Genomic DNA, 112,541 nt, shown 5'->3' on the forward strand with positions numbered 1-112,541 from the left:
GACGCAGGACCCGGCCGCCTGGAGCCCCAGCACCGCGCCGGCCGCGGCCCGTTGCCCCTGCGCGTCGGCGTACGCGATCGTGACGACCTCCGTCGACCCGAACACCGCGCCCAGGGCGAGGCAGACGGCCAGCAGCGCGGGCATGCCGGGCGCGCGCAGCGGCGCCGGGCCGGGCGCCGAGGTCGAACCGTGCGCCGGCGGCTCGGTCGACCGCTGGGCCGCGAAGGCCAGCACCCCGGTCACGAGCAGCGTCACCGCGACGAGCGTGCCCGCCTGGGGGAAGAACGTCCCGCACAGGAAGGCCGCGAGCACCGGGCCCAGCATGAAGCACAGTTCGTCGACGGCCTGTTCGAGGGAGTTCGCGGTGTGCAGGGCCCCCGCGTCGTCCTTCAGCAGATGGGCCCACCGGGCGCGGGACATGCCGCCGGTGTTGGGCGTGCTCGCGGTGGCGGCGTACGCGGCGAACAGCGTCCAGGAGGGCGCGCCGTACCGCACGCACAGCACCAGGGCGAGACTGCCCAGCGCCGCGAGCAGCGTGGCCGGTACGGCGACCCGGGCCTGCCCGTACCGGTCGACGAGGCGCGCGATCCCGGGGGCGACCACGGCGGTCGCCGCGAGTCCGGTCGCGGTGACGGCCCCGGCGAGGGCGTACGACCCGCGGGTCCCCGCGATCATCACGACCGCGCTCACGCTGAACATGCCCATGGGCAGACGGGCCGCCAGATTGGCGGCGGTGAACGCGAGCGCGCCCGGCCGGGCGAACAGCCGCCGGTAGGGCCCCGGCGGGCGGGCCCGCCCACGGGGGCGGAAGTCGACGGCGACGAGCGCGTCGGCGGTGACGGTGGACAGCGGGATGTCCCGGACTTTCCCGTCGTCAGGGGCACTTGTGGAGGTCGGTCGCGGCATGGGCCCAGCCTCGGCGGTCGCCGATCACCGGGTCCAACACCTGCTCCGCGCGGATTCACGCACTCCTGTTGTAAGTTCGGCGCATGCCGGCCCCCGCCCACCTCGACCCCCGCCTCCTGCGCGCCTTCCTGGCCGTCGCGGAGGAACTGCACTTCACCCGCGCCGCCGCCCGCCTGTACGTCGCCCAGCAGGCGCTCAGCCGGGACGTGCGCCGCCTGGAGCGCGAGCTCGGCGCCGAGCTGTTCGTGCGGACCACCCGCCAGGTCACCCTCACCCCCGACGGCGAGCGGCTCGTGCCGTACGCCCGCCGCGCCCTCCAGGCCCAGGACGACCTGCTCGCCGCCTTCGGGCAGGCCCGCGCCCTGCTCGTGGACCTGAACTCGCCCGGCCTGCGCACCACTCGCCGGATCCTGCACCGGGCCCGCGAACTCGCCCCCGAACTCGAGCTCATGGCCCGCTACGAGAGCGGTCTGACGGGTGCCGCCGGCGACCTGCTCGCCGGCCGCCTCGACGCCTCGTTCGGCCGGTTCGCCGGCCTGGACCCGGCGCTGCGGGCCGGCCTCGACCACCAGCCGGTCCGCTACGAACCGATGGCCGTCCTCCTCCCCGAGGACCACCCCCTGGCCGCCCGGGACGAGGTGCCGCTGGCCGCCCTGGCCGGCGAGACGGTGTACGCCGGCGCCGGCAACCCCCGCACCCCGGAGTGGACCGACCTCGCGCGCCGCCTGTTCGAGGGGCGGGGCGTCGCGATCGCCGCCCCCGCGCCCCTGGCCGTCGGTGACGAGGAGTTCCAGCGGCTCATGGCGAAGACGCGGGTCCCGGTGCTCGCGGTCGTCGACTTCCCCCCGATGCCGGGCTCGGTGCTCCGTCCGCTGACGGATCCGGTCCCGCTGTCACCAGTATCACTTGTATGGAGAAAGGGTCTCGAACATCCCGGACTTATGGCCCTTCGTCGGGCAGCCGCCCAGGTCGCAAGGGAGGAAGGGTGGCTGAATCGCCCACCTGAGGGCTGGATTCCGGCCAGTGACGCATGCGTCATGGGCGTCCATTAGTTGGCACGCGGCAACCACGAAACCTCCGCGTGCGCTACATTCTTCGCCTGAGCACAGTGTGATAAAGGGGGGCGCTCGGCCGGGTGGGGGCTCGGCACGGCGACGAGTGCTCGGAGTCGTGTGCGCACCCGGAACGGTCCCGTGGGGGGATGTGCGTGCGCGTGAAGAAGTGGCGAGAAGACGCCCAACCGGAGTGGCCCCAGGCCGCGTACCGGTCGGTGGGCAGTTCTTCCGCGGGGGGTGCCGGGGTCGACACCCAGGCATTCCCGGCGACCGGGGAGACCGGGCTCCCGGGTCGGGGTCCGCGCTCCCGGACCGAGGCGAGGGAGACGGACATACTCCAGGGTGGCAGGCGTGCCTCGACGGACGCCGACAAGACGGAGATCCTGCGCGGCGTTCCCGCCGCGTCCGGCGACGAGACCGCGGTCCTGCCCGGCGTCGGAAGACCGGCGGGACCGCCCCGGCACGTGGCCGGCCACACCGACCCGTTCGCGGCCGGCGGCCCCCGCACCGCACCCGTGCGCGACCCGTGGGCCGAGCACGAGCAGGCGGCGGGCCCCGGGGGCCCCGGCGCCACCCACGACCCGCACGAGGTCACCGTCCAGCTCGACGGCATAGGGCTCCAGCTCGACGGCATGCTGCGCGCCGCCAAGGACGCCCCCGGCACCCCCGAGGGCTCCGACGGACCGGTGTTCGTCGACGAGACGGGCCGCCGCAGCCGCCGCTTCCGTCGGCTCGGCATGGCCGTCGCCCTGGCCTGCGCGGTCTACGCCGTGGTCATCGTCGCCACCCTGCTGTCCGGGAACTCCGACGCGCCCTGGCTGCCCGTCGAGGGCCCCCGGGAGAAGCCCGCCGGTCAGGTCGACACCTCGCCGCTGCCGGCCGAGTCGGTGACGGCGCCCTCCGAGATCGCGGACGTCTCTCCGGGCGCCTCCCCGTCCGCGTCCGCCGGCGAGAGCCTGCTGCCCGGCACCGGCGGCACCGCGCCCGGCGCGTCCGCGGACGCCCAGGACCCGGTCGGCTCCGGCGAGCCGAAGCCGGGCAACACCAAGGGGACGTCCAACCCCGGCACCAACCCGACGCCCGACCGGCAGACGCCCACGAACCCGGTCACCGACCACCCCGCACCGAGCCCGACGGACGGCGGCGGCACCACCACGGAGCCGACCGACCCCACGACCACCGAAGACCCCGGCACGGGGACGGTCGCCCACGGCCCGAGCAACCCCGAACCCGTCGCGCTGGAGCCCGGAGGCGCCGCCTCCGCTCCCGCCGCCCCGTTCCCGGAGAACACCTTCTGATGGCATCCCGCACCCGCCGCCGTGGGGCCGAGCACGGAGCCCGCGGCGGCTCCTCGCGTCGCCACGCACCCGAACACCGCGCCCGCGGCGCCGCCCCGCGCCGCCGCCGCGTGCCCATGCGCCTGCTGCTGCCCTGCCTCGTCCTCGTCGCCCTGATGGCGATGCTGATGCTGCGGGGCTACGTCCACAGCGAGATCCTGGCCGACCACCGGATCCGGCCCGAGGCCGCCTCCGACAAGGTCCCGGAGAAGATCATCGAGGGCGGGCCCGTCATCGACACCCGCGGCGGCCGCGCCGAGACCCTGAGCCTGCGCGACCACCGCCTGGTCCTCACCTTCGACGACGGCCCCGACCCGGAGTGGACCCCCAAGGTCCTGGACGTGCTCAAGAAGCACCACGCCCACGCCGTCTTCTTCGTCACCGGCACCATGACCTCGCGCTACCCGGACCTGGTCCGGCGCATGGTCGAGGAGGGCCACGAGGTCGGCCTGCACACCTTCAACCACCCCGACCTGTCCTACCAGTCGAAGAAGCGCATCGACTGGGAGCTGTCCCAGAACCAGCTCGCGATCACCGGCGCCGCGGGCATCCGCACGTCCCTGTTCCGGCCGCCGTACTCGTCGTTCGCCGACGCCATGGACAACGAGTCCTGGCCGATCACCGAGTACATCGGCCAGCGCGGCTACCTCACCGTCGTCAACAACACCGACAGCGAGGACTGGCAGAAGCCCGGCGTCGACGAGATCATCCGCCGCGCCACCCCCAAGGGCGGCAAGGGCGCCATCGTCCTGATGCACGACTCCGGCGGCGACCGGCACCAGACGGTGCAGGCGCTCGACCGGTTCCTGCCGGACCTGCAGGCCGAGGGCTACAAGTTCGGCAACCTCACCGAGGCGCTCGGCGCGCCCAGCGCCCACAGCCAGGTCACCGGGCTCGACCTGTGGAAGGGCAAGGCCTGGGTCTTCCTCGTCCGGGCGTCGGACAACATCACGTCCGTACTGGTCGTCGGCCTCGCGGTGATCGGCTTCCTGGTCATCAGCCGCTTCGTGCTGATGCTGCTGCTGTCGGGCGTCCACGCGCGCAGGGTGCGCCGCAAGGGCTTCCGCTGGGGCCCGGCCGTCACCGAACCGGTCTCGGTGCTCGTCCCCGCGTACAACGAGGCCAAGTGCATCGAGAACACGGTGCGTTCCCTCATGGCGAGCGAGCACCCCATCGAGGTGATCGTCGTCGACGACGGGTCCAGCGACGGCACGGCCCGCATCGTCGAGGCCATGCGGCTGCCGAACGTCAGGGTCGTCCGCCAGCTCAACGCGGGCAAGCCCGCCGCGCTCAACCGTGGTCTGGCGAACGCCAGTTACGACATCATCGTGATGATGGACGGGGACACCGTCTTCGAGCCGGCCACGGTCCGCGAACTCGTCCAGCCCTTCGGCGACCCGCGCGTCGGCGCCGTCGCCGGAAACGCGAAGGTGGGCAACCGCGACTCCCTCATCGGCGCCTGGCAGCACATCGAATACGTGATGGGCTTCAACCTCGACCGCCGTATGTACGACATCCTGCGCTGCATGCCGACCATTCCGGGCGCCGTCGGCGCCTTCCGGCGGTCGGCGCTGGAGCGGGTCGGCGGCATGAGCGACGACACGCTCGCCGAGGACACCGACATCACCATGGCGATGCACCGGGACGGATGGCGCGTCGTCTACGCCGAGAACGCACGCGCCTGGACCGAGGCGCCGGAGTCCGTCCAGCAGCTGTGGTCCCAGCGCTACCGCTGGTCGTACGGCACCATGCAGGCGATCTGGAAGCACCGCCGCGCCCTCGTGGAGAAGGGACCCTCGGGCCGCTTCGGCCGGGTCGGCCTGCCCCTGGTGTCGCTCTTCATGGTCCTGGCGCCGCTGCTCGCCCCGCTCATCGACGTCTTCCTGATCTACGGCCTGGTCTTCGGCCCGACGCAGAAGACCGTCGTCGCCTGGCTGGGCGTCCTCGCGATCCAACTGGTCTGCGCCGCCTACGCCTTCCGGCTCGACAAGGAGCGCATGACGCACCTGATCTCGCTCCCGCTCCAGCAGATCCTCTACCGCCAGCTGATGTACGTCGTCCTGCTCCAGTCCTGGATCACGGCCCTCACCGGCGGCCGCCTGCGCTGGCAGAAGCTGCGCCGCACCGGCGTGGTGGAGGCACCCGGCGGCCCCGTGCCGTCGCAGCGTTCGGCGGGCACACGTGACGGCGATCGGAGGCCGGTGGGATGACACACGGATACCAGCCCATGGGGCCCGGAGCGGCCGGGCCCGGGGCACCGGAGCCCGCCTGGCAGAACGACCCCGCCTGGCAGAACGACCTGGCATGGCGGACGGAGCCGTACCCCGGCCCGTACGGGCACCCGGACGGCGTCGAGCCGACGGCCACCGCCGTCGTACCCGAGCCCGCCGCCCCCGCGCCGGCCCCCGAAGCCGCGCCGGCCGCCGCGCCGAAGAAGCCGGGCCGCGACCGCTATCTGGACCTGCTGCGCTCCATCGCGCTCGTCCGCGTCGTCGCGTACCACCTTTTCGGCTGGGCCTGGCTGACGGTGCTGTTCCCGTCCATGGGCGTGATGTTCGCGCTGGCGGGCTCGCTCATGGCGCGCTCCCTGAACCGCCCGGCGTGGGGCGTGATCAAGAGCCGGGTCCGGCGTCTGCTGCCGCCGCTGTGGGTGTTCAGCGCGGTCGTGCTGACGATGATGTTCGCCGGCGGCTGGAACCCGACGAAGGACCCGGACCTGGGCGGCGGTCTGTGGGCCGTCGTCGACCTGTTCAACTACCTCGTCCCGGTCGGCGCCCCGCCGTACCCGTGGCAGCTCGGCTCCGAGTCCGGGCTGCTGGAGAACACCTGGGCGGTGCAGGCGGCCGGCGTGCTCTGGTACCTGCGGGCCTACCTGTGGTTCGTCGTGGCGTCCCCGCTGCTGCTGTGGGCGTTCCGCCGGGCCCCGTGGCCGACCCTGCTGGCCCCGCTCGCCCTGACGGCCGTCGTGGGCACGGGCGTCGTGACGATCCCCGGCGAGACCGGCAACGCGATCTCCGACTTCGCCGTCTACGGCGGCTGCTGGGTGCTGGGCTTCGCCCACCACGAGGGCCTGCTCGCCAGGATCCCGCGCTACGTGGCCGTTTCCTGCGCCTCGCTCGTCATGGCCTTCGGGCTGTGGTGGGCCTCGGGCCACCTCGGCCCGGACGGCTGGGACCTCAACGACATCCCGCTCTCCCAGGCGACCTGGTCCTTCGGATTCGTCGTGATCCTGCTCCAGTACTCCCCGTCCTGGCAGGAACTGCCGGGCAGGCTCGCCCGCTGGGACAAGCTGGTCACGCTGTCCAACAACCGCGCGGTCACGATCTACCTCTGGCACAACCTCCTGATCATGGCCACGGTCCCGATCCTGGACCAGCTGTACAACCTGCCGTTCATGGAGAGCGAGCGGGCCTCGGCCGCCCTCGACTCCACGTACATGATCTGGATGTTCTTCCTGGTCTGGCCGCTGATAGGGCTGGCCGTCGTGGCCGTCGGCTGGGTCGAGGACATCGCCGCCAAGCGCAGCCCGCGCCTGTGGCCGAACGGCACGAAGAGGAAGGCCGCCGCGTCCGGCGACGGCGGCCACGGCGGCCGGCGCCGCAGATGACACCGCCCCCGTCCGCCCCCGCGAACCCCCGTCCCCGCAGGTCCGCCGTCCTCGATGTCGGACCCCCGTGGAAGACTGGCCGGGTCGCGGTGGTGGACGGGGTCGCCGGGTGGGCCGGTGGGGGAGTGGGTGCCTGGTGAGCAAGCGGCAGGTCCAGAAGATGCTGCGGTTGATCGCGAGCGGTCAGCCGGTGGAGTTCACGAGCCCCATGGCCTCGGTGAAGAAGCTCGCCTATCTCGCCTTCGTCGCCCAGCAGTTCGGCTACGAGTACCTGGACGTCCGGCAGGGCGGGCGCAACAACGCCCTCGTGATGCTGATCGCGCCGGACCCCAGCCCGCAGGCCCGCGCCCGGGCCGCGCAGAACTGGGCGCGGTACCCGGACGCCGGTGACGGCGTGTCCGTGCCGCCGCTCGTGCCCGACGCGCACGAACTGCTCAAGGCACGCATCAACTTCGACCTCACCGGCCGGCATGTCGAGAAGCGCATGTACTGGGTGGCCGGCTGTATCACGCTCAGCTTCCTCGTCGCCGCCCTGAAGGCGGACGTGGAGGGCGACTCCGTCCTCTTCGCCGTCCTCAGCTGGGTGGGGCTCATGGCGCTGCTCGGCGTCGGCGTCGTCGTCACCCGCAAGCGGAACGCCAAGTTCGCCGCGCGGCTCCAGGCCGCCGGCTTCACGCCGGTGCGGGACGAGACGGGCCGCCTGCGGTACCTGCCCGCGAGTGGCCACCTCCCCGGACACGGCAACCCGTTCGGCGCGAGCGGGCCGTACGGCCACCAGGCGCCGGCCGCCGCGCCGGGCGTCCCCGGCGGATACGGGCAGCAGGCCCCGGCGCCGGCTGCGTACGCCCAGCCCGCCGCACCCGGCCCCTACCCCGCCCAGCCCGCCCAGCCGGCCGCTCCGGGCCCGTACGGGCAGCAGCCCGCCCCGGGCCCGTACGGCGCGCCCTCACAAGCGCCCTACGCTCAGCCGGAGCAGCCGTACGGGCAGCCGCAGTCGCCATACGGTCAACCGCAGCAGCCGTATGGTCAGCCGCCCCAGCAGCCCCCGCAGCCCCAGCCGTACGGCCAGCAGCCGCCCTACCCGCAGCAGAACCCTCACTGGCAGCCCCCGCAGCACCCCTGACCGGGCCGTCCGGGCCCGGGCGGCGGGACCTCTCATCCGCCCCGGCCGGCGGGTGAGAGCAACGTTCCTTGCCGGTCACCGGGTGCCACAGCCCGGAAACGCGCCCTCCCTACCTTCGGGACCAGCCACTCGCAGGCGACCGAGCCCGAAGACCGTGGAGGCGCCATGACAGCCCCGAGCACTGCCCCCGTCGCGAGCAGGGGAGGCCGCTGGATCGACCGCTGGGACCCCGAGGACGAGACCTTCTGGAACACCACCGGGGAGCGGATCGCCCGCCGCAACCTCCTCTTCTCCGTGCTCTCCGAGCACATCGGGTTCTCGATCTGGACCCTGTGGTCCGTGATGGTGCTGTTCATGGGACCGGAGTACGGCCTCACCCCGGCCGACAAGTTCACCATCGTCTCGATGGCCACCCTGGTCGGCGCCGTCGCCCGCGTCCCCTACACCTTCGCCGTCGCCGTCTTCGGCGGCCGGATGTGGACGGTGGTCTCGGCGAGCCTGCTGCTGGTGCCCACGGTCGCCGCGTTCGTGGTGATGGAGCCGGGGACCTCCTTCACCGCCTTCCTGATCTGCGCGATGCTGGCCGGCGTCGGCGGCGGCAACTTCGCCTCCAGCATGACCAACATCAACGCCTTCTTCCCGCTGCGGAGGAAGGGCTGGGCGCTCGGGCTGAACGCCGGCGGCGGCAACGTCGGCGTCCCCGTCGTGCAGTTGGTCGGTCTCGCCGTGATCGGCGCCGGCGGCGGCCCGCGTCTGCTGCTCGGCGTCTACATCCCGTTCATCGTGGTCGCCGCCGTCCTCGCCTGGCTGAGGATGGACAGCATCTCCTCCGTCCGCAACGACACCGGTGCCGCCAAGGACGCCGCGAAGGACCCCCACACCTGGATCATGTCCTTCCTCTACATCGGCACCTTCGGCTCGTTCATCGGCTACAGCTTCGCCTTCGGCCTGGTCCTGCAGACGCAGTTCGGCCGCACGCCCCTGCAGGCCGCCTACGTCACCTTCGTCGGCCCGCTGCTGGGCTCCCTGATCCGCCCCGTCGGCGGCGCGCTCGCCGACCGCTTCGGCGGCGCGCGGATCACGCTGTGGAACTACGTCGGCATGGCCGCCGCGACCGGCGTCGTCGTCGTGGCGTCGGTGCGCGAGTCCCTGCCGCTGTTCACCGCCGCGTTCATCGCCCTGTTCGTCCTGTCCGGGCTCGGCAACGGCTCGACGTTCAAGATGATCCCCGGCATCTTCCACGCCAAGGCCCTTGCCCGGGGCCTGGAGGGCGAGGCGGCCGCCGCCTACGGCCGCCGGCTCTCCGGCGCCTCCATGGGGCTCATCGGCGCGGTGGGCGCCCTCGGCGGCCTCGGCATCAATCTGGCCTTCCGGCAGTCCTTCCTCTCGGTGGGCTCCGGCACCGGCGCCTTCGTCGCCTTCCTCGCCTTCTACGGCCTCTGCTTCGCCGTCACCTGGGCCGTATACCTTCACCGCCCGGCGCCCGCGGCGGCCCCCACGGCTTCGACGATGGAGACGAAGCCGCAGCTCAGCTACGCCGAGGTGTGACGTAACACCGCTGACACGCGGCCGAACCGAGCCTGTCACGCACCGTTGACAGGCTCGCCCGGCATGCGGGCGCGCCCGTGCGGGCGTCCGGCGCAGGTACCACGACTCGAGTGCGGAACGAGAGTTATGTACGACGAACAGCAGCAACCCGAACAGGGACCCCTCGCCGGGTTCACCGTGGGCGTCACCGCCGCGCGCCGTGCCGACGAGCTCGGGGCGCTGCTCCAGCGGCGCGGCGCCGCCGTCGTGCACGCCCCCGCGCTGCGCATCGTGCCGCTCTCCGACGACAGCGAACTGCTCGCCGCCACCAAGGAGATCATCCAGCGGCACCCGGACGTCGTGGTCGCCACGACCGCGATCGGCTTCCGGGGCTGGATCGAGGCCGCCGACGGCTGGGGCCTCGGCGAGGACCTGCTGAACCGGCTGCGCGGGGTGGAACTGCTCGCGCGCGGGCCCAAGGTGAAGGGCGCGGTGCGGGCGGCCGGACTGACCGAGGAGTGGTCGCCGTCCAGCGAGTCCATGGCCGAGGTGCTGGACCGGCTGTTGGAGGAGGGCGTCGACGGCCGCCGGATCGCCGTCCAGCTGCACGGCGAGCCGCTGCCCGGCTTCGTGGAGGCGCTCAGGGCGGGCGGGGCGGAGGTGCTCGGGGTGCCCGTGTACCGGTGGCTGCCGCCCGTGGACATCGGACCCGTCGACCGGCTGCTGGACGCGGCCGTCTCCCGTTCCCTGGACACGGTGACCTTCACCAGCGCCCCGGCCGCCGCGTCGCTGCTGACGCGCGCCGAGGAGCGCGGACTGCTCCCGGAACTGGTGGCGGCGCTCGGGCACGACGTCCTGCCGGCCTGCGTGGGCCCGGTGACCGCGCTGCCGTTGCAGGCGCGGGGGATCGACACCATGCAGCCCGAACGCTTCCGCCTCGGCCCGCTGGTGCAGTTGCTCTGCCGGGAACTGCCCCGCCGTGCGCGGACGTTGCCGATCGCCGGGCACCGGGTGGAGATCCGCGGCCACGCGGTGCTGGTGGACGGGGAGCTGCGGTCGGTGCCGCCGGCCGGGATGTCCCTGCTGCGGGCGCTGGCCCGGCGGCCGGGCTGGGTGGTGGCCCGCGCCGACCTGCTGCGCGCGCTGCCCGGCGCCGGACGGGACGAGCACGCCGTGGAGACGGCGATGGCCCGGCTGCGTACGGCGCTGGGGGCGCCGAAGCTGATCCAGACGGTGGTGAAACGGGGATACCGGCTGGCGCTGGATCCGGCGGCGGACGCGAAGTATGGGGGCGAGTGAGGGCGTTTCGGTTCCCGGGGCCGGGCCGTACCCGGCGTACAGGTCGCCGTCTCGGGGGCTGCCGCCCCCGGACCCCGCTGTCGGCCCTGAAGGGGCCTCGTCCTCAAGCGCCGGACGGGCTGGGTGTGCGCCCGCCTCGGTACGAGGGGTTCCGGACCCGGCACGAGGGGTTCCGGACCCGGGCGTCGGCGGGCACTGTGGGAGGGAACGGTTCCCCAGCCCCTCCACGCATCCACCGCCCCCCACCGCCCGGGGACGGTGACCCCTAGGCGGTGACAGGCACATGGCACCGGGTACGGCCACGGCCGCGTACGACCCGCGTTTCGGCGCGGGCCGGATCAGCCTCGACCTTCTCGCGACCGCGCACCCCTGTGAACGGTTCGTCTCCGTCGAGGTGCTGTGCGCGTGGATCACCGAGTCCGGTCTCGTGCCGCCGCACACCCCGCTGGGCCACGCCGACGCCTCCTGGGTGGCCGGATTCCGTGAAGTACGCGCCTGCGTCGACCCGTTGGTGCGCGGGGCGCTGACCGCGGCGGCGCCCCGGCCGCCGTACGACAGGGCGCTCGAGCGGGTGAACGACCTGGCCCGAGCCGCGCCGCCCGCCCCGCGGGCCGTGCGGTGCGGGGACGGCACGCTGGTGCGGCGGCTGGAGCGGCCGCCCGAGTGCGCGGAGTTGCTCGGCGCCCTCGCGCGGGACGTGCTGGAGCTGCTCACCGATCCCGTCGCGCGGGCCGGCCTGCGGGAGTGCGAAGGGGACAACTGCCCCCTCGTGTACCTCGACACCTCGCGGGGCCGCCGGAGGCGCTGGTGCTCCAGCGAGGTCTGCGGGAACCGCGAAAGAGTGGCCCGGCACCGCCGCCGCGCGGCCCTCGCGCGGACCTGACCGCCCGTTATGCCCCTTGTACGGCACGGCCGTCGACGTGATTTCGATTACACGTTGTTTACCTACGCCACCGTAGGGAAGCGTGGAGATGATCTTGCCGATGTGACGGATATGTAAAGATCGCACGGTGGGAATGTGGCGCCATGTCCCGCTCGTCACGTCACTCCGAAGAAAACTGTCGCCTCACTTTGAACACGCAACCCGCCGTCTGCGTACGGGTGGTCGAGCGACCGACTGGGGGAACCCCCGGACATCGGAGGTGGGCGTGCGCAAGGATTCCGTCGTGGCCAATGAACGTGGATCGAGGGCCCGACATCGCATGTCCCAGCCCTCGGAACCTGATGAGGAGCTGATGCGTGCGCTGTACAGAGAGCACGCCGGACCCCTCCTTGCGTATGTCCTCCGTCTGGTCGCCGGTGATCGGCAACGAGCAGAGGACGTCGTGCAGGAGACGCTCATCCGTGCCTGGAAGAACGCCGGACAGCTCAATCGAGCGACCGGATCGGTACGCCCCTGGCTGGTGACGGTCGCCCGGCGCATCGTCATCGACGGCCACCGCAGCCGGCAGGCCCGGCCGCAGGAGGTCGATCCGTCGCCGCTGGAGGTCATCCCCGCGGAGGACGAGATCGACAAGGCGCTGTGGTTGATGACGCTGTCGGACGCGCTCGACGACCTGACCCCCGCCCACCGGGAGGTGCTCGTCGAGACGTACTTCAAGGGGCGTACGGTCAATGAGGCGGCCGAGACCCTGGGCATACCCAGCGGCACCGTCCGCTCAAGGGTTTTCTACGCCCTGCGGTCGATGAAGCTGGCTCTGGAGGAGCGGGGGGTGACGGCGTGATGAGCGGATACGGGGGAAACCAGGGATTCGGCATGGGTGGTTCGGGTATGTCTGGGTCCATGAGCCCCACGCAGGGACGACCGGGCCCGAGCGAGCACGAGACCGTCGGCGCCTACGCCCTCGGGATTCTCGACGACGCCGAGGCAACCGCTTTCGAGGCTCATCTGGCCACCTGCGAATGGTGCGCCCAGCAGCTGGACGAACTCGCCGGAATGGAACCGATGCTGGCCGCCCTCGCGGACCTGCCCGGTGCCGGCACAACCGCCATCGGCGACTCGCTGTCGGCCAAGCCCAGCCCGCGCCTGGTGAACAAGCTGGTCGACGAGGTCGCCGAGCGCCGCGCCCAGAAGCGCCGGCGCGGCTTCTACCTGGTGGCCGCGGCCGCCGCGCTGATCATCGGCGGACCCGTCGTGGCCGTCGCGACGAACGGCGACAGCGGAGGCGGCGGCACCGAGGGGAACCGGACCGTGCAGGCGGCCAACCCCGCCAAGGAGCTCTTCACCGGCATCGAGGACAAGGTCACGGGCACCGACTCGTCGACCGGCGTCACCGCGACGGTCGCCCTGTCCGAGAAGCTGTGGGGCACCGAGACCGGCCTGGAGCTCAAGGGCGTCAAGGGCCCGCTGAAGTGCTCCATGGTCTTCGTGAGCAAGGACGGCGCGCGCGAGACGGCGGCCTCCTGGGCCGTGCCGAAGTGGGGCTACGGCCTCCCGGACGCGAAGACCGAACAGGCCAGGAACCCGCTCTACGTCAGCGGCGGCGTCGCCATGTCCCCGGACAAGATCGACCACGTCGAGATCATCGACTTCGACGGGAACAAGCTCGTCCAGGTCGACGTGTAGGGCCTGTCGTAGCGCCACCGGCCCCCCTTCGCGTACGGTTGACGGCTGCCCAGCACGTCAGAAGGGGGCCCGGTGGCCGCTCAGGCGCAGGACAGTGCGCTCGACTCCCTGCGAGACCGAGAGATCGGCGTCGAACAGGAACACCTGGACCGGGTGTACCGACGCCTCGAGGAGAAGATCCACGAGGCGGAGTTCCTCATGAACGACGCGGCCCAGCGCGGCCAGGTCGGCACACCCGGAGCGCTCGCCGAACGCGACGCGCAGGTCTTCCGGGCCGGCGTCCACCTCAATCGGCTCAACAACGAGTTCGAGGACTTCCTCTTCGGCCGGATCGACCTGCTCCTCGGCAAGGACGGCAAGAAGGGGCCCGACGGCGCCTACACCGCGGTCGAGCCCGCCGAGGGCGCGGTCCGCGACGACAACACCGCCGACGTCGCCGAGACCCTGCACATCGGCCGCATCGGCGTGCTCGACCAGGACTACGCCCCGCTGGTCATCGACTGGCGGGCCCCGGCCGCCGCGCCCTTCTACCGCTCCACGCCGGTCGACCCCGGCCGGGTCGTACGGCGCCGGGTCATCCGCTCCAAGGGCCGCAAGGTCCTCGGCGTCGAGGACGACCTGATGCGCCCCGAGCTCACGGCGTACCTCGACGGGCGCGAGCTGCCCGTCATCGGCGACGGCGCCCTCATGGCCGCCCTCGGGCAGGCCCGCGGCCACACCATGCGGGACATCGTGGCGTCCATCCAGGCCGAGCAGGACCTGGTCATCCGCGCCCCCGCCGCCTCCGTCACCTACGTCGAGGGCGGCCCCGGCACCGGCAAGACGGCCGTCGCCCTGCACCGCGCCGCCTACCTGCTCTACCAGGACCGGCGCCGGTACGCGGGCGGCATCCTCATCGTCTCGCCGACCCCGCTGCTGGTCGCGTACACCGAGGGCGTGCTCCCGTCGCTCGGCGAGGAGGGCCAGGTCGCCATCCGCGCGATCGGCTCCCTCGTCGACGGTGCCGAGGCCACGCTGTACGACTCCCCGGCCACGGCCCGTGCCAAGGGCTCGTACCGCATGCTCACGGTCCTGCGGAAGGCGGCGCGCGGCGCGCTGGAGCTGGGACCGGGCGCCCGCGCGCGGGGCGGGAACCGCGGCGGGCAGCTCGCGTTCGGCGACGACCCCGCCCAGGTGCCCGCCGGACCCCCGACCCGGCTGCGCGTGGTCGCCTTCGGGCGCCGGCTGGAGCTGGAGGCCGACGCCCTCGACCGCGTCCGGCGCACCGCCCTCGGCGGGACGGCCCCGGTGAACCTGCTGCGCCCGCGCGCCCGCAGGTTGCTGCTCGACGCCCTGTGGGAGCAGTCCGGCGGCGCCAAGCGGCACAGCGACCCCGAGCTCGCCGCCGAGCTGCGCTCCTCCTTCGACGAGGACGTGACCTCGGAGGACAGCTTCATCTCGTTCCTGGACGCCTGGTGGCCGGAGCTCACCCCGGCCGCCGTCCTCGCGGCGATGGCCGACGAGCGCCGGCTCGGCCGCTGGGCCCGCCGGGTCCTCAACTCCGGCGAGGTCCGCAAGGTCGCCCGCTCGCTGCGCCGCGACGGCCTGTCCGTGCACGACATCGCCCTGCTGGACGAGCTCCAGGCGATCCTCGGCACCCCGGCCCGACCGCGCCGCAAGCGCGAGCTGGACCCGCTCGACCAGCTCACCGGGCTGGAGGAGCTGATGCCGGGGCGCGAGGAGTCGCAGCGCGAGCGCGCCGAGCGGCTGGCCGCCGAACGCACCGAGTACGCGCACGTCATCGTCGACGAGGCCCAGGACCTCACGCCGATGCAGTGGCGCATGGTCGGCCGCCGCGGCCGGCACGCCACGTGGACGGTCGTCGGCGACCCGGCCCAGTCCTCCTGGTCCGACCCGGACGAAGCCGCCGAGGCGCGCGACGAGGCACTGGGCAGCCGGCCCCGCCGCCGCTTCCAGCTCACCGTGAACTACCGCAACCCCGCCGAGATCGCCGAGCTCGCCGCGAAGGTGCTCGCCCTCGCCATGCCGGGCTCCACCTCCCCGTCGGCGGTGCGTTCGACCGGCGTACGGCCCCGCTTCTCGGTCGTGGAGGACACCCTCGCCGGGACGGTCCGCGAGGAGGCGGCCCGGCTGCTGGACCAGGTCGACGGCACGGTCGGCGTCGTCGTCGCCATGCAGCGGCGCGAGGAGGCGGCCCGCTGGCTGGCCGGGCTGGGCGACCGGGTCGTCGCGCTCGGCAGCCTGGAGGCCAAGGGGCTGGAGTACGACGCCACGGTGGTGGTCTCCCCGGCGGAGATCGCCGACGAGTCCCCGGCCGGGCTGCGCGTGCTGTACGTGGCGCTGACCCGCGCGACCCAGCAGCTCACGGTCGTGTCGGCGGAGCGCGACGAGCCGGACGCCGCCGGGATCCCGGACCTGCTGAGGGACTGATGAGAAGGAACACCGCCGGAGGGAATGGCCTCACGGCATCCGTTTGTTAGCCTGGACGTGACACCGGCTCGATCCAAGCCCCCGGGCCCAACCTTCGTCGCTACGAGCGACCACTTGCCGCGAGGCGAGCATGGCGGGTCGGTGTCACCTACGTAGGGCAGAGGCCCGCGTCACGAAGGTGACGCGGGCCTCTTCTCATGGAAGACGTGGCGAACAATACGTTCGCAATGTAAGCCCGGCTAACTCCTACTCGACGGTAGGTGCGACGATCGGACGGCAGATCGCAGCTAAACGGTGAAAGCAGAGGAAGTCGGCCATGGCAACGGCGCCCAGCGTCTCCTACTCGATGACGGTCCGGCTGGAGGTGCCCGCGAGCGGAACCGCGGTCTCCCAGCTCACCACGGCCGTGGAGTCCCACGGAGGCTCGGTGACCGGCCTCGACGTGACCGCGTCCGGGCACGAGAAGCTCCAGATCGACGTCACCATCGCCGCGACCTCCACCGCGCACGCCGAGGAGATCGTCGAGCAGCTCCGCCAGATCGAGGGCGTCACGCTCGGCAAGGTCTCCGACCGTACGTTCCTGATGCACCTCGGCGGCAAGATCGAGATGGCGTCCAAGCACCCCATCCGCAACCGTGACGACCTGTCCATGATCTACACGCCCGGAGTGGCCCGGGTCTGCATGGCGATCGCCGAGAACCCCGAGGACGCCCGCCGCCTGACCATCAAGCGCAACTCCGTCGCGGTCGTCACCGACGGCTCCGCCGTCCTGGGTCTGGGCAACATCGGCCCCAAGGCCGCGCTGCCGGTCATGGAGGGCAAGGCGGCCCTGTTCAAGCGGTTCGCGGGCATCGACGCCTGGCCGATCTGCCTGGACACCCAGGACACCGACGCGATCGTGGAGATCGTCAAGGCGATCGCCCCCGGCTTCGCGGGCATCAACCTGGAGGACATCTCCGCGCCGCGCTGCTTCGAGATCGAGGCGCGGCTGCGTGAGGCCCTGGACATCCCGGTCTTCCACGACGACCAGCACGGCACGGCGATCGTCGTCCTGGCGGCGCTGACCAACGCGCTCCGGGTGACGGGCAGGGCGATCGAGAACATCCGCGTCGTGATGTCCGGCGCCGGCGCCGCGGGCACGGCGATCCTGAAGCTGCTGCTGGCGGCCGGGGTGAAGAACGCGGTCGTGGCCGACATCCACGGTGTCGTGCACACGGGCCGTGAGGACCTGCGGCAGGCTCCCGCGGACTCGCCGCTGCGCTGGATCGCCGACAACACCAACCCGGAGAACCTGACCGGCACCCTGAAGGAGGCCGTGCGCGGCGCCGACGTCTTCATCGGCGTCTCGGCCCCGAACGTGCTCGACGGGGACGACGTGGCCGCCATGGCCGAGGGCGCGATCGTGTTCGCGCTCGCGAACCCGGACCCCGAGGTCGACCCGGCAATCGCCCGTCAGACGGCCGCAGTTGTGGCCACGGGCCGCTCGGACTTCCCGAACCAGATCAACAACGTGCTGGTCTTCCCGGGTGTGTTCCGCGGTCTGCTGGACGCGCAGTCCCGCACCGTCAACACGGACATGATGCTCGCGGCCGCGAAGGCCCTGGCGGACGTGGTGACCGAGGACGAGCTCAACCCGAACTACATCGTCCCCAGCGTCTTCAACGACAAGGTGGCGGGTGCCGTCGCCGGCGCGGTCCGCGAGGCCGCGAAGGCGGCGACCGCCTCCCAGGGGGCGTAACGGCCCTGCTGCGGGGTAACCGGCACATGTGACCGGGCTGTGAGGATCGCCACGGCAAGCCCTTGTGACGGCGCGTCGCGGAACCTGAGCCCTGTTTTCGCCGTTTATCGTGACGGCCAGGCTCAGGCCCTCTCTTCGTGTGACTCCCAAGGGTGTTCTCACGACTCCTCCGGGTGCCGGATTGGCTTTACCGCCGCAGGTAGGGGCAGGATGCGTCCCTGGGCGCGAGGGTCTGGCCACGGACCCGGTCCGGGGACCGACCGAGGACCCTGGCAGCATCGACACCGCTGTGCCCGACATGCGGCTCCGCCGCGTGGCACGCCTCAAGGCAATTGAACACGGGAGTAACAACATGAACCGCAGTGAGCTGGTGGCCGCGCTGGCCGACCGCGCCGAGGTGACCCGCAAGGACGCCGACGCCGTGCTGGCCGCGTTCGCCGAGATCGTCGGCGAGGTCGTCGCCAAGGGCGACGAGAAGGTCACCATCCCTGGCTTCCTGACCTTCGAGCGCACCCACCGTGCCGCTCGCACCGCCCGCAACCCGCAGACCGGCGACCCGATCCAGATCCCCGCCGGCTACAGCGTGAAGGTCTCCGCGGGCTCCAAGCTCAAGGAAGCCGCCAAGGGCAAGTAAGCGCTCCGCTTCGAGCGAGAGACGCCGAAGGGGCGGTCACCCGGAACCGGGTGACCGCCCCTTCGCCATGCGGAACGTCAGCCGAGAGCCTTGCCCGGGAGTTCGACCTTCGCGCCCAGCTCGCCCAGCTTCTCCATGAAGTTCTCGTAGCCGCGGTTGATCAGTTCGATGCCGTGGACCCGGGACGTGCCCTGGGCCGCCAGCGCGGCGATGAGGTAGGAGAAGCCGCCGCGCAGGTCGGGGATGACCAGATCGGCGCCCTGGAGCTTGGTGGGGCCCGAGACGACGGCGGAGTGCAGGAAGTTGCGCTGGCCGAAGCGGCAGGCGGAGCCGCCCAGGCACTCGCGGTACAGCTGGATGTGCGCGCCCATCTGGTTCAGGGCGGACGTGAAGCCGAGCCGGGACTCGTAGACCGTCTCATGGATGATGGACAGGCCCGTCGCCTGCGTCAGCGCGACCACCAGGGGCTGCTGCCAGTCGGTCTGGAAGCCCGGGTGCACGTCGGTCTCCAGCACGGTGGACTTCAACTGGCCGCCCGGGTGCCAGAAACGGATGCCCTCGTCGTCGATCTCGAAGGCCCCGCCCACCTTCCGGTAGGTGTTGAGGAACGTCATCATCGAACGCTGCTGCGCGCCGCGGACGTAGATGTTGCCCTCGGTCGCGAGCGCCGCCGACGCCCAGGACGCGGCCTCCAGGCGGTCCGGCAGGGCGCGGTGGGCGTAGCCGTCGAGCTTGTCCACACCGGTGATGCGGATGGTGCGGTCGGTGTCCATCGCGATGATGGCGCCCATCTTCTGCAGGACGCAGATGAGGTCCTCGATCTCCGGCTCGACGGCCGCGTTCGAGAGCTCGGTGACGCCCTCCGCGAGGACGGCCGTCAGCAGCACCTGCTCGGTGGCGCCGACGGACGGGTACGGCAGGCGGATCTTGGTGCCGCGCAGCCGCTGCGGGGCCTCCAGGTACTGCCCGTCGGCCCGCTTCTCGATCCGCGCGCCGAACTGCCGCAGCACGTCGAAGTGGAAATCGATGGGCCGGCCGCCGATGTCGCAGCCGCCGAGGCCGGGGATGAAGGCGTGGCCGAGGCGGTGCAGCAGGGGGCCGCAGAACAGGATCGGGATGCGGCTCGAGCCCGCGTGGGCATCGATGTCAGCGACGTTCGCGCTCTCCACGTACGTCGGGTCCATCACCAACTCACCGGGCTCCTCGCCCGGGCGGACCGTGACACCGTGCAGTTGGAGCAGGCCGCGTACGACCCGGACGTCCCGGATGTCCGGGACGTTGCGCAGTCGGCTGGGGCCACTGCCCAGGAGGGCGGCGACCATGGCCTTCGGTACGAGGTTCTTCGCACCGCGGACACGGATCTCGCCCTCGAGCGGGGTTCCGCCGTGGACAAGCAGTACATCGTCATTGCCGTTGACGGTCATGTATCTCGCGTTCCGATGAGTCGGGCAGGGGCCAGAAGGGAAAGGGTAATCGTCGCGCACCCCCCTCGAGTAAGCCCGAGCGGGGCTCAGCAACGTCATAGTCGTGTCACAACACGAACGGTTCCGCGCCGGGCACGGGCGGTCACCGTCCTGGCCCGCGCGCCGGGGCAGGCCCCCGTGTCCCACGGGCCCCGCCGTCCCCGGCCCCACCAGGACGCTCCTCCCGCGCCTGCCGCGCTCCCCCGCGAAGCGGCGTTGCCTCCCCATACGGGGCGAAGATGCGGGATCATGTCTGGCATGACCGAGGTGTCCTCGCTCACAGGGCGGCTGCTCGTGGCCACGCCCGCCCTGGCGGACCCGAACTTCGACCGAGCGGTGGTGCTCCTTCTCGACCACGACGAGGAGGGCTCCCTCGGCGTCGTCCTCAACCGGCCGACCCCCGTCGACGTCGGCGACATCCTGGAGGGCTGGGCGGATCTGACCGGTGAGCCCGGTGTCGTCTTCCAGGGGGGCCCGGTGTCGCTGGACTCGGCGCTCGGCGTCGCCGTGATCCCGGGCGACGCGGCCGGGGAGAGCGCGCCGCTGGGCTGGCGCCGGGTGCACGGCGCGATCGGCCTGGTGGACCTGGAGGCGCCGCCGGAGCTGCTGGCCTCGGCCCTCGGCTCGCTGCGGATCTTCGCCGGGTACGCCGGCTGGGGCCCCGGCCAGCTGGAGGACGAACTGGTCGACGGCGCCTGGTACGTCGTCGAGTCCGAGCCCGGCGACGTGTCGTCCCCGGCGCCGGAGCGGCTGTGGCGGGAGGTGCTGCGCCGCCAGCGCAACGAGCTCGCGATGGTGGCCACGTATCCGGACGACCCTTCGCTCAACTGATGGCTGTGCGCTTCAGTACCCTTGGCGGTATGAGCACTCTCGAGCCCGAGCGCGGGACTGGTACGGGGACCCTCGTCGAGCCCACGCCGCAGACTTCCCACGGCGACGGTGACCACGAGCGCTTCGCCCACTACGTCCAGAAGGACAAGATCATGGCGAGCGCCCTCGACGGTACCCCCGTCGTGGCGCTCTGCGGCAAGGTCTGGGTGCCCGGCCGTGATCCCAAGAAGTATCCCGTGTGTCCCATGTGCAAGGAGATCTACGAGTCCATGGGCGCCGGTGGCGACGACAAGGGCAAGGGCAAGGGCGACAAGTAGAACCGTCCTCCCCCGGGCCGGCGTGACCCAGGCCCCCAGGTGTGTTTCGCGCACCTTGGGGGCCTTTGCGCTGCCCGGGCGTTGCACGGAGTGCGTCCCCCGGTCACAGAGTGGTTGAGACCTCTTGTGGTCGTGTTCATGAACTCCCTAGCCTCCCGGTGTTGTGCACAGCGAAACCGTCATTGCACATGATGCAACGCCTCATCGGAGGAGTGCCATGAACACCCGGAAGCCGGCTGCCCGTGTCCTCGGGGCCACGGCCCTCGCGGCCGCCACCCTGATCGTCTCCGCCTGCGCCCCCAGACCACCGGCGACTCCTCCTCCGACAAGGACGAGAAGACCGGCACCCTGCGGGTCTGGCTCTTCCAGGAGGTCGGCAACAAGCCCAAGGAGAAGGTCGTCGACGCGGTCGTCGCCGGCTTCGAGAAGGAACACGAGGGCACGAAGGTCGACGTCGAGTACATCCCCGTCGAGACCCGCGCCCAGCGCGTCAAGGCCGCCTTCAACGACCCCAAGTCCGCCCCGGACCTCATGGAGTACGGCAACACCGACACCGCCGGCTACGTGAAGGACGGCGGACTCCTCGACGTCACGAAGGAGTTCACCGACTGGGACGAGGCGAAGGACACCGACCCCACCGCCCGCCAGTCCGTCACCGTCGACGGCAAGGTCTACGGCGCGCCCTTCTACGTCGGCGTCCGTGCCCTGTACTACCGCACCGACGTCCTCGACGAGCTCGGTCTGCAAGTGCCGAAGACGATGGACGAGTTGGCCACCACCGCCCGCAAGATCCGCGCCGGGAGGCCCGAGTTGTACGGCCTGGTGGTCGGCGGCGCCTACACCTACGGCGCCATGCCGTTCGTGTGGGCCAACGGCGGGGAGCTCGCCGAGGGCAAGGGCGGCTCGTACGCCTCCGCCATCGACAGCGCCCAGGCCCAGAAGGGCATCAAGGCCTACACCTCCCTCTTCTCCGACGACAACTGTCCCGCTGCCAAGTGCGCCGGCATGGGCGGCAACGACACCGTCACCGCGTTCGCCGCGGGCAAGGCGGGCATGGCCATCGGCGGCGACTTCAGCCACGCCGCGGTCGAGGCCGGCAAGGTCAAGGGCAAGTACGCCGTCGTGCCCCTGCCCGGCGTGAAGGCCGGCTCGGTCGCACCCGCGTTCGCGGGCGGCAACAACATCGGCGTCCTGAAGAGCACGTCCCACCGCACGCTGGCCGTCGAGCTGATGGAGCGGCTGGCCGCGAAGGACACCCAGGAGTCGATGTTCGAGGCGATGGGCTTCCTGCCCACCTTCGCCGACGTGCGCCGGCAGGCCGCGGCGAAGAAGCCGTACGTGAAGCCGTTCGTCGAGACGCTGGCCGCCGGGACCAAGTTCGTGCCCGCCTCGCCCGCCTGGGCCCAGATCGACTCGTCGCTGGTCCTGCCGACCATGTTCCAGGAGGTCGTCAGCGGCAAGAAGGACGTCGCCGGGGCCTCGCGCGACGCGGCGAAGAAGATGGACGCGGCGTTCGGCTCCGCCGGATGACAGCGCCCGCCCGGCCGCGGGCCCGCCGCCCGCGGAGCACGACACCCTGGCTCTATCTGGCACCCGCCCTCGTCGTCATCGGCGCACTGCTCGTCTACCCCGTCTACCAGCTCGGCCTGATCTCCTTCTTCGAGTACACCCAGGCCCAGGTGAGCGGCGGCGAGCCGACCACCTTCCAGGGGTTCGGGAACTACGCGGAGCTGTTCTCCGACGAGCAGTTCTGGCAGGTGCTGCTCGCCACCGTCGCCTTCGCGGCGGCCTGCGTCCTGTCGACGCTGGCCGCCGGCTGCGCGCTCGCCGTGCTGCTGACGCGGGTGCGGGCCGTGCCGCGGCTGGCGCTGATGCTGGCCGCGCTCGGGGCCTGGGCCACCCCCGCCATCACCGGCTCCACGGTCTGGCTGTTCCTGTTCGACCCGGACTTCGGGCCGGTGAACCGGCTGCTCGGGCTCGGCGACCACGCGTGGACGTACGGGCGCCTCAGCGCCTTCTTCCTGGTGCTGCTCGAAGTGGTGTGGTGCTCCTTCCCGTTCGTGATGGTGACGGTCTACGCCGGGATCCGGGCCGTCCCCGCCGAGGTACTGGAGGCGGCCGCCCTGGACGGCGCCTCGCAGTGGCGGATCTGGCGCTCGGTCCTCGCGCCGATGCTGCGGCCGATCCTGGTGGTCGTCACCATCCAGTCGGTGATCTGGGACTTCAAGGTCTTCACCCAGATCTACGTCATGACCAACGGCGGCGGCATCGCCGGCCAGAACCTCGTGCTGAACGTGTACGCCTACCAGAAGGCCTTCGCGTCCTCGCAGTACAGCCTGGGCTCGGCGATCGGTGTCGTGATGCTGCTGATCCTGCTGGCGGTCACGCTCGCGTACCTGCGGCTGCTGCGCCGGCAGGGAGAGGAACTGTGAGGCCGATGAACGCGACGCGCCTCGTACGGCGTCCCTGGCGGCTGCTCGCGGAGGCCACCGCGCTGCTCATCGCCGTGGTGGTCGCCTTCCCGCTGTACTGGATGGTGCTCGGCGCCTTCAAACCGGCCGGGGAGATCGAGTCCACCGAGCCACGGCCATGGACCCTGTCGCCCTCCCTGGATTCCTTCCGGAGGGTCTTCGAGCAGAACGAATTCGGCCGCTACTTCGTCAACAGTCTCGTCGTCGCGTGCACGGTCGTGGTCGTCTCGGCGCTCATCGCGTTTCTCGCCGCGACCGCGGTGACGCGATTCCGGTTCCGCTTCCGGACCACCCTGCTCATCATGTTTCTGGTGGCCCAGATGGTGCCTGTGGAGGCCCTGACGATCCCCCTGTTCTTCCTCATGCGGGACTTCGGCCAGCTGAACACGCTCGGGTCGCTGATCCTGCCCCATATCGCCTTCTCGCTGCCCTTCGCGATCTGGATGCTGCGAGGGTTTGTGAAGGCCGTTCCGGAGGCCCTGGAGGAGGCCGCCTACATGGACGGCGCGAGCCGGTCGCGATTCCTGTGGCAGATCCTTTTCCCCCTGGTCTTCCCGGGCCTCGTGGCCACGAGCGTGTTTTCCTTCATCTCCGCCTGGAACGACTTCCTGTTCGCCAAGTCGTTCATCATCAGCGACACCTCCCAGTCGACCCTGCCGATGGCCCTGCTCGTCTTCTACAAGCCCGACGAGCCGGACTGGGGCGGCGTGATGGCGGCGTCCACGGTGATGACGATTCCGGTGCTGATCTTCTTCGTCCTCGTACAGCGGCGACTGGTGTCGGGGCTGGGCGGGGCGGTAAAGGACTGACGTGGCTGACGTGACTGACGTGACTTCCGCGAGGGAACTGATTCCCGCACCGCGCGCGACCGAGGGCCCGAGGGAGGGCACCCTCACGCTCGGCGCGGACACCACCCTGTGGGCGGCCGACGGCACGGGCACCACGGAACGCTGGCTGCGCGCCACCCTCGGCGCGGCGTTCGGCCTGCCCCTGCGACCTGGGCCGCGGGACGCGCGCGGCGCCATCAGGCTGCTCCTGGACGACACCCTGGAAGCGGAGGCGTACCGGCTCACCGCCGGCCCGGACGGCGGCGTCGAGATCCGGGGAGGCGACGCCGCCGGTGTCTTCTGGGGCGCCCAGACCCTGCGTCAGCTCCTCGGCCCGGAGGCGTTCCGCCGCGCCCCGGTCCGGTCCGGCGCCCTTCCCGTCGTCGCGCACGGGACCGTCGAGGACGCCCCCCGATTCCGCTGGCGCGGCCTCATGCTCGACGTGGCGCGGCACTTCATGCCCAAGGAAGGCGTCCTGCGCTACCTGGACCTGATGGCCGCCCACAAACTCAACGTCTTCCACTTCCATCTGACGGACGACCAGGGCTGGCGCGTCGAGATCAGGAAGTACCCCCGGCTCACCGAGACCGGTGCCTGGCGGACGCGCACCAAATTCGGCCACCGCGCCTCCCCGCTCTGGGAGGAGAAGCCGCACGGTGGCTTCTACACCCAGGACGACATCCGCGAGATCGTGGCGTACGCCGCCGAGCGGCATATCACCGTCGTCCCGGAAATCGACGTGCCCGGGCACTCGCAGGCCGCGATCGCCGCGTACCCGGAACTCGGCAACACCGACGTCGTCGACACCACCGCCCTCTCCGTCTGGGACTCCTGGGGGATCTCCCCGAACGTACTCGCCCCCACCGACACCACCCTGCGCTTCTACGAGGGGGTGTTCGAGGAAGTCCTGGAACTGTTCCCGGGCGAGTTCGTGCATGTCGGCGGGGACGAATGCCTCAAGGACCAGTGGCGCGACTCGCCCGCCGCGCAGGAACGCATCCGGGAACTCGGCCTCAAGGACGAGGACGGCCTCCAGGCCTGGTTCATCGGCCATTTCGACCGGTGGCTGTCCGCGCGCGGGCGCCGGCTCATCGGCTGGGACGAGATCCTGGAGGGCGGACTCGCGCCGGGCGCCGCCGTGTCGTCCTGGCGCGGCTACGCGGGCGGCGTCGCGGCGGCCCGCGCGGGGCACGACGTCGTCATGTGCCCCGAGCAGCAGGTGTACCTGGACCACCGGCAGGGCCCGGGCGCCGACGAGCCGGTGCCGATCGGGTACGTGCGCACCCTGGAGGACGTCTACCGGTTCGAGCCCGTGCCCGGGGAGTTGACGCCGGAGGAGTCCCGGCACGTGCTCGGCACACAGGCCAACGTGTGGACCGAGGTGATGGAGGACGCCGCGCGCGTCGACTACCAGACCTTCCCGCGGCTGGCCGCGTTCGCCGAGGTCGCCTGGAGCGGCCTGCCCGCCCCGGCGGAGCGGGACTTCGCCGGCTTCGAGCGGCGGATGGCCGCCCACTACGCACGGCTCGACGCCTTGGGCGTCGCCTACCGGCCGCCGGCCGGGCCGCGCCCGTGGCAGCGGCGCCCCGGGGTGCTCGGCCGTCCGATCGACGGACCGCCTCCGAACAGATAATGGAAAAACCGGCGACGGGTCACCGAAGAGTGTCAATCGGCACTCATCGGTGATGCCTTCCCAAAGCAGACCATCTCCCCGATGAGGTGGGCGAATGCCTCCTAGCGGACCCGTGTCCGCGTGCCCTGGGAAGATGTGCCAGAGTTGCCACGTCCGCCCTGTCAGCACGTACCGTACGGCAACACAGGTGGGACCAGGTGGGGCAGCGGGAAGGGGCAGCCGGTTTGACCACGCACGCACCGCAGGCGGCGCAGGCCGTCACGCTGCCCACGACGCTGGACGAGGCCGTGGCGGCGCTCACCGCCATGCCCGCCGCCGTGCCCGTCGCGGGCGGCACCGACCTCATGGCCGCCGTCAACTCCGGGCAGCTGCGGCCCGCCGCCCTCGTCGGACTCGGCAAGATCAGCGAGATCCGCGGCTGGCAGTACCAGGACGGCCACGCCCTGCTCGGCGCCGGACTCACCCACGCGCGGATGGGCCGCCCCGACTTCGCCGCCCTGATCCCGGCGCTCGCGGCCGCCGCCCGCGCCGCCGGCCCGCCGCAGATCCGCAACGCCGGCACCCTCGGCGGCAACGTGGCGTCCGCGTCCCACACCGGTGACGCGCTGCCGGTCCTCGCCGCCCTGGAGGCGACCCTGATCATCGCGGGCCCCGGCGGGGCCCGCCGCGAGATCCCGGTGTCGCACCTGCTGGCGGGCGTGGACACGCTGCACGCCGGAGAACTCATCGGCTACGTGCGCGTGCCGCTGCTGCACGCCCCGCAGGTCTTCCTCAAGGCCACCGGCCGCACCGGCCCCGGGCGGGCCCTCGCGTCCGTCGCGGTCGTCCTCGACCCGGCCCGGCGCGGCATCCGCTGCGCGGTAGGCGCCATAGCGCCGATGCCGCTGCGGCCCCTGGAGGCCGAGCAGTGGGTCGCCCAGCTGATCGACTGGGACAACAACCGCGCCATCGTCCCGGAGGCGCTGCAGGCCTTCGGCGAGTACGTCGCCGCGGCCTGCATCCCCGACCCGGCCCCGGCCGAGGACGGGACCGTGGCCCAGCACCCGCCCGCCGTTCTGCACCTGCGGCGCACCGTCGCCGCGCTGGCCCGACGAGCACTGGGGAGGGCGCTGTCGTGACCGACGACCGGCACGGAGAGGGCACGCCCCGCGGCAACGGCCGCTGGGACCCGCTGCCCCAGGGCGAGTACGACGACAGCGCCACCGCCTTCGTCGAGCTGCCCGAAGGCGGCATCGACGCCCTCCTGGCCTCCTCCGACAGCCCGCTCGCCGCACCCGGCCAGGGGTACGTGCCGCCGCGGATCACCGCCGCGCCCGGCACCACCGACCCGGCCGCCCCCGGCGGCTGGCCCGCCACGGGCACGCCCGGCGAGGACACCGGGTGGCCCGACCCGAACGTCGCGCCCCAGGAGGGCGGCGACCGGTTCACGTACAACCCCGCGGCCACCCAGCAGTGGAACATCCCGGACGCCCAGGGCCGGCCGCCCGGGCAGGACGTCACCGGGCAGTGGTCGATCCCGCTCGCCGGAGGGGACCTTCCGGACGAGTCGGGCGAGTTCACCACCTCCTCCCTCGTCGAGCAGTGGGGGGGCGGAGCCCCGGCCACGCTGCCGGGCGGCGCCTCCGCCCCCTGGGCGCCCCAGCCGCCCGAGCAGCCCTGGGAGCAGCCCGGCGAGCCCGTGACCGACGGACCGCGCGACGCCGGTGCCGAGCGGCCCGGCGCCCAGGGTCCCGGTCACGAGCAGCCCCCGGGGACGCACGCCGCCGAGCGAGCCGCCGAGAACGCCGCGAAGGCCGCCCAGGCCGTCCGTGAGGCGGGCGAGGCCGCGGCGGCCGCCGAGGACGCCCGCGACGCCGCAGAGGCCGCCCAGAGCCCCGCGGAGCCCTCCACCGAGGGCGACACGGACGGCGCCCGCGCCGAGGAGCCCGGCGAGACGCCCCCGCCCCCCGGCGAGGAACACCCCCTCGCCTCCTACGTCCTGCGTGTCAACGGCGTCGACCGGCCCGTCTCCGACGCCTGGATCGGCGAGTCGCTGCTGTACGTGCTGCGCGAGCGGCTCGGCCTGGCGGGCGCCAAGGACGGCTGCTCGCAGGGCGAGTGCGGCGCCTGCAACGTCCAGGTCGACGGCCGGCTCGTGGCGTCCTGCCTGGTGCCGGCCGTGACCGCCGCCGGCAGCGAGGTGCGCACCGTCGAGGGGCTCGCCGAGGACGGGTACCCCTCCGACGTGCAGCGCGCCCTCGCCCGCTGCGGCGCCGTGCAGTGCGGCTTCTGCGTGCCGGGCATGGCGATGACCGTGCACGACCTGCTGGAGGGCAACCCGGCCCCGAGCGAGCTGGAGACCCGCCAGGCCCTGTGCGGCAACCTCTGCCGCTGCTCCGGCTACCGGGGCGTCGTCCGGGCCGTCCAGGAGGTCGTCGCCGAACGCGCCGCCCACGATGCCCCCGAGGGGGACGAGGACGAGCCGCGCATCCCGCACCAGGCGGGCCCGGGAGCCGGCGGCGTCCACGCCTCGGCGTTCGAGGCGCCCGGCGCCATGGAACCGCATGACCCGTACGGCCAGGACGGAGGCCAGGCGTGAGCAACGAAGCCGCCACCGCGACCACCGCCGCGGAGGCGGCACCCGCCCCCGAGCAGGTCCCGCACGGCCTCGGCGCCTCCCTGCCGGCCGCCGACGCCCGCGCCAAGACCGAGGGCACCTTCCCCTACGCGGCCGACCTGTGGGCCGAGGGCCTGCTGTGGGCGGCCGTCCTGCGCTCCCCGCACCCGCACGCGCGCATCACGTCCATCGACACCTCCCACGCGCGGGAGATGCCCGGCGTCCGCGCCGTCGTCACCCACGAGGACGTCCCCGGCAGCCCGCTGCTCGGCCGCGGCCGGGCCGACCGGCCCGTCTTCGCCTCCGACGTCGTACGCCACCACGGCGAGCCCATCGCCGCCGTCGCCGCCGACCACCCCGACACCGCGCGGCTGGCCGCCGCCGCCGTCATCGTCGAGTACGAGGTGCTCGACCCGGTGACCGATCCCGAGCAGGCCTTCGAGGCCGAGCCGCTGCATCCCGACGGCAACCTGATCCGGCACATCCCGCTGCGCCACGGCGACCCCGACGCCGTCGGCGACATCGTCGTCGAGGGCCTGTACCGCATCGGCCGCCAGGACCCGGCCCCCATCGGCGCCGAGGCCGGACTCGCCGTGCCGCGCCCCGACGGAGGCGTGGAGCTCTACCTCGCCTCGACCGACCCGCACACCGACCGCGACCGCGCCGCCGCCTGCTTCGGCCTGGAGCCCGAGCGCGTCAAGGTCGTCGTCACCGGCGTCCCCGGCGCCACCGCCGACCGCGAGGACCAGGGCTTCCAGCTGCCCCTCGGGCTGCTCGCGCTGAAGACCGGCTGCCCGGTGAAACTCACCGCCACCCGCGAGGAGTCCTTCCTCGGCCACACCCACCGGCACCCCACCCTGCTGCGCTACCGCCACCACGCGGACGCCGAGGGCAAGCTGGTCAAGGTCGAGGCGCAGATCCTGCTGGACGCCGGCGCCTACGCCGACACCTCCTCCGAGGCGCTGGCCGCCGCGGTCGCCTTCGCCTGCGGCCCGTACGTGGTCCCCAACGCCTTCATCGAGGGCTGGGCCGTGCGCACCAACAACCCGCCCTCCGGCCATGTGCGCGGCGAGGGCGCCATGCAGGTGTGCGCCGCGTACGAGGCGCAGATGGACAAGCTGGCCAAGAAGCTCGGCGTGGACCCGGCCGAGCTGCGCCTGCGCAACGCGCTCGCCACCGGCGACGTCCTGCCGACCGGCCAGACCGTGACCTGCCCGGCCCCGGTCGCCGAACTGCTCCAGGCCGTACGGGACCACCCGCTGCCGCCGCTGCCCAAGGACACCCCCGAGGAGGAGTGGCTGCTGCCCGGCGGCCCCGAGGGCGCGGGCGAACCGGGCGCCGTGCGGCGCGGCGTGGGCTACGGCCTCGGCATGGTGCACATGCTCGGCGCCGAGGGCGCCGACGAGGTGTCCACGGCCACCGTGAAGGTCCACGACGGTGTCGCGACGGTGCTGTGCGCCGCCGTGGAGACCGGTCAGGGCTTCACCACCCTCGCCCGGCAGATCGTCCAGGAGACCCTGGGCATCGACGAGGTGCACGTGGCGCCGGTCGACACCGACCAGCCCCCGGCCGGCGCGGGCTGCCGCGGCCGTCACACCTGGGTCTCCGGCGGCGCCGTCGAGCGGGCCGCCAAGATGGTCCGCACCCAGCTCCTGCAGCCCCTGGCGCACAAGTTCGGCATGTCCACCGAACTGCTCCAGATCACCGACGGAAAGATCACCTCCTACGACGGCGTCCTGTCGACCACCGTCACCGAGGCGCTGGAGGGCAAGGAGCTGTGGGCCACGGCCCAGTGCCGCCCGCACCCGACCGAGCCGCTGGACGGCGCGGGGCAGGGCGACGCGTTCGTCGGCATGTCCTTCTGCGCGATCCGCGCGGTCGTCGACGTCGACATCGAGCTGGGCTCGGTGCGCGTGGTCGAGCTGGCGCTCGCCCAGGACGTCGGCCGGGTCCTCAACCCCGCCCAGCTGGAGGCGCGGATCGAGGCGGGCGTCACCCAGGGCGTGGGCATAGCGCTCACGGAGAACCTGCGCTCCGCGCGCGGGCTGATCCGCCACCCCGACCTGACCGGCTACGCGCTGCCCACGGCGCTGGACGCCCCCGACATCCAGATCGTGAAACTGGTCGAGGAGCGGGACGTCGTCGCGCCGTTCGGCGCGAAGGCGGTGAGCGCCGTACCGGTGGTGACGTCGCCCGCGGCCGTCGCCTCGGCCGTGCGCGCCGCGACCGGCCGCCCGGTCAACCGGCTGCCGATCCGCCCCCAGGCCGCGGTCGTCCACACCCAGTGACCGGGCCCGGCGGACCGCCGCCGGGCCCGGATCCGGCGGTAATTCGTCGCGTTGTGGGAACGTACCCGGGGTGCTTGGGCGTCTACTGAGGTGAAGCGCTTCCCACGGCCGTGTCGGGCCCGGTGCGATGTCAGTGGTGGCGCGTAGTGTTCTGGGCAGTGGGGACGACGGCCGGATGCGGTGGCCGGCCGATCAGGCCGTGTCGTGCCCAGGGGCGGTGAGCAAGCGCATGCGGGGGAGCCATGAGCACGACGATCACGACCCAGGCGGGTGACCGGACGATCATCCTGTCCGAGCCCGAACTCGACCCGTACGTCACGCACGCGTCCACGCGGCGCTGGCTGACCGGCCCCGGACTCCCCGGCGGCAACTCGGTGCTGAGCTTCGCCGAGCTGTCCCGCGCCGGTCTGCGCACGGTCGCCGACTCCACCGGGGACGCGGGCCGGCTCGCGGCCGAGCTGCGCGACCAGCTGGTGATAGGCGGACTGCTCGGCCCCGGCGGCCGGGAGACCGAGTCCGTCCTCCTGGACGGCGCGACCGGCGAGGTCTCCACGACCCATCTGCTGCACGACCGGCCCGACCTGATGGACCGCCGCGCCCTGGCGCCCTCTCTGCGCACCCTGGTCCGCTTCGCCGAGGCCACGGACGAACTGGCGGGTCTGCGCGGCCAGTTCGCCTCCTACGCCGGGCGGTACGGCACCAAGGCGGTCACGGAGGCGTCCCGGCATCTGCTGTCGGTGTTCGAGGAGGGCGCGGACGGCGAGCCCGCGCCGTTCTGGAAGATGGCCGCGCTGATCCGGCCGCTGGCGCTCGTCGCGGGCCGTGCCGGGCAGTCCGGGCTCGCCCTGGACCTGCCGCCGCGGCTGCTGGACGAGGAGTTCGGCCGGCGCGCGGTGGTCCGCTTCGAGGAGGTCGACTTCCCGGCCGCCCTCGGACACGAGCCGACCCGCCGCTTCCTGCGCGAAGTGGGCCTGCCGGAGGGCGGGTTCCTGTTCACGCTGGACACGGACGCGCCGCTGGCCGCCCTGGACGAGTACGAAGCCGACTGCGAGGCCTCGGCCGAACTGCCGCCGGGCGCCGCCTCCTTGATCCGCCTCGGCGACCTCGCGGAGGACGGCAGCCTCGTCCTCGACGGCGTGACCGGCGCGGTCCTGCACTGGAGCGGACGCGAGGCGCGCCTGTACCCGCTGAACACGGACGTCTCGACGCTCGCCTTCACCTTCTGGCTGCTGCACCGCGAGCGGGCGATCGACGCGGCGTCGGGCCACGAGTTGACGACCGCCACCTACGACCAGCTGGCGATGACGATGCTCCAGGTCCTGTCCGCCGTCGACCCGACGGGCACCGCGACGGGCGGCGCGGCCCGGCACTACTGGACCGAGGCGTTCCAGGACGAGACCGTCGGCGTACTGGAGTCCTGCGCCCGCTGACCCGGCGCGGGGCACTCCTGGGACCGACGGCCCCAGGAGCGTGCGCGCCCGCCGACCCGGCGCCGGTGCCCCCGGGACGAGCCGCCCCCCTGGACGAACTGCCCCAGGGAGCGGATGCCCGGCGTCCGTCAGCCGGCCTCGGTCCCCGCGGCGCGACGCCGGCGCACGGCCAGGAGGAGTCCGGCGCCCAGGGCCGCGGCGGCGGCAGCGGCGCCCGCGATCAGCGGGGTGCCGTCCGAGCCGGTGCTCGCCAGGTTCCCGTCCACCGTGCCGGTGCCGGAGCCGGAGCCGTCCGTCGAGGAACCACCGGTGCCGCCCGAGCCGCCGGTGGTCTGCCCGGACGGGTCGTTGCTGCCGGAGGAGCCGTTGCCCCCCGTGCCGCCCCCGCCGGAGGACCCCGCGGAGGGCGTCGGCTCGGGCTCGTAGTCGGTCGGGATGGCGACGCGGATGACGTCCTTGTCGTTGGCGGGGTTCTTGTCGAAGGCGGGGTGGATGTCGTACACCGACGTCGCCTTCACCTCACCCGTCGTCGTCTTGGTGTCCTCGCCGATCTCCAGCATGAACGTGAACAGCGCCTCCTCGCCGACGTCGAGCGTGTTGTCGGCCGGCGTGCAGACGTACGTCGACTTGCCCGGCGTGCCGCCCGGCCCGGTCGGGCCGTCGATGCCGAACGGCGCGCACGTCTTCGGCACCATGGAGGCGGTGGTGCCCTTGGGGATGCGAACCATCAGCGCCGTCTGGTCGTCGCTCTCCTGGTTCTGGATCCAGCCGGGCCCGTCGTTGCGCAGCCGCACGGTGATCGACTGCCGGTCGCCCGCCAGGGCCTCGGTGTCCTCCCCGACGGCCGCCAGGTCGGCCGAGCTGTCCGCCGTCAGCGTGAGCCGCCGGTGGCTGTCGTCGTACCCCTCGCCCGGGGCCTCACCGGTGGCGGAGGTGCCGTACTGGACGGCCTCCATCAGGGCCTCGGGCAGCGCCTTGAACCGCACGGGCGTCTCGATGGAGGCGCCCGGCTCGATGACCTCGTCGATCTCGCACAGCGCCTGGCGGACCCGGTCCTCGACGGTTGTGTAGGTGCAGCCGGGCACCTGAGCCGGGAAGTCCAGCCCACGGGTCAACCGGACCCGGAAGGTGAGTCCGTCCGCCGCGGCGGTGCCCTTGTTGGTGACGACGACGTCCTCGTCGTACACATCGCCGGGCTTGGGAGACGTCTTGGGCAGTTCCGAGATCACCAGGTTCGCCTCGCCCTCCTCCGCGTACGCCGAGGGAGCGGCGAGCGCGGGAACGGCGGCGGCGATCGCGGCGGCGGCCACCAGAGCGGCCGAGGTACGAAGGTGCGAGGTGCGGATGCGCTGGCGCACGGATGGGTCTCCTCGGTGGACAGAGAGCACGGCGGCGCCGAGGTCCACGACCCCGACACCAACAGGACCTCTCGTGGCCGCGGAGGGTTGTGCTCCCGTTCGGGGAGAGACGGGGGAGGAGCTGTGGGGCGAGGCGGAATGGGCGGAAAAAGGGGGCGGCACCTCGGTGGTGCCGCCCCTGCGTCGCCCGGTCAGGCATCGGAGGCCGTGGCGGGAATCGAACCCGCGTAACTCGCTTTGCAGGCGAGTCCCTGAACCACTCGGGCACACGGCCGTTCGCAGGCCCGGTGGGACGGGCCTGGTCGGTGGTTCGACCGTACGGGCGGGGTGGGACGGGGCTCAAGGGAAGCGTGCGGTCCGCAATGCGACTGCCACACCGCGTTCATGAAGCGGGCGGTCGTAGGACCGTCGTACGACCAAGGTCCGAGGCGGGGAGAGGCCCTCGACAGGGGTCAATGTCTGTCACGGCCCTTACTCTGGCGACCATGACTGCCCTCGAGCCGCGCGACGCCGATGTCGCCAAGACGTCCGCCGTCCCCTCCGCCGCCGCACCGGAGGAGTCCGTGCTGGGGCGGTCGTACCGGGCCCTGAGCATCGGGATCGTCTCCGTCGTGCTGCTCATCGCCTTCGAGGCGACCGCCGTCGGGACGGCGATGCCGGTCGCCGCGCGCGAGCTGGACGGGGTGTCGCTGTACGCCTTCGCGTTCTCCGGGTACTTCACCACCAGCCTGTTCGGCATGGTGCTGTCGGGCCAGTGGTCCGACCGGCGCGGCCCGCTCGCGCCGCTGACCTGTGGCATCGCCGCCTTCGGGGCCGGCCTGCTGCTGTCCGGCACCGCGGGGGCCATGTGGCTGTTCATCCTCGGCCGGGCCGTCCAGGGGCTCGGCGGCGGACTGGTCATCGTCGCCCTGTACGTCGTCGTCGGCCGCGCCTACCCCGAGCGGCTGCGCCCGGCGATCATGGCGTCTTTCGCCGCGAGCTGGGTCGTGCCGTCGATCGTGGGCCCGCTGGCCTCCGGCGCGGTCACCGAGCACCTGGGCTGGCGGTGGGTGTTCGTCGGCATCCCCGTGCTGGTGCTCCTCCCGCTGGGCCTCGCCCTGCCCCAGATACGCCGCCGCGCCGCCGGCCCCGTACCGGGCGCCGGGGGCAGCGCCTCCTTCGACCGGCGCCGTATCCGGCTCGCCCTCGCGATCTCCTTCGGCGCCGGGCTGCTGCAGTACGCCGCCCAGGACCTCCGGTGGATCTCCCTCGTCCCCGGCGCCCTCGGTGCCGCGCTCCTCGTGCCGGCCGCGCTCGGCCTGCTCCCGCGCGGCACCTACCGCGCGGCGCGGGGTCTGCCGTCCGTGGTGCTGCTGCGCGGCGTGGCCGCCGGGTCCTTCATCGCGGCCGAGTCCTTCGTGCCGCTGATGCTGGTCACCCAGCGGGGCCTGTCGCCGACGCTCGCCGGGTTCTCGCTCGCGGCCGGCGGTGTCACCTGGGCGCTGGGCTCCTGGGTGCAGTCCCGGCCGCGCGTGGAGCCGTACCGGGAGCGGTTGACGACCGCCGGGATGGTCCTGGTCGCCGCGGCCGTCGCGGCGGCGCCGAGCGTGCTGATCCACTCCGTGCCCGCCTGGACGCTCGCCGTGGCCTGGGCCTTCGGCTGCTTCGGGATGGGCCTGGTGATCTCCTCCACCAGCGTGCTGCTGCTCAAGCTCTCCGCCCCGGAGGAGGCCGGCACCAACTCCGCCGCCCTCCAGATCTCCGACGCCCTGTCGAACGTCGTCCTGCTGGCGGCGGGCGGCGCCGCGTTCGCCGCGCTGGGCGGGGGCGCGCTGAGCCACGCCCCGGTCGACCCGTCCGGTGCCGGTTCGCACCCGGCGGCGTTCGCGGTGGTGTTCCTGCCGATGGCGGCGGTCGCCCTGGTGGGCGCCTGGGTGACCACCCGGCTCCGGGAGCACTGAGCCCACCCCCGGCGAAGCCCTCCCGCTGTGACGTCAGTCCCACCCGCGTGTGACCCGGCCCGGTCCGCGCCGGGCGGGTGCCGGGCCGCCGGTAGGGTGGCCCGGTTGTCATACGCAGGCCGAGCCGCCCGCCCCGCGGACCGTGTGCGGCCCTTGAACCGACCCCCGTACGGAGACCGTGACTACCACCGCCGCCTCCTCGCACCACCTTTCCCCCGCCTTCCCCGGACGGGCCCCCTGGGGCACCGCGAGCAAGCTGCGCGCCTGGCAGCAGGGTGCGATGGAGAAGTACGTCCAGGAGCAGCCGCGCGACTTCCTCGCGGTCGCCACGCCCGGCGCCGGAAAGACGACCTTCGCCCTCACCCTGGCCTCCTGGCTGCTGCACCACCACGTCGTGCAGCAGGTCACCGTGGTCGCGCCGACCGAGCACCTGAAGAAACAGTGGGCGGAAGCGGCGGCCCGCATAGGCATCAAGCTGGACCCCGAGTACAGCGCGGGCCCGCTCGGCAAGGACTACCACGGGGTCGCCGTGACGTACGCGGGCGTCGGCGTGCGCCCCATGCTGCACCGCAACCGCGTCGAGCAGCGCAAGACCCTGGTGATCCTCGACGAGATCCACCACGCCGGTGACTCGAAGTCCTGGGGCGAGGCGTGCCTGGAGGCCTTCGAACCGGCCACCCGCCGGCTCTGCCTGACCGGTACGCCCTTCCGGTCCGACACCAACCCCATCCCGTTCGTGACGTACGAGGAGGGGGACGACGGCATCCGCCGCTCCGCCGCCGACTACACCTACGGCTACGGCTCCGCGCTCTCCGACGGCGTCGTGCGGCCCGTCCTCTTCCTCTCCTACAGCGGCAACATGCGCTGGCGCACCAAGGCCGGCGACGAGATCGCCGCCCGCCTCGGCGAGCCCATGACCAAGGACGCCGTCTCCCAGGCGTGGCGCACCGCGCTCGATCCGCGCGGCGACTGGATGCCGTCCGTGCTGCGCGCCGCCGACCAGCGGCTGACCGAGGTGCGCAAGGCGATCCCCGACGCGGGGGCCCTCGTCATCGCCTCGGACCAGGACTCCGCCCGCGCCTACGCCAAGCTGATCCGCGAGATCACCGGGCACAAGGCGACCCTCGTGCTGTCCGACGACGCCGGCGCCTCGAAGCGGATCGACGACTTCAGCGGCAGCGACGACCGCTGGATGGTGGCGGTCCGCATGGTGTCCGAGGGCGTCGACGTGCCCCGGCTCGCGGTCGGCGTGTACGCCACCACGATCTCCACGCCGCTCTTCTTCGCGCAGGCCGTCGGCCGTTTCGTACGGTCCAGGCGGCGCGGCGAGACGGCCTCCGTCTTCCTGCCGACCGTGCCCGACCTGCTCACCTTCGCCAACGAGATGGAGGTCGAGCGCGACCACGCCCTCGACAAGCCGAAGAAGGAGGGCGAGGAGGACCCGTACGCCGAGTCCGAGAAGGAGATGGAGGAGGCGAACAAGGAGCAGGACGAGGACACCGGCGAGCAGGACATGCTGCCCTTCGAGGCGCTGGAGTCCGACGCCGTCTTCGACCGGGTCCTCTACGACGGCGCCGAGTTCGGCATGCAGGCCCACCCGGGCAGCGAGGAGGAGCAGGACTACCTCGGCATCCCCGGTCTGCTGGAGCCGGACCAGGTGCAACTGCTGCTGCAGAAGCGGCAGGCCCGGCAGATCGCGCACAGCCGCAAGAAGCCGGACGCCGAGGCCGACCTGCTCGAGCTGCCCGCCGAGCGGCGCCCGGTCGTCTCGCACAAGGAGATGATGGAGCTGCGCAAGAAGCTCAACACCATGGTCTCCGCCTACGTCCACCAGAGCGGCAAGCCGCACGGCGTCATCCACACGGAGCTGCGGCGCGTGTGCGGGGGGCCGCCGAGCGCCGAGGCGACGGCCGGGCAGCTGCGCCAGCGGATCGCCAAGGTGCAGGAGTGGGCCACCCGGATGCGGTGACCCGGCGCGCCCCCGCGTGCCGCGAACTCGCGCGCCCCACAGGGCACCTCACGCCCGTCCCGCAACTCGGTGCGCCGTCCATATACGGGCGAACCCGTGCGGTCCGTACCAGCGCATGCCCGGATTCTGGACGGAGCCTTCCGCTCAGCGAACCGGCTTCGCTAATGTCCGCCTACGCACACGCCCCGTGGCAGCGCAGCCGCGGAGCGCAGCCGTGAAGCGACGCGGTCCGGAAGGCCGGACCGCCGGCCGATCGGCGGCCTCTGAAGCGCGTGACCGACGGGACTCGGTGACGCATCCGCCGCGACGAGGCCGTCGACCTCACCACTAAGGAGTGGGCGTCGTGACCGCGGAGACCTCTCAGACGCTCGACAGGGGACTGCGCGTCCTCAAGCTGCTGGCCGATACGGACCACGGACTGACCGTCACCGAGCTTTCCACCAAACTGGGCGTGAACCGGACCGTGGTGTACCGGCTGCTCGCCACGCTCGAACAGCACGCCCTCGTACGCCGCGACCTCGGTGGCCGCGCCCGCGTCGGGCTCGGTGTGCTGCGGCTCGGCCGCCAGGTGCATCCGCTGGTGCGCGAGGCCGCGCTGCCCGCGCTGCGCTCCCTGGCCGAGGACATAGGCGCGACGGCCCATCTGACCCTGGTGGACGGCTCGGAGGCGCTGGCCGTCGCCGTGGTGGAGCCGACCTGGACCGACTACCACGTGGCCTACCGGGCGGGTTTCCGGCACCCCCTGGACCGCGGGGCCGCGGGCCGCGCCATCCTCGCCGCCCGGAAGCAGCCCTCCGAGGGCCCCGGTTACACCCTGACCCACGGCGAACTGGAGGCTGGGGCGAGCGGGGCCGCCGCCCCGCTGATCGGCGTCACCGGCGTCGAGGGCAGCGTGGGCGTCGTGATGCTCGCCGACGCCGTACCGGAGCGGGTCGGGCAGCGGGTCGTGGACGCGGCCCGGGAGGTCGCCGAAGCGCTCCGCTGACGGTCCGCGGACCTGGCGCGCGGCCCCCTAGGCAGCCCCCGCGCCACCTCCGACACTCGTGTCATGACCTCACTGAGCATCCGCACCGTCCACGACCCCGCCGGGTTCGCCGCCGTCGCCGACTACTTCAGTGACGTGTGGAAGACCCCGCGCAGCGCGCCGCCGCTGCTGCCCGAGACCCTGAACAGCCTCGCCCACGCGGGCGGTGCGGTGCACGCCGCGCACGACGGGGAGCGGGTCGTCGGCGGCTGTGTCGCCGTGTTCGGGCCGCCGGCGGCCAGAGAGACGTACTCGCTGCTCGCGGCCGCCGAGCGGGGGCTCGGGCCGCGGCTCAAGGAGGCCCAGCGGGTGTGGGCGGTGGGGCTCGGGGCGCGCACCATGCGCTGGACCTTCGACCCGCTGGTGGGCCGCAACGCCCGCTTCAACTTCGTCAAGCTGGGCGCCGAGGGCACCGGCTACCTCGTCGACTTCTACGGACCCATGGCCGACGGCGTGAACGACGGCGACGAGAGCGACCGGCTGGAGGTCACCTGGGACCTGACCGGTACGCGGCGGCCGTCCGCCGACGCGACGGCCGTGCGCGAGGCCGCGCCCGTCACCCACCCGGCGCCGGACGGCGGGCCGCTCGCGCGCCGCGACCCCGGGGACCGGTACGTGTGGTGCCGGGTGCCGGACGACGTCGTGGCGTTACGGGCCACGGACCCCGAACTGGCCCTCGGCTGGCGGCGGGCCGTGCGCGAGGTGTTCACGAAGGCGTTCGCCGAGGGGTTCACGGCGACCGCCATGTCCCGCGACGGCTGGTACACCCTCACCCGCCGGGAGGACACCCCGTGAAACTGGAGCGCGTCGAACTGGTCCGGGTCGCGATCCCGCTCGTCACCCCGTTCCGCACCTCCTTCGGCACGATGACGACGAAGGACACCTTCCTGCTGCGGGTGGTCACCGACACCGCCGAGGGCTGGTCGGAGTTCGCCGGCGACCCGGAGCCGCTGTACTGCGCGGAGTTCGTGGCCGGGGCCGAGATCGTGCTGCGGGACGTCCTGCTGCCCCGGGCCGCCGCCCTGCCCGCGCTCACCGCCCACGCCCTCGGCCCGGCCCTGAGCGGCGTCAAGGGGCACGAGCTGGCGAAGGCGGCCCTGGAGACGGCGGTCCTCGACGCCGAGCTGCGGTCGTACGGCATGTCCCTGGCCACGTATCTCGGGGCGGTGCGCGAGCGGGTACCCGCCGGGGTGTCGGTCGGGATCCGAGCGACCGTCGGGGAGTTGCTGGACGAGGTCGAGGGGTACCTCGCCGAGGGGTACGTGCGGATCAAGCTGAAGATCGAGCCCGGCTGGGACCTGGAGCCGGTCCGCGCGGTGCGGGAGCGCTTCGGGGAGGCGGTGCCGCTCCAGGTCGACGCCAACGCCGCCTACACGCTCGCGGGCGCCGAGCACCTGCGGCGGCTCGACGCGTTCGGGCTGCTGCTGGTCGAGGAGCCCCTCACGGGAGGCGACCTGTACGCCCACGCCCGCCTCCAGCAGCGGCTCGCCACCCCCGTCTGCCTGGACGAGTCGCTGCACAACGCCCGCGACACCGCGTCCGCGATCGCGTTGGACGCCTGCCGGGCGGTGAACGTGAAACCGGCCCGGGTCGGCGGCTACCTGGAGGCGCGGCGCGTCCACGACGTGGCCCACGCGCACGGGGTGCCGGTGTGGTGCGGCGGCATGCTGGAGACGGGCATCGGCCGCGCGGCCAACCTGGCCCTGGCCGCGCTCCCCGGCTGCACCCTGCCCGGCGACACCTCGGCGTCCGCCCGCTACTTCGCCGAGGACGTCACGGAGCCCTTCGTCCTCGCCGACGGCCACCTGCCGGTGCCACGCGGCCCGGGCATCGGCGTCCGGCCGCTTCCGGAGACCCTGCGGCGCTTCACCACGGCGCGGCGGGACCTGTACCGCGGGTGAGGCCGCCGGGCGGCGGGGTTCCCCGGCACGGTGCGCGCGGCCTGTACCGGCCGGGGCCCCGAGGACCGGCGGACACCGGCCGGCGAGGACGCGACGGGCGGGCATCGAGGGATCGCCGGGCCATGGCCACCCGCGCGCGGCGGCGTCAGGCGCGGACCTGTACCGCGCGTGGGCCGCGCGGCACTCCGCGATCCGTGCCGCCCCGGCCGCCGCCCGAGGGGTCGCACCGGCCCCGGTCCGGGCCGACACGCCGCCACGTTAGATTTGACCCGTGCTCTCACGCCTCACGCGCCCCCGGGCCCTCGCCGTCTGTGCCCTGCCGGTGGCGGCCCTGCTCGCCACCGCGGCCTTCTCGCCCCTGCCGTTCTCGCTGGCGCAGCCCGGTCTGACGGCGAACGTGCTCGGCGACAACCGGGGCGAGCCGGTCATCACGATCTCCGGTGCGCCGACCCGGGACACCAGCGGCCAGCTGCGCATGACGACGATCGAGGCCACGTCGCCCGACACCGCGGTGCGGCTCGGCGACGTGGTCGACGCCTGGTTCAGCACCGACCAGGCGGTCATGCCGCGCGACTCGGTCTACCCCGGCGGCCGGAGCACGCGGGAGATCGAGCAGTTCAACACCCAGCAGATGAAGGAGTCCCAGAACGACGCCACCGAGGCCGCCCTGAACTACCTCGACCTCGACGGCAAGGACGTCAAGGTCACCCTGAAGCTCGCGGACGTCGGCGGCCCGAGTGCCGGTCTGCTCTTCTCGCTCGGCATCGTCGACAAGATCGACGGCGACGGCGGCGGCGGCGACCTCACGGGCGGCCGCACCATCGCCGGCACCGGCACCATCGACCCCGCCGGCAAGGTCGGCGCGGTCGGCGGGGTCGCCCTGAAGACGCAGGCCGCCCGGCGGGACGGCGCGACGGTGTTCCTGGTGCCGAAGGACGAGTGCGGCGACGCGAAGGCGGAACTCCCCGAAGGGCTGCGCCTGGTCCCGGTGACCACCCTGAAGGGCGCGATCGGCGCCCTGGACGCGCTCACGTCCGGCAAGGGCACGGTCCCGGCCTGCTGAGGCCGGGCGGTCACTTCACGAAGCCCTCCTGCTTCAGCCAGTCCAGCGCGACCTGGTGCGGGTCCTCCCCGTCCACGTCCACCTTCGCGTTCAGCTCCTGCGCCACCGCGTTGTCCAGCTTCTTCGTGATCGGGTCCAGGACGTCGGCGATGGCCGGCCACTTCCGCAGGGTCTTGGCGTTGATCATCGGGGCGGCGTTGTAGTTCGGGAAGAAGTGCTTGTCGTCGTCCATCACGACCAGGTTCATGGACTTGATCCTGCCGTCGGTGGTGAAGACCTCGCCGTAGGTGCAACTGCCCTTCGCCGTCTGGGTGTAGATGATCCCGGTGTCCATCTGCGTGATGTTCCGCGGCGGCACGTCCATGCCGTACCTCTTCTCCATGCCCCGCAGCCCGTCGGCCCGGTTGGCGAACTCGACCTCGACGCACAGCGTCACCGCGGACGGGTCGGACTTCGACAGGGCGGCCACCTCGGAGAGGTCGTCCGTGCGGTACCTGCGGTGGTTGGCCTGGTTCATGGCCAGCGCGTAGGTGTTGTCCAGCCGGGACGGCGGCAGCCAGGTCACCCCGTTGGCGGCGTCCTCCTTCTTCACCGCCTCCCACTGCTCCCGCGGGTCGGTGATCGGATCGCTGTGCCCGAGATACGTGATCCAGGCGGTGCCCGTGTACTCGAACCCGGCGTCCGCCTCCCCCTTGACCACGGCCTCCCGGCTGCCGATGGAGCCCTGGATGCCGGTGCGGTCCACCACCTCGGCACCGGCCGCCTCGAAGGCGATGCCCATCATCGCGCCGAGGATCAGCTGCTCGGTGAACGACTTCGACGTGACCGTCAGCTTGGCGCCCTCGAGGGGGTCGCCCCGCCCGATCGTGCCGGGCTCCACGTCGTCGACCATGGGGCTGCCGCTGGTCAGCCCGCAGGCCGCCGCCGTCATCAGCACTCCCGCCGCCAGCAGGACGGCCGGCCGCCTCACAGGTCCAGCCCCCTCGGCCGCAGCAGCACCTCGGCCAGCGACGCCAGCCAGTCCACCAGCAGCGCCAGCGACACGGTGAGGATCGAGCCCAGCACCAGCACCGGCATCCGCTGGTTGGTGATGCCGGCCGTGATCAGCACGCCCAGCCCGCCGCCCCCGCCGAACACCGCGAGGGTCGCCGTACCGACGTTGAGGACGAGGGCCGTGCGCACACCCGCCAGGATCAGCGGCACCGCCAGCGGCAGCTCGACCCGCGTCAGCACGCCCGCCGGGGACATCCCGATGCCGCGGGCCGCCTCCAGCAGCGTCGGGTCGTTCGCCTTGAGACCGGCGATCGTGTTGGACAGCACGGGCAGGACGGCGTAGACGATGATGCCGATCAGCGCGGCCCGGCGGCCGATGCCCAGCCAGATCACCAGCAGGGCGAGCAGCCCGATCGCCGGGGTCGCCTGGCCCATGTTGGCGAACGCCAGCGCCACCGGTGTGGCCTTGCTGAAGGCCCGCCGGGTCAGCAGGATGCCCAGCGGGATCGCGATGACCAGCACGAAGAACGTGGAGATCACGGTCAGTTCGATGTGCTCCCACAGGGCCTGCGAGACCTGGCCGTCGGAGAGCGCGTTCTCGGAGATCGGGTCGAGGTCGGCCTGCCGGAACCACAGCCAGGTCGCGAGCAGCAGCAGCACCAGCATCGTCGGCACGACGGTGAGCTTCTGCCAGCTCAGCTTGCGCGGCGGCCGCTTCGGGGGCGGGGGAGGGGGCGCCTCCTCGTCCTCGGGAGGGCCTTCCTCCCGCGTCGCCGCGCCCGGCGCCCGGGACGTGCTCACGCCGTCCGCCCTTCCGTGCCGCCCTCCTGCTCGGCGCGGGTGAGCCCGCTGCGCTGGCCCTCCAGCTCGTGCTGGGCCTCCAGCGCCTCCAGCCGGTCGGCCTCCAGCAGTTCGTGCACGGAGTTCATCAGCGTCTCCATGTCGACGACGCCCTCGTACTCGCCGCGCCGCCCGGTCACCGCCACCCGTCCGGTGTTGTCGGTGAGGACGGCCTCCAGGGCGTCCCGCAGGGTGGCGTCCCGGGTCACGGTGTCGCTGACCGGCGTCCCGGCCCGGGCCAGTGAACCGCGGGCGCGCATCAGGTCGCCGCGCCGCAGCCACTTGTAGGGGCGGCGCCGCTTGTCGAGCAGCAGGATCTCGTTGGTGCCGCTGGAGCGCAGCCGGTTGAAGATCTCCTGGAGCGGGTCGTCGATGGACACCGTCGGATAGTCGGTGATCTCCACGTCCCGCACCCGGGTCAGGTTGAGCCGCTTCAGCGCCGCGCCCGCGCCGACGAACCCGGACACGAAGTCGTCGGCCGGGTTGGTGAGGATCGCCTCCGGGGTGTCGAACTGGGCGATGTGCGAGCGTTCGCGCAGCACCGCGATCCGGTCGCCGATCTTGATGGCCTCGTCGAAGTCGTGCGTGACGAACACGATCGTCTTGTGCAGTTCGTGCTGGAGCCGGATCAGCTCGTCCTGGAGGTGGTCCCGGGTGATCGGGTCGACCGCGCCGAACGGCTCGTCCATCAGCAGCACGGGCGGGTCGGCGGCCAGCGCCCGCGCCACGCCGACCCGCTGCTGCTGCCCGCCGGAGAGCTGGCGGGGATAGCGGCCGTGGAACTCACCGGGGTCCAGTCCCACCAGGTCGAGCAGCTCCTCCACACGGGAGGCGATCCGCGCCTTGGACCAGCCGGTCATCTTCGGCACCAGGCCGATGTTCTGGGCGACCGTCAGGTGCGGGAACAGCCCGGCGGACTGGATGGCGTAGCCGAGGCGGCGGCGCAGCTTCACCGGGTCCATGTCGGTGACGTCCTCGCCGCCGATGCGGATGCGGCCGCTGGTCGGCTCGATCAGGCGATTGATCATCTTCAGGGTCGTGGACTTGCCGCACCCGGAGGGGCCGACGAAGACCACCACCTCGCCCGCCTTGATCTCCATGTTCACGTTGTCGACGGCGGGCTGCGGGCTGCCGGGGTAGCGCTTGGTCAGGTTCTCCAGCTCGATGGAGGCACCGTGGTGGTCGCTCTCAGACACGGATCCCCCTGGGAATGGTCAGCCGTCCGAGGACGACGTACGCGGCGTCGAACAGCAGCGCGAGGATGATGATCCCGACGGTGCCCGCGAGCACCTGGTTGAGCGCGTTGGCGCTGCCCAGCGAGGCCAGCCCCCGGAAGATCACGTTGCCGAGTCCGGGCCCCGACGCGTACGCGGCGATCGCGGCGATGCCCATCAGCATCTGGGTGGCGACCCGGATGCCGGTCAGGATCGGCGGCCAGGCCAGCGGCAGCTCCACCCGCAGCAGCTGCGCGAGCCGGGACATCCCGATCCCGCGGGCCGCGTCCACCAGGGACGGGTCGACGCCGCGCAGCCCGACGACGCAGTTGCGCACGATCGGCAGCAGCCCGTACAGCGTCAGCGCGATCACCGTCGGCGCCACGCCCAGTCCCACGATCGGGATGAGCAGGCCGATCATGGCGAGGGACGGGATGGTCAGGATGCCCGAGGTGGTCAGCGTGGCCAGGTTCCCGGCCCACTCGCTGCGGTACGTCAGCACCCCGATCAGCACCCCGATGAGGGTCGCCACCACCATGCACTGCAGGACCGCGCTGGCGTGCTGCAGGGCGTCGGCGAACAGCTGCTGGTGGCGGTTGCCCAGGTACTCCCAGAAGCTCACGAGGACTCACCCCCAGCTGATCGCGCCGCTAACTGCTGTCCCGGTCCTGCGCCGCCTGCTCCACCAGCGGGATGACCCGCAGCGGAACGGGGTTCTCCATGACGATCGCGGTAGAGGCCCGGACGATCCCATCGAAACCGACGACCCGGTCGATCACACGTTGGAGATCGGCGTTGGAACGCGCCACCAGACGGCACAGCATGTCCCCGGTACCGGTGGTGGTGTGCAGCTCCAGCACCTCCGGCACGGACGCCAAGTGCGCCCGTACGTCGGCTCCTTGGCCCTGCCGGATCTGCAGCGTGGCGAACGCCGTGACCGGGTAGCCGAGGGCCGCAGGATCGACCTCGGGCCCGAAGCCGCGGATGACTCCGTTCGACTGAAGACGGTCCAGCCGCGCCTGCGCGGTCCCGCGGGCCACCCCCAGCCGCCGGGACATCTCCAGCACCCCGATCCGCGGCTCGCGCGCCAGCAGCACGATGATCCGCCCGTCCAGCCGGTCGATCGCCATACGGCCCCCTTCCGGGGTGGTCATCCTGTACAGACAGTCCGCCGGGACAGCCCTGGCCCTATGCAGACTGCCCAGCGAAAAACGAAACTATTGCGCACCTTGCCGTGCCGGGTGAGGCTGCGCCTATGACGCAGACCACACACCACACTCCCGACACCGCACGGCAGGCCGACCCCTTCCCGGTCAAGGGAATGGACGCGGTCGTCTTCGCCGTGGGCAACGCCAAGCAGGCGGCGCACTACTACTCCACCGCCTTCGGCATGCGGCTGGTCGCCTACTCCGGACCGGAGAACGGCAGCCGCGAGACCGCCTCCTACGTGCTGGAGAGCGGCTCGGCCCGCTTCGTGTTCACCTCCGTGGTCAAGCGGTCCACCGAGTGGGGCGCCTTCCTCGAGGACCACGTGGCCGCGCACGGCGACGGCGTGTACGACCTCGCCATCGAGGTGCCGGACGCGCGCGCCGCGTACGCCTACGCGATCGAGCACGGCGCCACGTCCGTCGCCGAGCCGTACGAGCTGAAGGACGAGCACGGCACCGTCGTGCTGGCCGCCATCGCCACCTACGGCAACACCCGCCACACGCTGGTCGAGCGCGGCGGCTACGACGGCCCGTACCTGCCCGGCTACGTCACCGCCGACCCGATGGTCGAGCCGCCGGCCAAGCGCTCCTTCCAGGCCGTCGACCACTGCGTCGGCAACGTCGAGCTCGGCCGGATGAATGAGTGGGTCGAGTTCTACAACAAGGTCATGGGGTTCACGAACATGAAGGAGTTCGTGGGCGACGACATCGCGACCGAGTACAGCGCGCTGATGTCGAAGGTCGTGGCCGACGGCACGCTCAAGGTCAAGTTCCCGATCAACGAGCCCGCCATCGCCAAGAAGAAGTCCCAGATCGACGAGTACCTGGAGTTCTACGGCGGCGCCGGCGTCCAGCACATCGCGCTGAACACCAACGACATCGTCCACACCGTCCGCCAGATGCGCGCGGCCGGCGTGCAGTTCCTGGACACCCCGGACTCGTACTACGACACCCTCGGCGAGTGGGCGGGCGAGACCCGCGTGCCCGTCGAGACCCTGCGCGAGCTGAAGATCCTCGTCGACCGCGACGAGGACGGCTACCTGCTGCAGATCTTCACCAAGCCGGTCCAGGACCGCCCGACCGTCTTCTTCGAGATGATCGAGCGCCACGGCTCCATGGGCTTCGGCAAGGGCAACTTCAAGGCCCTGTTCGAGGCGATCGAGCGCGAGCAGGCCAAGCGCGGCAACCTCTGACGGCCCGGTCCGCCGGGGAGGCTCACTCCCCGGCGGACCACTCCTCGAAGTCCGGGACGTCCTCCATCGACGGCTCGCCGAGCTCCCGCAGCGCCTCCTCCGCCCTCGGCACCAGCGTCGGCGAGAAACGCGGACTGATCCGCAGCGCCTCCTGGAGGTGCCGCCGCGCCGGGCCCTCCCGGCCCAGCTCCCGCTCGATCATCCCCAGGTGACAGCTGTACAGCGCGCTGCGCACCGCGCCGCCCTTGGCCCGGTCGGTGGCCCGCCGGGCGAACGTCAGGGCCTCCTCGTCCTCCCCGGCCCGGTGCAGCGCCCAGCCCAGCGCGTCCGCGACCGCGATCCCCGGCTGGCGCCGCCACTCCGCGCGCAGCCGCCGTACCGCCGACTCCGCGTCCCCGTGGTCCGCCTCGAAACGGCCCAGCACCAGCTCCTCGTCCACCCCGGCCGCCGCGGCCCGCGCCGCCCGCTCGCGCAGCAGGTCGTACTGCACGCGCGCCGCCTGCCCCAGCCCCATCGACTCGTACAGCTCGCCCAGCTCCAGCGCGTACTCCGGCGACGGCTGCCGTGCGAGGGCCGCCCGGTAGGCGGTCAGCGCCTCCGTGGTGCGGCCCAGCGCGGCCAGCGCCCGGCCCTGCCCGGCCAGCGCCGCCCGCTGGTCCGGGTCGAGCCGCACCGCCTGCCGGAAGTGCCGCAGGGCCTCGTCGAGGTCCCCGCGTTCGAAGGCCAGCTGCCCGGCCCGCTCCAGATAGGCCGCCCGCTCGGCCGGGGCCGCCGCCCCGGCCGCCGCGTCGGACAGGGCCGCCGCCGCGTCCTCGTGCTGCCCCCGGTCCCGGTACACGGCCGCCGCCCACGCCTGCACCGCCGGACCCGAGCGCAGCTTCAGCAACCGGTCCAGGGCCCGCCCCGCCGCCTTGTCGTGCCCGAGCCCGGTGTGCGCGTCGATCAGCTGCGGATACGCCGTCCACTGCTTCGGGTCCGCCTTCAGCGCGGCCTCCGCCCAGGTCAGCGCCGCCCCGAAGTCCCGCCGGGCGTTCGCCAGCGCCGCCATGCCGCTCAGCGCGTCGGCGTTGCGGGAGCGGGCCTCCAGCGAGGCGCGCAGCGCCTTCTCCGCCTTCGCGTAGTACGCCGGTTGCGCGGTCCGCCGCCCCTGCTCGACGTACGCGCCCCCCAGCACGGCCCACGACACGGCGTCCCGGGGATGCGCGCGCACCTGCCGCTCGCGCCGTTCGATCAGCACCGCCAGATCGGGCAGCGCGGCCGGCACCCCCGAGGTCACCGCGGTCAGCGCCCGCGCCCCCGGGGCCGGTGCGGGCGGCCGCGCCGGCCCCGGCCCGGACGGCAGCAGCGCCAGCGCCCCGCCGAGCACGGCACACCCCGCCACCGACGCGACGAGGACCCGGCGCCGCAGGCGCCGCCGGCCGGTCGCGTCCTGTTCCTGGTCCACGGCCTCGTTCTCCATGGCGTCACTGTGCGCGAAGCGGCGCGTGGACACGACGACCACACCCGCCCGGGCACAGCTGCCGCGCGTGGGGTTCACACCGATGGCCCCGGGTGTCACGCTGTGATCATGAGCCGTACCGAAGCAGCACCCGACCAGGCCCTGGGTGACCTCACCGAGCGGCTGCTCGCCGGTCTGCCCGCCGAGGCCGTCCTCACCGACACCGACGTCACCGCCTCCTACGCGCACGACATGGCCAGCTTCTGCCCGGCCGGCGCCCCCGCCGTCGTCGTCCTCCCGCGCACCGTCGAAGAGGTCCAGCACGTGATGCGCACCGCCACCGCGCTGCGCGTCCCCGTCGTCCCGCAGGGCGCCCGCACGGGCCTGTCGGGCGGCGCCAACGCCTCCGACGGCTGCATCGTGCTGTCCCTGACGAAGATGGACCGCATCCTCGAGATCAACCCGGTCGACCGGATCGCCGTCGTGGAGCCCGGTGTCGTCAACGCGGCGCTCTCGCGCGCGGTGGGCGAGCACGGCCTGTACTACCCGCCGGACCCCTCCAGCTGGGAGATGTGCACCATCGGCGGCAACATCGGCACCGCCTCGGGCGGCCTGTGCTGTGTGAAGTACGGGGTGACGGCCGAGTACGTCCTCGGCCTCGACGTCGTCCTCGCCGACGGACGCCTGATGAGCACCGGCCGCCGCACCGCCAAGGGCGTGGCGGGCTACGACCTGACGCGGCTCTTCGTCGGCTCCGAGGGCTCGCTCGGCATCGTCGTGCGGGCGGTGCTCGCGCTGCGCCCCAAGCCGCCCCAGCAGCTCGTCCTGGCCGCCGAGTTCGCCTCCGCGGCCGCGGCCTGCGACGCGGTGTGCCGGATCATGGCCGGCGGACACGTGCCGTCGCTGCTGGAACTGATGGACCGTACGACGGTCGCGGCGGTCAACTCCATGGCGAAGATGGGGCTGCCGGAGACCACCGAGGCCCTGCTGCTGGCCGCGTTCGACACCCCCGACCCGGCCGCCGACCTCGCCGCCGTCGGCGCGCTGTGCGAGGCGGCCGGCGCCACCCAGGTGGTCCCGGCGGACGACGCCGCCGAGTCCGAACTCCTCCTCCAGGCCCGCCGGCTGTCCCTGACCGCGCTGGAGGCGGTCCGGGGCGTCACCATGATCGACGACGTGTGCGTGCCGCGCTCCCGGCTCGGCGACCTGATCGAGGGCGTGGAGCGGATCGCGGAGAAGCACCGGCTCACCATCGGCGTCGTCGCGCACGCGGGCGACGGCAACACCCACCCCACCGTCTGCTTCGACGCCGCCGACCCCGACGAGTCCCGGCGCGCCCGTGCGTCGTTCGACGAGATCATGGCGCTCGGCCTGGAACTCGGCGGCACGATCACGGGCGAACACGGCGTGGGCGTGCTGAAGAAGGAGTGGATGGCGCGCGAGATCGGCCCCGTCGGGATCGAGATGCAGCGCGGGATCAAGCGGGTCTTCGACCCGCTGGACCTCCTCAACCCCGGCAAGCTGTTCTGACCCGCCCTCCGGACGCCCGTCACCGGGCGAGCAGCTCGTCGAGCGCGTCGTCGATCCCGAGCTGCTCGGCCTCGCTGCCCGGGGGAACCGCCCGCAGCGTCCGCTCCAGCCACGCCGACACCTGCGCGGCGGGCGCCTCCAGCAGTGCGTCCCCGTCGGGCGAGCTCAGCGCCATCAGCACCACGCTGCGGCCCTCCGACTTCGTCGGCCACACCCGCACGTCCCCGTGCCCGCACGGCCGGAACACCCCCTCGATGAGCAGTTCGCGGGAGAAGGTCCAGTGCACGGGCCGCGCCGAGGTGATGTGGAAGGCGACGTGGACGGCGTACGGGTCGTCGCTGCGGTAGCCCAGCCGGGCCGGGACCGGGACGCTGCGCTCGGGCGACAGGATGAGCCGCAGCTCCAGTTCGCGCTCGACGACGGTGTGAGACATGGCAGGGGTCCTCTCTCGTGACACGTACGGGTTCCCCCGATGGGCCCGTACGAGTGGAGAGGGATGGCCCCGCGCGGCATTACGCGACTCGGGCGTCCTTTTTCCCGGCCCGGCCTCCCACCCGGCTTTCGTACCTGTGACGTACGTGCACGAGGTTGCCCGGAAAGGGGCGGGTCCCGTGGGACCGGCGGTGGCGGGTGCGTCCGTCTGGTAGATGTGGAGCCCCCGTAGTGACCCACGAGCAGATACCGGACGACGGACATGAGCGCCCCAACCCCGGCCCCCGGTGACGACCGGCCCCGCGAAGGGTATTACCCGGACCCGTCCATTCCTGGATATGTCCGGTACTGGAACGGCGCCTCCTGGGTGCCGGGCACCAGCCGTCCCGCCCCGACCGACGGCGAGCCGCTCGCCCCGCCGCCGGGCGCCCGGCCGGCCGGCGCGCCCGCCCCGGTCGAGGAGACCGGCCCGCACTTCTTCGACGAGGACCCGGTCGCCCGGCCCGCCGCAGGCGAGGCCCAGCACGGCAACCGCCCCGAACCCGCCTCCGCCTGGGGCGCCGACCGCTCCCGGCAGACCGGGTTCGGCGGCGACCAGGACCGCCGGGTCTCCTGGGGCGCCCAGCGGGAGGGCGCCGACCCGCGCGTCCCGGCGCCCGCCGAGCCGGAGGCGGAGTCCGGCGGCGGCGCCGCGCCCGACACCTTCCTGACGCGCCGGCCCGTGACGGACGGCGGGGGAGCGCGGTCCGGCGCCGCGCCCGACCCCGGCACCATGGCCATCCGCGCGGTGAACCCGCGCGGCGGCGCGCAGGACCCGCCGTCGGCCGCGCCGGGCACCGCGGCCAACGCCCCGCAGGGCCCCGGCTTCAGCGCCGGCAAGGCCGCCGCGGCTCCCTCGCCGGCCCAGGGGGCGGCCGCGGCTCCGCCCGCCGCCCAGCCCCCCGCCCCCGCGCCCCCTTCCGGCCCCCAGCAGGCCGGGCCGGGCATCCCCCAGCAGTCGGGCGGACCGCAGCCCGCGCCCGCTGCCCCCGCCGCGCCCGCCGCGTCCGGGGCTCCGATCGCGCCGGGCCCCGGCGGCGGTCAGTCTTCCTGGGCGCAGCAGGTCCACCGGCTCGCGGAGCCGGGCGCCGACGGCCGGCCGGTCGCCCCGTGGAAGCCGGTGCGGGAGGACCCGTTCGCGGCGGCCGCCCTGCGGCAGGCCGCCGCCCGGCCCGCCGGCCTCGGCAAGCGGCTGGCGGCCCGGCTGGTGGACACCGTGGTGCTCGCCGCCGTCACGGCGGTGGCGGCCGTGCCGCTCGGCACCAGGGCGCTCGACCACGTCAACGACAAGATCGAGGCGGCCAGGCTCTCCGGACGGACCGTCACCGTCTGGCTGCTGGACGGCACCACGTCGGTCTACCTCGGCATCATCCTGGCCGTGCTGCTGGTGGCCGGCGGGCTCTACGAGGCCCTGCCCACCGCCAAGTGGGGCCGCACGCTGGGCAAGCGGCTGTTCGGCCTGGAGGTGCGCGACATCGAGGCCCACGAGCCGCCGGAGTACGGCGCGGCGGTGCGCCGCTGGCTCGTGTACAGCGTGCCGGGCGTGCTCGTCATCGGAGTGGTCGGGGTGCTGTGGTGCCTGTTCGACCGGCCCTGGCGCCAGTGCCTGCACGACAAGGCGGCGCGTACGTTCGTCGCCGGATGACGAGGTCCGCCGTCCGGCCCGGATGACGGCGTACTCCGGACGGCCGCGCGCCGGATGCGCGGCCGTGCGGTTCGCGGTCGACTCGGGCCATGAGCAGCGAACCGCCTCCCGGCCCCGGCCGGCAGCCCCCGGACGACGACCCGTTCCGGAAGCAGCCCCCGCCCGGCGGTGGCCCGGACGGGCCGTACGGCGACCAGCCGCCCCAGGGCGGGCAGCCCCCGCCCCCGCCCGGTGGTGAGGGCGGCCCCTACGGCGGGCAGCCGCCCCCGCCTCCGCCCGGCGGCGGTGGCCCCTACGGCGGCGGTCCCTACGGGGGTGACCCGTACGGAGGCGGCGGCGGGCCCGCCGACCCGCTGGCCGGGATGCCGCCGCTCGCCGACAGCGGCAAGCGCACGCTGGCCCGGCTCATCGACCTGATCCTGGTGGCGGTCGTCGTCTGGCTGATCACCTGGGGGTTCGGGATCACCGAGTACGACGTGAACACCGACAAGGTGCAGTACGGCAAGTCCTTCGCCCAGTCGCTGGTCGCCGCGGTGCTCTTCGTCGGCTACGACACGGTCATGATCTCCCGGACCGGTCAGACGCTCGGCAAGAAGCTGCTGCACCTGCGGGTCGCCAACCTCGACAACGGGGCCACGCCCTCGGTGCAGACCACGCTGATCCGCTCGCTGGTGCTGTGGATCCCGTTCGCCTTCTGCTGCGCCTGCATCTGGACCGCGATCGCCGGCGGCTGGAGCTTCTTCGACCGGCCCTACAAGCAGGGCCTGCACGACAAGGCGGCGAAGACCGTGGTCGTCAGCACGGACGCGTGAGCGCGGGTCAGGACTTGGTGAGGGCGGGTTCCTCGGTCTTCTCCCGCTCCGCCCCGGCGGCCCGGCCCACCGTCACCACACGGGACCCGCGCGGCACGGGCACCGTCATGGCGACCAGGAGTCCGAGCAGCATCGCGGCGAAGGCGATGACCGCGATCCCGGCGCCCGAACTGGTCTGTGACAGCAGCAGCATGGCGAGCGTCGAGAAGACGACGGTGCACGAGCCGTAGGCGAGCTGTGCGGCAGTCGGACGAGGCATGGTCATCGTGTCCTCGGAATCGGGGGTGCACGGGGGTTTCGGCCTGGCTTTGCGCCGACGTCCGGGCGTTCCGCCATCCGACTCTAACGGCGTCCATGCCCGAGCGGAACGTTCGGTAAGCGTGACCTGACCAACAGTGCCGATGCACGGGGGGCGCACGGATTCATGGCGTCCACCCTGTGGACGGCGGCACGCGCCCGCCCTCCGGCCGCCGTTCGGTAAGTGGACAGCGACTCCGCATAATGCAGTTGACCTGTCCAAGTCAAGGTCTGTTTTTTCTGCTTAACCTCTAGTCAAATGACGTCACTTGACTACACGCGTTGATGACGCGCGCGCGGATCCTACGTTGACCAGGACCCTCCTTCCGCGCGCCCGAACGCGGGGGAGGATCTCAAGTGACCAGTAGACCCTGGACGTTCCGGACGGCGGCGACGGCTGTCGCGCTCGCGACGGCCGCGGCGACGTTCTCGACCTTCGCGGTGGCTCAGGCCGACGAAGGCGCACCGGCCTCGGTGGACCGTCGTGACCCGGCGGACCACCAGCACGCCGACCACGACCTCGAAGGCCCCCTGAGCAAGACCGTGGAGGCGCAGCGTCAGGAAGCGCTCACCCAGGTCATCTCGGGCAAGACCAAGGTGAAGAGCCGCGACGGCTCGCAGGTCGTCGAGCTCAAGAGCAAGAAGGGCGACAGCAAGTACGTCGAGCTGGGCCGCGAGAAGACCGACAAGATCTTCACGATCCTGGTCGAGTTCGGTGACCAGATCAGCGAGTTCGGCGGCACGCCGGGCCCGCTGCACAACCAGATAGCCAAGCCGGACCCGAAGAAGGACAACTCGACGGCCTGGAAGGCGGACTACAACCGCGAGCACTTCCAGGACATGTACTTCGGCACCGGCAAGAACACCGAGTCGGTCAAGAAGTACTACGAGAAGCAGTCCTCGGGCCGCTACTCGGTCGACGGCGAGGTCTCCGACTGGGTCAAGGTGCCCTACAACGAGGCCCGTTACGGCAACAACGCCTGCGGCGAAACGAACTGCTCCAGCGTCTGGAACGTCGTCAGCGACGGCCTGAACGCCTGGGTCGCGCAGCAGAAGGCGGCCGGCCGCACCGACGCGCAGATCAAGGCCGACGTCGCCCAGTTCGACGAGTGGGACCGCTACGACTTCGACGGCGACGGCGACTTCAACGAGCCGGACGGCTACATCGACCACTTCCAGATCGTCCACGCCGGCGAGGACGAGTCCGCGGGCGGCGGCGTCCAGGGCACGGACGCCATCTGGGCGCACCGCTGGTACGCGTTCGGCACGGACGCCGGCGCCACCGGCCCCGCGCAGAACAAGCTGGGCGGCGCGCAGATCGGCTCCACCGGCGTCTGGGTCGGCGACTACACGGTCCAGCCGGAGAACGGCGGCCTCGGCGTCTACGCCCACGAGTACGGCCACGACCTCGGTCTGCCGGACCACTACGACACCCAGGGCGGCGAGAACTCCACCGGGTTCTGGACGCTGATGTCCTCCGGTTCCTGGCTGGGCACCGGCAAGACGGAGATCGGTGACCTGCCCGGCGACATGACCGCCTGGGACAAGCTGCAGCTGGGCTGGCTGAAGTACGACACGGCCAAGGCCGCCACGAGCTCGTGGCACAAGCTGGGTGTCGCCGAGTACAACACCAAGCACAAGCAGGCCCTCGTGGTCGAGCTGCCCAAGAAGAAGGTCACCACCGAGATCGTCCAGCCCGCGCAGGGCGAGAACCAGTGGTGGAGCGGCAGCGGCGACAACCTCGCCAACACGCTGACCCGTTCGGTCGACCTGACGGGCAAGTCGGCGGCCTCGCTGACGCTCGACGGCTGGTGGGACATCGAGGCCGGCTACGACTACCTCTACACCGAGGTGTCCACCGACGGCGGCGCCAACTGGACGGCCGTCGACGGCACCGCCGACGGCGCGGCCATCGGCAAGGACGCCAGCGGCAAGCCGGCGCTCGACGGCACCTCCGGCGCCTGGAAGAAGCTGGTCTTCCCGCTCGACGCCTACGCGGGCAAGAAGGTCGACCTGCGCTTCCGCTACCAGACGGACGGCGGTGTGGCCCAGAAGGGCTTCGCGGCCGACCGGATCACGGTGACGGCCGACGGTTCGGCGGTGTTCTCGGACGACGCCGAGAGCGCCGACGAGGCCTGGGCGAAGAAGGGCTTCTCGCGCATCGGCGCGTCCATCACGGACGACTACGCCCAGTACTACATCGCCGAGAACCGTCAGTACGTGTCGTACGACAAGACCCTGAAGACGGGCCCGTACAACTTCGGCTTCACGACGACCCGTCCGGACTGGGTGGAGCACTACGCGTACCAGAACGGCCTGCTCATCTGGAAGTGGGACACCTCGCAGCTGGACAACAACACCAGCCGGCACCCGGGTGCCGGCCTGATCCTGCCGGTCGACTCGCACCCGGCGCAGCTGAAGTGGACGAACGGCACGCTGATGCGCAACCGCATCCAGGCCTACGACTCCCCGTTCAGCACCTTCCGCACGGACGGCATGACGCTGCACAACGCGGACGTCGCCGCGACGATCCCGTCGCGTCCGGGGGTGTCGGTCTTCAACGACCGCACCCACACGTACTACGACGCGTCGAACCCCTCCGCCGGTGTCAAGATCACTGACACCAACACCAAGATCAAGATCGTCAAGGAGGCCAAGGACGGCTCCACGATCGAGATCGAAGTGGGCCCCGCGGCGAAGTAATCGATAGAACTGCAGGTCAGAACATGATCGGCGGCAGCCCCCTGGCGGGGTTGCCGCCGGTCGTGTTTAGGTGCACCCTGTGCTTCCGCTATTGACACCGCATCGCACGGGGGTGTGACCGTATGGCCGCAGGAGGTTTCTGCAAGCTGCCGACCGGCAGCGTCGTGGTGGCGCTGAACCTGCCCAGACCCACCACCGACGGCACGGGCAGCGTCCGTGTCCTGGTGCACGCCCGCAACCGCGCCCGAGCCCTGACCAGGCTCCGCAACCTGGGCATGCGCGCCGTCTACCTGCGGGGCAACGCCGCCCCGCCGACCCCGGACGAGATCACGGCGGTCCTGCACCACCCCGACGGGCTGATATGGCGCACGGCCCCCTGCCCGGACGTCGTCCCCGCCGTGCCGGAACCCGTCCCCGGACCGGCCCAGGAGCTCTGGCACCCGATCCGGGCCCTCCTGCGCCGGCCCGCCGCCCCCGCCTGAGGCGGCGTCCGTGAAGTCGCGTCGTCCGCCCGTAGGCGGCTACGCCACCACGGGCTTGCCGGTCAGCTCCACACCGGACCCGCGCAGCTCCTCCAGCGCCCGCTCGGTGGTCTCCGCGGCCACTCCGGCGGTCAGGTCCAGCAGCACCTGCGTACGGAACCCCTCGCGCGCCGCGTCCAGCGCGGTGGCCCGCACACAGTGGTCGGTGGCGATGCCCACCACGTCCACCTCGGTGACCTCCCGGGCCCGCAGCCAGTCCGCGAGCCGCACGCCGTTCTCGTCGGCGCCCTCGAACCCGCTGTAGGCCGCGGCGTACGCCCCCTTGTCGAAGACGGCGTCGATCGCGCCGGAGGCGACCGCGGGCGCGAAGTTCGGGTGGAAGCCCACGCCCTCGGTGCCCGCCACACAGTGCGCCGGCCACGAGTGGACGAAGTCGGGGTGGGCCGAGAAGTGGCCGCCCGGCGCGATGTGGTGGTCGCGTGTGGCCACGACGTGCTGGTAGCCGGACCCGGCCGCCTGACCGATGAGCTCCGTGACGGCGGCGGCCACGTCGGCGCCACCGGCCACCGCGAGGCTGCCTCCCTCGCAGAAGTCGTTCTGCACGTCTACGACGATCAAGGCGCGGCGCATGGTCGGTGTCCTTCGGTTATGGACGCTGAGGTCGGGACGGTGGAATCGGCGCGGCCCGGCCGTGAACCTCCGAGCCTAGAGACTTCGCGTGCGGTGCGGGAGGGGGCATGGGGCGGGCACTGCGGGCGCGCCCGCTTCACGCCCCCGTCTGGCTACCCGGCCGCACATGGACGTACTCCGTCGGAATGACGGGTTCCCCCCGGGAGAGCTGGATCGCGGACAGCGGCAGGTTGGCGCGGGCCGCCGCGTGCCGGTCCCGGACGGCGTCCAGCGGCTCGCGCGCCACGACGTCCCCGCCCTTGACGAGCTGGGCCGGCAGCTGCCGGTCGGCGAGCTCGGCGGGCACCGGCCCGGTGCCGACCACCTCGGCCTCCGCGACCCCGTCGGCGTCGAGCCGCCGCGCCGCCCACTTGCGGCCGCCGACGGAGGTCTTCCCGCCGGTCGACCTCTTCGCCACCGGCACCAGGGGCGCCCCGGGGTCGCCGGACTCGGCGCGGGCGACCAGCTTGTAGACCATGGAGGCGGTCGGGTGCCCGGACCCGGTCACCAGCTGGGTGCCGACGCCGTACGCGTCCACGGGCGCCGCCGCCAGCGAGGCGATGGCGTACTCGTCCAGGTCGGAGGTGACGAGGATCTTCGTGCCGGTCGCGCCCAGCTCGTCGAGCTGCTGGCGGACCCGGTGCGCGACCAGCAGCAGGTCGCCCGAGTCGATGCGGACGGCGCCCAGCTCGGGTCCGGCGACCTCCACGGCCGTACGGACCGCCTCGGCGACGTCGTAGGTGTCCACCAGCAGCGTGGTGCCGCGGCCCATGGAGTCCACCTGGGCCCGGAAGGCGTCCCGCTCGTGGTCGTGCAGCAGCGTGAAGGCGTGGGCGCTGGTGCCGACCGTCGGGATGCCGTACCGGAAGCCCGCGGCCAGGTCGGAGGTGGAGGTGAAGCCGCCGATGTAGGCGGCGCGCGCGGCGGCCACCGCGGCCAGCTCGTGGGTGCGGCGGGCGCCCATCTCGATCAGCGGGCGGTCCCCGGCGGCGGCGGACATCCGGGAGGCGGCCGCGGCGATGGCCGAGTCGTGGTTGAGGATGGAGAGGATCACCGTCTCCAGCAGCACGCACTCGGCGAAGCTGCCCTCCACCCGCAGGATCGGCGAGCCGGGGAAGTAGACCTCGCCCTCCCGATAACCCCAGATGTCCCCGGAGAAGCGGTAGTCCCTCAGCCAGCGCAGCGTCGGCTCGTCGACGACGGCCCGCTCGCGCAGGAAGCCGAGGACGTCCGCGTCGAAGCGGAAGTTCTCCACCGCGTCCAGGACGCGTCCGGTGCCGGCCACCACGCCGTAGCGCCGGCCGTGCGGCAGCCGCCGGGTGAAGACCTCGAACACGCTGCGCCGCTCGGCGGTGCCCGCGCGGAGCGCGGCCTGCAGCATCGTCAGCTCGTACTGGTCCGTGAAGAGCGCCGTCGAGGGGACATCCACCGGCAGCCCAAGGTCCGCTGTGTTCATGGCCACGCATCGTACCCCCATTTCGTCAGTCTGACGATTTAGGCCCGGGCGGGCCCCGGGATTTGTGCGACCACCCCCCTGCGGTGGCAGCATGGGCACTGTGACGTCACCCGCTCCCCTAGAGATCGAACGCACCGAGTCGGCGGAGGAAGTGTTCGCCGTCCCCGAGCCCGACGTCCCCTGGGTCACGATCGTCCACAACGACCCGGTCAACCTCATGAGCTACGTGACGTACGTCTTCCAGTCGTATTTCGGGTACAGCAAGGACAAGGCCACCAAGCTCATGCTCGACGTCCACCACAAGGGCCGGGCGGTCGTCTCCAGCGGATCCCGCGAGGAGATGGAACGCGACGTGCAGGCCATGCACGGCTACGGCCTGTGGGCCACCCTCCAGCAGGACCGGAAGTAGCGAATCGTCTCCATGCCAGGAACCTTCGAACCCGTCCCCGGCGGCGGCGCCGCCGTCGCTCTCGACGAAGTCGAGATCTCCATCATCCGGTCGCTGGCCGTCCAGCTGCTGGAACTCATCGGACCCGGCCCGGCCGGGGACGCCTCCGACGACCCGCTCGCCGAGCTGTTCGCCGAGGGTCCCAGCGAGCCGCCCTCCGACCCCGTGCTCAAGCGCCTCTTCCCCGACGCCTACAGCGACCCCGAGGGCACCCCGCGGGCCCAGGAGGCCGAGGAGCAGCGGGCGCACTCCGCCGAGTTCCGCCGGTACACGGAGAACGACCTGCGCGCCGGCAAGCGGGAGAACGCGCTCGCGGTGGTGCGCACCCTGGACGCGCTCAGCGCCGAGAGCGCCGGCGAGGGCGGCGCGGTGCTCAAGCTGTCCCCCGAGGAGTCCCAGCGGTGGCTCGGCGCCCTGAACGACCTGCGCCTGGCCATCGGTTCCCGGCTGGAGATCACCGACGAGGACGACACCGACCTGCTGTACGGCCTCCCCGACGAGGACTCCCGCAAGCCGATGGTGATGGCCTATCTGTGGCTCGGCGGCCTCCAGGAGACCCTGGTCACCACCCTCATGCCCTGATCCACCCGGCCATGCGACCGTTCCGTGCCGATATGTAAGGGTTCTGTGTTCGCTCAGCGGACGCTCAAATCCGGATAACGATCCCGTCACCGCCGCCACCCGCTATGCGGGGCGGCGGTGATTTTGTCCGGTTCTTCCTGTGGGATGCGCCACACGTGCCCTCGCCGATCACCGTTGCGGTCGTGATAAATCTTCACGACCGCCCGCCGAGCACCACCCGAATGTTCGGCCGGGTGCGCCACAGGGCCGGCGGATCGCCGGCCGGGCACAGCTCCAGCAGTCCGGGGGGATCGAGACCCGGTCCGCGGCCGACGAAAGGCCCGGGTCGGCATGGAGAAAGGCGCACAACACATGACCTCTTCGAAGGTCACTGACGCGACGGCCACGGGTGCCCCCGAAGAGGGGTACGAGCGCGGCCTCGGCAGCCGTCAGGTCCAGATGATCGCGATCGGCGGCGCCATCGGTGTCGGCCTGTTCATGGGTGCCGGTGCGAACATCGCAAAGGCCGGACCCAGCATCATCCTCATGTACGCCCTCGCGGGCGTCGTCATCTTCTTCATCATGCGGGCTCTGGGAGAGCTGCTCCTGTACCGGCCCGTGTCCGGCTCCTTCGCCGAGTACGCCCGGGAGTTCCTCGGCCCGTTCTTCGGCTTCGTCACGGGCTGGACGTACTGGCTCATGTGGGTGGTCACCGGCATGGCCGAGCTGACGGCCGCCGCGATCTACATCCACTTCTGGTTCCCGGAGATCCCGCAGTGGGTCAGCGCCCTGGTGTTCCTCGTGGTGCTCTTCGGCGTCAACCTGATCTCCGTCAAGATCTTCGGCGAGGTCGAGTTCTGGTTCTCGATGGTCAAGGTCACGGCCATCATCGGCATGATCGTCATCGGCCTCGGCGTGCTCACCCTGGGCTTCTCGGACGCCGGTGACACCGCCGCCGTCTCCAACCTCTGGTCGCACGGCGGGTTCTTCCCCAACGGCATCGGCTCCAGCCTGATGACGCTCCAGGGCGTCATGTTCGCCTACCTCGCCGTCGAGCTGGTCGGCGTCACCGCGGGCGAGTCCGAGAACCCCGAGAAGACCCTGCCCAAGGCGATCAACACGCTGCCCTGGCGCATCATCGTCTTCTACGTCGGCGCGCTCCTGGTGATCCTCTCCGTCGTCAAATGGACCGAGTTCGCCGCCGGCGAGAGCCCCTTCGTGCACGCCTTCGGCAAGATCGGCATCCCGCTCGCCGCGGGCATCGTCAACTTCGTGGTCCTCACCGCGGCCCTGTCGTCCTGCAACTCCGGCATGTACTCCACCGGCCGCATGCTGCGCGACCTGGCCGCCAACAACGAGGCCCCGCAGGCGTTCGGCAAGCTCAACAGGCGCAGGACACCGGCCGTCGGCATCAGCGTCTCCGTGGCGCTCATGGGCATCGGCGTGATCCTCAACTACGTCGTCCCGGAGAAGGCGTTCCTCTACGTCACCTCCGTCGCCACCGCGGCCGGCATCTGGACCTGGATGATGATCCTCGTCAGCCACATCCGCTACCGCGCCGCCGTCGACGCCGGCCGGCTGCGCGCCTCGTCCTTCCCCGCCCCCGGCGGCGCCCTGTTCAGCTGGGTCGCGCTGCTCTTCCTCATCGGCGTGACCTGCCTGATCGCGTACGACAAGGACGCGCGCGTCTGCCTGTACGTCGCCGCCGGCTGGGCCGTCGCCCTCGGCGTCGGCTGGACGGTCCTCAAGAGCCGCAACCCGGGTATCGCCACGCGCGGTGGCGAGGAGCCGGAGCTGGAGAAGGTCGGCTGAACCGCGCGCGGACGTCAGGTCGCGGGGAGCGCTCGTGGCGCTCCCCGTGCCCGCCGCCCAGGGCGTCCGCGCCTCCCGGGACGTGACCGCACGTCCGGCATGTGGGCCGCCCCGTACCAACCCTCGGTACGGGGCGGCCCCTCTGCTTATCCTGGCCGCATGCTGACCATCACCCAGGCCCTCGTCGACCAGATCGTCGCCCACGCGCGCAAGGACCACCCGGACGAGGCGTGCGGAGTCGTCGCGGGCCCGGCCGACTCGGACCGCCCCGAACGCTTCCTCCCGATGCTGAACGCGGCGATGTCCCCCACGTTCTACGAGTTCGACTCCGGTGACCTGCTCAAGCTCTACCGCGACATGGACGACCGCGACGAGGAGCCGGTGATCGTCTACCACTCGCACACCGCCACCGAGGCGTACCCCTCGCGCACCGACATCGCCTACGCCAACGAGCCCGGCGCCCACTACGTCCTGGTCTCCACGGCCGACACCGACGGCCTCGGCGAGTTCCAGTTCCGCTCCTTCCGCATCCTCGAGGGCGAGGTCACGGAGGAGGAGGTCAGGATCGTCGAGTCCTACTGACGATCCCGCCCGTACGGCCGGTCCCGCACGGTCCGCACACGGCCCGGTCTCACCAGGCGACCCGTCATCGTCCGGGATATGGGATCACATTCCAGGACCCGGACCGGGAATCGATACGATGACCCCATGGTTCTCCACGACGTGAGCGGGAAGACGCCGGGCATGCTGCTCGTGGCGCGACTGCACGTCGACCTGTGCAGGCTCGCCAGCGCCATCTGTTGACGCGACACCCTGCCGCCGTCCGGCCGTGAGCCCCGGCGCCGCACTCACGCACCACGCCTGTTCCAGCGCTGCCGCGCGCCCCCGACCGACTACTCCCGACAGGAGCCCCGACCCATGGCCATCGAGGTCCGCATCCCCACCATCCTCCGCACCTACACCGACGGTCAGAAGGCGGTGGAGGGCAGCGGTGAGACCCTCGCCGAGCTGTTCGCCGACCTCGAGACCCGCCACACGGGCATCCAGGCGCGCATCGTGGACGGCGGCCAGCTGCGCCGCTTCGTCAACGTCTACCTGAACGACGAGGACGTCCGCTTCCTCGACGGCATCAACACCAAGCTCAGCGACGGCGACAACGTCACGATCCTGCCGGCCGTGGCCGGCGGTATGGCCTGATCGGGATGCGGTACGACTCCCCCCTCGCCGCGGTCGGCAACACCCCCCTGGTGCGCCTGCCGCGGCTGTCGCCGTCCGACGACGTCCGCATCTGGGCCAAGCTGGAGGACCGCAACCCCACCGGCTCCGTCAAGGACCGGCCCGCCCTGCACATGATCGAGCAGGCGGAGAAGGACGGCCGCCTCACCCCGGGCTGCACCATCCTGGAGCCCACCAGCGGCAACACCGGCATCTCCCTCGCCATGGCGGCCAAGCTCAAGGGCTACCGCATGGTGTGCGTGATGCCCGAGAACACCTCGCAGGAGCGCCGGGACCTCCTCGGCATGTGGGGCGCGGAGATCATCTCCAGCCCCGCCGCGGGCGGCTCCAACACCGCCGTACGGGTCGCCAAGGAGCTCTCCGCCGAGCACCCGGACTGGGTGATGCTCTACCAGTACGGCAACCCGGACAACGCGGGCGCGCACTACGCGACCACCGGCCCGGAGATCCTCGCCGACCTCCCCTCGGTCACCCACTTCGTGGCGGGGCTCGGCACCACCGGCACCCTGATGGGCGTCGGCCGCTTCCTGCGCGAGCACAAGCCCGACGTGAAGATCGTCGCCGCCGAGCCGCGCTACGACGACCTCGTCTACGGGCTGCGCAACCTCGACGAGGGCTTCGTGCCCGAGCTGTACGACGCGTCCGTGCTGACCACCCGCTTCTCGGTCGGCTCCGCCGACGCGGTCACCCGCACCCGGGAGCTCCTCCAGCAGGAGGGCATCTTCGCGGGCGTCTCCACCGGCGCCGCCCTGCACGCCGCGATCGGCGTCGGGAACAAGGCGCTGAAGGCGGGGGAGAGCGCCGACATCGTGTTCGTCGTCGCCGACGGCGGCTGGAAGTACCTCTCCACCGGCGTCTACACGGCCGCCACGACCGAAGAGGCCATCGAGACGCTGCACGGCCAGCTCTGGGCCTGACCGCCCCGGCGGCTACGACGACAGGTGACGGACCTGGTCCCACACGGCCGGGTCCATCACCCCGACCCGCCGCCGGAAGTCCCGCAGCGGAACGACCCGCAGCTCACCCGTCTCCAGATAGCTGGCCCGGCCCCCGGCGTCCCCGACCGACCCCGGCGGCAGCGCGATGACCCCGCTGCGCTCGGCGCGGTTCTTGCTGGTGATCTTCGCGACCGTCACGCGCTGCCCGCGCACCGCCAGCACGAGACAGGGCCGGTCCTTGGCCCCCGGCCGGTCCTCGTAGGGGACGTTCGCCCACCAGATCTCCGCCGGTTCCGGCAGCCGGGCCGGCGCACGCCCCCCTGCGCGCCCCCGGGGCCGTCCCGGCGGCCGGGTCAGCCGTCGACGCGGCCTGCGCCCCCGCCCCCAGCCGTCGACCAGCGCGGCCACCAGCGCGAGCAGCACGACCGCGCCGAGCGCCGGCCACCATGACGTGTCCATAGGGACGAAGGTACCGGCGCCCACCCCGACCCGCGCGCCTACCGGCGGGTCAGGACGCCGGAGGGGGAGAGGCGAGGACGGTTCGTGCAGCCCAAGGACGTGCTCACTTTGGATGCGGCTGAGAGCAGCACTCTGAGCCGAGCACTGCTCTGCGCGGTCACGTCGTCCAGATCGTTGTCCCAATAGCCCTCGAAGTAGCCCTGGACGGCTCCGTCGTGGCCATTCGGAAGCCTGCATGGGAAGCGTGCCGTCGTACGCCGGAGGTCGTCCACGGCGCGCGTCCTCTCCGCATCGCCCACGGTGAAATCGAGCGTCTTGGATTTCTCCTCGTCGGTGGAATACGGGTGCCGGGTCCAGCCGAAGTAGAAGTCGATCTCCTCCTCGGATCGCGTACGGGGATGGAACTCCTTTCGACCAGTGAGAAGCCGCTGGAGGTCTCGCCCTGTCTCACTGCCGAACATGCCGCCACAGATCTTGTCCGCCGCGACCGGCTTGACGGGGGCGGGCCCGGGTTCGTCCGCTGGGCCCACGCACGCGGTGACAAGGGCCATAAGTGCCAGAGTCGTGACCGTGCCTCGGAGGCGGCGGCGTGTCGCGATCATCGGGCGTTGTCCGTATCCGTCATGTCCCGGCCGCGGTTGCAGGCCACCGACACGCCGGCCTGCTTCCAGGCCGTGGCCTTTTCGCGCTCGTGGTTGTACTGATCGTCGCTGTCGCGGTAGTCCTTGCCGATCTGCTCGGTGCGGGCCTCGTCGAGAGCACCGTGGGCGGCGGCGCCCCATTCCGCGACCGTGTATGCCTCGGTCGTGTCAGCATGCTGGTGGACCAGGCTCGTCGTGTACGCCTGCTGGGCTTGCGACATGATTCCGTGTGACGTCTCGTCCTGACCGAGCTCGCGGATGAAGTCACGACTGATGCCGTAGTCACATCCGTGCTCGGGCTTGACGCCGAGAAGCTTGTCCGCGTCAAGGCTCTGCGGGTCGCCGTTGTATCCGGCGAGGCCGTAGTTCAGGTCGTCGACGTAAGCGGCTCCCATGCGCCCCATGCTGTCGGCGTTGCCGACTTGGTTGTCCATGAGGTCCTTGTCGTCCGACCCGTAACGCTCCATCACCCGCTGCATGACGGCGCGTTCGTCCTCGCCCCGGTGGAGTTCGGGTCGGGCGGCGCCGTAGTCGCTCCCCGTGGTGGCGGACTCCAGGGCGTGACCGAGAGCGTCGTAACCACGGGACTTGCCGTTCTCGTACTGTGGGTGCGCGTCCTCGGGCCAGTCGCGGGCACCCCCGACTCGGCGGTAGGTGGTGTGCGGCGCTTCGCACTGGCCGTCCGTCCAGCGGGTCGCCAGGTACTCCAGCGCATCGCCGAGCCGGCCGCCCCAGTCGGCACCCGACAGGAAGAAGGCGTCCGTCCAGGTAGGCGGACGGTGGCACCCGGCACGCCCGCCGGAGGGTGAGCGCGCACGCGGCACAGCGCCAAGATCGCCGACGGGACGAGGGCACCAGCGAGGCGGTCGAGGACTTTCCGCCGGAGGCGGCGGGGCAGCCCCTGGGTGACCTTGGATCCTGGTCGAACGGCTGAGCGCCTGCTAACCCGGATGGCAGCGCCTGTCAGGTGAGTTCGCCCACAACAGACCTTGGCGGAGGAGCGACCGGAGGTTTTGCGCCTTACGCTCGACAAACCGCACGACCCCCGACGCCCCCCATCCCCGATCTTCGGATTTCCCGCCAGCGGAGGTTTCTGTTTCATGAAGCTCACCGTCGTCGGCTGCTCGGGGTCGTTCCCGTCCGCGGAATCGGCCTGCTCGAGCTACCTCGTCGAGGCCGACGGCTTCCGGCTGCTCCTCGACATGGGCAACGGCGCCCTGGGCGAGCTGCAGCGCCACTGCGGTCTCTACGACCTCGACGCGATCTTCCTCAGCCACCTGCACGCCGACCACTGCATCGACATGTGCGCGTACTTCGTGGCGCGCTACTACCGGCACGACGGCGGCCGCTGCGCCCCCATCCCGGTCTACGGCCCCGAGGGCACCGAGCAGAGGCTGACCACCGCCTACGCCGACACCCCCACCGCCTCGTCCATGAGCGAGGTCTTCGACTTCCACACGGTCAAGCCGTCCACCTTCGAGATCGGCCCGTTCACGGTGCACACGGAACGCGTGGCCCACCCGGTGGAGGCGTACGGCATCCGGATCGAGCAGGGCGGCCGGGTGCTGACCTACTCCGGCGACACGGGCGTCAGCAGAGCCCTGGACGAACTCGCCCGCGACGCCGACCTGTTCCTGTGCGAGGCCGCCTTCACGCACGGCAAGGAGAGCATCCCCGACCTGCACCTCAACGGTCGCGAGGCGGGGCAGTCGGCGGCCCGCGCGGGCGCCCGGAGCCTGGTCCTCACGCACATCCCGCCGTGGACCGACCCCGAGGTCAACCTGGCCGACGCGCGCGAGGTCTACGACGGTCCGGTGACGCTGGCGGCGCCCGGCCGGACGTACGAGATCTGAGGCCCCGAGCTCTTCCGCCGGTGGCGCGGCGAAGGCCCCGGAACCCTCCCGGTTCCGGGGCCTTCGCCATGCCGTGGGGCTCACGCCTTGGTGAGGTCCTCGACCTCCTCCTCGGGCTCGCGGCCCGGGGTGGGGAGGTTCCACTTCGTGATGGCGAAGCGGAAGACGGCGTAGTAGATCGCGGCGAAGACCAGACCGATCGGGATGATCAGCCAGGGCTTGGTCGCCAGGTTCCAGTTGAGCGCGTAGTCGATGAAGCCCGCCGAGAAGGTGAAGCCGGCGTGCACGCCGAGCGCCCAGGTGATCGCCATGGACAGTGCGGTGAGCACCGCGTGGATCACGTACAGCACCGGGGCGATGAACATGAACGCGAACTCGATCGGCTCGGTCACACCGGTCACGAAGGAGGTCAGCGCCAGCGAGACCATCATGCCCATCACGGCCCTGCGGCGCTCGGGACGGGCGCTGTGGGCGATGGCGATGGCGGCGGCCGGCAGACCGAACATCATGATCGGGAAGAAGCCGGACATGAACTGACCGGCGGTCGGGTCACCGGCGAAGAAGCGGTTGAGGTCACCGTGGACGATCTCACCGGCGGCGTCCTTGAATTCGCCGAGCTGGAACCAGGAGACGGTGTTCACGAACTGGTGCATGCCGACCGGGATCAGCGCACGGTTGATCAGGCCGAACAGACCCGCGCCGAAGGCGCCGAGGCCGGTCATCCACTCGCCGAAGTCGGAGATGACCTCACCGATCGGCTCCCAGACCAGGCCGAAGAAGACACCCATCGCGGTGCCGACGAAGGCCATGATGATCGGGACGAGCCGGCGGCCGTTGAAGAAGCCCAGCCAGTCCACCAGCTTCTTGCGGTGGTAGCGCTGCCACAGCACGGCGGCCAGCAGACCCATGATGATGCCGCCGAGGACACCGGGGTTGTTGTAGGTCGCGGCTATGTCCGCGCCGTCCTGGACCTTCGCCTCGGTGACCGGGAACGCCTTGAGGACGTTGCTGTAGACGAGGAAGCCGACGAGGGCGGCCAGGGCGGTCGAGCCGTCCGCCTTCTTGGCGAAGCCGATCGCGACGCCGATGCAGAACAGCATGGGAAGGTTGTCGAAGATCGCACCGCCCGCGGTGGCGAACACGGCGGCGACCTTGTCCCAGCCGAGTCCGTCCTTGCCGAACACGTCGGGCTGGCCGAAGCGGAGCAGCAGACCGGCCGCCGGCAGTACGGCGATCGGGAGCTGCAGGCTGCGGCCGACCTTCTGAAGGCCCTGGATCAGGCCTGATCCCCACTTCTTCGTGGGGGCCGCCGTTGGCGAGGTGGCGGTGCTCATAGACTTCCTCCATCGGGTGGTGGTCTACACCACTCAGTGGTGTAGACCTGTTGTACACGATGAAGGTGCGATAAGGAACCCACGATTCCCGAGCGTTGCCCGGACCGTTATCCCGCCTTATTCGGACCTTTGCGGAGCCCCCCGGCCCGCCGTCCGCCCCCGTCAGCCCTTGGTGACGTCCTCCACCTCCTCCTCCGGCTCCCGGCCCGGCGTCTTCAGGTCGAATCTGGTGATCGCGAAACGGAAGATCGCGTAATAAAGGACGGCGAAGCACAGACCGATCGGAATGATCGCCCACGGTCTCGTCGCCAGATTCCAGTTGATGACGTAGTCGATCAGCCCCGCCGAGAAACTGAACCCGTCGTGCACCCCCAGGGCCCAGGTCACCCCCATCGACACACCCGTCAGCACCGCGTGCACCGCGTACAGCAGCGGCGCCACGAACAGGAACGAGTACTCGATCGGCTCCGTGATCCCCGTGACGAACGACGTCAGCGCCACCGACAGCATCAGACCGCCGACCTCCTTGCGGCGCCGCGGCCTCGCACAGTGCGTGATCGCCAGGGCCGCCGCCGGCAGCGCGTACATCATGATCGGGAAGAACCCCGAGGTGAACTGACCGGCGTCCGGGTCGCCCGCCAGGAACATGTTGATGTCACCGTGCACCACCCGGCCGTCCGGCGTGGTGAACGTGCCGAACTGGAACCAGATGGGCACGTTCAGGAACTGGTGCAGCCCCACCACCAGCAGCGCCCGGTTCGCGACACCGAAGACACCCGCGCCCCAGGCGCCCAGACCGCTCATCCAGTCGCTGAAGCTCTCCAGCGCGTCACCGATCGGCGGCCACACCCACAGACACAGCGCCGCGAACACGATCGCCACGAACGCCATGATGATCGGCACCAGTCGCCGGCCGTTGAAGAAACCGAGCCAGTCCACCAGCTTCGTCCGGTGGTAACGCGCCCAGAAGAAGGCCGCCAGCAACCCCATGACGATCCCGCCGAACACCCCCGGATTCTGGTACTCGAAGACCGTCACCGAGCCGTCCTGCAGCCGGCAGCCCACCATCGCGACCGCCTTCGAGCCCTCCGGACAGTCCTCCGGGAACTGCCGCAGCACCGTGTAGTACACGAGGAACCCCGCCACCGCCGCCAGCGCCGTCGAACCGTCCGACTTCCGCGCCATGCCGATGGCCACGCCCACACAGAACAGCAGCGGCAGCCCCAGCGCGCCGTCGAGCAGCGCACTGCCCGCACCCACCATCACCCGCGAGACATCGGTCCAGCCCAGACCCTCGTCCCCGAACACATCCGGCTGCCCCAGCCGGTTGAGGATGCCCGCGGCCGGCAGCACGGCGATGGGGAGCTGAAGACTGCGCCCCATCTTCTGCAACCCCTGGAACACCGCGTTCCAACGAGCCCGACCGGGGGTGACCATGCCGTCGGCAGCCATCCCAACCCCTGTCGTCGCTAGGCAGTTTGTCGGCCGTCCCCCTGGTGGTGTAGACCAGTCGCGGACGGTTCCGCTGTCGTGAAGGCCATCCTTCGACATAGACGGCACGACCGCTCGCGAAGATGGGCCAACTGTGGGTTACTGCGACAAAGCGGTTCGGATCAGGGAGAGGCAACATGGCCAGCAAGGCTGAGAAGATCGTCGCCGGGCTCGGCGGCATCGACAACATCGAGGAGATCGAGGGCTGCATCACCCGCCTCCGCACCGAGGTCAGCGACGCCTCACTGGTCGATGAGACCGCCCTCAAGGCCGCCGGCGCCCACGGCGTCGTCAAGATGGGCACCGCCATCCAGGTCGTCATCGGCACCGACGCCGACCCGATCGCCGCGGAGATCGAAGACATGATGTGAAGAGCGGGCATCATCCCCGGCTTCACCCCCTGAAGGGCCCCTCCCCACGCGGGACGGGCCCTTCCTCCGGTCCCGCTAGGCTCACGCCATGTCCTCACAGCCCCGCATCGACGGCCGCACCCCCGACCAGCTCCGCCCGGTCACCATCGAACGCGCCTGGAGCAAGCACGCAGAAGGCTCCGTCCTCGTCTCCTTCGGCGACACCAAGGTGCTGTGCACCGCCTCCTTCACCGAAGGCGTCCCGCGCTGGCGCAAGGGCAGCGGCGAAGGCTGGGTCACCGCGGAGTACGCCATGCTGCCCCGCGCCACCAACACCCGCGGCGACCGCGAATCCGTCCGCGGCAAGATCGGCGGCCGCACCCACGAGATCAGCCGCCTCATCGGACGCTCCCTGCGCGCCGTCATCGACTACAAGGCCCTCGGCGAGAACACCGTCGTCCTCGACTGCGACGTCCTCCAGGCCGACGGCGGCACCCGCACCGCCGCCATCACCGGCGCCTACGTCGCCCTCGCCGACGCCGTCTCCTGGGCCCAGGGCCGCAAACTCATCAAGCCCGGCCGCAAACCGCTCACCGGAACCGTCAGCGCCGTCTCCGTCGGCATCGTCGCCGGCGTCCCCCTCCTCGACCTGCGCTACGAGGAGGACGTCAAGGCCGACACCGACATGAACGTCGTCTGCACCGGCGACGGCCGCTTCGTCGAGGTCCAGGGCACCGCCGAGGCCGAACCCTTCGCCCGCGAGGAACTCAACACCCTGCTCGACCTCGCCGTCGCCGGCTGCGGCGAACTCGCCGACCTCCAGCGCAAGGCCCTCGGCACCCCCCTCGAACAGTAAAGAACAAACCAAGACACCGAGCGGCCCCGGGCAACCGCACCGCCCTCCCCGGCGTCACTACGGATACGGGCGTACGGCACACCGCCGTACGCCCGCAGTGCACGGGGGCCCGCCAGGCCCGCGCAGGGAGGGGAACGACCACCATGGCCACCAGCCGACGCCGCCGGAGCCGCATCGCCACAGCCGCCGCAGCCGTCGCGGCACTGGCCCTCACCGCCGGACTCACCACCGGCTGCGACGCCGTCAGCAAGGCGATGGACTGCGTCAAGACCGCCGACGCCATCGCCGACAGCGTCACCGAACTCCAGCAGGCCGTGGAGAACGCCAGCAACGACCCGACCCAGCTCGAGGAATCGCTGACCTCCATCGACAAGAACCTCGGCGAGATCGGCGACCAGACCGACGACGCCGACGTGAGCAAGGCCGTCGACAACCTCCAGAAGGCCGTCACCAACGTCCGCGACGCCATCGAGGACGGCGACAAGACCCCCGACATCAGCCCCGTCACCGACGCCGCCGGCGAACTCACCAAGGTCTGCACGCCCTGACCGGCCGTCCCCGCGGTTGGCCATACTGGGGGCCATGACCCGCCTGATCCTCGCCACCCGCAACGCCGGAAAGATCACCGAACTCCGGGCGATCCTCGCCGACGCAGGACTCGACCACGACCTCGTCGGCGCGGACGCCTACCCCGAGATCCCCGACGTCAAGGAAACCGGCGTCACCTTCGCCGAGAACGCCCTCCTCAAGGCCCACGCCCTCGCCCGCGCCACGGGACTGCCCGCCGTCGCCGACGACTCCGGCCTCTGCGTCGACGTCCTCGGCGGCGCCCCCGGCATCTTCTCCGCCCGCTGGGCCGGCAAGCACGGCGACGACCAGGCCAACCTCGAACTGCTCCTCGCCCAGCTCGGCGACATCGCCGACCCCCACCGCACCGCCCACTTCGCCTGCGCGGCCGCCCTCGCCCTCCCCGACGGCACCGAACGCGTCGTCGAGGGCCAGCTCCGCGGCACCCTGCGCCACCACCCGGCCGGCACCAACGGCTTCGGCTACGACCCGATCCTCCAGCCCGACGGCGAGACCCGCACCTGCGCCGAACTCACCCCATCCGAGAAGAACGCCATCAGCCACCGGGGCAAGGCGTTCCGTGCACTGACACCGGTGGTACGGGAGCTGCTGGGCTGAGATACGACAACGGCCTGCGTCTCGATCTTCGAAACGCAGGCCGATCAAGTGCGGCGGAAGGGATTCGAACCCTCAAGCCCGCTAAGGGCCACAGGACCTAAACCTGCTGTGTCGCCATTGCACCACCGCCGCCAGGTGCCTGTCATCGTACCGGCAGACACCGGCCGCCCGGCGCCTCCCCTGCACCACGTCCCGGTGAGCGCGTGGCAGTTGGGACACAACAGCCGCAGATTCTCCCGCCGGTCGTCCCGCCAGTCCCCGCTGATGTGGTCGACCTCCAGCGTCATGGGCTTGCCGAGCCACTCGGGGCCGACCCCGCACCGCGCACACCGCTCCGGGACACCGACCGCCAGGAGCGCTCGGCGCAGGCGGCTCGTCGCGGTCCGGCGTGCGCCGTCGTGCAGGACCAGCACCTCCTGCGGGGGCTTCGCGTTCTGGGCCGGTCGGCCGCGCTGATGGGCCTGCCCCAGGAAGTGCGCGGCGTCGATCCCCTCCTCGGCCAGCCACGCGCGCAGCCGGGCGCGTTGTGTGCCGTTGACCGTGCGCCCCAGGCGCCGCAGGACGTCCGCGAGCGACGACGACTCCGCGACTGCCGTGCACAGCTCCTCACGCGTGGGCCGCGGACGTCTGCCGCAGGGCCGGAAGTGCGAGACGTCGATGCCGAAGCGGGCGAAGCGCGCCAGCAGATGACGACGCAGATTGGCGTACGGCCGTGTCCCCAGGAAGACGATGACCTCGTCGATGTCGCCGCACCGGCGGGCGGCTTCGGCCAGCCGCTCCCGGCTGTACCGAGTGCCTGCGCTCATGAGGCCCGCTCCCGAGCGCGCCGTGTGCCGCGCCCGCGGTAACGGTCGGTCGTCGAGTGACAGTTGGGGCACAGGAGGCGCAGGTTCTCCAGCCGGTTGTCGCGCCAGTCGCCGTCGATGTGGTCGACCTCGAGCGGCAGGGGCTCGCCGAGCCACACGCCCTCCACACCGCACAGCGCGCACCGCTCCGCCACGCCCATCTCCCGCATCGCGCGCTTGAGGCGAGCGCTCGGCACGCGTCCGGCCCGCCCCGAGGCGAGCACGGTGAGGATCTCCTCGGCCGTCCGGCGCCGCCGGTTGTCGCGCTGCCGTTCGGTGCGGACGGCCGGCGCGAAGTGCGAGGTGTCGATCCCGAATGCCCTGATCCGGCGGCTGATGTGGGTGTGGTGGCCGCCGACCACGTCCAGGCCGAGGTGGCGGAGCACCTCGGACATGTTGGTCGAGGCCGCGACCGCGTCCTGGAGGATGTCGCGCGTCCACTTCACGCCCTCGCGCTCGAAGTGGGAGACGTCCACGCCGAGCCGCTTCATCCGGGTCAGGACGTATCGCCGGGACGGCCCGCGCGGGTCCACGCCCAGTCGGTGCAGAGCCTGCGAGAGCGTCCGGGCGTCCCGTGCCGCCTCCTCCAGACGCTCCCTGCTGTAGGCCCCCGCCTCCATCGCATCCCCTCCCCGTCCTGGGCCACGCGTTCGTGGCTCGCACGGATCAACGAGCCGATCGTCGGGGTGTCACGCCCGGAATGCGGAACGGCCCGCGCCGGGGTGTCCCGGTGCGGGCCGTCGCGGTGCGGCCAGGGGCCGGGCCTCAGATGCCCAGGTCCTTGATGATCTTGGCGACGTGGCCGGTGGCCTTGACGTTGTAGAGGGCGCGTTCGACCTTGCCCTCCTCGTCGACGACGACCGTGGAGCGGATGACGCCGACCACCGTCTTGCCGTAGAGCTTCTTCTCGCCGAAGGCGCCGTACGCCTCCAGGACCTTCTTGTCCGGGTCGGCCACCAGCGTGACCTTCAGAGACTCCTTCTCGCGGAACTGGGCGAGCTTCTCCGGCTTGTCGGGGGAGACGCCGATGACGTCGTAGCCGGCGCCGGCCAGGAGCTCCAGGTTGTCCGTGAAGTCGCAGGCCTGTTTGGTGCAGCCGGGTGTCAGGGCGGCCGGGTAGAAGTAGACGATGACCTTGCGGCCCTTGCGGTCCGAGAGGGACACCTCGTTGCCGTCGGCGTCGGACAGGGTGAAGGCGGGGGCCACGTCCCCCGGCTGGAGTCGCTCGCTCATCGAACAAGCGTAACCGGGGAGCCTGACGGTGCGGTTCGCCGTGGAGCTGACAGACTGTCCGGAAACATCATCAGTTCACTCGGAGGCCGTACGGTGGCGGACACGTCGGACACCAGGACCCCGGCACAGATCGAGGCGGACATCAAGGCCCGCCGCGCTGTGCTGGCGGAGACGCTCGACGAGATCGGGGTGCGTGTGCATCCGAAGACGATCGTCGGCGACGCCAAGGCCAAGGTCGTGGCGAACATCGACCACACGCTCGGGCGTGCCTACGTGGGCGTGAACCGGGCCGTGAGCGACGTCAGGGCCAAGTTCACCGACGAGGACGGCGCGCCCCGTCTGGAGCGCATCGTGCCGGTCGCGCTCGTGGCCGTCGGACTGGTCGGGCTGCTGGCCCTCGGCGCCCGGCGCCGCAAGGGCTGAGGGCGCGGACCCGGCGGCGCACAGAGGTGGCGGAGGCAGGTAGGTTCGAGGCGTGAGCGCCAACAGAAACGAGCAGAGCACCCAACACGACAAGCTGCCCATCCGGATGCTGCACGACCGCGTACTCGTGCGGCAGGACACCACCGAGGGTGAGCGGCGTTCCGGTGGTGGGATCCTGATCCCCGCGACGGCCGCCGTGGGCCGCCGGCTGGCCTGGGCCGAGGTCGTCGCGGTGGGGCAGAACGTACGGACCGTGGAGCCCGGTGACCGGGTCCTGTTCGACCCGGAGGACCGTGCCGAGGTGGAGGTGCGCGGCGTCGCGTACGTGCTGATGCGCGAGCGCGATCTGCACGCGGTGGCCGCCGACCGGTTCGAGGGGTCGGAGGACTCCACGGGGCTCTATCTGTGAGGTGACGGTTGGAGGGGCCGGTGACGATCGTCACCGGCCCCTCCAACCGTGGGCTTGCTAGCGTGGGAGATGCCCGACGAGACGCGCCGTACCGGGATGAAGGCAAGGACGACGCACCCCGTTCCACGTGGTCACGTCTCGAAAGGTGCCTGTCATGGCCTGGGTCCTGCTCGTCGTCGCCGGTCTGCTCGAGGTCGCCTGGGCGGTGGGCATGAAGTACACCGACGGTTTCACCCGGCTCGTGCCCAGCCTGTTCACCGGCGCGGGCATCGTCGCGAGCATGCTGCTGCTGTCGTACGCCGCCCGGTCGCTGCCCATCGGTACGGCCTACGGGGTGTGGGTCGGCATCGGCGCGGCCGGTGCCGCGGTGGTCGGCATGGTGGTGCTGGGGGAGCCGGCCACCGCGGCGCGGATCTTCTTCGTCTGTCTGCTGCTGGTCGCCGTGGTGGGGCTGAAGGCGACGAGCGGACACTGAACCGCTCTCAGGGCCTGCGGGTCGGGAAGCCCGCCGTGGTGCCCGTGGTGCCCGGTCCGCCGGTGTCGCTGCCGCCGTCCTGGCCTGTGCTGGCACCGCCGTCCTGGCCGCCGGGTCCGCCGGCGCCCCCGTCGGTGGTCCCGCCGCCGTCCGTGCCGCCGTTCTGGCCGCCGTCGGTGGTGCCTCCGTCGTCCGTGCCGCCGTCGCCACTGCCGCCGCCGTCCTGGCCGGTGCTGGTGCCGCCGTCGGGGCCGCCGGGCGTCTCGCCGCCGGTCTGGCCCTCGGTGCCGGTGCCGGTGCCGGAGGTCGGCTTCCCGGAGGCGTCCTCGTCACCCTGGTCCTCGTCCTGGTCGCCCTGCGTCGGGTCGGAGGTGGGGTACTGGGGCACCTCGGCGTTCTCCTGGAGCTCCAGGTCGAAGTCGGTGACCGGCTTCCCCTTCAGGGCGGCCTTCGTGTACTGGGCCCAGATCTCGGTGGGCGCGCCGCCGCCGTTGATGCGGTCGAGGCCCATCACGCCGTACAGCGACTTGTGCCGGGCGGTGACGGGGTCCTGGCCCAGCACGGCGACGACGGTGGCGAGGTCGGGGGTGTATCCGGCGAACCAGGCCGCGGTGTCCTCCTCGGCGGTGCCGGTCTTGCCGGCGGCGGGGCGGCCGGCGGCCTGGGCGGCGGTGGCGGTGCCATTGTCGACGACGCTCTGCAGGACGGAGGTCGTGGTGTCGGCGGCTTCGCGGCTGACGGCCTGGGAGAGCTTGCGGCGGGGCATCTCGACGACCTCGGCGCCGTCCTTGGTCACCTTCTCGATCATGGTGTAGGTGCCGCGCTTGCCGTGGTTGGCGAGGGTCGCGTAGGCCTCCGTCATGTCCAGGACGCTGGCGGTGGCGGTGCCGAGGGCGATGGAGGGGTACGGCTCCAGGTCGGGGGTGGCCGTGGGCAGACCGAGCTTGAGCGCGGTGTCCTTGACCTTCTGCGGGTCGACGTCGACGGCCATCTGCGCGTACACGGCGTTGACGGACTTGTCGGTGGCGGAGCGCACGGAGATGTCGCCGTAGGAGACGTCGTCCTCGTTGGCGGGGGCGTAGGACTTGCCGTGCCAGCCCTGCACGGGGCGCCGGTTGGTGCCGTCGTAGATCGTGGTGGGGGTGATGGGGCGGCCGTCGCGGGTGGTCGACTCGTTCTGGACGGCGGCGGTGAACACGAACGGCTTGAAGGTGGAGCCGACCTGGAAGTCGCGGCGGGTGGCGTTCGGCGTGTACTGCTTGACGTAGTCGATGCCGTTGTACATCGCGACGACCTTGCCGGTCTTGGGGTCGACGGAGGCGCCGCCCGCGCGGACGTAGCCGTCGACCTTGCGCCTCTCCTTGTCGAGCTGGGAGATCAGCTTGTCGTTGACGGCGTCGACGAAGGCGTCCTGCCGCTTCTTCTGGAGGGTGGTGGTGATGCGGTAGCCGCCGAACTCCAGGTCCTCCTTGTCGACCATCTTGTTCTGGATCAGGTAGTCCTGGACGATCCGCACGAGGTAGCCGCGCTGTCCGGACAGTCCGGTGGAGGTGGAGGACTCCTTCGGCATGGGGAACTCGAGCCCGGCCCGTTCGGAGGCGCTGAGCCAGCCCTTGGTGACCATGCCGTCGAGGACGTAGTTCCAGCGGGCGACGGCGTCGGCCTTGTTCTCCGGGTGGGAGACGACGTCGTACTCGCTGGGGGCGTTGACCAGTGCGGCCAGGTAGGCGGCGTGGGCGGCGTCGAGGTCCTTGGCGTCCATGCCGTAGTAGGCCTGGGCGGCGGCCTGGATGCCGTACGAGTTGCGGCCGAAGAAGCTGGTGTTGAGGTAGCCCTCGAGGATCTCGTTCTTGCTCTTCTCACGGTCGAGCTTGATCGCGATGAAGAACTCCTTCACCTTGCGGGTGACGGTCTGCTCCTGGCGCAGGTAGTAGTTCTTCACGTACTGCTGGGTGATCGTGGAGCCGGACTGCTTGCCCTTGCCGGTGGCGGTGTTCCAGGCGGCGCGCAGCATCGCCTTGGGGTCGACGGCGGACTCGGTGTAGAAGTCGCGGTCCTCGGCGGCCAGGATGGCGTGCTGGGCCGGCTTGGACATCTGGGCGAGGGTGACGTTCTCCCGGTTGACCTCGCCGTCGCGGGCGATCACGGAGCCGTCGGCGTACATGTAGACGTTGGCCTGTTTGGTGGCGAGTGCGTTGGCCGGCGGGATCTTGACCATGGAGTAGCCGAGGAAGAACAGGCCGGCGAGCAGCAGGACGCCGATGACGAAGGTGCCGAGGACCATGCGCCAGGTCGGGATGATCCGTCGCCAGCCCGTCCGCCGGGGTCGCTTCGGCTTCCCGGCCGGCTGCTGCGGCTGTGGCTCTTCGCTCATGTCGTGCTCGGACTCCTGATTCACGTCGTACTTCCCGTACGCCCTCGTACGCCTGCTGCGCCCCCATTGAAGACTCTCGCGCCGGGTGTTCCGTTCCCGGAATGGCGCGCACGTTGGGGGAAAGTGAGCTGTTTCTCGCCTCAGGGTGCCCCGGAAAACGGCTGGCAGGCCGCATCGGGCGGCCACTAAGCTCCTGCGCTTCGGTGCCGGTGCGGGTGAGGAGGGCCGTGGGTGTGGGCGCGGGGCGGTTGTACCTGGCCGTCGCGGCGGGTGGTTTCCGGCGGTATGCGACCTACCGGCTGGCCACGGCGGCCGGGGTGTTCACCAACACCGTCTTCGGTGTGATCCTCGTCTTCACGTATCTGGCCCTGTGGGAGGAGCGGCCGGGGCTCGGCGGTTACGACCAGGCGCAGGCGGTGACGTACGTGTGGCTGGGGCAGTGCCTGTTCGCGACGCTGGCGATCCAGGGCGGGGGCGCGGAGAAGGAGCTGATGGAGCGCATCCGCACCGGGGAGGTCGCCGTCGACCTGTACCGGCCGGTGGATCTGCAGCTGTGGTGGCTGGCCGGGGACCTCGGGCGGGCCCTGTTCCAGTTGCTGGGCCGGGGGGTGGTGCCGTTCCTGTTCGGGGCGCTGTTCTTCCCGATGGCGCTGCCGGCGGACGTGGCCCGGTGGGCGGCGTTCACGGTCACGCTGCTGCTGGCGGCGGTGGTGAGTTTCGCGATCCGCTATCTGGTGGCGCTGAGCGTGTTCTGGCTGCTGGACGGGACGGGCGTCAACCAGGCTCTGATGATCACGGGTCTGTTCTTCTCGGGCATGGTCCTGCCGCTGAACGCGTTTCCGGGGGCGTTCGGCGAGGTGGTGCGGGTGCTGCCGTGGGCGGCGCAGCTCCAGATGCCCGCGGACGTGCTGATGGGGGAGACCGGGGTGCCGGGGGCGCTGGCCTTCCAGGCGGGCTGGGCGGTGGTGCTGCTGGCGGCGGGGCGGGCGCTGCAGTCGGCGGCGACGCGGCGGGTGGTGGTGCAGGGTGGCTGAGCGCGGCGCGGTCGTCGAGGGGCTGCGGGCCTACCGGCTGATCGCCGGGATGTGGGTGCGGTCCAGCATGACGTACCGGACGTCGTTCGTGGTCACGGTGGTCGGCAACCTGCTGCTGACCGGGCTGGACTTCGTGGGGATCCTGCTGATGTTCTCGCAGGTCGACGCGTTGGGCGGCTGGTCGCTGCCGGAGGTGGCGTTCCTGTACGGGCTGTCGGTGACGGCGTTCGGGATCGCGGATCTGGTGCTGGGCTCGATGGACGTGCTGGGCGCCCGGATGCGGGACGGTTCGTTCGACGTGCTGCTGGTGCGTCCGGTGCCGGTGCTCGCGCAGGTCGGCGCGGACCATTTCGCGCTGCGCCGGCTGGGCCGGATCACGCAGGGCCTGGTGGTGCTGGGCTGGGCGCTGTCGGCGGTGGACGTGGAGTGGACGGCGGCGAAGGTGCTGCTGGTGCCGGTGACGGTGGGGAGCGGTGCGGTGATCTTCGGCGCGGTGTTCGTGGCGGGCGCGGCCTTCCAGATCGTCGCGCAGGACGCCGCCGAGGTGCAGAACGCGTTCACGTACGGCGGGACGACGCTGCTGCAGTACCCGCCGTCGGTGTTCGGCAAGGACCTGGTGCGCGGGGTCACGTTCACGCTGCCGCTCGCCTTCGTCAACTGGGTGCCGGCCGCGCATGTGCTGGGCCGGCCGTACCCGGTGGCGCTGCCCGGTTGGACGGCGTACGCGTCACCGCTGGTCGCGGCGGTGTGCTGCGCGGCGGCGGGGCTGGTGTGGCGGGCGGGGCTGCGGGCGTACCGGAGTACGGGGAGTTAGGGAGCGGAGCGGGTATGGACGACGAGGCGTTCATCGAGGTCGACGGGGTCGAGAAGGTCTTCGACGTCCGGCGCGGGACGGGTTTTCTGAAGCGGGAGCGGCGGCGGGTACGGGCGGTCGACTCGATCTCCTTCCGGGTGGCGCGCGGCGAGATGGTGGGATACATCGGCCCGAACGGCGCCGGGAAGTCGACGACGATCAAGATGCTGACCGGCATCCTGACGCCGAGCGGCGGCCGGCTGCGGGTGGCCGGGATCGATCCGTCCCGGGAGCGGACCCGGCTGGCGCACCGTATCGGGGTGGTGTTCGGGCAGCGCACCACGCTCTGGTGGGACCTGCCGCTGATCGACTCGTACCGGCTGATGCACCGCATGTACCGGATCCCGGACGCCCGGTACCGGGAGAACCTGGACCGGCTCGTCGAACTCCTCGGCCTGGAGGAGCTGCTGGCGGTGCCGGTGCGGCAGCTGTCCCTCGGGCAGCGGATGCGTGGGGACGTCGCGGCGGCGCTGCTGCACGACCCGGAGGTGCTGTACCTGGACGAGCCGACGATCGGCCTCGACGTGATGTCGAAGGCCAGGGTGCGCGCGTTCCTGCGGGAGCTGAACACCGAGCGGGGCACGACGGTGCTGCTGACCACGCACGACCTGCAGGACATCGAGCAGCTGTGCTCCCGGGTCATGGTCATCGACCAGGGGCGGCTGGTGTACGACGGCGCGCTCGCCGGGCTGCACGAGGTGGGGGAGAGCGAACGGATGCTCGTGGTCGATCTGGAGCGTGAGCTGCCGCCGATCGAGGCGGCACCGGCCCGGGTGGTGAAGGTGGAGGGGCCCCGGCAGTGGCTGGCGTTCCCGGCGTCCGAGTCGGCGGCGGCGCTGGTGGCGCGCGTCGCCGCCGACCATCCGCTGGTGGACCTGTCGGTGCGGGAGCCGGACATCGAGGCCGTCATCGCGCGGATGCTGCACGGCCCGGCCGGACGTCCCGAGGCTCCGCGGGAGGACGTGGGGCGGGTCATCTCGTAGTCCCCGGAGGCGAGTTGCTCGTAGGCTGCTGTCATGAGCGACAACGCCCCGCAGCTGCGCGCCTCCGACGCCGACCGTGAACGGGTCGCCGAGGTCCTGCGGGAGGCCCTCGCGGAGGGGCGGCTCGACATGGAGGAGTTCGGGGAGCGGCTGGACGCCGCCTACCGGGCCCGTACCTACGGCGAGTTGGAGCCGCTGACCCGCGACCTGCCGGTCGGCGCGGCGCCCGTGCCGAGGGTCGACATGCTGAAGCGGCCCGCGCCCGCGGACCAGCCGTGGGAGGGGCGGATCGTCGGCGGTGACGACTCCCCGGCGTGGGCGGTCGCCGTGCTGTCCGGGTTCCAGCGCAAGGGGCGGTGGACGGCGCCGAAGCGGCTCAACTGCGTGGCGTTCTGGGGCGGCGGGGAGATCGACCTGCGGGAGGCGAACTTCGCGGACCGCGAGATCGAGATCACTTGCGTGGCCGTCATGGGCGGCGTGCAGGTGATCGTGCCGCCCGGCGTGGAGGTCGTGGTGCGCGGCATCGGTGTCATGGGCGGCTTCGACCACCGTGAGGACGGCGTCCTCGGCGAACCGGGCGGGCCCCGGGTGATCGTGTCCGGGTTCGCGTTCTGGGGCGGGGTCGGTGTGGAGCGCAAGCTGACGCGCGTCCAGAAGCAGGAGCTGCGCGAGGAGCGCCGCCGCGAGAAGCTGGAGCGCAAGGCCGGCCGGCGCGAACTGCCGGAGCCGGTGTCCGACGAGGACTGAGTCGGCGGACGGGGACCGGGACGGCGGAGGGGGGCCACCGGGACCGCCCCTTCCGTGCCGCTCAGAGTTCGGCGGGGGCCGCGCCCTTCAGCAGGCCGAGGTCGAAGCTGTCCGCCATCCGCTGGTACCCCTGGTCGCTGGGGTGCAGATGGTCGCCCGAGTCGTGGTCGGCGCGGAGCCGGCGCGGGTTGTACGGGTCGCGCACCGCCGCGTCGAAGTCGACGACCGCGTCGAAGACGCGTCCCGCGCGGATCTGCGCGTTGATCTGCTGGCGCACCTGCTCGCGGGCGTCGGTGTAGCCGCGGTGGCCCTGGAAGGGCATCAGGGTCGCGCCGATCACCTTCAGGCCGCGGGCGTGGCCCTGGCGGACCAGGGTGCGCAGGCCGTCGAGGATGCTCTCGGGGTCGGCGACGGCGGGGTTGCGCAGGATGTCGTTGACGCCGAGGTCGATGACGACGACCTTGACGCCGGTGCGGGAGAGCACGTCCCGGTGGTAGCGGCCGAGCCCGGCCTGGTTGTCGGCGGGGCGGCCGGTGCCGCTGGCGAGGATCTGGTTGCCGCTGATGCCCTGGTTGACGACGCTGTAGCGGGGAAGGTCCTGGCCGGCCGCGATCGCGGTGCGCAGCCGGCGCGCGAGGACGTCCGTCCAGCGGCGGTTGGCGTTCAGCGTGGAGGCGATGCCGTCGGTCAGCGAGTCGCCGAAGACGACGACGGTGCCGTCCGACTCCTTGCTGAGGACGTCCACCGCGGTCAGGTACCGCCAGGACGTGACCTGCCCGGTGTAGGCGGCGCCGGTGGTGTCCTCGGTGAGGTCGCCCTCGCCGACGTAGCTGGTCTGGCGGGCGTGCGGGTGCCAGGTCACCGGGCCGGACGGGGTCGGCGAGTACGTGGTGACCAGCACGTCCGAGTCGGCCGGGAGCGCGATGCGCACCGCGTCGCTGAGCACCTGCTGCCCCGGCGGTACGACGACGGTGGTGCTGCCGCCGAAGGTCAGGCGCCGCATGGTGTCCGCGACGGCGACCGGGGTCCCGGTGCCGGCGGCGACGGCCATCGACGCGTTGGTGATCGTGAGCGCCGACTGGCCGTAGAGATTGGACAGCGTGATCCGGGCACTCGTACCTCCGACGCCGACGCGCACGACGTTGCGCACGGAGCGGCCCACCAGGCCCTCGACCTCGGTGCCCGGTTCCGCGCCGACCGGGGACGCCGACCAGGCGCCGACCCACAGGCCGGTGGAGGCGGGGGCGGCGGGGCCGCGGCCGGTGCCGCGCTGCGCGGGCGCGGTCTCGCCGGTGGCGCTGCCGTGGTCGGCGGCGACCCCGACGTACAGGGCGACGGACAGGGTGACGATCAGTGCGACGATCGCGGCGAGCAAGGCATAACCGTTACGCCTGGTCATGCGGTGCGTTCTCCTCGGACGGATGGGAGCCCGAGGCTCCGATGTGATCACCTCATGATGCGTCATAAGGCGGAAGGGAGTTGCACAGACCCCCCATTGGGCCGCCCGGAGTCCTCCGGAGTCGTCATCGCTCTCCCCCCGAGGACAGACGCCGGGAACTCCTGATTCGTTCCAGGAGTAGGTCGGGAAGGGACAATGTGTGCGGTGGATCACGGACGGACGGAGCGGAATGGAACGTACGAATACGGAGAAATCGGGAACGTCTGTCGTAGAGGAGCATGCCCGGCCGCGGCCCGGCGGTAACCGGGACGTGCCCCCGTCGGCCGTGCGTGCGATGACCACGTTCACCGCCGCCGACGAGGAGAAGCGGCGCGGCGTACGGCGGATGAAGCTCACCGCGACCGGCCTGCTGCTGTTCGTGGCGCTCGTGTACGTCCTCGCCGAGGTCGCCTCCCACCACGGCGCCGGCGCCTGGGCCGACTACGTCGCCGCCGCCGCGGAGGCCGGCATGGTCGGCGCGCTCGCGGACTGGTTCGCCGTCACGGCCCTCTTCCGGCACCCCCTGGGCCTGCCCATCCCGCACACCGCGATCATCCCGAACAAGAAGGACCAGCTCGGCGTCTCCCTGGGCGAGTTCGTCGGCGAGAACTTCCTCTCCGAGGACGTCGTACGGCAGCGGCTGCGCGCCGTCGGCATCGGCAGCCGGCTCGGCGCCTGGCTCGCCGAACCGGCCCACGCCGACCGGGTCACCGCCGAGCTCGCGACCGCGCTGCGCGGCGCCCTGACGGTCATGCGGGACGCCGACGTCCAGGCCGTCGTCGCCGAGGCCATCACACGCCGCGCCGACGCCCGCGAGATCGCGCCCGGCATCGGCAAGATGCTGGAGGGCATCGTCGCCGAGGGCGGCCACCGACGGGCCGTCGACCTGATCGTGAACAAGGCCCACGACTGGCTCGTGCTGCACGGCGACGACGTCATGGGGGCCGTGCAGGGCGGAGCGCCCGGCTGGACGCCGAAGTTCGTCGACCGCAAGGTCGGCGAGCGCGTCTACAAGGAACTGCTCCGCTTCTGCGTCGAGATGCGCGACATGCCCTCCCACCCGGCGCGCGGCGCCCTCGACCGGTTCCTCATCGACTTCGCCTCCGACCTGCAGTCCGACACCGAGACCCGGGCGCGCGTCGAACGGCTCAAGGGCGAGGTGCTGGCCCGCGGCGAGGTGCAGGACCTGATCGCCTCGGCCTGGACCGCCGTACGCGCCATGATCGTGTCGGCGGCCGAGGACGAGCGCAGCGAGCTGCGGCTGCGCGTGCGGTCCTCCCTGCTGTCGCTCGGCGCCCGGATGGCCGCGGAGCCGTCCATGCAGAACAAGGTGGACCGCTGGGTCGAGGACGCCGCCGTGCACGTCGTGACGACGTACCGCGCGGAGATCACTTCCCTGATCACGGACACCGTGGCGGGCTGGGACGCCGAGCACACGACCCGCAAGATCGAGGCGCACATCGGACGCGATCTGCAGTTCATCCGGATCAACGGCACCGTGGTCGGCTCCCTGGCCGGACTGGTGATCTACACGGTGGCGCGGGTACTCGGGGCGTAGACCTTGCGTTTCGCGGGCACTCGACGAGGGTTCCACTCGCCGAGGAGGGAGCCCATGAGCACGGCACAGGCAGAGAGCGGCCGCACGATCACCACCGACATCCCCGCGAGACTCGACCGGCTGCCGTGGTCCCGCTGGCACTGGACCATCGTGATCGGTCTCGGAACCGTCTGGATCCTCGACGGCCTGGAGGTCACGGTCGTCGGGAACATCGCGCCCCGTCTGTCCGAACCGGGCAGCGGACTTCCGATCTCCTCCGGTCAGGTCACCGGTCTGGCCGCCGCGCTCTACGTGGCCGGAGCCTGTGTCGGCGCCCTGTTCTGGGGGCGGCTGACCGACCGCTGGGGCCGCAAGAAGCTGTTCATGATCACACTGGCGGTGTATCTGGCGGCGACCGCCCTGACCGCGGTCAGCTTCCACACCTGGTGGTTCCTCCTGTTCCGCTTCCTCACCGGCTTCGGCATCGGCGGCGAGTACGCGGCGATCAACTCGGCGATCGACGAGCTGATCCCGGCGCAGTACCGCGGCCGCGTCGACCTGATGATCAACGGCAGCTTCTGGCTGGGCGCCGTCGGCGGCGCGCTGCTGTCGATCGTCGCCCTGAACACCTCCATCTTCCCCGCGGACGTCGGCTGGCGGCTGACCTTCGCGCTCGGCGCCGTCCTCGCCCTCGTCATCCTCCTCGTACGACGGCACGTCCCGGAGAGTCCACGGTGGCTGCTGATCCACGGCCGAGACGAAGAGGCGGAACGGATCGTGTCCGCCATCGAGGAGAAGGTGGAGGCCGAACGGGACGCGCCGCTGCCGCCCGCGGAGGGCGAGATCACCATCCGCCAGCGCGAGAGCGTCACCTTCATGGAGATCGCCCGCACCGTCTTCGCCAAGTACCGCAGGCGCGCCACCCTCGGCTTCGCCCTCTTCATCGGCCAGGCGTTCCTCTACAACGCCATCACCTTCGGCTTCGGCGCGATCCTGACCCGATTCTTCGACGTGCCGAGCGGTCACACCGGCTACTACTTCGCGGTCATCGCGATCGGCAACTTCATGGGGCCGCTACTGCTCGGCAAGCTGTTCGACACGGTGGGCCGGCGCGTGATGATCTCGTCGACGTACCTGCTGTCCGGGATCCTGCTGTTCGGCACGGCCTGGCTGTTCGACCGGGGCTCGCTGAGCGCGACCACGATGACGGCCTGCTGGTGCGCGGTGCTGTTCTTCGCCTCGGCCGGGGCGTCCAGCGCCTATCTGACGGTCTCCGAGGTCTTCCCGATGGAGACCCGGGCCATGTCCATCGCCTTCTTCTACGCCCTCGGTACCGCGGCGGGCGGCATCAGCGGCCCGCTGCTGTTCGCCAACCTCACCGAGACGGGCAAGGTCGGCGACACGGTCCTCGCGTTCCAGATCGGCGCCGGACTGATGTGCGCGGCCGGCCTGGTCGCGGCGTTCCTCGCCGTACGGGCCGAACGCCGGTCCCTGGAGGACATCGCCCGGCCGCTGTCGGCGGTCGCCAAGTCGGCCGCCGAGGGCGCCCGCTCGGCCACGGCCGGCACGCCGGGGGCCACGGGCACGACGGGGTCGTAGCGAGGTAGTCGGGCTCCCCGTCGCCCGCGGCGCGCCGGCGCGCCGGAACTGACCGGCCCCGGTGGTCCTCCGGTCGGGACCGGTCGGTTTGCCTCCGGCCGGGACCGGTCCTTCGCGTCGGGGAGCACCGGGCCCGCGCCCGCCGCGGCGGTCAGCCGCGGCGGTCGGCGACCGCCCAGGAGGCGAGGGCGACGGCCCCCGCCACCCCGAAGACGGCCGGCCAGGCGCCGACCTTCCTGGCCAGCGGATGCGACCCGGCGAAGGCGGCGGCGTAGGCGACGGTCAGGGCCACGGCGGCCCGGTCGCCGGCCTGCCGCCGCCACTGCTGTGCGGCCGTGGCCCCCGCGACGGCCAGTACGGCCCCGCCCAGCGGCCGCTTCCTGGTCCACCGGGCCACGCCGTAACCGCCGACGAGCCCGCTCGCGGCGACCACCGCGCTGGGAATCCTCGCCATGTGCCCCTCCAACCGCTTGCGCCGGCCGCTGCTGCCGGCCGAGCTGTAGAGCATGAAGATAACGGGCGGGCCGTCGCCACCGGCGAGGCCCTCCCGCTCCGGCCCGGTGTCAGAGCACGTCGGCCAGGCGGTCCACCTGGTCGGGGTCGACGCCGTAGCAGTAGAGCATCACCTCGTGGACGCCCAGCCCGGCGTAGGCGGAGAGCGCCGCGCGGATCGCGGCCGGGGTGGTGAGCAGCCCCTCGGCCATCCGGTCGGCCATGCCGGTGAAGGCGTAGTAGGCGTGCAGCCGGGAACGGGCGTCGTCGAGCACGTCCGGCGGGCCGAGCGCCACGTTCACCTGCGCCACCAGGCGCGGCTCACCGGCACGGCCGTACTCCTCCCAGAAGCCCCGGACGGTGTCGAACAGAACGTCCGCCCAGGAGGGCGGAGCCGCGGCGAGGAAGCCGTCGCCGAAGCGCGCGACGCGTTCGAGCGCGGCCGGCTTGAAGCCGCCGAACAGCACCTGCGGGCCCCCGGCGCGGGCGGGCGCCGGCCCGACGGCACCGGCGCCCTCTCCGTACGCCTCACCCGCCCACAGACGGCGCATCAGGGCCATCTGCTCGTCCAGGAGACGGCCCCGGGTCCGCGGATCGGTGCCCGCGACGAGGTGGTCGTCAGCGCGCCCGCCGACCCCCAGCCCGAGGACGAGACGCCCCCCGGTCATCCGGTCCAGGGTGGCCGCCTGCTTGGCCAGCAGGGCGGTGCCGCGCAACGGGGCGAGCAGCACCTCCGTCTGCACCCGGACACGGGAGGTGGCACCCGCGAGGACGGAGAGGGCGACGAGCGGTTCGGGGTTGTCGTGGACGAGACGGTCGAGCAGACCGAGGGTGCTGAAAGGGCCTGCGTCGGCACGTCGGGCCCAGGTGAGCAGGGCGGCGGGATCACCGATGGGCAGACCGATGCCCACGTCGAGACCGTGGTGCGAGCCGATGGTGTGCCCGGCGTTCGGACCGGTGTTCATGGGAGACCTCCGGGATGAGGGGTCGACAAAGTCGGCTGCCGCCCCTCCCGCACCTCATCGAGGTGGGACGCTCCCACGCTGCGGCGTGTCTCCGGGGAACGTCTCGTCGAAGTGACCGCACGCTACCCGGCCCCGAATCCGGACCACAAACGATTTTGGTGCGGGTCAGTCGTCCGAACCGGAACCGGATCCGGACCCGGACTTGGACGTCCCCATGCCACGGACCAGCGCCTTGACGATCCCGGCCACGCCCAGCGTCACGGCGGACACCACCCGCACCCAGCGCGGCCCGCCCCGCGACGCCCACACGACACAGACGCAGCCCACGATGGCGAGCAGCAGAATCCCGGCCAGTACGAGCACACCCATGCGCTCTCCCCCTCGCTCGTTTCCGGAAGGTCGCCCTCTGCGGGTCACCTTCGGAAGGTCCCCCCGGAAGGTCCCCCCGGGGGTCGGTACGGCCCGCCATCCTCCCCCAGCGGTCACGGGACCCGCCCACCGGGTCCGTTCCGGGGACACCGGGCACCGACGAGGGCCCCGGCGCCGGGCGTGTGCCCGGGCACCGGGGCCCGTCGGGGTGAGTCGTCCGCCGCGAACGTGCAGCTCAGTGGCCGCCGCCGCAGCTGGAACCCTGGTGAGTGTGTTGCCCGCCTGGGCTCCCCTCACCGTTGAACAGGTTGCCCGCCAGCCCGTTGGCGAGGCCGACCTCACCGAGGACGTCGAGGTTGAAGTCGTGCGAGTGACAACCGTCGCCACCGTAGGCGGGCTGCGCGCTGGCCGTGCCGGTGGCTATGCAGGTGAGGCTACCGATCACTACGGCCGCGAGAGCGGCCCTCTGAAGCTTGCGCATTTCTCCTCCTACGGGTGGGATCGTCCGAGCGCACACAAAAAGATCCACTTTGCGCTCATCTCGGAGGCTAATCCGATATCCGACCCCTCGCCGCTCGAGGACTGCCGAACGGGCCATGGGGGTGAGGGGGTATCAGAAGCACCGGGATAGTGCCGGGCTGAGCGGCAGTCAGCCTGTCGGCGGACATGTGATGGCCCTACCCTGCGGCGATGCTCGCGTACGACCACACGTCTGCAGGCAGTTCGTGATGAAGGCGCCAGGTGATGGCCATGGGCTTGCTGCCCTCGTGCTGGACGTAGGTGGCCGGCCCCAGCAGCATCCACGGCTGCGCCTTGCCTATGTCGGTCTCTTTGTAGCGCCGGGCGAACAGCAGCACATGGCTACCGCGCCGCTCGTGCTCTTGGTACCGGAGCCCTGTCGGCGAGGTATCCGCAATGGTGCTCTGCGACTCCCAGTGGAAGAGCCGGGGACTCAGCGCGTAGTCCTTGTAGCGGATGGTGGGAGAGAAGTCTTTTTCGTTCTTCTCCAGGGTGATCAGCAACGCGTCGGTCTGGTGCGCCTCGTCCCACAGCACGCCTTGGGCGAAGGAGCCGGGCATCTGCCCGCCGAAGCGCGCCACCCCGAGCGCGGCCAGGATCTCCGACCGGTTGTACGCGCTGTGCACCTTCAACGGGACGTCGGCGTGCGGCCCTTCGAGGGGGACAGGCAGGTGGTCGGCCTGCTCCATCACATACCGGAGGACTTGGCGCAGTTCGCCGCGCAGCGCGCGCTGTCCACGGAGCGCCTCGAAGCCCTCGCTATAGGATCCGAACCCGCCGGCCTTGTCCCAGAGCGAGAAGAAGAGCATGCGCGCGTAGATCTGGTCCCGGGGGCTGAGCGACTCGTACACCGGAGCGTCGTCAGCCAGCATGCGGAGATACGCGTCGGCGCGCTCCCGGTCGTCCACGTGCAGGAACGTGTGCACGCGCTTCAGCAGGTCCGCCTCGCCGGGCTGTTCAGGCTCCTCGGCCAGTCCGGCCCGGCGCAGGATCGACGTCCATGAGTTGCTGGACTTGTACAACTCCCGGATTTCACGTCGGCTTTCGTGCAGATAGTCCGCGAGCCGCGGCGTGTGGAACGCCCTCACCTCGCGGGCGAGTGTCTGGGCCGTCGCCTTCAGCTGGGTCCGGATGTTGTCCAGCACCAGATCCTTCGACTTGCCCTCAAGGATGATCTGGCAGCCGGACGGCAGCACGGGGAAATCGCGTTCCGCGTGCTCCAGCAGGCGGCCGCGCGAGAGGTTGGTCAGCGCGCGGAACTGCTCCTCGAAGCGGAACTCGGCGCGGTGCTGGCCGATGAAGTCGAGCACCGTGAGCACGGGCTTGTCCGGTGTGCGGCGCAGGCCTCGTCCGAGCTGCTGGAGGAAGACGGTGGCGCTGCTCGTCGGGCGCAGGAGCAGCAGGGTGTCGACGTCGGGTATGTCCAGGCCCTCATTGAACAGGTCGACGGAGAAGACCACTTGGATCCTGCCCTCTTTGAGCCGCGACAGGACGTCCTCGCGCACTTCGGGACGCGACGTGCTGTCCAGTGCCTCGGCCTCGAAGCCGGCCTCCCGGAAGTACCGTGCCATGAAGTGGGCGTGCTTCCTGCTGACGCAGAAGCCGAGGGCCCGCATGGTCGCCGGGTCGGGCACCTTGTCCCGCACCTGCTTGATCACGATGCGGGCGCGGGCGTCGTCGGCGGAGAACAGTTCCCCGAGCTGTGTCTGGTCGTACGCGCCCGCACGCCAGTCAAGCCGCCGCAGATCCGTGCCGTCCGGCACACCGAAGTAGTGGAACGGGCACAGCAGGTCGTTGTCGAGGGCTTCCCACAGGCGCATCTCGGCGGCGATCCGGCCGTCGAAGAAGGCGTCCTGGACGTTGAGGCCGTCGGCACGCTCGGGGGTGGCCGTCAGCCCGAGAAGGTGCTTCGGCTGGAAGTGGCCGAGTACTCGGCGATACGTGGTCGCGGTGGCGTGGTGGAACTCGTCCACGACGACGACGTCGAAGTGCTCCGGAGCGAACTGCTCGAGGCGCTGCTCGGTGAGGGACTGAACGCTGGCGAACACGTGCTTCCAGTCGCGGGGCAGCTCGCCGCTGTACAACACCTCACCGAAGGACGCGTCGTCGAGTACCTCGCGGTACATACGCAGCGACTGCTTGAGGATCTCCTTGCGATGGGCCACGAAGAGCAGCCGCGGATAGTGCCGTCCGCCCCCCTGCTGGTGCAGCTGCCGGTAGTCGAGCGCGGCCATGACGGTCTTGCCCGTACCGGTGGCGGCGACGAGCAGGTTCCGGTGGTGACCGTGGACCTCGCGGGCGACGCGCAGCCGCTCCAGCATGTCGGCCTGGTGCGGGTACGGCCGGACCGCCAGGCCGGACAAGCTGATCTTCGTGTCCCGGCCGGACACCGGCCCGCCCGCGGTACGCAGCGCGTCGTCCAGCCGGTGGGCATCGCGATCCGGGTCGTAGGACTCGAAGGCGATGTCGTTCCAGTAGGCGTCAAAGGTGCCCTCGAACTTGCTGAGCACGGCCGGCGTGGCCACGGATGACAGCCGGACGTTCCACTCCAGGCCGTCCAGGAGCGCGGCCTTGGAGAGGTTGGAGCTGCCGACGTACGCCGTGTCGAATCCGCTAGCCCGCCTGAACAGCCATGCCTTCGCGTGGAGCCGGGTGGAGCGGGTCTCGTAGTTGACCTTGACCTGTGCGCCGAAGTCACGCACCAGCCGGTCGAGCGCACGGCGGTCGGTGGCGCCGATGTAGGTCGTGGTGATGACGCGGATGGGGACGCCACGCTCGGCGGCGGCTCGCAGGGAGTCCTCCAGGACCCGCAGGCCGTACCACTTCACGAAGGCGCAGAGCAGATCGATCCGGTCGGCGGTCGCCAGCTCGGCGCGGAGCTCGCTGCCGAGACTGGGATCGTCGGGCGCGTTGGTGATGAGCGCGGTCTCCGACAGCGGGGTCAGCGGACGTACGGCGTAGACGCCGGGGGCCTCCTTCTCGGCGAGCGCGAGAAGCTGCCGGGGGCCCTCGGCGATGGTGTCGGCCTCGCCGCCGTCTTCGGCGTCGGCGGCGAGGGAAGCCATGATCTGGTTGGCCACGGTGACGCGCCGGTCGGGCGGCAGCTGGGCGAGCCGCCGGCCCACCGCCTGGCTGATGTGCCGGGCGAGGACGTGCGGCGAGGACTCCTCACTGACCTCGTCGTCGATCGCTTTCCACCCCGCCGCGTGCAGCTGCTCCATCTGCTGCTGCATACGCCGGGTGACGACCGCCTCGTAGACGCCCGCTACAGGCTGCGACAGATCCCTCGATTGCGCCACGCTGGTCCCCTCCCACACCACAGGGGCTCAGTTCTAGCAGGAGCCACTGACAGCCCAAGGGGTGGGAGGGGCGCGGGATCACATCGCGGCGTCAGAGCGCCGAGTCCGCCCCATGGCACTCCCCGTAGACCCGCCCCGACCCGCACCAGCAGTCCGCCCCGCGCTGGGGCGGCCAGGCGGCGGCTCGGCCTCGGGCGGCCAGGGTGGTCGCGTACTGGGGGAGGAGGGTCGTGTCCTCCGGGGAGGAGAGCTCCGAGGCGGCGAAGGCCTCGTAGGAGGGGACCGTGCCGGTGACGATGCCCAGGTTGGGGGTGCCGGAGGCGGACAGTTCGCGCAGGGACGTCTCTATCGTCGCCAGGTGCTCCTCGTGCGAGGGGTACTCGGCGGACAGCGACGGGTACGCCGTCAGCAGTTCGGTCAGCTCGTTCGCCGGCCAGCGCAGCATCGCCACCGGGAACGGGCGCGACAGGGCCTCCCGGTAGGCGCCCAGTTCGGCCCGCAGGCGGGAGATCTCCGCCTGGAGCTCCGCCGGGTTGTCCGAGCCCAGGGACCACACGCGCTTGGGGTCGTGGAGCTCGTCCAGGGAGACCGGCATTGAGTGCAGGGTGTCCGCGAGGGCGTCCCACTCGTCGTGGGCCAGGCCCAGCATGCGGCGGACCCGGTGCCGGCCGAACAGCAGCGGATGCGTCGCGTACGGGGGTTCCTCGACGTCCGTCAGCAGGAGGCGGGCCGCCTGCGTGAGCGTTTCCTGCGCCTGCTCCAGTTCGTCGTGCGCCTCCAGCGCCTCCGCGACGATCACCCAGGGGGCCGCCTCCCTCGGGGCGGACGCCCGGACGCCGTCGATGATCGCCCTGGCCTCGGCCTCGTGGCCGTACTCCCAGAGGTTCGACGCCTTGAGGGCGCGCACCAGATGAGGGTTCTCCAAGGGGTCCGGCGACGCCAGCAGGCGGTCGTACAGGGCGGTCGCGGCGGTGCGGTCGCCGGACAGTTCCAGGTGGGCCGCGGCCCGCAGCAGCAGGGCCTCGGCGTCCTCGGGGTAGAGGCCGGCGATTCGCTCCAGGCGTGCCGCCTCGGCGGTGTGGTCGACGTTTTCGGCAGGCGTGTCGGGGCGCATGGGGGACACCGTACTGCCCGTACATGTCCGAGGAGAGGACGGAGGGGAGAAGAAGAGGGGGCCGAGGGGGGTCTCGTCGGCCACCTCCGCTCCCCGTGCGCGGCCCCCCCCGGGCGGGCGACGGCCCTGGGGGTGTCTCGCCGATCCTGCCGGGCTCCCGGTGTCCGGTGCCGCGCCTCGCCGCGTTGTCGTCGGTCGCCGATTCCCCCGCTCTCGGCTTCGCTCGAGCGGGTCCCCCGTCGCATCGGCTTCCTCCTCCGCCCTGCGACGCACCGCACCGGACACCAGTCGCTGATCCGGCCCGATCGACAAGACGGCCTCTCGGCCCACCCGTCAGGCCGCCCGCTCCCGCAGGGCCGCCACGCCCGCCGCCGCCGCCAGGGACAGGACCGCCGAGACGAGCATGGCGATGTCGGCGCCGTGGGCCAGGCCGCCCTTCGTGGAGGTGACGACGGCGATCGTGAGGGCCACTCCCGCGCAGGAGCCGATGTACCGGAAGGTCTGCTGAGCGCCCGAGCCCATCGCGGCCCGCTGGGCCGGCACCGACTCCACGGCGAGCAGGGGCAGCGCGGCGTTGAGCAGACCGCTGCCCACCCCGGCGACGATCAGGCCGGGCAGCAACCGGGTCCAGGAGCCGGAGCCGAGCGCGCCCAGCATGGTCAGGGTGCCGGCCGCGTGCAGGGTGAAGCCGAGGGCGAGCTGGAGGCGCGGCGCCATCCGGCCCGCCAGCCTGCGGGCCTGGAGGGCCACGGTGAAGGACAGCCCGGACCACAGCAGGAACAGCCAGGCCGTGTCCATCGCGGACAGGCCGAGCGTCTGCTGGAGCAGCGCCGGCAGGAAGCTGAACAGGCCGATCACCGCGAGGCCGGTGAACAGGCCGCCGGTCGAGGACGCCAGGAATCCGGGGCGGCGCAGCAGGCTCAGATCGATCATGGGGGTCGCCGTGCGCCGCTCCACGACCGCGAAGAGCCCCAGCAGGACCACGGCCGCGAGGAGCAGCAGGCCCACGGGTGTCCGCAGCCAGCCGTCCCGGCCCAGGGTCAGTGCCGCGACCAGGGCGACCAGCGCCAGGCCGAAGGTGACCGCGCCGGCCAGGTCGGGGCGGCCGCCGCGCGGGGCGCGGGACTCGGTGAGCGCGCGGTGGGACAGGGCGGCCACGACGAGCGCGGCCGCGCCCAGGACGCCGTAGGCGACGCGCCAGCTGGGCATCGCGCCGGTGACCAGCGGGCCCATGGCGATGCCGCCGCTGACGAACGCGCCCCACACCCCGGTGGCGTGCAGCCGGCCGCGCGGGCTCGGGAAGGCGTGGACGATCAGGCCGAGGCTGCTGGCGAGGAGGGCCGCGCTCGCGGCGCCCTGCGCCACGCGGGCCAGCGTGAAGAGCCAGGTCGAACTGGTCAGCGCGCCCAGCGCGGTGGTGACGCCGAGGGCGAGGGTGCCCGCGACGAAGATCCGGCGCCGCCCGTAGTCATCGGCGAGGCTGCCCGCGACGAGGAGCAGGGCGGCGAGGCCGAGCGGGGTGCCGTTCAGAAGCCATGCCTGCGCGGAGATCGGGGTGTGCAGATCGGCGGCGGTCTCGGGGAGCGTGACCATCGGCGCCGTGTACGTCATCAGGGCCACGGCGGTGGCGGCGCTGGTCAGCGCGAGGGTGGCCCGGCCGGATCGCGCGCCGGGCGGGGAGGTCGGGACGGCGGCCGGGCCGGGGGCGACGGCGGCGTCAGTTCGTTCAGTGAACCTAGGCATGGGGTCACCGTAGCATCGTGAGTCTGTTCATCGAACCAAGGAGGTGGAAAGGGGTACAGTGAATGCCATGGCACTGGGCAAGGACTACGCGACGCAGGACTGCTCCATCGCCCGCGCGCTGGAGATCGTCGGTGAGCGGTGGACGCTCCTGATCGTCCGCGACGCCCTCTACGGCGTCCGGCGCTACAACGACTTCCTCGTCCACCTCGGCATCCCGCGCGCCGTCCTGGCCGCCCGCCTCCAGACGCTCACCACCGAGGGCATCCTCGTCAAGCACCGCTACCAGCAGTCCCCGCCGCGCGACGAGTACGTCCTCACCGAGCGCGGCACCGCCCTGTGGCCCACCCTGCGGGCGCTCGGCCTGTGGGGCCGCGAGCACTTCGGCGAGCGCAAGCTGCGCTCCTTCCGGCACGCCGGCTGCGGGACCGAGCTCGGTGCGTACGGGGAGTGCCCCGCCTGCGGGACCGTCGTCCCCGTGGCCGACGTCGAGATGGTGCCGGGACCGGGACTCGACCCCCACCCCGCGGACCCGGTCGGCCGGGCCCTGCTGCGGCCCAAGCGCCTGCTGGAACCCCTCGAGGTGGAGCCCGCCTGACCGGCGGCCCCGGAGGACGGAACGATCCCCAGCCGTGACGCGTCCTGTATAACGAACGTCAGGACCAGTGAGGGCAGTGCGCCGAGGGGAGAGCAGCCGATGATCAGCACGGCGTCGCGGCTGCGGCCCGCCACCCTGCTGGTGCTCCTCTTCCTGGAGATCGCGCTGCTCGACACGGGCAGCCTCTCCGCGACCGTCGCCCTCGCCGCCACCGCCGCCGCGAGCTCCGCGTTCGCCGCCTGCTCCCTCCTCGCCTCGCGGGCCGCGCCCTCCGTGCCGCCCACCCGCGTACGGACAGCCATCCGCGACCGGGCCCGGCGGACCGCCTTCCTGCCCCAACGCGACCCCGACGCCTCCGGCCGGCCCCGGCCCAGGGCACCCGGGCACGCCCTCGCGACGACCTTCGCGTAGGGCACGCGCCCCTCTCCGCCAGTCCCTGAGGTGACTGCCGGTCCCTGATGTGACCGTCAGCCCTGACTGGCAGGTCCCTGATGTGACCGTCAGTCCTGACCGTCGGTCCCCGATGTGACCGTGTAACCCGACGCGGGTCGTCATGCCGCCATGCCGTCCACCGGCATCCACCCGTCTCCGGCACGACGAGACCCACGGAGGGCTCACCCATGTCCGTTTTCGCCGACCTCGTGTCGCGGCTCGCCGACCTGCTCACCCCGCTGTTCGGCGCCACCGCGGCCGCCGCCGCGATCGTCCTGTTCACCGCGTTCGTACGGCTGCTCGTGCACCCGCTGTCCCGGGCCGCCGCGCGGGGCCAGAAGGCGCGCCAGGAACTCCAGCCGAAGATCGCCGAGCTGCGCAGGAAGCACGCCCGCAACCCTGAGCGCCTGCAGCGGGCCGTCATGGAACTGCACGCCGAGGAGAAGGTGTCCCCGCTCGCCGGCTGCCTGCCGGGCCTGTTCCAGCTGCCCGCATTCTTCCTGCTGTACCACCTGTTCTCCAACACGACGATCGGCGGCCACGCCAACGAGCTGCTGTCCCATCAGCTGTTCGCCGCGCCCCTGGGCGACCGCTGGGCCGACGCGCTCGGCGACGGAGGCGCCCTCGGCCCGGCCGGGCTCGTGTACCTCGTGCTGTTCCTGCTGGTCGCCGGAGTCGCCGCCTTCAACTACCGCCGTGCGAAGCGGATGCTGGCCGCGAACCCGGTGGCGGCGGCCGTGGCCGACGGGCCGGCCGTGCCCGGCATGGGGGCGATGAGCAGGGTCATGCCGTTCATGTCGTTCTTCACCCTCTTCACCGTCGCCGTGGTGCCGCTGGCCGCCGCCCTCTACGTGGTGACCAGCACGACATGGAGCGCGATCGAGCGCGCCGCCCTCTACCGGTGACCCCGCCCCACCCCCGGTCCAGTACGTGAACCGGGTCTTGCGGACTGGTCGTGCAGCTTGGAGGATCGACCAGTCCTCCGATGGCTGCACCCGCCGGTGGGCGCCCCACGATCGAGGGAGATTGTGACCATGAAGCTGCTGCGCGTCGGTACGGCGGGATCGGAGCGGCCCGCGCTGCTCGACGCCGAGGGGACCCTGCGGGACCTGTCGGGCGTCGTCCCGGACATCGACGGACCGCTGCTCGCCGACCCCGAGGCGCTCCATCGGGTCCGTGCCGCCGCGGCCACGGGCGAGCTGCCCGCGCTGGACCCGGAGGGGCTGCGGATCGGGCCGCCGCTCGGGCGGATCGGCAAGATCGTGTGCATCGGCCTCAACTACCACGACCACGCCCGCGAGACCGGCGCCGAGCCGCCGTCCGAGCCGGTCGTCTTCTTCAAGGCGCCGGACACCGTCGTCGGACCCGACGACACCGTGCTGGTGCCGCGCGGGTCGGTCAAGACGGACTGGGAGGTCGAGCTCGCGGTCGTCATCGGCCGTACGGCCCGCTATCTGGAGTCCGCCGAGGAGGGGCTCGCGCATGTCGCCGGGTACGCGGTGGCGCACGACGTGTCCGAACGGGAGTTCCAGATCGAGCGGGGCGGCACCTGGGACAAGGGCAAGAACTGCGAGACGTTCAACCCGCTGGGGCCGTGGCTGGTGACGGCCGACGAGGTGCCCGACCCGCAGGACCTCGCGCTGCGGCTGTGGGTCAACGGCGAGCTGAAGCAGGACGGCACGACGGCCGAGCAGATCTTCCCGGTGGGCGAGGTCGTGCGGTACGTCAGCCGCTTCATGACCCTCTACCCCGGTGACGTCATCAACACGGGGACGCCGGCGGGGGTGGCGCTGGGGCGGCCCGAGCCGAAGCCGTACCTGCGGGCCGGGGACGTGGTGGAGCTGGAGATCGAAGGGCTCGGCCGGCAGCGCCAGGAGTTCGCGCAGGCGTGACGGGCGGGACCGTGTGGCGTGGCGAGACCGCGCCACACGGTCCCGGCGTCCTACCGCTTCGCCAGGAAGCTCTCCACCGCCTCCACCACCATCCGGTGGTCCGCCAGCTGCGGCAGCCCGCTGACCGTGACCGCGCCGACGACCCCGACGCCCTCCACGGTGATCGGGAACGAGCCGCCGTGGGCTGCGTAGACGTCCGGGTCCAGCCGCGAGGACTCCTCGAACGTCGTCCCCTTGGCCCGGGACCGGGCGCCCACGAGGTAGGAGGAGGCGCCGTAGCGCTCCACGACCCGGCGCTTGCGGGCGATCCAGGCGTCGTTGTCGGGCGTGGAGCCCGCCAGCGCCGCGTGGAAGAGCTGCTGCCCGGCGCGGTGGATGTCGACGGCGACCGGGGCCTGGCGCTCCCGGGCCAGCTCCACCAGCAGGGAGCCCAGCGCCCAGGCGTCCTCGTGCGTGAACCGGGGGAAGACCAGGCGCCGCTCCTGGGCCTCCAGCTCCTCCAGCGAGGGCGTGATCTCGGGCTGGAACTTGGGGGTCGGTCCGCTTGTGTGCGTCACAGGGTCACCGTCACTCCGTCACGGGCGGAGCGTCGCGCCGCCTCCAGTACGTCCAGGGCGGCGGCCGCCTCCAGGGCGGTCACCGGGTTGGGGCCGCCGTCGCGCAGGGCCGCCGCGACGGCCGCGTAGTAGGCGGGGTAGTCGCCGGGCAGGGTGGGGACGGGGCTGCCGCCGCCCGTGAGCGGGGACTCGCCGGCGCCCAGCCGCCCGTACAGCTCCTCGGGCTCGGTGCCCCAGTCCGCTCCGTCGCCGGGCCGCCGCCCCTCGCGCAGCTCCGCCTCCTGCGGGTCCAGGCCGTGCTTGACGTACCCGGCCTTCGAGCCGAGCACCCGGAAGCGCGGGCCGAGCTGGGCGGTCGTGGCGGAGACGTACAGATGGGAGCGGACGCCGTTCGCGTGGGTCAGGGCGAGGAAGGTGTCGTCGTCGGTCTCGGCGCCGGAGCGGCGGACGACCGCCTCGGCGTACACCTGGGTGACCGGGCCGAAGAGGACGAGGGCCTGGTCGACGACGTGGCTGCCGAGGTCGTAGAGCAGACCTCCGATCTCTGTGGGGTCGCCGGACTCCCGCCAGCCGCCCTTGGTCTGCGGACGCCAGCGCTCGAAACGCGACTCGAAGCGCCAGACGTCGCCCAGCTCGCCCTCGGCGAGGAGCCGGCGCAGGGTCAGGAAGTCGTTGTCCCAGCGGCGGTTCTGGAAGACGGACAGCAGCAGGCCGCGCTCCTCGGCCAGCGCCGCCAGCTCCCGCGCCTCGGCCGCCGTGCCGGCCAGCGGCTTGTCCACGACGACCGGCAGGCCCGCCTCCAGGGCGGCGGTGGCGAGCGGGACGTGCGTCTTGTTCGGGGACGCGACGACGAGCAGGTCGAGGTCGCCGGCGCGGGCGAGCAGGTCGTCCGGCGACGCGGCGACGCGCACGTCCGGGTGCTCGGCGCGGGCCTGCCGCTGCCGCTCGGGGTTCGAGGTGACCACCGTGTCGAGGGCGAGCCCCTCGGTGGTGGAGATCAGCGGGGCGTGGAAGACGGAGCCGGCCAGGCCGTAGCCGACGAGGCCCACGCGGAGGGGAGTAGCACTCATGCGCCCCACTTTCGCAACGCTGTTGCCAAAGTGCAAGCGCCAGGGACAATGGGAGGCGTGAACAGGACGGAAGGCGGGGCCGGCGGGGTGAACCTGGGCGCCCTGCGCAGCCACAACACCGCGCTCGTGCTCGATCTGCTGCGCACGGCCGGCCCCGGCGGCATCAGCCGGCTCGAACTCGCCGAGCGCACCGGGCTCACCCCGCAGGCGGTCAGCAAGATCACGGCGCGGCTGCGGGACGACGGCCTCGCCGCCGAGGCGGGCCGCCGGGCCTCCACCGGCGGCAAGCCGCGGACCGTGCTGCGGCTGGTCCCCGAGGCCGGGCACGCGGTCGGCGTGCACCTGGACCGGGACGAGCTGACCGCCGTGCTCTGCGACCTGACCGGCGCCGTCGTGGCCCGGCGGGGCGCCGCCCTGGATCTCGGGGCCGGTGCGGACACGGTCGTCGACCGGCTGGTGAGCGAGGTGACGGACCTGGTGTCCGGGGCCGCCCGGCCGGGTCCGGTGCTCGGCGTCGGGGTGGCGCTGCCCGGCCCGCTCGACCACCGGCGCGGCGTCCTGCACCGCGTCACCGGGTTCCCCGAGTGGAACGGCTTCCCGCTGCGCAGCGTGCTCCTGCGGCAGTTGTCGCTGCCCGTCGTCGTGGACAAGGACACCAACGCCGCCGCCCTCGCCCTCGCCGTCGGCCCGGCGGAGACGGCCGGCGCCTCCTTCGCCTATCTGCACTTCGGGGCGGGACTCGGCGGCGGGCTCGTCATCGGCGGGACCGTGCACCGCGGCACCCGCACCGGCGCCGGCGAGTTCGGGCACCAGGTGGTTCAGCTGGACGGCCCGCCCTGCGGCTGCGGCAACCGGGGCTGTGTCGAGGCCCTGTGCCTGGCCGCCGTGGCCCGGGGCGACACGGCGGAGGCGGCCCGTGTGCTCGGCACCGCCGCCGGCAACCTGGTCGCGCTGCTCGACGTCGACCTCGTCCTGCTCGGCGGGCGCACCGTCGCCGCCGCACCGGACACCTTCGTCGACGGGGTCGCCGCCGTCCTCGACGCCCGCGCCCGCCGCGCCGGCGAGGAGACGGTCCCCGTACGGCTCGCCCCCGGCGCGGGCGACGGAGTGGCCGAGGGGGCGGCGCAGCTGCTGCTCGCGCCGCTGTTCGGCCGGGCCGAGGGGTGACCCCGGCGGGCCGCGCCCGGCCGGGTGGCGGTCCTGCGCCGATCGGGCGGTCCCGCACGCCCGTACGGGAAGGCGTCGCCCTGAAGGCCCTTCGGGCCGGCATGGTCATGTGTTCATGCGACTGCACACACCCGTAGCCCTCTGCCTCGCATCAGCCGCCCTCCTCGCCGTCGCGCCCCCGGTGGGCGCGGAACCGGCCGCCCCCGGCTGCGCCGGCGACGGCGGCACCTTCCCCCTGGCCACCCGCCTGCACGGCGGGCCGAAGGCGTACACGGCGGGCGGCGGATCCGGCACCTGGTACCTGGACCTGAAGAACCGGACCGGACGCACCTGCGCCGGCATCCACCCCGTCGTCGTCCTCGTCGACGCCAAGCGCAGCCTGACCCCGTCCCAGCCGCGCCTGGAGTTCTACCCGGGCGGCCGCGACGACCGGCCCCGGCCCGTCCACTTCGAGACCACCGACCAGGACGAACTCGTCGGCGCCTTCGACGGCTTCCCCGGCTTCACCGTCGGCCCCCGCAAGACCGTCACCGTCAAGGTGCGCCTCGCCCTCACCTCCGACGCGGTCCCCAACGAGGTCACCGCCAACGCGGCCGTCGTCCAGCGCCACGACGGCGACGGCGACTGGGTCGGCCAGTCCGACGACTACCGGTTCACCATCGAGGCCGCCTCCGCCGACGAGGACGACCCGTCCCCGGCACCGGACCAGGACGGCACGGCCGGCCCGAGCGGCCCCGCCGACCGCGACGCCTCGGCACCGCCCGCCGACCCGGACGCCTCCCCGTCCCCCAGCGAGTCCCCTCGGGAGCGGCTCACCCTCGCCGACGAACTGGCCCGCACCGGCCTCACCTCACCGCCCGGCGTCACCTTCACCACCACCCTGGCCCTGCTGCTCGCCGGAGCCACCCTCCTGATCGCCCGCAAGCGCCGCTGAGCCGCCGAAGTCCCCGGGCGCGCGGCACGGGCCTTCCCCGGACGGCGGCCGGTCACCGATGATCGGCGAGGTCGGGGCCGTCCGATCCTGACTACGCTGGAGCAGCCGGTACGGCGTGGTTCCGGCACCCGCAGCCCGTCTCCGCACGCAGGCCAGGAGAGTCACATCACCATGGCAGACCGCAAGCCCATCGAGTCCTGGCTCACCGACATGGACGGTGTGCTCATCCACGAGGGCGTCCCCATCCCCGGCGCCGACGCGTTCATCACGAAGCTCCGCGACTCCGGCAGGCCCTTCCTCGTCCTCACCAACAACTCGATCTACACCCCGCGCGACCTGCACGCCCGCCTGAACCGCATGGGCCTGCACGTGCCGCTGGAGAACATCTGGACGTCCGCCCTGGCCACCGCCCAGTTCCTGGACGACCAGCGGCCCGGCGGCTCGGCGTACGTCATCGGCGAGGCGGGCCTGACCACCGCGCTGCACGACATCGGGTACATCCTCACCGACCACGAGCCGGACTACGTCGTCCTCGGGGAGACCCGCACCTACTCCTTCGAGGCCATGACCAAGGCGGTCCGGCTCATCAACGACGGGGCCCGCTTCATCTGCACCAACCCCGACGAGACCGGTCCCTCCGCCGAAGGGCCGCTCCCGGCGACCGGCGCGGTCGCCGCGTTGATCACCAAGGCCACCGGCAAGCAGCCGTACTTCGCGGGCAAGCCCAACCCGCTGATGATGCGGACCGGCCTGAACGCCATCGGCGCCCACTCCGAGACCAGCGCCATGATCGGCGACCGGATGGACACCGACGTCCTGGCCGGCATGGAGGCCGGTATGCAGACCTTCCTGGTGCTCACCGGCCTGACCCGGCACGAGCACGTGGAGAACTTCCCGTACCGGCCGTCCCAGGTCGTCGACTCCATCGCGGACCTCGTCGAGCGGATCTGAAACTCCGTACGGGCCCGATCCGACCCGGATGGAGCAATGCGGGCCCCGCACAGGATGCGGGGCCCGCCTCAGCGGGGGAGCCTCCCTGTATCTGGAGGTTCACGATGGGATCACTGCGCGTCACTCTGAGTGCTGTCGCCGCCCTGGGGGCGGTGAGCGCCGTCCCGGCGGCCCACGCGGCGGACGGGGGTGTCTCGGTCGGCCCGTCGCCCGCCGCCCCCGGCGGCGACGTCGCCCTCCGGGTGAGTGGATGCCCGGGCCGGACCGCCACCGCCGTCTCCCCGGCGTTCGTCGCCGACGCCCGCCTGACGGTCACCGAGGACGGCACCCTCGGCGGGGAGAGCCGGGTCCGGTCCACGCTGAAGGACGGCAGCTACGACGTACGGGTCCGCTGCGGGGAGACCACCCGCGCGGGCTCCGTCACCGTCGCGCGCCGTACGACCGGTCCGGCCGGCGCACAGCGCCACGGGGCACCGCCCCCGCCCGCCGCCAGCCCGACCGCCCCCGTCCGGGCCGGTGGGGGCGGCGCCACCCGCCTCGCCATGGTCGACGCCCGCGAGGCCGGACCCGGCACCGCCCACACCGTGACGGGGCTGGTCCTCGCCGGTGTCGCCGCGACCGCCGTGGCACTGCGCAGCGCCCGGCGGAGCAGGCGGCCCCGCTGACCGTGACCGCACGCGAACGCACCGGCCTCGGCGGCCGCCTGCTCACCGGCACGGTCTGGGCGGCGCTGCTGCTCGGGCTGTGGCTGTGGGGCTGGGAGGTCACCGACGTCCGGCCGCACCCGTCCTCCCCGCCCGCCGCGGGCACGCTGATCCCCGCCGGCCCACCGCCCGACGTACGGCTGCCCCCCGCGGCGCGGCCCTTGACCGACGCCGTGCCGCAGAGGGTCGAGATCCCGGCGCTCGGCGTAAGGGCCCCCGTCGTCGCCCGCGGCCTGGACGCGCACGGAGCTGTCGACTCGCCCCCGTACCGGCAGGCGGCCGCCGTCGGCTGGTACGCGGCCGGTCCGGCACCCGGGGCCGCGGGACCCGCGCTGATGGTCGGGCACACCGACACCGAGGCCCGCCCGGCCGTCTTCCACCGGCTCGCCGCGCTCCGGCCGGGCGCCCGGGTGCGGGTGCTGCGCGCCGGCGGCCGGGTCGCCGAGTTCACCGTGGACGAGGTGCGGACGGTGCGGCGCGACGAGTTCGACGCCGGGTGGGTGTACGGCCCGCACCGCCCGGGCCGCGCGGAACTGCGCCTGATCACCTGCGCCGGCACCTTCGACCGGGCCACCCGGACGTACTCCGCGAACCTGGTCGTCTCCGCCTACCTCACCGGCCGCGGATAGCGCCGGAGGCGGCCCGCGGACCTCGCGTGGCCCGCCACCGGGTATGTCAGGATTGAGCCTCGGAAGAGTGCACCCGAGGGGGAGCTGGATGTACCAGAAGAGGGGGGCCTGGGGGGTCGCTCGTGCGCGCACGTCCGCGGTGCTGCTGGGGGCGGCACTGCTGATCGCGGGATGTTCCTCCGGGGACGGCGACACACCGGACGGCGAGAACGCCGCCAGGATCGGCCAACAGCCCAAGGGGAGGACCCCGTTCTGGGTGAACCCGGACGGGAACGCGGCCGGACAGGTGGCCGTGTACGAGAAGGACGGCAAGAAGGAGGACGCCGAGCAGATCCGCAAGATCGCGGAGCAGCCCACCGGCGAGTGGATCGGCCCGGAGAACCCGGAGCGCGAGGCGCGCGGGTACACCGAGGCCGCCGCCAAGGCGGACCGCACCGCCCTGCTGGTCCTCTACAACATCCCGCACCGCGACTGCGGCCAGTACTCGCAGGGCGGCGCCGCCGACGGCGACACCTACCGGGAGTGGATCGACGGGGTGGCCAGGGGCATCGGTGACCGGGGCGCCACGGTCGTGCTGGAGCCGGACGCCGTGCTGCACCTGGTGGACGGCTGCACCCCGGACGAGTTCCACGAGGAGCGCTACGACCTCCTCAAGGGCGCCATCACCAAGCTCAAGTCGCTGAAGGACACCAAGGTGTACCTGGACGCGGGCAACGCCGGCTGGGGGCACCCGGACCAGATCTTCGAGCCGCTGAAGTGGGCGGGCGTCGAGCAGGCCGACGGCTTCGCGGTGAACGTCTCGAACTTCTACACGACCAGGGACTCCATCGCCTACGGCAAGCAGCTCTCCGCACGCGTGGGAGGCAAGCCGTTCGTCGTGGACACCAGCCGCAACGGCAACGGCCCCTACACGGGCGGCGACCCGAACGAGCGCTGGTGCAACCCGCCCGGCCGCGCGCTGGGCGAGACCCCGACGACGAAGACGCCGGACCCGCTGGTCGACGCCTTCGTCTGGGTCAAGCGCCCCGGGGAGTCGGACGGCGAGTGCAAGGGCGGCCCGAAGGCCGGCCAGTGGTGGGCGAAGTACGCCCTCGGACTGGCCAGAGCCAGCAAGTGACCCGGTGCACGCGACGGCCCCGCACCCTCACCGGTGCGGGGCCGTCGTCCGTGCGGCCTCGGGAGCGCTACGGCACCCGGACCCACTGCGCCTTGGACGGCGTGCCCTGGTCGTCCGTCACGAAGAGCATGTACCAGCCCGACGGCACCAGGTTCCGGTTCGTCGGCACGGTCACCGTGAGCTGGTCGCCCGACACCTGGAAGTCCAGCTTCACCGACCGCTGGTCCACGTCCGTGACGTGCGTGGACGCGCTCGGCCGCATCAGCCGTACGTTCTTCACGGACGAGGCGTGCTGCGAGCTGAAGGTGCCCTTCCCGCCGCGCTTGATCGTCTGCGGGCCCCCCGACAGCGACGGCCGCGCGTCCCGGTACAGGTACGGCGGCGTGTAGATCTCGATGCGCTGCTCGAACTTGCCCGGCTTGGTGTTGGCCTTGTCGGCGTAGAGCGAGTCCGAGCCGAAGAACATCACGCGGCCGTCGGGCAGCAGGATCGAGCCCGAGTGGTAGTTGCGTCCCACCAGCGGGTCGGCGACCCGGTCGAGCTCCTGGGCGCCCGGCCGGTACAGGTGCGCCTGGAGGATGTCGGAGTCGCCGCGGCCCCGGTAGTCCTCCGAACCGCCCGACACCAGCACCGAGTCGTCCGGCAGCACCGAGGTCTGCGGGTAGCGCGTGCCCTTCTCCAGCGACGGCCCGTCCACGAACTCGGGGTTGTCGTCCTTCAGGTCGATCAGCCGGGTCTTCTCGCTGGACTTCTTGGACTCGCCGACGCCACCGCCGCCGACCACCATGTACTTCTCGTCCTGCGCGGGCGGCAGCAGCACCGTGCCGGACGTCTCCATCAGGTTCGCGTCGCTCAGGCCGCGCAGCTTGGTGAACTTGTTGGTGTCCACGTCCCAGATGCCCGGCTCACGGCCCACGTCGTCGGGACCGTAGCCGGCGTTCGAACCCGAGTAGAAGATCTTGCCGTTCTGCAGCGGGAACAGCGCCGGGTACGTCGGGAACTGCCGGGTCTTGTCGAGGTACGTCCACTTCTTGGTCTTCGGGTCGTACACCTCGTTCTTGCCCGGCACCAGCTGCCCGATGTCGTCGAGACCGGAGACGCTGAGGATCTTGCCGTCGCCCAGGGTCGTGAGCGTCGGGTACCAGCGGGCCTCGTGCATCGGGTCGACCTTGATGTACTTTTCGGCGACCGGGTCGAACTCGTAGGCGTCCCGGATGCCCTGGAAGTCCTTCTTGTCGAGGGCGAGCTTCTGCGCGATGCCGTAGGTGTTGCGCGCGTCCACGCCGGACAGGCCCTGGATCCGGTAGTTGTCCTGGGTGCCCGTCTCGTACTTGGTGCCCTGCTTCTGCGCCTCGACGTAGATCCGGCCGAGACCGGGGTCGTTGCGCAGGAACGCGCCGGTGGCCTGGTCGAACACCTTCTTCGCGCGCGGCACCAGCACCGGGTCCTTGGAGACGAACGTCTTGCCGTTCTCCTTGCCGGTGAACTTGGTGCCCGCGGGCAGCGTGATCGGCTGGTCCGGGTTCTCGTTGTGGACGATCATCAGGCCGCCGGCCTTGGTGACGTCACCCTTGAGCTTCTCGTACCGCTTGGTGCCGCCCGCGATCAGCAGGTTGCCGTTGGACAGCTGGGTGTGGCCCGTGCAGAACAGGTCGTTCGGCGTCGGCACCTTCTTGATGGTGCCCTTGACCGGGTCCCAGATCCGGGTGTCGTACTGCTTCGCGTCGAAGTTGTCCTGGTTGTTGCCCGAGCCGGCGATGAGCAGCACCTTGCCGGTGTGCAGGAGCGCCGCGTGAATCGTGTTCTGGCGGTACTCCTCGGGAAACTCGACGATCTCCCACTTGCCGTTCGCGGCTTTGTACTCGGGTTTGTTGATCTGGTACTGGTGGTATTTCTCGGTGCCGACGCGATAGAGCCACGGCCCGTTCATTCCGGCCAGCGCGAGCACCACCGCCGTGCCTATCGCGAGTCGACGGGCGCGGCGGCGGCCTGCACGGTCGTTCATTCCTTACGTCCCCCAAGTCCACCAAGGGCGATCTGCATCGTCTGGTCGTTGCCGCCGCCACTGCCCGACGCGGCCCAGGTCGGCTTCTGCTGGCCGTGGGGCGCGTGCGGCGTGGCGTGCGAGGGCAGCGGCTGCGGCTGGTACGGCACCGCCGGGCCGGCTGCCGGTGCCGCGTCCTGCTGCCCGCTCCCGGCGGACCGGGCGGCGTGCGCGGCGGGCTTCTTCTTCTCCTGCCGCAGCATGTAGCGCCAGGCGAAGATCGGCGTCGCGGTGATCAGCATGGCGAACGTCGCCCAGATGATCATCGCCGGGTGGGAGTGCCCGTAGACGAATCCCGCCGTGATCGAGGCGCCGAAGATCGCGATGAAGTACCAGTGGTACCGGAAGGTGCCGAACCAGCGGTCGGGGCTCGCGGAGTCGCCCTTGGGCGTGACCACGAACTTGCTCTTCTTGCGCAGCACCGAGTCGATCAGGGCCTTCGCGTACAGCGGCGCCGACAGCGCGGACATCACCATGCCGGCCACACCGCCGGAGCCCTCCGGCTCGTGCGGCGAGACGTTGTGGCGGCGGTTCCAGACGTACAGGCCGATCTGGAGGGCCGAGGCGTTGCCGTACAGCATCAGCCAGATCGTGGGGTCGATGTTCACACCCGAGGCGCCCAGGCCCAGGAACAGCGCGCAGCTCAGCGCGGCCAGGATCCAGTTGAGGGCCGACATCGGGTAGAAGATGATCATCATCGTGTAGTTGAAGAGCTTGCTCGGCGGCAGCGAGTACCAGCCCTTCCAGTACTGCTTGAGGATCGTCTCGTACGTCCCTCGCGACCATCGCATCTGCTGGGTGAAGAAGTCCGTCCAGGCGCTCGGGCCCTCACCGACGGCGAGCACGTCCGGGGTGTAGACCGAGCGCCACTTGCGGCCCGTGGCCGGGTTCTTGTGGCGGTGGATCTCGAAGCCGGTCGCCATGTCCTCGGTGATCGAGTCGTACAGGCCGCCGATCTGCTTCAGCGCCTTGATGCGTACGGCGTTCGACGTACCCACGAACATCGGCGCGCCGTACTTGTTGCCCGCGCGCTGGATGAGGGCGTGGAAGAGGAACTGCTGGGACTCGGCGGCCTTGGTGACGAAGTTGTCGTAGTTGCCGTAGACCTGCGGGCCGATGACGAAGCCGACGTCCGGGTCGCGGAAGAAGCCGAGCATCCGCTCCAGGTAGTTGGGCAGCGGCACGTGGTCGGTGTCGACGGAGGCGAAGAAGTCGTAGTCGTCGCCGTGGGCGTCGAGCCAGGCGTTGTAGTTGCCGTGCTTGGTCTTGGCGCGGTGCGGGCCCTTGGCCTGGTTCCACTTGGCGACGCCCTTGCGGGAGAAGTGGCGCACACCGAGGCGGGCGCACACCTCCTTGACCTCGGGGTCGTCACCCTCGTCGAGCAGCCAGACGTGCATCAGACCCCGGTGGCGCAGCTTGACGGCCGCCTCCAGGGTCCTGGTCACCATCTCCAGCGGCTCCTTGCCGGGCACGAAGGAGGTGAGGAAGGCGACTCTCGTCCCGGTCTCCGGCACCACCGGGATCGGGTCGCGGGCGACCAGCGTGGCGTGCGCGTTGGAGAGGACGTTCATGCAGCGGAAGAACTCGATCAGGCCGATCGAGACGAGCATCACGATGTCGAGCGCCGGCAGCCAGTCGAAGGCGGGGTAGTCCCGCTCGGTCCAGTGCTCGGGCTGCAGCAGCCAGAAGAGCAGGACCAGCGAGAGCACCGGGGCCGCGGCCAGCATCAGGGCGACCCGGATGCGGTGCGGCTCCTGCGAGATCAGCGAGCGGTACTGGACCCGGTACGGCTTGTTCGGGTCGGGCTGCGTGAGGGGACCGGCCAGCCGGCTGTAGTGCTCGTAGTCGTACTTCGGCAGCGTCTTCTTTATCCGGCGAAAGGCCCCGGTCCGGTGCGTTGGCACCCTCAACTGGGTGGTCTGTGACGGGTCGAAGTCCCGCCGGGCGCCCGTCGGCGTCGACGTCATGAGTCATCCCCCCACACGCAGGTCACCGCGTGTATGTCGGTTCCGTTTACGACTGTGCCGATCCCCCTCGACCTTCACAGGCGTATCAGTGGCGGGCCGCGGTCACCACATCTTCCACACGTTAGACATGGAAACGCGACCTTCCGGTTGCATCATGCCCCCCTCGGCATGCGGTCGTGAAAACGGGGCCCCCGCTCCCCCGAAAACCGGCAACCGGCTCCTTGCCCCCCAACTGCCGCGTATGCGCAGCATCGTGAAAAACCCCACCCCAGGGTTCTACGCGGGTCCGCATGATCGCAAGATGCGAAACGCGGTGTTTACCGGTCATACGCGCTCATTGTGGCAGCTGTGGAGGTCCTGTGTGGCCGTCGTGGACACATGGATGCCGGAACGCCGGAAGCCCCTCGCGCGAGCGAGGGGCTTCCGGACCGTCTGTGCGCCGCCAGGGACTCGAACCCCGGACCCGCTGATTAAGAGTCAGCTGCTCTAACCAACTGAGCTAGCGGCGCCTGCTGACGCCGTCACTCTACATGACCTTCGCCGGTGCTCCCGACCGCCCGCCGAGGGGCGCCGGGGCCGGGGGAGCGGCCTGTAAACCATTCGGACCGTCAACATGCGGGTGCGGACGACAGTTGGGAAACTGGCGACGTGCACAGCAGAGGAATGTTCCGTCTGGAGTGTGAAGGGAATCGCATGGAAACTCGGACTCCGGTGTTCGAGGAATTCGATCCGGCGAGTGACTGCGAGTGCCCGGGATGCGTCCACTGGCGGCGCGTCCTGCCGCATTCCACGACCGGCCGCCACCCGGCGGCCCACCGCGCCCTGGTACTCGCCGCCGCCGCGTCCAGCACGCTCGCCGCCGCCCACACGGCCGCCGCGGCCGCGCCCGAGGCGCCCGACCGGCCGGGCGTCCCCGCAGGTGACGAGCCCAGTACCCCGCAGGGCGACAAGGCTCCGCTGCACGGGCCCGCCGGCACGCCCGCCGCACCGACCGCCGGGACGGAGACCCCCGCCACCACCCGTACGGAGATCATCAACCGGGCGAAGAAATGGGTGGCGGCGAAGGTTCCGTACAGCATGTACAAATTCTGGTCGGACGGATACCGGCAGGACTGTTCCGGATTCGTCTCGATGGCCTGGAGCCTGCCCGGGAACGAATGGACGGGAAGCCTCGCCCAGTACGGCGTCCGCATCAAGAAGGAGGATCTCCAGCCCGGCGACATTCTGCTGTTCCACAATCCGGCGGACCCCCAGAAGGGTTCGCACGTCGTCATCTTCGGCGGCTGGACGGACCACACCCACTCCTCCTACGTCGCCTACGAGTCGGCGCCCCCGCACGCGCGCCGCCAGACCACCCCGTACGCCTACTGGAGCCACTCCGACAGCTATGTCGCCTACCGCTACAAGGGGCTGGTGAAGGGCACGGCGGGAGCGAAGCCGGACACCGCCGGGCCGGAGCAGCCGAAGCCCCGGCAACCGCAGCGGCCGGCCGAACCGGCGAGTGCGGCGCCCTACCCGGGGCGTGCCTACTTCGGTCCCGGCGCCAACAACAAGCACGTCACCCGGCTGGGCCGCATGCTCGTCGAACGCGGCGCCGGCCGGTACTACGCCTCGGGCCCCGGCTCGCGCTGGACGGACGCCGACCGTCGCGCGACCCAGGCGTTCCAGCGGGCGCAGGGCTGGCGGGGCCAGGACGCGGACGGGCTGCCCGGCCAGGCGACCTGGAAGCTGCTGGTCACCGGTCAGGGCAAGGACGTCCAGGGCGGGGCGGGCGCGCCGGAGCAGCCCGCGTCCCACGGGGTGTCCGGCTATCCGGGGCGGGCCGCGTTCCGGCCGGGCGCGGAGAACGAGTACGTCACCAGGCTCGGCGAGCGGCTGGTGGGGAAGGGGTTCGGCAGGTACTACAAGTCAGGACCGGGGCCGCGCTGGAGCGATGCCGACCGGCGTGCCGTCGAGGCCTTCCAGCGTGCCCAGGGCTGGCGGGGCGGCGCGGCGGACGGCTACCCGGGGCCGGAGACGTGGCGGCGGTTGTTCGCGTAGCCGGACCCGGCGCGCGAAGGCGCGCACCGGACCGAGGGGCGGTCCGGACACCGGGTGCGCGCGCCGGGCGCCGCACCCTTATCCCCTGTGACGCATCTGGCGCGGAGGCTGGAGGCAACGCATGACCACGACCACTTCCCACACCCCGGAGCCCGAAGGGCTCGACGGGCTCGACGGGCCGGCCAAGCCCCCCGTGCGGCCCGCACGGCTGATCCAGAACGAGGCGACCACGGAGATCCCCGTCCATCTGCTCTTCCGCGACGAACCGGACCCGGTGCCGGTGCCGCTGAGCCCGACGGTCGTGGCCCGCCGGCAGGGCACCGGGGAGCAGCCCCGGGTGCGCCGGCCGGTGCAGCCGAAGCCCCGGCCCGACCTCCGGGTCGACCCGGAGCTGGTGGAGCGGCCCGCCCGGGTGCTGCCGGGCGCGGTCGGCCTGGTCGCCGGCGTGTGCGCGGCGGCCGGGGCGCTGGTCTCCTCGTGGTGGGCGGGGGTGCTGCCCGCGGCGGCCGTGCAGGCGCTGGGGCTCCCGGCGTCGGCCGGGGCCGGGCTCGGACCGGCGCAGTGGGCGGCGTACACCGGTGCCGGGGCGCTCGGCCTGTTCGGCTTCGGCGGGCTGGCGCGCGGGCGGACCGGCGGGGCCTGGGTGCTGGGGCTGTTCGGCCGCTACCGGGGGACCGTACGGCGCACCGGTCTGCTGTGGGTCAACCCGCTGCTGCTGCGCCGCCGGGTCGACGTACGGCTGCGGCACTGGCGCAGCGAGCCGATGCAGGCGGCCGACGGCAGCGGGGTCGCGCTGCGGGCGGTCGTCCTGGTGGTGTGGCGGGTACGGGACACCGCGCGGGCCACGCTCGCGGTCGAGGACCACGAGTCGTATCTGCGCGAATGCGTGGAGGCGGCGCTGGCCCGGATCCCGGTGGAGATGCCGGGCGCCTCCCGGGGCGCGGTGGAGGCGTCCGGGGACGCGCTGACCCGGCTGGTGGTGCGGGACGCCGGGGCGGTGGGGCTCGAGGTGTTCTCGGTCCGGCCGCTGCGGGTGGAGTACGCCCCCGAGGTGGCCGCGGCCATGAACCGGCGCCGGATCGCCGTGCTGGACGCCCAGAACCGGGCGACCGTGCTCACCTCGGTCGTGGACTCGGTGGAGGACACGGTGACCCGGCTGACCACGCGGGGTCTGGTCGACCTGGACGACTACGAACGCAAGGCGCTGGTGAAGGATCTGACGGTGGCGTTCTGCGCGGGGCGGGGCGAGACGGCGGGCTGACGGGGTGTCGAACAGAGCCCGCTATTGGTATGGACATGTTCAAGCGTCAGCAATAATCTGGGGCTTGGTCTAGACCTGCAAGCTCATCGAACTTCCCCCACGTTCCCAGGAGCAGCAGCATGCGCAGAAGGACCAAGCTGTACGCCGCCGCGCTCGGACTCACCACGGCCGGAGCGCTCGCCCTGTCCACCCAGGGCGCGAGCGGGCACGGGTACACCGACCTCCCCGTCAGCCGCCAGAAGCTGTGTCAGAACGGCACCGTCGCCAACTGCGGGTCCATCCAGTGGGAGCCGCAGAGCGTCGAGGGCCCGAAGGGCTTCCCCGGCGGCGGACCGGCCGACGGGCAGATCTGCAACGGCGGACTCGGCCAGTTCAGCCAGCTGAGCGCGCCGAAGACGCCGTCCGGGGCCGCCTGGCCCACCACCAACGTCACCGGCGGTCAGAACTACACGTTCCGCTGGCAGTTCACGGCCATGCACGCCACGACCGACTTCCGGTACTACGTCACCAAGCAGGGCTGGAACCAGAACCACAACCTGTCCCGCTCCGACCTCAACCTGACGCCGTTCTTCACGGTCCCGTACAACGGCCAGCGCCCGCCGTCCACGCTCTCGCACAGCGGCCGCCTGCCGACCGGGCTGAGCGGCCACCACGTGATCCTCGCGGTGTGGACGATCGCGGACACCGGCAACGCGTTCTACGCGTGCTCGGACGTCACGTTCTGAGGTTCCCTTGAGTCAGTGTCCCGGCCGGCGTGGGTAGGTTCCTGCCACGCCGGCCGTTCGAGGCCGGCCGTGACCTCGGGGGACCTTCATCATGGACGCAATCTTCTACGCCGTGCCCTGCCTGATCCTGGCCGTCGTGCTCTTCATCGGGTTCCGCGTGACCCGCCGCTCGTGGCAGATCCGCGCCGCCTGGAACAGCGGGCTGACGGCCGAGGGCCGCTGTCTGCGGACGTTCACCACGACGCACGGCGGCGGGCGCGACACCTCCGTGCACACGACGCTGCACCACGTGTACGAGTTCACCGCGCGCGACGGCCGCGTCGTCCGCTTCGAGGAGGAGGACGGCCCGGCGACCACGGTGGAGGGCGACATCGTCACCGTCCACTACACGGAGGGCGCCCGGGTCGCCGCCACGGCACGCAGGCCGGGACGCGCCGGGCTGGCGGCATCCACCCTCGGCGTCCTGGCCGTTCTCGGCGCGGCCGCGGTGATCTGCGTCGCCTTCATGATCACGTACCACGGGATGTCGGCCGAGTTCGGCTCCGGCGAGAACACGG

Annotated in this window: 102 protein-coding genes, 3 tRNA genes, 3 pseudogenes and 1 riboswitch (2 of these 109 cut by a window edge); of the genes and pseudogenes, 70 read left to right on the forward strand and 38 right to left on the reverse strand. The window is 71.9% G+C overall.

Features of this window, described 5'->3' with window-relative positions:
- Positions 1–906, reverse strand: the 5' portion of a protein-coding gene (locus ACFRAC_RS00445; protein ID WP_382919115.1) for an MFS transporter. The gene continues 414 nt to the left of window position 1, outside the view; 906 of the gene's 1,320 nt are visible here — the first part of the coding sequence; the start codon lies at positions 904–906; its stop codon lies off the left edge, out of view.
- 83 nt (positions 907–989) lie between these two features.
- Between ACFRAC_RS00445 and ACFRAC_RS00450 the strand changes: the two genes are divergently transcribed.
- From ACFRAC_RS00450 to ACFRAC_RS00510, 13 genes are all read left to right on the forward strand, one after another.
- Positions 990–1,958: a LysR family transcriptional regulator gene (locus ACFRAC_RS00450; RefSeq protein ID WP_382919118.1), complete on the forward strand. Its 969-nt coding sequence runs from the start codon at positions 990–992 to the stop codon at positions 1,956–1,958.
- 161 nt (positions 1,959–2,119) lie between these two features.
- The gene (locus ACFRAC_RS00455) at positions 2,120–3,259 is read left to right on the forward strand and encodes a hypothetical protein (protein ID WP_382919119.1); all 1,140 of its coding nucleotides are present in this window, start codon (positions 2,120–2,122) and stop codon (positions 3,257–3,259) included.
- Positions 3,259–5,508: a glycosyltransferase gene (locus ACFRAC_RS00460; RefSeq protein ID WP_382919121.1), complete on the forward strand. Its 2,250-nt coding sequence runs from the start codon at positions 3,259–3,261 to the stop codon at positions 5,506–5,508. The genes ACFRAC_RS00455 and ACFRAC_RS00460 overlap by 1 nt, the downstream gene beginning before the upstream one ends.
- Positions 5,505–6,905 (forward strand): acyltransferase, encoded by a 1,401-nt coding sequence (locus tag ACFRAC_RS00465; protein ID WP_382919123.1) that lies wholly within the window; start codon positions 5,505–5,507, stop codon positions 6,903–6,905. Before ACFRAC_RS00460 ends, ACFRAC_RS00465 begins: the two co-directional genes overlap by 4 nt.
- A gap of 136 nt (positions 6,906–7,041) precedes the next feature.
- Positions 7,042–8,028: a hypothetical protein gene (locus ACFRAC_RS00470; RefSeq protein ID WP_382919125.1), complete on the forward strand. Its 987-nt coding sequence runs from the start codon at positions 7,042–7,044 to the stop codon at positions 8,026–8,028.
- Positions 8,029–8,193: 165 nt separating this feature from the next.
- Positions 8,194–9,576, forward strand: a complete 1,383-nt coding sequence (locus tag ACFRAC_RS00475) for a nitrate/nitrite transporter (protein ID WP_382919127.1) — start codon at positions 8,194–8,196, stop codon at positions 9,574–9,576.
- Between the two features lie 126 nt (positions 9,577–9,702).
- A complete protein-coding gene (locus tag ACFRAC_RS00480; protein ID WP_382919129.1) occupies positions 9,703–10,854 on the forward strand; it encodes a uroporphyrinogen-III synthase in 1,152 nt (383 codons plus the stop codon).
- Positions 10,855–11,137: 283 nt separating this feature from the next.
- Positions 11,138–11,737, forward strand: coding sequence for a CGNR zinc finger domain-containing protein (locus tag ACFRAC_RS00485; RefSeq protein WP_382919131.1), 600 nt, complete (start codon positions 11,138–11,140; stop codon positions 11,735–11,737).
- A 319-nt stretch (positions 11,738–12,056) separates the two neighbouring features.
- Positions 12,057–12,578, forward strand: coding sequence for a sigma-70 family RNA polymerase sigma factor (locus tag ACFRAC_RS00490; protein ID WP_010039908.1), 522 nt, complete (start codon positions 12,057–12,059; stop codon positions 12,576–12,578).
- A 59-nt stretch (positions 12,579–12,637) separates the two neighbouring features.
- Positions 12,638–13,420 (forward strand): zf-HC2 domain-containing protein, encoded by a 783-nt coding sequence (locus tag ACFRAC_RS00495; RefSeq protein ID WP_382919133.1) that lies wholly within the window; start codon positions 12,638–12,640, stop codon positions 13,418–13,420.
- Positions 13,421–13,492: 72 nt separating this feature from the next.
- The gene (locus tag ACFRAC_RS00500; protein WP_382919135.1) at positions 13,493–15,850 is read left to right on the forward strand and encodes a HelD family protein; all 2,358 of its coding nucleotides are present in this window, start codon (positions 13,493–13,495) and stop codon (positions 15,848–15,850) included.
- A gap of 316 nt (positions 15,851–16,166) precedes the next feature.
- Complete coding sequence (locus ACFRAC_RS00505) at positions 16,167–17,588, forward strand: NAD-dependent malic enzyme (RefSeq protein ID WP_382919137.1); 1,422 nt, start codon at positions 16,167–16,169, stop codon at positions 17,586–17,588.
- A 352-nt stretch (positions 17,589–17,940) separates the two neighbouring features.
- Positions 17,941–18,222, forward strand: a complete 282-nt coding sequence (locus ACFRAC_RS00510) for an HU family DNA-binding protein (RefSeq protein ID WP_361338481.1) — start codon at positions 17,941–17,943, stop codon at positions 18,220–18,222.
- Positions 18,223–18,299: 77 nt separating this feature from the next.
- Here the strand turns inward: ACFRAC_RS00510 and murA are convergent, their stop codons facing one another.
- Positions 18,300–19,646, reverse strand: coding sequence for a UDP-N-acetylglucosamine 1-carboxyvinyltransferase (gene murA, locus ACFRAC_RS00515; protein ID WP_382919140.1), 1,347 nt, complete (start codon positions 19,644–19,646; stop codon positions 18,300–18,302).
- A 297-nt stretch (positions 19,647–19,943) separates the two neighbouring features.
- Between murA and ACFRAC_RS00520 the strand changes: the two genes are divergently transcribed.
- The 10 genes and pseudogenes from ACFRAC_RS00520 to ACFRAC_RS00565 all read left to right on the forward strand — a co-directional run bounded on the left by ACFRAC_RS00520 (position 19,944) and on the right by ACFRAC_RS00565 (position 32,078).
- Entirely contained in the window at positions 19,944–20,516 is a 573-nt protein-coding gene (locus ACFRAC_RS00520; protein WP_382919142.1) for a YqgE/AlgH family protein, read from the forward strand.
- A gap of 29 nt (positions 20,517–20,545) precedes the next feature.
- Positions 20,546–20,833 carry a DUF3039 domain-containing protein gene (locus ACFRAC_RS00525; protein WP_019754409.1) on the forward strand — a complete coding sequence of 96 codons (288 nt, stop codon included), beginning with the start codon at positions 20,546–20,548 and terminating at the stop codon, positions 20,831–20,833.
- 217 nt (positions 20,834–21,050) lie between these two features.
- A pseudogene (locus ACFRAC_RS00530) lies at positions 21,051–22,363 on the forward strand (extracellular solute-binding protein).
- The gene (locus ACFRAC_RS00535; RefSeq protein WP_382919145.1) at positions 22,360–23,265 is read left to right on the forward strand and encodes a carbohydrate ABC transporter permease; all 906 of its coding nucleotides are present in this window, start codon (positions 22,360–22,362) and stop codon (positions 23,263–23,265) included. Before ACFRAC_RS00530 ends, ACFRAC_RS00535 begins: the two are co-directional and overlap by 4 nt.
- A 5-nt stretch (positions 23,266–23,270) precedes the next feature.
- Positions 23,271–24,113 (forward strand): carbohydrate ABC transporter permease, encoded by an 843-nt coding sequence (locus ACFRAC_RS00540; RefSeq protein WP_151784256.1) that lies wholly within the window; start codon positions 23,271–23,273, stop codon positions 24,111–24,113.
- 19 nt (positions 24,114–24,132) lie between these two features.
- Positions 24,133–25,764, forward strand: coding sequence for a beta-N-acetylhexosaminidase (locus tag ACFRAC_RS00545; protein ID WP_382919891.1), 1,632 nt, complete (start codon positions 24,133–24,135; stop codon positions 25,762–25,764).
- 224 nt (positions 25,765–25,988) lie between these two features.
- Positions 25,989–26,882: an FAD binding domain-containing protein gene (locus tag ACFRAC_RS00550; RefSeq protein WP_382919147.1), complete on the forward strand. Its 894-nt coding sequence runs from the start codon at positions 25,989–25,991 to the stop codon at positions 26,880–26,882.
- A complete protein-coding gene (locus tag ACFRAC_RS00555) occupies positions 26,879–28,342 on the forward strand; it encodes a 2Fe-2S iron-sulfur cluster-binding protein (protein WP_382919149.1) in 1,464 nt (487 codons plus the stop codon). Before ACFRAC_RS00550 ends, ACFRAC_RS00555 begins: the two co-directional genes overlap by 4 nt.
- Positions 28,339–30,648, forward strand: a complete 2,310-nt coding sequence (locus tag ACFRAC_RS00560) for a xanthine dehydrogenase family protein molybdopterin-binding subunit (RefSeq protein ID WP_382919151.1) — start codon at positions 28,339–28,341, stop codon at positions 30,646–30,648. The genes ACFRAC_RS00555 and ACFRAC_RS00560 overlap by 4 nt, the downstream gene beginning before the upstream one ends.
- Before the next feature lie 242 nt (positions 30,649–30,890).
- A complete protein-coding gene (locus ACFRAC_RS00565) occupies positions 30,891–32,078 on the forward strand; it encodes an SUKH-4 family immunity protein (RefSeq protein ID WP_382919153.1) in 1,188 nt (395 codons plus the stop codon).
- Positions 32,079–32,206: 128 nt separating this feature from the next.
- Here the strand turns inward: ACFRAC_RS00565 and ACFRAC_RS00570 are convergent, their stop codons facing one another.
- The gene (locus ACFRAC_RS00570) at positions 32,207–33,436 is read right to left on the reverse strand and encodes an LPXTG cell wall anchor domain-containing protein (RefSeq protein ID WP_382919155.1); all 1,230 of its coding nucleotides are present in this window, start codon (positions 33,434–33,436) and stop codon (positions 32,207–32,209) included.
- A 202-nt stretch (positions 33,437–33,638) separates the two neighbouring features.
- Positions 33,639–33,710: transfer RNA gene (locus ACFRAC_RS00575), tRNA-Cys, on the reverse strand.
- A gap of 211 nt (positions 33,711–33,921) precedes the next feature.
- Here ACFRAC_RS00575 and ACFRAC_RS00580 point away from each other — a divergent pair.
- The 6 genes from ACFRAC_RS00580 to ACFRAC_RS00605 all read left to right on the forward strand — a co-directional run bounded on the left by ACFRAC_RS00580 (position 33,922) and on the right by ACFRAC_RS00605 (position 41,333).
- Positions 33,922–35,376, forward strand: coding sequence for an MFS transporter (locus ACFRAC_RS00580; protein WP_382919158.1), 1,455 nt, complete (start codon positions 33,922–33,924; stop codon positions 35,374–35,376).
- 178 nt (positions 35,377–35,554) lie between these two features.
- A complete protein-coding gene (locus tag ACFRAC_RS00585; RefSeq protein WP_382919160.1) occupies positions 35,555–37,345 on the forward strand; it encodes a DEAD/DEAH box helicase in 1,791 nt (596 codons plus the stop codon).
- A 343-nt stretch (positions 37,346–37,688) separates the two neighbouring features.
- On the forward strand, positions 37,689–38,330 hold the full coding sequence (locus ACFRAC_RS00590; protein WP_382919162.1) for an IclR family transcriptional regulator: 642 nt from the start codon (positions 37,689–37,691) through the stop codon (positions 38,328–38,330).
- Positions 38,331–38,393: 63 nt separating this feature from the next.
- Positions 38,394–39,164: a chorismate synthase gene (locus ACFRAC_RS00595; RefSeq protein ID WP_382919164.1), complete on the forward strand. Its 771-nt coding sequence runs from the start codon at positions 38,394–38,396 to the stop codon at positions 39,162–39,164.
- Positions 39,161–40,270, forward strand: coding sequence for an o-succinylbenzoate synthase (gene menC / locus ACFRAC_RS00600; protein ID WP_382919165.1), 1,110 nt, complete (start codon positions 39,161–39,163; stop codon positions 40,268–40,270). Before ACFRAC_RS00595 ends, menC begins: the two co-directional genes overlap by 4 nt.
- Positions 40,271–40,541: 271 nt before the next feature.
- Complete coding sequence (locus ACFRAC_RS00605) at positions 40,542–41,333, forward strand: S16 family serine protease (RefSeq protein ID WP_382919167.1); 792 nt, start codon at positions 40,542–40,544, stop codon at positions 41,331–41,333.
- Between the two features lie 10 nt (positions 41,334–41,343).
- On the opposite strand, the gene ACFRAC_RS00610 is transcribed toward ACFRAC_RS00605, so the two are convergent.
- From ACFRAC_RS00610 to ACFRAC_RS00630, 5 genes are read right to left on the reverse strand one after another with little or no spacing between them, the layout of a single operon-like run.
- On the reverse strand, positions 41,344–42,264 hold the full coding sequence (locus ACFRAC_RS00610) for a glycine betaine ABC transporter substrate-binding protein (protein ID WP_382919893.1): 921 nt from the start codon (positions 42,262–42,264) through the stop codon (positions 41,344–41,346).
- A gap of 35 nt (positions 42,265–42,299) precedes the next feature.
- Positions 42,300–43,127: an ABC transporter permease gene (locus tag ACFRAC_RS00615; RefSeq protein WP_382919169.1), complete on the reverse strand. Its 828-nt coding sequence runs from the start codon at positions 43,125–43,127 to the stop codon at positions 42,300–42,302.
- Positions 43,124–44,362, reverse strand: a complete 1,239-nt coding sequence (locus tag ACFRAC_RS00620; protein ID WP_382919171.1) for a betaine/proline/choline family ABC transporter ATP-binding protein — start codon at positions 44,360–44,362, stop codon at positions 43,124–43,126. Before ACFRAC_RS00620 ends, ACFRAC_RS00615 begins: the two co-directional genes overlap by 4 nt.
- Positions 44,355–45,002: an ABC transporter permease gene (locus tag ACFRAC_RS00625; RefSeq protein ID WP_382919173.1), complete on the reverse strand. Its 648-nt coding sequence runs from the start codon at positions 45,000–45,002 to the stop codon at positions 44,355–44,357. The genes ACFRAC_RS00620 and ACFRAC_RS00625 overlap by 8 nt, the downstream gene beginning before the upstream one ends.
- Before the next feature lie 28 nt (positions 45,003–45,030).
- Entirely contained in the window at positions 45,031–45,510 is a 480-nt protein-coding gene (locus tag ACFRAC_RS00630; RefSeq protein ID WP_382919174.1) for an Lrp/AsnC family transcriptional regulator, read from the reverse strand.
- Between the two features lie 125 nt (positions 45,511–45,635).
- Here ACFRAC_RS00630 and hppD point away from each other — a divergent pair, with 125 nt between their 5' ends.
- Positions 45,636–46,781 (forward strand): 4-hydroxyphenylpyruvate dioxygenase, encoded by a 1,146-nt coding sequence (hppD, locus tag ACFRAC_RS00635; protein WP_382919176.1) that lies wholly within the window; start codon positions 45,636–45,638, stop codon positions 46,779–46,781.
- A gap of 22 nt (positions 46,782–46,803) precedes the next feature.
- Here the strand turns inward: hppD and ACFRAC_RS00640 are convergent, their stop codons facing one another.
- Complete coding sequence (locus tag ACFRAC_RS00640; protein WP_382919894.1) at positions 46,804–48,240, reverse strand: tetratricopeptide repeat protein; 1,437 nt, start codon at positions 48,238–48,240, stop codon at positions 46,804–46,806.
- A gap of 102 nt (positions 48,241–48,342) precedes the next feature.
- Here ACFRAC_RS00640 and ACFRAC_RS00645 point away from each other — a divergent pair, with 102 nt between their 5' ends.
- A complete protein-coding gene (locus ACFRAC_RS00645) occupies positions 48,343–49,749 on the forward strand; it encodes an FAD-binding oxidoreductase (protein WP_382919178.1) in 1,407 nt (468 codons plus the stop codon).
- Positions 49,750–49,768: 19 nt separating this feature from the next.
- On the opposite strand, the gene ACFRAC_RS00650 is transcribed toward ACFRAC_RS00645, so the two are convergent.
- On the reverse strand, positions 49,769–50,182 hold the full coding sequence (locus ACFRAC_RS00650) for an SsgA family sporulation/cell division regulator (protein WP_382919179.1): 414 nt from the start codon (positions 50,180–50,182) through the stop codon (positions 49,769–49,771).
- Positions 50,183–50,443: 261 nt separating this feature from the next.
- Between ACFRAC_RS00650 and ACFRAC_RS00655 the strand changes: the two genes are divergently transcribed.
- Positions 50,444–51,865 (forward strand): RDD family protein, encoded by a 1,422-nt coding sequence (locus tag ACFRAC_RS00655; RefSeq protein WP_382919181.1) that lies wholly within the window; start codon positions 50,444–50,446, stop codon positions 51,863–51,865.
- A gap of 89 nt (positions 51,866–51,954) precedes the next feature.
- A complete protein-coding gene (locus ACFRAC_RS00660; protein ID WP_361338555.1) occupies positions 51,955–52,677 on the forward strand; it encodes an RDD family protein in 723 nt (240 codons plus the stop codon).
- 7 nt (positions 52,678–52,684) lie between these two features.
- Here ACFRAC_RS00660 and ACFRAC_RS00665 read toward each other — a convergent pair whose 3' ends face one another.
- Positions 52,685–52,942: a hypothetical protein gene (locus tag ACFRAC_RS00665; RefSeq protein ID WP_361338558.1), complete on the reverse strand. Its 258-nt coding sequence runs from the start codon at positions 52,940–52,942 to the stop codon at positions 52,685–52,687.
- A gap of 389 nt (positions 52,943–53,331) precedes the next feature.
- Here ACFRAC_RS00665 and ACFRAC_RS00670 point away from each other — a divergent pair, with 389 nt between their 5' ends.
- Together ACFRAC_RS00670 and ACFRAC_RS00675 are read left to right on the forward strand one after the other, a co-directional pair.
- On the forward strand, positions 53,332–55,677 hold the full coding sequence (locus tag ACFRAC_RS00670; RefSeq protein ID WP_382919183.1) for an immune inhibitor A domain-containing protein: 2,346 nt from the start codon (positions 53,332–53,334) through the stop codon (positions 55,675–55,677).
- 122 nt (positions 55,678–55,799) lie between these two features.
- Entirely contained in the window at positions 55,800–56,159 is a 360-nt protein-coding gene (locus tag ACFRAC_RS00675) for a hypothetical protein (RefSeq protein WP_382919184.1), read from the forward strand.
- 39 nt (positions 56,160–56,198) lie between these two features.
- On the opposite strand, the gene ACFRAC_RS00680 is transcribed toward ACFRAC_RS00675, so the two are convergent.
- Positions 56,199–56,789, reverse strand: a complete 591-nt coding sequence (locus ACFRAC_RS00680; protein ID WP_382919186.1) for an isochorismatase family protein — start codon at positions 56,787–56,789, stop codon at positions 56,199–56,201.
- A gap of 136 nt (positions 56,790–56,925) precedes the next feature.
- Entirely contained in the window at positions 56,926–58,284 is a 1,359-nt protein-coding gene (locus ACFRAC_RS00685; protein WP_382919187.1) for a nicotinate phosphoribosyltransferase, read from the reverse strand.
- Between the two features lie 91 nt (positions 58,285–58,375).
- On the opposite strand from ACFRAC_RS00685, the gene clpS reads away from it, so the two are divergent.
- From clpS to ACFRAC_RS00720, 7 genes are all read left to right on the forward strand, one after another.
- Positions 58,376–58,693, forward strand: coding sequence for an ATP-dependent Clp protease adapter ClpS (gene clpS / locus ACFRAC_RS00690; protein ID WP_344454134.1), 318 nt, complete (start codon positions 58,376–58,378; stop codon positions 58,691–58,693).
- 12 nt (positions 58,694–58,705) lie between these two features.
- A complete protein-coding gene (locus ACFRAC_RS00695; protein WP_382919189.1) occupies positions 58,706–59,314 on the forward strand; it encodes a DUF2017 domain-containing protein in 609 nt (202 codons plus the stop codon).
- Positions 59,315–59,665: 351 nt separating this feature from the next.
- Positions 59,666–61,105, forward strand: coding sequence for an amino acid permease (locus ACFRAC_RS00700; protein WP_382919191.1), 1,440 nt, complete (start codon positions 59,666–59,668; stop codon positions 61,103–61,105).
- Between the two features lie 159 nt (positions 61,106–61,264).
- Positions 61,265–61,687, forward strand: coding sequence for a Mov34/MPN/PAD-1 family protein (locus ACFRAC_RS00705; protein ID WP_382919192.1), 423 nt, complete (start codon positions 61,265–61,267; stop codon positions 61,685–61,687).
- 126 nt (positions 61,688–61,813) lie between these two features.
- Positions 61,814–61,909, forward strand: coding sequence for a putative leader peptide (locus tag ACFRAC_RS00710; protein ID WP_309544746.1), 96 nt, complete (start codon positions 61,814–61,816; stop codon positions 61,907–61,909).
- Between the two features lie 114 nt (positions 61,910–62,023).
- Positions 62,024–62,302: a MoaD/ThiS family protein gene (locus ACFRAC_RS00715; protein ID WP_361338581.1), complete on the forward strand. Its 279-nt coding sequence runs from the start codon at positions 62,024–62,026 to the stop codon at positions 62,300–62,302.
- Between the two features lie 5 nt (positions 62,303–62,307).
- On the forward strand, positions 62,308–63,258 hold the full coding sequence (locus ACFRAC_RS00720) for a PLP-dependent cysteine synthase family protein (protein WP_382919195.1): 951 nt from the start codon (positions 62,308–62,310) through the stop codon (positions 63,256–63,258).
- Between the two features lie 12 nt (positions 63,259–63,270).
- Here ACFRAC_RS00720 and ACFRAC_RS00725 read toward each other — a convergent pair whose 3' ends face one another.
- Genes ACFRAC_RS00725 through ACFRAC_RS00735 form a run of 3 tightly spaced genes read right to left on the reverse strand, consistent with a single transcriptional unit; the run spans position 63,271 to position 65,203 of the window.
- Positions 63,271–63,738 (reverse strand): type II toxin-antitoxin system PemK/MazF family toxin, encoded by a 468-nt coding sequence (locus ACFRAC_RS00725; protein ID WP_382919197.1) that lies wholly within the window; start codon positions 63,736–63,738, stop codon positions 63,271–63,273.
- A 38-nt stretch (positions 63,739–63,776) separates the two neighbouring features.
- Positions 63,777–64,289 carry a hypothetical protein gene (locus ACFRAC_RS00730; protein ID WP_382919199.1) on the reverse strand — a complete coding sequence of 171 codons (513 nt, stop codon included), beginning with the start codon at positions 64,287–64,289 and terminating at the stop codon, positions 63,777–63,779.
- A 47-nt stretch (positions 64,290–64,336) separates the two neighbouring features.
- Entirely contained in the window at positions 64,337–65,203 is an 867-nt protein-coding gene (locus ACFRAC_RS00735; RefSeq protein WP_382919201.1) for a hypothetical protein, read from the reverse strand.
- 276 nt (positions 65,204–65,479) lie between these two features.
- Here ACFRAC_RS00735 and ACFRAC_RS00740 point away from each other — a divergent pair, with 276 nt between their 5' ends.
- Complete coding sequence (locus tag ACFRAC_RS00740; RefSeq protein ID WP_382919202.1) at positions 65,480–66,232, forward strand: MBL fold metallo-hydrolase; 753 nt, start codon at positions 65,480–65,482, stop codon at positions 66,230–66,232.
- A gap of 80 nt (positions 66,233–66,312) precedes the next feature.
- Here ACFRAC_RS00740 and ACFRAC_RS00745 read toward each other — a convergent pair whose 3' ends face one another.
- Together ACFRAC_RS00745 and ACFRAC_RS00750 are read right to left on the reverse strand one after the other, a co-directional pair.
- Complete coding sequence (locus ACFRAC_RS00745) at positions 66,313–67,566, reverse strand: PTS transporter subunit EIIC (RefSeq protein ID WP_382919204.1); 1,254 nt, start codon at positions 67,564–67,566, stop codon at positions 66,313–66,315.
- Between the two features lie 162 nt (positions 67,567–67,728).
- Complete coding sequence (locus ACFRAC_RS00750) at positions 67,729–69,018, reverse strand: PTS transporter subunit EIIC (protein ID WP_382919206.1); 1,290 nt, start codon at positions 69,016–69,018, stop codon at positions 67,729–67,731.
- Positions 69,019–69,194: 176 nt separating this feature from the next.
- Between ACFRAC_RS00750 and ACFRAC_RS00755 the strand changes: the two genes are divergently transcribed.
- From ACFRAC_RS00755 to rdgB, 4 genes are all read left to right on the forward strand, one after another.
- Positions 69,195–69,428, forward strand: a complete 234-nt coding sequence (locus ACFRAC_RS00755) for a glucose PTS transporter subunit EIIB (protein WP_030943649.1) — start codon at positions 69,195–69,197, stop codon at positions 69,426–69,428.
- A gap of 88 nt (positions 69,429–69,516) precedes the next feature.
- Entirely contained in the window at positions 69,517–70,263 is a 747-nt protein-coding gene (gene rph, locus ACFRAC_RS00760) for a ribonuclease PH (protein ID WP_382919208.1), read from the forward strand.
- Positions 70,264–70,406: 143 nt separating this feature from the next.
- Positions 70,407–70,811 carry a hypothetical protein gene (locus ACFRAC_RS00765; protein WP_382919210.1) on the forward strand — a complete coding sequence of 135 codons (405 nt, stop codon included), beginning with the start codon at positions 70,407–70,409 and terminating at the stop codon, positions 70,809–70,811.
- Between the two features lie 34 nt (positions 70,812–70,845).
- A complete protein-coding gene (gene rdgB / locus ACFRAC_RS00770) occupies positions 70,846–71,448 on the forward strand; it encodes an RdgB/HAM1 family non-canonical purine NTP pyrophosphatase (protein WP_382919212.1) in 603 nt (200 codons plus the stop codon).
- A 49-nt stretch (positions 71,449–71,497) separates the two neighbouring features.
- Here the strand turns inward: rdgB and ACFRAC_RS00775 are convergent.
- The 4 genes and pseudogenes from ACFRAC_RS00775 to bcp form a co-directional block, all read right to left on the reverse strand.
- Positions 71,498–71,580: transfer RNA gene (locus tag ACFRAC_RS00775), tRNA-Leu, on the reverse strand.
- A gap of 26 nt (positions 71,581–71,606) precedes the next feature.
- A pseudogene (locus ACFRAC_RS00780) lies at positions 71,607–72,254 on the reverse strand (HNH endonuclease); the annotation flags it as partial.
- A complete protein-coding gene (locus ACFRAC_RS00785) occupies positions 72,251–72,913 on the reverse strand; it encodes an HNH endonuclease signature motif containing protein (RefSeq protein ID WP_382919213.1) in 663 nt (220 codons plus the stop codon). The gene ACFRAC_RS00785 and the pseudogene ACFRAC_RS00780, both read right to left, overlap by 4 nt.
- A gap of 145 nt (positions 72,914–73,058) precedes the next feature.
- Positions 73,059–73,526 carry a thioredoxin-dependent thiol peroxidase gene (gene bcp, locus ACFRAC_RS00790; protein ID WP_382919214.1) on the reverse strand — a complete coding sequence of 156 codons (468 nt, stop codon included), beginning with the start codon at positions 73,524–73,526 and terminating at the stop codon, positions 73,059–73,061.
- 93 nt (positions 73,527–73,619) lie between these two features.
- On the opposite strand from bcp, the gene ACFRAC_RS00795 reads away from it, so the two are divergent.
- The 3 genes from ACFRAC_RS00795 to sugE all read left to right on the forward strand — a co-directional run bounded on the left by ACFRAC_RS00795 (position 73,620) and on the right by sugE (position 74,833).
- Positions 73,620–73,949 carry a DUF3618 domain-containing protein gene (locus ACFRAC_RS00795; RefSeq protein WP_382919216.1) on the forward strand — a complete coding sequence of 110 codons (330 nt, stop codon included), beginning with the start codon at positions 73,620–73,622 and terminating at the stop codon, positions 73,947–73,949.
- Positions 73,950–74,055: 106 nt separating this feature from the next.
- Complete coding sequence (locus tag ACFRAC_RS00800; protein ID WP_361339509.1) at positions 74,056–74,358, forward strand: co-chaperone GroES; 303 nt, start codon at positions 74,056–74,058, stop codon at positions 74,356–74,358.
- 48 nt (positions 74,359–74,406) lie between these two features.
- Positions 74,407–74,476, forward strand: a riboswitch (guanidine-III (ykkC-III) riboswitch).
- Positions 74,477–74,512: 36 nt separating this feature from the next.
- Complete coding sequence (sugE, locus tag ACFRAC_RS00805; protein WP_382919218.1) at positions 74,513–74,833, forward strand: quaternary ammonium compound efflux SMR transporter SugE; 321 nt, start codon at positions 74,513–74,515, stop codon at positions 74,831–74,833.
- 7 nt (positions 74,834–74,840) lie between these two features.
- Here the strand turns inward: sugE and ACFRAC_RS00810 are convergent, their stop codons facing one another.
- The gene (locus ACFRAC_RS00810) at positions 74,841–77,207 is read right to left on the reverse strand and encodes a transglycosylase domain-containing protein (protein ID WP_382919220.1); all 2,367 of its coding nucleotides are present in this window, start codon (positions 77,205–77,207) and stop codon (positions 74,841–74,843) included.
- A 233-nt stretch (positions 77,208–77,440) separates the two neighbouring features.
- Between ACFRAC_RS00810 and ACFRAC_RS00815 the strand changes: the two genes are divergently transcribed.
- Genes ACFRAC_RS00815 through ACFRAC_RS00830 form a run of 4 tightly spaced genes read left to right on the forward strand, consistent with a single transcriptional unit; the run spans position 77,441 to position 80,824 of the window.
- Positions 77,441–78,241, forward strand: a complete 801-nt coding sequence (locus ACFRAC_RS00815) for an ABC transporter permease (RefSeq protein ID WP_382919896.1) — start codon at positions 77,441–77,443, stop codon at positions 78,239–78,241.
- Entirely contained in the window at positions 78,234–79,055 is an 822-nt protein-coding gene (locus tag ACFRAC_RS00820; protein WP_382919222.1) for an ABC transporter permease, read from the forward strand. The genes ACFRAC_RS00815 and ACFRAC_RS00820 overlap by 8 nt, the downstream gene beginning before the upstream one ends.
- Before the next feature lie 14 nt (positions 79,056–79,069).
- A complete protein-coding gene (locus ACFRAC_RS00825; protein WP_382919224.1) occupies positions 79,070–80,077 on the forward strand; it encodes an ATP-binding cassette domain-containing protein in 1,008 nt (335 codons plus the stop codon).
- 33 nt (positions 80,078–80,110) lie between these two features.
- Positions 80,111–80,824: a DUF1707 domain-containing protein gene (locus tag ACFRAC_RS00830; protein ID WP_382919226.1), complete on the forward strand. Its 714-nt coding sequence runs from the start codon at positions 80,111–80,113 to the stop codon at positions 80,822–80,824.
- A gap of 61 nt (positions 80,825–80,885) precedes the next feature.
- On the opposite strand, the gene ACFRAC_RS00835 is transcribed toward ACFRAC_RS00830, so the two are convergent.
- Complete coding sequence (locus ACFRAC_RS00835) at positions 80,886–82,223, reverse strand: SGNH/GDSL hydrolase family protein (RefSeq protein WP_382919228.1); 1,338 nt, start codon at positions 82,221–82,223, stop codon at positions 80,886–80,888.
- Positions 82,224–82,557: 334 nt separating this feature from the next.
- On the opposite strand from ACFRAC_RS00835, the gene ACFRAC_RS00840 reads away from it, so the two are divergent.
- Positions 82,558–83,820 carry a DUF445 domain-containing protein gene (locus ACFRAC_RS00840; RefSeq protein ID WP_382919230.1) on the forward strand — a complete coding sequence of 421 codons (1,263 nt, stop codon included), beginning with the start codon at positions 82,558–82,560 and terminating at the stop codon, positions 83,818–83,820.
- Between the two features lie 54 nt (positions 83,821–83,874).
- A complete protein-coding gene (locus tag ACFRAC_RS00845; RefSeq protein ID WP_382919232.1) occupies positions 83,875–85,398 on the forward strand; it encodes an MFS transporter in 1,524 nt (507 codons plus the stop codon).
- A 151-nt stretch (positions 85,399–85,549) separates the two neighbouring features.
- Here the strand turns inward: ACFRAC_RS00845 and ACFRAC_RS00850 are convergent, their stop codons facing one another.
- From ACFRAC_RS00850 to ACFRAC_RS00885, 8 genes and pseudogenes are all read right to left on the reverse strand, one after another.
- Positions 85,550–85,852 (reverse strand): hypothetical protein, encoded by a 303-nt coding sequence (locus tag ACFRAC_RS00850; RefSeq protein WP_382919898.1) that lies wholly within the window; start codon positions 85,850–85,852, stop codon positions 85,550–85,552.
- A gap of 109 nt (positions 85,853–85,961) precedes the next feature.
- Positions 85,962–86,855, reverse strand: a complete 894-nt coding sequence (locus tag ACFRAC_RS00855; RefSeq protein ID WP_382919234.1) for an LLM class flavin-dependent oxidoreductase — start codon at positions 86,853–86,855, stop codon at positions 85,962–85,964.
- Positions 86,856–87,020: 165 nt separating this feature from the next.
- Positions 87,021–87,224: a hypothetical protein gene (locus ACFRAC_RS00860; RefSeq protein ID WP_382919236.1), complete on the reverse strand. Its 204-nt coding sequence runs from the start codon at positions 87,222–87,224 to the stop codon at positions 87,021–87,023.
- A gap of 235 nt (positions 87,225–87,459) precedes the next feature.
- A complete protein-coding gene (locus ACFRAC_RS00865; protein ID WP_382919237.1) occupies positions 87,460–87,705 on the reverse strand; it encodes a hypothetical protein in 246 nt (81 codons plus the stop codon).
- Positions 87,706–87,901: 196 nt separating this feature from the next.
- Entirely contained in the window at positions 87,902–88,615 is a 714-nt protein-coding gene (locus ACFRAC_RS00870; RefSeq protein ID WP_382919900.1) for a DUF3427 domain-containing protein, read from the reverse strand.
- A 477-nt stretch (positions 88,616–89,092) separates the two neighbouring features.
- Positions 89,093–90,976 (reverse strand): annotated as a pseudogene (locus tag ACFRAC_RS00875) (DEAD/DEAH box helicase family protein); the annotation flags it as partial.
- 157 nt (positions 90,977–91,133) lie between these two features.
- Positions 91,134–92,156: an SEC-C metal-binding domain-containing protein gene (locus ACFRAC_RS00880; RefSeq protein ID WP_382919238.1), complete on the reverse strand. Its 1,023-nt coding sequence runs from the start codon at positions 92,154–92,156 to the stop codon at positions 91,134–91,136.
- Between the two features lie 333 nt (positions 92,157–92,489).
- Positions 92,490–93,899 (reverse strand): MFS transporter, encoded by a 1,410-nt coding sequence (locus ACFRAC_RS00885; RefSeq protein WP_382919240.1) that lies wholly within the window; start codon positions 93,897–93,899, stop codon positions 92,490–92,492.
- Positions 93,900–93,957: 58 nt separating this feature from the next.
- Between ACFRAC_RS00885 and ACFRAC_RS00890 the strand changes: the two genes are divergently transcribed.
- The 4 genes from ACFRAC_RS00890 (at position 93,958) to ACFRAC_RS00905 (ending at position 96,818) form a co-directional block, all read left to right on the forward strand.
- Positions 93,958–94,494: a winged helix-turn-helix transcriptional regulator gene (locus ACFRAC_RS00890; RefSeq protein ID WP_382919241.1), complete on the forward strand. Its 537-nt coding sequence runs from the start codon at positions 93,958–93,960 to the stop codon at positions 94,492–94,494.
- A gap of 99 nt (positions 94,495–94,593) precedes the next feature.
- Complete coding sequence (locus ACFRAC_RS00895; protein WP_382919242.1) at positions 94,594–94,905, forward strand: DUF6412 domain-containing protein; 312 nt, start codon at positions 94,594–94,596, stop codon at positions 94,903–94,905.
- Between the two features lie 209 nt (positions 94,906–95,114).
- Positions 95,115–95,831, forward strand: a complete 717-nt coding sequence (locus ACFRAC_RS00900; protein WP_382919244.1) for a YidC/Oxa1 family membrane protein insertase — start codon at positions 95,115–95,117, stop codon at positions 95,829–95,831.
- Between the two features lie 129 nt (positions 95,832–95,960).
- Complete coding sequence (locus ACFRAC_RS00905) at positions 95,961–96,818, forward strand: fumarylacetoacetate hydrolase family protein (RefSeq protein ID WP_382919245.1); 858 nt, start codon at positions 95,961–95,963, stop codon at positions 96,816–96,818.
- A 50-nt stretch (positions 96,819–96,868) separates the two neighbouring features.
- Here ACFRAC_RS00905 and ACFRAC_RS00910 read toward each other — a convergent pair whose 3' ends face one another.
- Positions 96,869–97,375: a heme-degrading domain-containing protein gene (locus tag ACFRAC_RS00910; RefSeq protein WP_382919246.1), complete on the reverse strand. Its 507-nt coding sequence runs from the start codon at positions 97,373–97,375 to the stop codon at positions 96,869–96,871.
- Positions 97,372–98,445: a Gfo/Idh/MocA family oxidoreductase gene (locus ACFRAC_RS00915; RefSeq protein ID WP_382919248.1), complete on the reverse strand. Its 1,074-nt coding sequence runs from the start codon at positions 98,443–98,445 to the stop codon at positions 97,372–97,374. Before ACFRAC_RS00915 ends, ACFRAC_RS00910 begins: the two co-directional genes overlap by 4 nt.
- A gap of 48 nt (positions 98,446–98,493) precedes the next feature.
- Between ACFRAC_RS00915 and ACFRAC_RS00920 the strand changes: the two genes are divergently transcribed.
- The 6 genes from ACFRAC_RS00920 (at position 98,494) to ACFRAC_RS00945 (ending at position 103,947) form a co-directional block, all read left to right on the forward strand.
- Positions 98,494–99,612, forward strand: a complete 1,119-nt coding sequence (locus ACFRAC_RS00920; protein WP_382919250.1) for an ROK family protein — start codon at positions 98,494–98,496, stop codon at positions 99,610–99,612.
- Between the two features lie 109 nt (positions 99,613–99,721).
- Positions 99,722–100,546, forward strand: coding sequence for a hypothetical protein (locus tag ACFRAC_RS00925; protein WP_382919251.1), 825 nt, complete (start codon positions 99,722–99,724; stop codon positions 100,544–100,546).
- Positions 100,547–100,717: 171 nt separating this feature from the next.
- Complete coding sequence (locus ACFRAC_RS00930; protein ID WP_382919252.1) at positions 100,718–101,497, forward strand: HAD-IIA family hydrolase; 780 nt, start codon at positions 100,718–100,720, stop codon at positions 101,495–101,497.
- A gap of 104 nt (positions 101,498–101,601) precedes the next feature.
- Positions 101,602–102,162 carry a hypothetical protein gene (locus ACFRAC_RS00935; RefSeq protein ID WP_382919254.1) on the forward strand — a complete coding sequence of 187 codons (561 nt, stop codon included), beginning with the start codon at positions 101,602–101,604 and terminating at the stop codon, positions 102,160–102,162.
- Positions 102,163–102,164: 2 nt separating this feature from the next.
- Positions 102,165–102,830, forward strand: coding sequence for a class F sortase (locus tag ACFRAC_RS00940; RefSeq protein ID WP_382919255.1), 666 nt, complete (start codon positions 102,165–102,167; stop codon positions 102,828–102,830).
- A gap of 88 nt (positions 102,831–102,918) precedes the next feature.
- A complete protein-coding gene (locus ACFRAC_RS00945; protein ID WP_382919256.1) occupies positions 102,919–103,947 on the forward strand; it encodes a glycoside hydrolase family 6 protein in 1,029 nt (342 codons plus the stop codon).
- A gap of 67 nt (positions 103,948–104,014) precedes the next feature.
- On the opposite strand, the gene ACFRAC_RS00950 is transcribed toward ACFRAC_RS00945, so the two are convergent.
- The 3 genes from ACFRAC_RS00950 to ACFRAC_RS00960 form a co-directional block, all read right to left on the reverse strand.
- A complete protein-coding gene (locus tag ACFRAC_RS00950; protein ID WP_382919257.1) occupies positions 104,015–105,952 on the reverse strand; it encodes a galactose oxidase-like domain-containing protein in 1,938 nt (645 codons plus the stop codon).
- A complete protein-coding gene (locus tag ACFRAC_RS00955; RefSeq protein WP_382919258.1) occupies positions 105,949–107,958 on the reverse strand; it encodes a glycosyltransferase family 2 protein in 2,010 nt (669 codons plus the stop codon). The genes ACFRAC_RS00950 and ACFRAC_RS00955 overlap by 4 nt, the downstream gene beginning before the upstream one ends.
- Before the next feature lie 435 nt (positions 107,959–108,393).
- Positions 108,394–108,467 (reverse strand) — tRNA-Lys (locus ACFRAC_RS00960).
- Positions 108,468–108,651: 184 nt separating this feature from the next.
- On the opposite strand from ACFRAC_RS00960, the gene ACFRAC_RS00965 reads away from it, so the two are divergent.
- The 4 genes from ACFRAC_RS00965 to ACFRAC_RS00980 form a co-directional block, all read left to right on the forward strand.
- The gene (locus ACFRAC_RS00965) at positions 108,652–109,998 is read left to right on the forward strand and encodes a peptidoglycan-binding protein (RefSeq protein WP_382919260.1); all 1,347 of its coding nucleotides are present in this window, start codon (positions 108,652–108,654) and stop codon (positions 109,996–109,998) included.
- A 121-nt stretch (positions 109,999–110,119) separates the two neighbouring features.
- Positions 110,120–111,259, forward strand: a complete 1,140-nt coding sequence (locus ACFRAC_RS00970) for an SPFH domain-containing protein (RefSeq protein WP_382919262.1) — start codon at positions 110,120–110,122, stop codon at positions 111,257–111,259.
- Between the two features lie 119 nt (positions 111,260–111,378).
- A complete protein-coding gene (locus ACFRAC_RS00975; RefSeq protein WP_382919264.1) occupies positions 111,379–111,984 on the forward strand; it encodes a lytic polysaccharide monooxygenase in 606 nt (201 codons plus the stop codon).
- Positions 111,985–112,075: 91 nt separating this feature from the next.
- Positions 112,076–112,541, forward strand: the 5' portion of a protein-coding gene (locus tag ACFRAC_RS00980) for a DUF3592 domain-containing protein (RefSeq protein WP_382919266.1). It continues 50 nt past the right edge of the window; only the first 466 of its 516 coding nucleotides appear in the window; it begins with the start codon at positions 112,076–112,078; its stop codon lies beyond the right edge, outside the window.

The sequence above is a fragment of the Streptomyces sp. NPDC056628 genome, from assembly GCF_042792555.1.
Classification (GTDB): domain Bacteria; phylum Actinomycetota; class Actinomycetes; order Streptomycetales; family Streptomycetaceae; genus Streptomyces.

Coding starts and splice junctions, on each gene's coding strand:
- ACFRAC_RS00835 (WP_382919228.1), bottom strand. CDS start 82,223: ATGACCAGGCGTAACGGTTATGCCTTGCTCGCCGCGATCGTCGCACTG.
- ACFRAC_RS00715 (WP_361338581.1), top strand. CDS start 62,024: ATGGCCATCGAGGTCCGCATCCCCACCATCCTCCGCACCTACACCGAC.
- ACFRAC_RS00895 (WP_382919242.1), top strand. CDS start 94,594: ATGATCAGCACGGCGTCGCGGCTGCGGCCCGCCACCCTGCTGGTGCTC.
- ACFRAC_RS00870 (WP_382919900.1), bottom strand. CDS start 88,615: ATGCTGGCTGACGACGCTCCGGTGTACGAGTCGCTCAGCCCCCGGGAC.
- ACFRAC_RS00450 (WP_382919118.1), top strand. CDS start 990: ATGCCGGCCCCCGCCCACCTCGACCCCCGCCTCCTGCGCGCCTTCCTG.
- ACFRAC_RS00685 (WP_382919187.1), bottom strand. CDS start 58,284: ATGAACACAGCGGACCTTGGGCTGCCGGTGGATGTCCCCTCGACGGCG.
- ACFRAC_RS00475 (WP_382919127.1), top strand. CDS start 8,194: ATGACAGCCCCGAGCACTGCCCCCGTCGCGAGCAGGGGAGGCCGCTGG.
- ACFRAC_RS00930 (WP_382919252.1), top strand. CDS start 100,718: ATGGCAGACCGCAAGCCCATCGAGTCCTGGCTCACCGACATGGACGGT.
- ACFRAC_RS00850 (WP_382919898.1), bottom strand. CDS start 85,852: ATGGCGAGGATTCCCAGCGCGGTGGTCGCCGCGAGCGGGCTCGTCGGC.
- ACFRAC_RS00700 (WP_382919191.1), top strand. CDS start 59,666: ATGACCTCTTCGAAGGTCACTGACGCGACGGCCACGGGTGCCCCCGAA.
- ACFRAC_RS00915 (WP_382919248.1), bottom strand. CDS start 98,445: ATGAGTGCTACTCCCCTCCGCGTGGGCCTCGTCGGCTACGGCCTGGCC.
- ACFRAC_RS00755 (WP_030943649.1), top strand. CDS start 69,195: ATGGCCAGCAAGGCTGAGAAGATCGTCGCCGGGCTCGGCGGCATCGAC.
- ACFRAC_RS00745 (WP_382919204.1), bottom strand. CDS start 67,566: ATGAGCACCGCCACCTCGCCAACGGCGGCCCCCACGAAGAAGTGGGGA.
- ACFRAC_RS00580 (WP_382919158.1), top strand. CDS start 33,922: ATGACTGCCCTCGAGCCGCGCGACGCCGATGTCGCCAAGACGTCCGCC.
- clpS (WP_344454134.1), top strand. CDS start 58,376: ATGGGCACTGTGACGTCACCCGCTCCCCTAGAGATCGAACGCACCGAG.
- ACFRAC_RS00650 (WP_382919179.1), bottom strand. CDS start 50,182: ATGTCTCACACCGTCGTCGAGCGCGAACTGGAGCTGCGGCTCATCCTG.
- ACFRAC_RS00785 (WP_382919213.1), bottom strand. CDS start 72,913: ATGGAGGCGGGGGCCTACAGCAGGGAGCGTCTGGAGGAGGCGGCACGG.
- rph (WP_382919208.1), top strand. CDS start 69,517: ATGTCCTCACAGCCCCGCATCGACGGCCGCACCCCCGACCAGCTCCGC.
- ACFRAC_RS00565 (WP_382919153.1), top strand. CDS start 30,891: ATGAGCACGACGATCACGACCCAGGCGGGTGACCGGACGATCATCCTG.
- ACFRAC_RS00810 (WP_382919220.1), bottom strand. CDS start 77,207: ATGAGCGAAGAGCCACAGCCGCAGCAGCCGGCCGGGAAGCCGAAGCGA.
- ACFRAC_RS00495 (WP_382919133.1), top strand. CDS start 12,638: ATGAGCCCCACGCAGGGACGACCGGGCCCGAGCGAGCACGAGACCGTC.
- ACFRAC_RS00720 (WP_382919195.1), top strand. CDS start 62,308: ATGCGGTACGACTCCCCCCTCGCCGCGGTCGGCAACACCCCCCTGGTG.
- ACFRAC_RS00950 (WP_382919257.1), bottom strand. CDS start 105,952: ATGAACGACCGTGCAGGCCGCCGCCGCGCCCGTCGACTCGCGATAGGC.
- ACFRAC_RS00975 (WP_382919264.1), top strand. CDS start 111,379: ATGCGCAGAAGGACCAAGCTGTACGCCGCCGCGCTCGGACTCACCACG.
- ACFRAC_RS00665 (WP_361338558.1), bottom strand. CDS start 52,942: ATGACCATGCCTCGTCCGACTGCCGCACAGCTCGCCTACGGCTCGTGC.
- ACFRAC_RS00900 (WP_382919244.1), top strand. CDS start 95,115: ATGTCCGTTTTCGCCGACCTCGTGTCGCGGCTCGCCGACCTGCTCACC.
- ACFRAC_RS00830 (WP_382919226.1), top strand. CDS start 80,111: ATGAGCGACAACGCCCCGCAGCTGCGCGCCTCCGACGCCGACCGTGAA.
- ACFRAC_RS00540 (WP_151784256.1), top strand. CDS start 23,271: ATGAACGCGACGCGCCTCGTACGGCGTCCCTGGCGGCTGCTCGCGGAG.
- ACFRAC_RS00730 (WP_382919199.1), bottom strand. CDS start 64,289: ATGGCCCTTGTCACCGCGTGCGTGGGCCCAGCGGACGAACCCGGGCCC.
- ACFRAC_RS00510 (WP_361338481.1), top strand. CDS start 17,941: ATGAACCGCAGTGAGCTGGTGGCCGCGCTGGCCGACCGCGCCGAGGTG.
- ACFRAC_RS00460 (WP_382919121.1), top strand. CDS start 3,259: ATGGCATCCCGCACCCGCCGCCGTGGGGCCGAGCACGGAGCCCGCGGC.
- ACFRAC_RS00765 (WP_382919210.1), top strand. CDS start 70,407: ATGGCCACCAGCCGACGCCGCCGGAGCCGCATCGCCACAGCCGCCGCA.
- ACFRAC_RS00485 (WP_382919131.1), top strand. CDS start 11,138: ATGGCACCGGGTACGGCCACGGCCGCGTACGACCCGCGTTTCGGCGCG.
- hppD (WP_382919176.1), top strand. CDS start 45,636: ATGACGCAGACCACACACCACACTCCCGACACCGCACGGCAGGCCGAC.
- ACFRAC_RS00535 (WP_382919145.1), top strand. CDS start 22,360: ATGACAGCGCCCGCCCGGCCGCGGGCCCGCCGCCCGCGGAGCACGACA.
- ACFRAC_RS00630 (WP_382919174.1), bottom strand. CDS start 45,510: ATGGCGATCGACCGGCTGGACGGGCGGATCATCGTGCTGCTGGCGCGC.
- ACFRAC_RS00465 (WP_382919123.1), top strand. CDS start 5,505: ATGACACACGGATACCAGCCCATGGGGCCCGGAGCGGCCGGGCCCGGG.
- ACFRAC_RS00705 (WP_382919192.1), top strand. CDS start 61,265: ATGCTGACCATCACCCAGGCCCTCGTCGACCAGATCGTCGCCCACGCG.
- ACFRAC_RS00865 (WP_382919237.1), bottom strand. CDS start 87,705: ATGCGCAAGCTTCAGAGGGCCGCTCTCGCGGCCGTAGTGATCGGTAGC.
- ACFRAC_RS00905 (WP_382919245.1), top strand. CDS start 95,961: ATGAAGCTGCTGCGCGTCGGTACGGCGGGATCGGAGCGGCCCGCGCTG.
- ACFRAC_RS00490 (WP_010039908.1), top strand. CDS start 12,057: ATGTCCCAGCCCTCGGAACCTGATGAGGAGCTGATGCGTGCGCTGTAC.
- bcp (WP_382919214.1), bottom strand. CDS start 73,526: ATGAGCGAGCGACTCCAGCCGGGGGACGTGGCCCCCGCCTTCACCCTG.
- ACFRAC_RS00675 (WP_382919184.1), top strand. CDS start 55,800: ATGGCCGCAGGAGGTTTCTGCAAGCTGCCGACCGGCAGCGTCGTGGTG.
- ACFRAC_RS00845 (WP_382919232.1), top strand. CDS start 83,875: ATGAGCACGGCACAGGCAGAGAGCGGCCGCACGATCACCACCGACATC.
- ACFRAC_RS00800 (WP_361339509.1), top strand. CDS start 74,056: ATGCTGCACGACCGCGTACTCGTGCGGCAGGACACCACCGAGGGTGAG.
- ACFRAC_RS00880 (WP_382919238.1), bottom strand. CDS start 92,156: ATGCGCCCCGACACGCCTGCCGAAAACGTCGACCACACCGCCGAGGCG.
- ACFRAC_RS00750 (WP_382919206.1), bottom strand. CDS start 69,018: ATGGCTGCCGACGGCATGGTCACCCCCGGTCGGGCTCGTTGGAACGCG.
- ACFRAC_RS00525 (WP_019754409.1), top strand. CDS start 20,546: ATGAGCACTCTCGAGCCCGAGCGCGGGACTGGTACGGGGACCCTCGTC.
- ACFRAC_RS00610 (WP_382919893.1), bottom strand. CDS start 42,264: ATGACGGCGGCGGCCTGCGGGCTGACCAGCGGCAGCCCCATGGTCGAC.
- ACFRAC_RS00655 (WP_382919181.1), top strand. CDS start 50,444: ATGAGCGCCCCAACCCCGGCCCCCGGTGACGACCGGCCCCGCGAAGGG.
- ACFRAC_RS00710 (WP_309544746.1), top strand. CDS start 61,814: ATGGTTCTCCACGACGTGAGCGGGAAGACGCCGGGCATGCTGCTCGTG.
- ACFRAC_RS00970 (WP_382919262.1), top strand. CDS start 110,120: ATGACCACGACCACTTCCCACACCCCGGAGCCCGAAGGGCTCGACGGG.
- ACFRAC_RS00505 (WP_382919137.1), top strand. CDS start 16,167: ATGGCAACGGCGCCCAGCGTCTCCTACTCGATGACGGTCCGGCTGGAG.
- ACFRAC_RS00855 (WP_382919234.1), bottom strand. CDS start 86,855: ATGAACACCGGTCCGAACGCCGGGCACACCATCGGCTCGCACCACGGT.
- ACFRAC_RS00520 (WP_382919142.1), top strand. CDS start 19,944: ATGACCGAGGTGTCCTCGCTCACAGGGCGGCTGCTCGTGGCCACGCCC.
- ACFRAC_RS00640 (WP_382919894.1), bottom strand. CDS start 48,240: ATGGAGAACGAGGCCGTGGACCAGGAACAGGACGCGACCGGCCGGCGG.
- ACFRAC_RS00840 (WP_382919230.1), top strand. CDS start 82,558: ATGACCACGTTCACCGCCGCCGACGAGGAGAAGCGGCGCGGCGTACGG.
- rdgB (WP_382919212.1), top strand. CDS start 70,846: ATGACCCGCCTGATCCTCGCCACCCGCAACGCCGGAAAGATCACCGAA.
- sugE (WP_382919218.1), top strand. CDS start 74,513: ATGGCCTGGGTCCTGCTCGTCGTCGCCGGTCTGCTCGAGGTCGCCTGG.
- ACFRAC_RS00935 (WP_382919254.1), top strand. CDS start 101,602: ATGGGATCACTGCGCGTCACTCTGAGTGCTGTCGCCGCCCTGGGGGCG.
- ACFRAC_RS00885 (WP_382919240.1), bottom strand. CDS start 93,899: ATGCCTAGGTTCACTGAACGAACTGACGCCGCCGTCGCCCCCGGCCCG.
- ACFRAC_RS00660 (WP_361338555.1), top strand. CDS start 51,955: ATGAGCAGCGAACCGCCTCCCGGCCCCGGCCGGCAGCCCCCGGACGAC.
- ACFRAC_RS00955 (WP_382919258.1), bottom strand. CDS start 107,958: ATGACGTCGACGCCGACGGGCGCCCGGCGGGACTTCGACCCGTCACAG.
- ACFRAC_RS00725 (WP_382919197.1), bottom strand. CDS start 63,738: ATGGACACGTCATGGTGGCCGGCGCTCGGCGCGGTCGTGCTGCTCGCG.
- ACFRAC_RS00860 (WP_382919236.1), bottom strand. CDS start 87,224: ATGGGTGTGCTCGTACTGGCCGGGATTCTGCTGCTCGCCATCGTGGGC.
- ACFRAC_RS00695 (WP_382919189.1), top strand. CDS start 58,706: ATGCCAGGAACCTTCGAACCCGTCCCCGGCGGCGGCGCCGCCGTCGCT.
- ACFRAC_RS00480 (WP_382919129.1), top strand. CDS start 9,703: ATGTACGACGAACAGCAGCAACCCGAACAGGGACCCCTCGCCGGGTTC.
- ACFRAC_RS00920 (WP_382919250.1), top strand. CDS start 98,494: ATGGGAGGCGTGAACAGGACGGAAGGCGGGGCCGGCGGGGTGAACCTG.
- ACFRAC_RS00965 (WP_382919260.1), top strand. CDS start 108,652: ATGGAAACTCGGACTCCGGTGTTCGAGGAATTCGATCCGGCGAGTGAC.
- murA (WP_382919140.1), bottom strand. CDS start 19,646: ATGACCGTCAACGGCAATGACGATGTACTGCTTGTCCACGGCGGAACC.
- ACFRAC_RS00740 (WP_382919202.1), top strand. CDS start 65,480: ATGAAGCTCACCGTCGTCGGCTGCTCGGGGTCGTTCCCGTCCGCGGAA.
- ACFRAC_RS00945 (WP_382919256.1), top strand. CDS start 102,919: ATGTACCAGAAGAGGGGGGCCTGGGGGGTCGCTCGTGCGCGCACGTCC.
- ACFRAC_RS00595 (WP_382919164.1), top strand. CDS start 38,394: ATGACCTCACTGAGCATCCGCACCGTCCACGACCCCGCCGGGTTCGCC.
- ACFRAC_RS00825 (WP_382919224.1), top strand. CDS start 79,070: ATGGACGACGAGGCGTTCATCGAGGTCGACGGGGTCGAGAAGGTCTTC.
- ACFRAC_RS00680 (WP_382919186.1), bottom strand. CDS start 56,789: ATGCGCCGCGCCTTGATCGTCGTAGACGTGCAGAACGACTTCTGCGAG.